Annotated in this window: 84 protein-coding genes, 1 tRNA gene and 1 pseudogene (1 of these 86 running past the window's edge); 31 read left to right on the top strand and 55 right to left on the bottom strand. The window is 64.3% G+C overall.

Annotated elements, in window-relative coordinates:
• From ACXJMY_RS07795 to ACXJMY_RS07820, 6 genes are all read left to right on the top strand, one after another.
• Nucleotides 1-2 carry a 2-nt sliver of an SDR family oxidoreductase gene (locus ACXJMY_RS07795; RefSeq protein ID WP_456618731.1) on the top strand. Its footprint begins 730 nt before the window's first position, so just 2 of its 732 coding nucleotides fall inside the window; its start codon lies off the left edge, out of view; only part of the stop codon is in view: it crosses the left edge, with 2 bases visible at nucleotides 1-2.
• Between the two features lie 209 nt (nucleotides 3-211).
• Nucleotides 212-958 carry an SDR family NAD(P)-dependent oxidoreductase gene (locus tag ACXJMY_RS07800; RefSeq protein ID WP_456618732.1) on the top strand — a complete coding sequence of 249 codons (747 nt, stop codon included), beginning with the start codon at nucleotides 212-214 and terminating at the stop codon, nucleotides 956-958.
• A gap of 69 nt (nucleotides 959-1,027) precedes the next feature.
• Nucleotides 1,028-2,161 carry a serine hydrolase domain-containing protein gene (locus tag ACXJMY_RS07805; protein WP_456618733.1) on the top strand — a complete coding sequence of 378 codons (1,134 nt, stop codon included), beginning with the start codon at nucleotides 1,028-1,030 and terminating at the stop codon, nucleotides 2,159-2,161.
• 3 nt (nucleotides 2,162-2,164) lie between these two features.
• Nucleotides 2,165-2,557 carry a GFA family protein gene (locus tag ACXJMY_RS07810; protein ID WP_456618734.1) on the top strand — a complete coding sequence of 131 codons (393 nt, stop codon included), beginning with the start codon at nucleotides 2,165-2,167 and terminating at the stop codon, nucleotides 2,555-2,557.
• A gap of 159 nt (nucleotides 2,558-2,716) precedes the next feature.
• Nucleotides 2,717-3,397 carry a site-2 protease family protein gene (locus ACXJMY_RS07815; protein WP_456618735.1) on the top strand — a complete coding sequence of 227 codons (681 nt, stop codon included), beginning with the start codon at nucleotides 2,717-2,719 and terminating at the stop codon, nucleotides 3,395-3,397.
• Nucleotides 3,398-3,460: 63 nt separating this feature from the next.
• Nucleotides 3,461-3,886 (top strand): hypothetical protein, encoded by a 426-nt coding sequence (locus ACXJMY_RS07820; RefSeq protein WP_456618810.1) that lies wholly within the window; start codon nucleotides 3,461-3,463, stop codon nucleotides 3,884-3,886.
• Nucleotides 3,887-3,907: 21 nt separating this feature from the next.
• On the opposite strand, the gene ACXJMY_RS07825 is transcribed toward ACXJMY_RS07820, so the two are convergent.
• The 6 genes from ACXJMY_RS07825 to ACXJMY_RS07850 form a co-directional block, all read right to left on the bottom strand.
• Nucleotides 3,908-4,669, bottom strand: coding sequence for a TonB family protein (locus tag ACXJMY_RS07825; RefSeq protein ID WP_456618736.1), 762 nt, complete (start codon nucleotides 4,667-4,669; stop codon nucleotides 3,908-3,910).
• A 16-nt stretch (nucleotides 4,670-4,685) separates the two neighbouring features.
• Complete coding sequence (gene exbD / locus ACXJMY_RS07830; protein WP_456618737.1) at nucleotides 4,686-5,159, bottom strand: TonB system transport protein ExbD; 474 nt, start codon at nucleotides 5,157-5,159, stop codon at nucleotides 4,686-4,688.
• A 3-nt stretch (nucleotides 5,160-5,162) separates the two neighbouring features.
• A complete protein-coding gene (gene exbB / locus ACXJMY_RS07835) occupies nucleotides 5,163-6,113 on the bottom strand; it encodes a tonB-system energizer ExbB (RefSeq protein ID WP_456618738.1) in 951 nt (316 codons plus the stop codon).
• Nucleotides 6,110-6,799: a Fe2+-dependent dioxygenase gene (locus ACXJMY_RS07840; RefSeq protein WP_456618739.1), complete on the bottom strand. Its 690-nt coding sequence runs from the start codon at nucleotides 6,797-6,799 to the stop codon at nucleotides 6,110-6,112. Before ACXJMY_RS07840 ends, exbB begins: the two co-directional genes overlap by 4 nt.
• A 2-nt stretch (nucleotides 6,800-6,801) precedes the next feature.
• Nucleotides 6,802-9,216, bottom strand: a complete 2,415-nt coding sequence (locus ACXJMY_RS07845; RefSeq protein ID WP_456618811.1) for a TonB-dependent receptor — start codon at nucleotides 9,214-9,216, stop codon at nucleotides 6,802-6,804.
• Between the two features lie 227 nt (nucleotides 9,217-9,443).
• Nucleotides 9,444-9,683, bottom strand: a complete 240-nt coding sequence (locus ACXJMY_RS07850) for a hypothetical protein (RefSeq protein ID WP_456618740.1) — start codon at nucleotides 9,681-9,683, stop codon at nucleotides 9,444-9,446.
• Between the two features lie 390 nt (nucleotides 9,684-10,073).
• Between ACXJMY_RS07850 and ACXJMY_RS07855 the strand changes: the two genes are divergently transcribed.
• The 3 genes from ACXJMY_RS07855 (at nucleotide 10,074) to ACXJMY_RS07865 (ending at nucleotide 15,021) form a co-directional block, all read left to right on the top strand.
• Entirely contained in the window at nucleotides 10,074-11,246 is a 1,173-nt protein-coding gene (locus ACXJMY_RS07855) for an efflux RND transporter periplasmic adaptor subunit (protein ID WP_456618741.1), read from the top strand.
• A complete protein-coding gene (locus tag ACXJMY_RS07860; protein WP_456618742.1) occupies nucleotides 11,243-14,389 on the top strand; it encodes a multidrug efflux RND transporter permease subunit in 3,147 nt (1,048 codons plus the stop codon). Before ACXJMY_RS07855 ends, ACXJMY_RS07860 begins: the two co-directional genes overlap by 4 nt.
• A 65-nt stretch (nucleotides 14,390-14,454) precedes the next feature.
• Entirely contained in the window at nucleotides 14,455-15,021 is a 567-nt protein-coding gene (locus ACXJMY_RS07865) for an invasion associated locus B family protein (RefSeq protein ID WP_456618743.1), read from the top strand.
• Between the two features lie 86 nt (nucleotides 15,022-15,107).
• Here the strand turns inward: ACXJMY_RS07865 and ACXJMY_RS07870 are convergent, their stop codons facing one another.
• The 9 genes from ACXJMY_RS07870 to ACXJMY_RS07910 form a co-directional block, all read right to left on the bottom strand.
• Entirely contained in the window at nucleotides 15,108-15,827 is a 720-nt protein-coding gene (locus tag ACXJMY_RS07870) for an ABC transporter ATP-binding protein (RefSeq protein ID WP_456618744.1), read from the bottom strand.
• The gene (locus tag ACXJMY_RS07875) at nucleotides 15,824-16,591 is read right to left on the bottom strand and encodes an ABC transporter ATP-binding protein (protein ID WP_456618745.1); all 768 of its coding nucleotides are present in this window, start codon (nucleotides 16,589-16,591) and stop codon (nucleotides 15,824-15,826) included. Before ACXJMY_RS07875 ends, ACXJMY_RS07870 begins: the two co-directional genes overlap by 4 nt.
• A complete protein-coding gene (locus ACXJMY_RS07880) occupies nucleotides 16,581-17,552 on the bottom strand; it encodes a branched-chain amino acid ABC transporter permease (protein WP_456618746.1) in 972 nt (323 codons plus the stop codon). Before ACXJMY_RS07880 ends, ACXJMY_RS07875 begins: the two co-directional genes overlap by 11 nt.
• Nucleotides 17,553-17,565: 13 nt before the next feature.
• Entirely contained in the window at nucleotides 17,566-18,429 is an 864-nt protein-coding gene (locus ACXJMY_RS07885) for a branched-chain amino acid ABC transporter permease (protein WP_456618747.1), read from the bottom strand.
• A 67-nt stretch (nucleotides 18,430-18,496) separates the two neighbouring features.
• Nucleotides 18,497-19,750 carry an ABC transporter substrate-binding protein gene (locus ACXJMY_RS07890; protein ID WP_456618748.1) on the bottom strand — a complete coding sequence of 418 codons (1,254 nt, stop codon included), beginning with the start codon at nucleotides 19,748-19,750 and terminating at the stop codon, nucleotides 18,497-18,499.
• A gap of 300 nt (nucleotides 19,751-20,050) precedes the next feature.
• Nucleotides 20,051-20,407: a DUF1428 domain-containing protein gene (locus ACXJMY_RS07895; protein WP_456618749.1), complete on the bottom strand. Its 357-nt coding sequence runs from the start codon at nucleotides 20,405-20,407 to the stop codon at nucleotides 20,051-20,053.
• A gap of 166 nt (nucleotides 20,408-20,573) precedes the next feature.
• Nucleotides 20,574-20,647: transfer RNA gene (locus ACXJMY_RS07900), tRNA-Gln, on the bottom strand.
• 254 nt (nucleotides 20,648-20,901) lie between these two features.
• Complete coding sequence (locus tag ACXJMY_RS07905) at nucleotides 20,902-21,963, bottom strand: acyltransferase family protein (RefSeq protein WP_456618750.1); 1,062 nt, start codon at nucleotides 21,961-21,963, stop codon at nucleotides 20,902-20,904.
• Nucleotides 21,964-22,242: 279 nt separating this feature from the next.
• Nucleotides 22,243-22,554, bottom strand: coding sequence for a hypothetical protein (locus tag ACXJMY_RS07910; protein WP_456618751.1), 312 nt, complete (start codon nucleotides 22,552-22,554; stop codon nucleotides 22,243-22,245).
• A 588-nt stretch (nucleotides 22,555-23,142) separates the two neighbouring features.
• Here ACXJMY_RS07910 and ACXJMY_RS07915 point away from each other — a divergent pair.
• From ACXJMY_RS07915 to ACXJMY_RS07925, 3 genes are all read left to right on the top strand, one after another.
• Nucleotides 23,143-25,197 carry a BTAD domain-containing putative transcriptional regulator gene (locus tag ACXJMY_RS07915; protein ID WP_456618752.1) on the top strand — a complete coding sequence of 685 codons (2,055 nt, stop codon included), beginning with the start codon at nucleotides 23,143-23,145 and terminating at the stop codon, nucleotides 25,195-25,197.
• Between the two features lie 14 nt (nucleotides 25,198-25,211).
• Nucleotides 25,212-26,180: a phosphatase PAP2 family protein gene (locus ACXJMY_RS07920; protein ID WP_456618753.1), complete on the top strand. Its 969-nt coding sequence runs from the start codon at nucleotides 25,212-25,214 to the stop codon at nucleotides 26,178-26,180.
• Nucleotides 26,181-26,397: 217 nt separating this feature from the next.
• The gene (locus ACXJMY_RS07925; protein ID WP_456618812.1) at nucleotides 26,398-27,165 is read left to right on the top strand and encodes a G1 family glutamic endopeptidase; all 768 of its coding nucleotides are present in this window, start codon (nucleotides 26,398-26,400) and stop codon (nucleotides 27,163-27,165) included.
• On the opposite strand, the pseudogene ACXJMY_RS07930 reads toward ACXJMY_RS07925, so the two are convergent.
• The 3 genes and pseudogenes from ACXJMY_RS07930 to ACXJMY_RS07940 form a co-directional block, all read right to left on the bottom strand.
• A pseudogene (locus ACXJMY_RS07930) lies at nucleotides 27,163-27,300 on the bottom strand (NAD(P)-dependent alcohol dehydrogenase); the annotation flags it as partial. The gene ACXJMY_RS07925 and the pseudogene ACXJMY_RS07930 overlap by 3 nt on opposite strands.
• An 11-nt stretch (nucleotides 27,301-27,311) precedes the next feature.
• On the bottom strand, nucleotides 27,312-28,217 hold the full coding sequence (gene rnz / locus ACXJMY_RS07935) for a ribonuclease Z (protein ID WP_456618754.1): 906 nt from the start codon (nucleotides 28,215-28,217) through the stop codon (nucleotides 27,312-27,314).
• Nucleotides 28,218-28,341: 124 nt separating this feature from the next.
• Complete coding sequence (locus ACXJMY_RS07940) at nucleotides 28,342-29,115, bottom strand: alpha/beta fold hydrolase (protein ID WP_456618813.1); 774 nt, start codon at nucleotides 29,113-29,115, stop codon at nucleotides 28,342-28,344.
• Nucleotides 29,116-29,272: 157 nt separating this feature from the next.
• Between ACXJMY_RS07940 and ACXJMY_RS07945 the strand changes: the two genes are divergently transcribed.
• From ACXJMY_RS07945 to ACXJMY_RS07955, 3 genes are all read left to right on the top strand, one after another.
• On the top strand, nucleotides 29,273-29,923 hold the full coding sequence (locus ACXJMY_RS07945) for a GntR family transcriptional regulator (RefSeq protein ID WP_456618755.1): 651 nt from the start codon (nucleotides 29,273-29,275) through the stop codon (nucleotides 29,921-29,923).
• Nucleotides 29,920-31,449 carry an aldehyde dehydrogenase gene (locus ACXJMY_RS07950; RefSeq protein ID WP_456618756.1) on the top strand — a complete coding sequence of 510 codons (1,530 nt, stop codon included), beginning with the start codon at nucleotides 29,920-29,922 and terminating at the stop codon, nucleotides 31,447-31,449. Before ACXJMY_RS07945 ends, ACXJMY_RS07950 begins: the two co-directional genes overlap by 4 nt.
• A gap of 74 nt (nucleotides 31,450-31,523) precedes the next feature.
• On the top strand, nucleotides 31,524-32,891 hold the full coding sequence (locus tag ACXJMY_RS07955) for an MFS transporter (RefSeq protein WP_456618757.1): 1,368 nt from the start codon (nucleotides 31,524-31,526) through the stop codon (nucleotides 32,889-32,891).
• Nucleotides 32,892-33,141: 250 nt separating this feature from the next.
• On the opposite strand, the gene ACXJMY_RS07960 is transcribed toward ACXJMY_RS07955, so the two are convergent.
• From ACXJMY_RS07960 to ACXJMY_RS07970, 3 genes are all read right to left on the bottom strand, one after another.
• A complete protein-coding gene (locus ACXJMY_RS07960) occupies nucleotides 33,142-33,579 on the bottom strand; it encodes a hypothetical protein (protein ID WP_456618758.1) in 438 nt (145 codons plus the stop codon).
• A gap of 149 nt (nucleotides 33,580-33,728) precedes the next feature.
• Nucleotides 33,729-35,153, bottom strand: a complete 1,425-nt coding sequence (locus ACXJMY_RS07965; protein WP_456618759.1) for a coiled-coil domain-containing protein — start codon at nucleotides 35,151-35,153, stop codon at nucleotides 33,729-33,731.
• A gap of 133 nt (nucleotides 35,154-35,286) precedes the next feature.
• The gene (locus ACXJMY_RS07970) at nucleotides 35,287-36,945 is read right to left on the bottom strand and encodes a hypothetical protein (RefSeq protein ID WP_456618760.1); all 1,659 of its coding nucleotides are present in this window, start codon (nucleotides 36,943-36,945) and stop codon (nucleotides 35,287-35,289) included.
• 162 nt (nucleotides 36,946-37,107) lie between these two features.
• Between ACXJMY_RS07970 and ACXJMY_RS07975 the strand changes: the two genes are divergently transcribed.
• A complete protein-coding gene (locus ACXJMY_RS07975; RefSeq protein WP_456618761.1) occupies nucleotides 37,108-37,623 on the top strand; it encodes a GNAT family N-acetyltransferase in 516 nt (171 codons plus the stop codon).
• Between the two features lie 23 nt (nucleotides 37,624-37,646).
• Here the strand turns inward: ACXJMY_RS07975 and ACXJMY_RS07980 are convergent, their stop codons facing one another.
• The gene (locus ACXJMY_RS07980; RefSeq protein ID WP_456618762.1) at nucleotides 37,647-38,249 is read right to left on the bottom strand and encodes a TetR/AcrR family transcriptional regulator; all 603 of its coding nucleotides are present in this window, start codon (nucleotides 38,247-38,249) and stop codon (nucleotides 37,647-37,649) included.
• Nucleotides 38,250-38,450: 201 nt separating this feature from the next.
• Here ACXJMY_RS07980 and ACXJMY_RS07985 point away from each other — a divergent pair, with 201 nt between their 5' ends.
• A complete protein-coding gene (locus ACXJMY_RS07985) occupies nucleotides 38,451-39,695 on the top strand; it encodes an efflux RND transporter periplasmic adaptor subunit (protein ID WP_456618763.1) in 1,245 nt (414 codons plus the stop codon).
• A 164-nt stretch (nucleotides 39,696-39,859) separates the two neighbouring features.
• Nucleotides 39,860-43,060, top strand: coding sequence for an efflux RND transporter permease subunit (locus tag ACXJMY_RS07990; RefSeq protein ID WP_456618764.1), 3,201 nt, complete (start codon nucleotides 39,860-39,862; stop codon nucleotides 43,058-43,060).
• 48 nt (nucleotides 43,061-43,108) lie between these two features.
• On the opposite strand, the gene ACXJMY_RS07995 is transcribed toward ACXJMY_RS07990, so the two are convergent.
• From ACXJMY_RS07995 to ACXJMY_RS08020, 6 genes are all read right to left on the bottom strand, one after another.
• A complete protein-coding gene (locus ACXJMY_RS07995) occupies nucleotides 43,109-43,606 on the bottom strand; it encodes a hypothetical protein (protein WP_456618765.1) in 498 nt (165 codons plus the stop codon).
• 99 nt (nucleotides 43,607-43,705) lie between these two features.
• Complete coding sequence (locus tag ACXJMY_RS08000) at nucleotides 43,706-44,152, bottom strand: MaoC family dehydratase (protein ID WP_456618766.1); 447 nt, start codon at nucleotides 44,150-44,152, stop codon at nucleotides 43,706-43,708.
• Between the two features lie 391 nt (nucleotides 44,153-44,543).
• The gene (locus tag ACXJMY_RS08005; protein WP_456618767.1) at nucleotides 44,544-44,966 is read right to left on the bottom strand and encodes a hypothetical protein; all 423 of its coding nucleotides are present in this window, start codon (nucleotides 44,964-44,966) and stop codon (nucleotides 44,544-44,546) included.
• A 12-nt stretch (nucleotides 44,967-44,978) separates the two neighbouring features.
• On the bottom strand, nucleotides 44,979-45,200 hold the full coding sequence (locus ACXJMY_RS08010) for a hypothetical protein (protein ID WP_456618768.1): 222 nt from the start codon (nucleotides 45,198-45,200) through the stop codon (nucleotides 44,979-44,981).
• Nucleotides 45,201-45,310: 110 nt separating this feature from the next.
• A complete protein-coding gene (locus ACXJMY_RS08015; RefSeq protein WP_456618769.1) occupies nucleotides 45,311-46,129 on the bottom strand; it encodes a lytic murein transglycosylase in 819 nt (272 codons plus the stop codon).
• 202 nt (nucleotides 46,130-46,331) lie between these two features.
• Nucleotides 46,332-48,188, bottom strand: a complete 1,857-nt coding sequence (locus ACXJMY_RS08020; RefSeq protein WP_456618770.1) for a flavin-containing monooxygenase — start codon at nucleotides 48,186-48,188, stop codon at nucleotides 46,332-46,334.
• A gap of 176 nt (nucleotides 48,189-48,364) precedes the next feature.
• On the opposite strand from ACXJMY_RS08020, the gene ACXJMY_RS08025 reads away from it, so the two are divergent.
• The 3 genes from ACXJMY_RS08025 (at nucleotide 48,365) to ACXJMY_RS08035 (ending at nucleotide 52,457) form a co-directional block, all read left to right on the top strand.
• The gene (locus ACXJMY_RS08025; RefSeq protein ID WP_456618814.1) at nucleotides 48,365-49,990 is read left to right on the top strand and encodes a long-chain fatty acid--CoA ligase; all 1,626 of its coding nucleotides are present in this window, start codon (nucleotides 48,365-48,367) and stop codon (nucleotides 49,988-49,990) included.
• A 108-nt stretch (nucleotides 49,991-50,098) separates the two neighbouring features.
• Complete coding sequence (locus ACXJMY_RS08030; protein WP_456618771.1) at nucleotides 50,099-51,217, top strand: glycoside hydrolase family 172 protein; 1,119 nt, start codon at nucleotides 50,099-50,101, stop codon at nucleotides 51,215-51,217.
• 28 nt (nucleotides 51,218-51,245) lie between these two features.
• Complete coding sequence (locus tag ACXJMY_RS08035) at nucleotides 51,246-52,457, top strand: acyl-CoA dehydrogenase family protein (protein ID WP_456618772.1); 1,212 nt, start codon at nucleotides 51,246-51,248, stop codon at nucleotides 52,455-52,457.
• A 649-nt stretch (nucleotides 52,458-53,106) separates the two neighbouring features.
• On the opposite strand, the gene ACXJMY_RS08040 is transcribed toward ACXJMY_RS08035, so the two are convergent.
• Genes ACXJMY_RS08040 through ACXJMY_RS08055 form a run of 4 tightly spaced genes read right to left on the bottom strand, consistent with a single transcriptional unit; the run spans nucleotide 53,107 to nucleotide 56,700 of the window.
• Nucleotides 53,107-53,973, bottom strand: a complete 867-nt coding sequence (locus ACXJMY_RS08040) for an efflux RND transporter periplasmic adaptor subunit (protein ID WP_456618773.1) — start codon at nucleotides 53,971-53,973, stop codon at nucleotides 53,107-53,109.
• Entirely contained in the window at nucleotides 53,970-54,176 is a 207-nt protein-coding gene (locus ACXJMY_RS08045) for a DUF1656 domain-containing protein (protein ID WP_456618774.1), read from the bottom strand. Before ACXJMY_RS08045 ends, ACXJMY_RS08040 begins: the two co-directional genes overlap by 4 nt.
• On the bottom strand, nucleotides 54,173-56,224 hold the full coding sequence (locus tag ACXJMY_RS08050; protein ID WP_456618775.1) for an FUSC family protein: 2,052 nt from the start codon (nucleotides 56,222-56,224) through the stop codon (nucleotides 54,173-54,175). The genes ACXJMY_RS08045 and ACXJMY_RS08050 overlap by 4 nt, the downstream gene beginning before the upstream one ends.
• A 2-nt stretch (nucleotides 56,225-56,226) precedes the next feature.
• Nucleotides 56,227-56,700, bottom strand: a complete 474-nt coding sequence (locus tag ACXJMY_RS08055) for a MarR family winged helix-turn-helix transcriptional regulator (RefSeq protein WP_456618815.1) — start codon at nucleotides 56,698-56,700, stop codon at nucleotides 56,227-56,229.
• A gap of 92 nt (nucleotides 56,701-56,792) precedes the next feature.
• Here ACXJMY_RS08055 and ACXJMY_RS08060 point away from each other — a divergent pair, with 92 nt between their 5' ends.
• Nucleotides 56,793-58,019 (top strand): MFS transporter, encoded by a 1,227-nt coding sequence (locus ACXJMY_RS08060; RefSeq protein WP_456618776.1) that lies wholly within the window; start codon nucleotides 56,793-56,795, stop codon nucleotides 58,017-58,019.
• 67 nt (nucleotides 58,020-58,086) lie between these two features.
• Here ACXJMY_RS08060 and ACXJMY_RS08065 read toward each other — a convergent pair whose 3' ends face one another.
• The 5 genes from ACXJMY_RS08065 to ACXJMY_RS08085 form a co-directional block, all read right to left on the bottom strand.
• Entirely contained in the window at nucleotides 58,087-58,995 is a 909-nt protein-coding gene (locus ACXJMY_RS08065) for an amino acid ABC transporter substrate-binding protein (protein WP_456618777.1), read from the bottom strand.
• 146 nt (nucleotides 58,996-59,141) lie between these two features.
• Nucleotides 59,142-60,581 carry an amidohydrolase family protein gene (locus ACXJMY_RS08070; RefSeq protein WP_456618778.1) on the bottom strand — a complete coding sequence of 480 codons (1,440 nt, stop codon included), beginning with the start codon at nucleotides 60,579-60,581 and terminating at the stop codon, nucleotides 59,142-59,144.
• A 16-nt stretch (nucleotides 60,582-60,597) separates the two neighbouring features.
• Nucleotides 60,598-61,623: an ABC transporter substrate-binding protein gene (locus ACXJMY_RS08075; RefSeq protein ID WP_456618779.1), complete on the bottom strand. Its 1,026-nt coding sequence runs from the start codon at nucleotides 61,621-61,623 to the stop codon at nucleotides 60,598-60,600.
• Nucleotides 61,624-61,669: 46 nt separating this feature from the next.
• Nucleotides 61,670-62,446, bottom strand: coding sequence for an ABC transporter permease (locus ACXJMY_RS08080; RefSeq protein ID WP_456618780.1), 777 nt, complete (start codon nucleotides 62,444-62,446; stop codon nucleotides 61,670-61,672).
• A gap of 1 nt (nucleotide 62,447) precedes the next feature.
• Nucleotides 62,448-63,305, bottom strand: coding sequence for an ABC transporter ATP-binding protein (locus ACXJMY_RS08085; protein WP_456618781.1), 858 nt, complete (start codon nucleotides 63,303-63,305; stop codon nucleotides 62,448-62,450).
• Nucleotides 63,306-63,501: 196 nt separating this feature from the next.
• On the opposite strand from ACXJMY_RS08085, the gene ACXJMY_RS08090 reads away from it, so the two are divergent.
• Entirely contained in the window at nucleotides 63,502-64,260 is a 759-nt protein-coding gene (locus ACXJMY_RS08090; RefSeq protein WP_456618782.1) for a GntR family transcriptional regulator, read from the top strand.
• Here the strand turns inward: ACXJMY_RS08090 and ACXJMY_RS08095 are convergent.
• Nucleotides 64,257-64,676 (bottom strand): nuclear transport factor 2 family protein, encoded by a 420-nt coding sequence (locus ACXJMY_RS08095; protein ID WP_456618783.1) that lies wholly within the window; start codon nucleotides 64,674-64,676, stop codon nucleotides 64,257-64,259. The genes ACXJMY_RS08090 and ACXJMY_RS08095 overlap by 4 nt on opposite strands.
• A gap of 149 nt (nucleotides 64,677-64,825) precedes the next feature.
• Here ACXJMY_RS08095 and ACXJMY_RS08100 point away from each other — a divergent pair, with 149 nt between their 5' ends.
• The 3 genes from ACXJMY_RS08100 (at nucleotide 64,826) to ACXJMY_RS08110 (ending at nucleotide 67,830) form a co-directional block, all read left to right on the top strand.
• Complete coding sequence (locus tag ACXJMY_RS08100; protein WP_456618784.1) at nucleotides 64,826-66,067, top strand: amidohydrolase family protein; 1,242 nt, start codon at nucleotides 64,826-64,828, stop codon at nucleotides 66,065-66,067.
• Nucleotides 66,068-66,150: 83 nt separating this feature from the next.
• Nucleotides 66,151-67,356, top strand: coding sequence for an amidohydrolase family protein (locus tag ACXJMY_RS08105; protein ID WP_456618785.1), 1,206 nt, complete (start codon nucleotides 66,151-66,153; stop codon nucleotides 67,354-67,356).
• A gap of 153 nt (nucleotides 67,357-67,509) precedes the next feature.
• Nucleotides 67,510-67,830, top strand: a complete 321-nt coding sequence (locus tag ACXJMY_RS08110; RefSeq protein WP_456618786.1) for a hypothetical protein — start codon at nucleotides 67,510-67,512, stop codon at nucleotides 67,828-67,830.
• Nucleotides 67,831-67,846: 16 nt separating this feature from the next.
• Here the strand turns inward: ACXJMY_RS08110 and ACXJMY_RS08115 are convergent, their stop codons facing one another.
• The 8 genes from ACXJMY_RS08115 to ACXJMY_RS08150 all read right to left on the bottom strand — a co-directional run bounded on the left by ACXJMY_RS08115 (nucleotide 67,847) and on the right by ACXJMY_RS08150 (nucleotide 75,042).
• Complete coding sequence (locus ACXJMY_RS08115) at nucleotides 67,847-68,764, bottom strand: DUF1932 domain-containing protein (RefSeq protein ID WP_456618816.1); 918 nt, start codon at nucleotides 68,762-68,764, stop codon at nucleotides 67,847-67,849.
• The gene (locus ACXJMY_RS08120) at nucleotides 68,761-69,630 is read right to left on the bottom strand and encodes a hypothetical protein (RefSeq protein WP_456618787.1); all 870 of its coding nucleotides are present in this window, start codon (nucleotides 69,628-69,630) and stop codon (nucleotides 68,761-68,763) included. The genes ACXJMY_RS08115 and ACXJMY_RS08120 overlap by 4 nt, the downstream gene beginning before the upstream one ends.
• A gap of 27 nt (nucleotides 69,631-69,657) precedes the next feature.
• The gene (locus tag ACXJMY_RS08125; RefSeq protein ID WP_456618788.1) at nucleotides 69,658-70,341 is read right to left on the bottom strand and encodes a 4-carboxy-4-hydroxy-2-oxoadipate aldolase/oxaloacetate decarboxylase; all 684 of its coding nucleotides are present in this window, start codon (nucleotides 70,339-70,341) and stop codon (nucleotides 69,658-69,660) included.
• A complete protein-coding gene (locus tag ACXJMY_RS08130) occupies nucleotides 70,338-71,051 on the bottom strand; it encodes a PIG-L deacetylase family protein (protein ID WP_027517331.1) in 714 nt (237 codons plus the stop codon). The genes ACXJMY_RS08125 and ACXJMY_RS08130 overlap by 4 nt, the downstream gene beginning before the upstream one ends.
• A gap of 68 nt (nucleotides 71,052-71,119) precedes the next feature.
• Nucleotides 71,120-72,418: a C4-dicarboxylate transporter DctA gene (gene dctA / locus ACXJMY_RS08135; protein WP_456618789.1), complete on the bottom strand. Its 1,299-nt coding sequence runs from the start codon at nucleotides 72,416-72,418 to the stop codon at nucleotides 71,120-71,122.
• A complete protein-coding gene (locus ACXJMY_RS08140) occupies nucleotides 72,415-73,299 on the bottom strand; it encodes an amidohydrolase family protein (protein ID WP_456618790.1) in 885 nt (294 codons plus the stop codon). The genes dctA and ACXJMY_RS08140 overlap by 4 nt, the downstream gene beginning before the upstream one ends.
• Nucleotides 73,299-74,258, bottom strand: coding sequence for an amidohydrolase family protein (locus ACXJMY_RS08145; RefSeq protein ID WP_456618791.1), 960 nt, complete (start codon nucleotides 74,256-74,258; stop codon nucleotides 73,299-73,301). Before ACXJMY_RS08145 ends, ACXJMY_RS08140 begins: the two co-directional genes overlap by 1 nt.
• 73 nt (nucleotides 74,259-74,331) lie before the next feature.
• Complete coding sequence (locus ACXJMY_RS08150) at nucleotides 74,332-75,042, bottom strand: TetR/AcrR family transcriptional regulator (RefSeq protein WP_456618792.1); 711 nt, start codon at nucleotides 75,040-75,042, stop codon at nucleotides 74,332-74,334.
• Between the two features lie 115 nt (nucleotides 75,043-75,157).
• On the opposite strand from ACXJMY_RS08150, the gene ACXJMY_RS08155 reads away from it, so the two are divergent.
• Both ACXJMY_RS08155 and ACXJMY_RS08160 read left to right on the top strand, forming a co-directional pair.
• Entirely contained in the window at nucleotides 75,158-76,135 is a 978-nt protein-coding gene (locus ACXJMY_RS08155; RefSeq protein ID WP_456618793.1) for a tripartite tricarboxylate transporter substrate binding protein, read from the top strand.
• 13 nt (nucleotides 76,136-76,148) lie between these two features.
• On the top strand, nucleotides 76,149-76,949 hold the full coding sequence (locus ACXJMY_RS08160) for an ABC transporter substrate-binding protein (protein ID WP_456618794.1): 801 nt from the start codon (nucleotides 76,149-76,151) through the stop codon (nucleotides 76,947-76,949).
• A 12-nt stretch (nucleotides 76,950-76,961) separates the two neighbouring features.
• Here ACXJMY_RS08160 and ACXJMY_RS08165 read toward each other — a convergent pair whose 3' ends face one another.
• The gene (locus ACXJMY_RS08165) at nucleotides 76,962-78,107 is read right to left on the bottom strand and encodes a mechanosensitive ion channel family protein (RefSeq protein ID WP_456618795.1); all 1,146 of its coding nucleotides are present in this window, start codon (nucleotides 78,105-78,107) and stop codon (nucleotides 76,962-76,964) included.
• Nucleotides 78,108-78,234: 127 nt separating this feature from the next.
• Here ACXJMY_RS08165 and ACXJMY_RS08170 point away from each other — a divergent pair, with 127 nt between their 5' ends.
• Nucleotides 78,235-79,479 (top strand): DUF763 domain-containing protein, encoded by a 1,245-nt coding sequence (locus tag ACXJMY_RS08170; protein WP_456618796.1) that lies wholly within the window; start codon nucleotides 78,235-78,237, stop codon nucleotides 79,477-79,479.
• Here ACXJMY_RS08170 and ACXJMY_RS08175 read toward each other — a convergent pair.
• The 3 genes from ACXJMY_RS08175 to ACXJMY_RS08185 all read right to left on the bottom strand — a co-directional run bounded on the left by ACXJMY_RS08175 (nucleotide 79,380) and on the right by ACXJMY_RS08185 (nucleotide 82,079).
• Nucleotides 79,380-80,687 carry a cytochrome P450 gene (locus ACXJMY_RS08175; RefSeq protein ID WP_456618797.1) on the bottom strand — a complete coding sequence of 436 codons (1,308 nt, stop codon included), beginning with the start codon at nucleotides 80,685-80,687 and terminating at the stop codon, nucleotides 79,380-79,382. The two genes, ACXJMY_RS08170 and ACXJMY_RS08175, sit on opposite strands and share 100 nt — an antisense overlap.
• 90 nt (nucleotides 80,688-80,777) lie before the next feature.
• A complete protein-coding gene (locus ACXJMY_RS08180) occupies nucleotides 80,778-81,104 on the bottom strand; it encodes a hypothetical protein (protein ID WP_456618798.1) in 327 nt (108 codons plus the stop codon).
• A gap of 201 nt (nucleotides 81,105-81,305) precedes the next feature.
• Nucleotides 81,306-82,079 carry a ferredoxin--NADP reductase gene (locus tag ACXJMY_RS08185; RefSeq protein WP_456618799.1) on the bottom strand — a complete coding sequence of 258 codons (774 nt, stop codon included), beginning with the start codon at nucleotides 82,077-82,079 and terminating at the stop codon, nucleotides 81,306-81,308.
• 158 nt (nucleotides 82,080-82,237) lie between these two features.
• On the opposite strand from ACXJMY_RS08185, the gene ACXJMY_RS08190 reads away from it, so the two are divergent.
• Together ACXJMY_RS08190 and ACXJMY_RS08195 are read left to right on the top strand one after the other, a co-directional pair.
• Nucleotides 82,238-83,434 carry an amidohydrolase family protein gene (locus ACXJMY_RS08190; protein ID WP_456618800.1) on the top strand — a complete coding sequence of 399 codons (1,197 nt, stop codon included), beginning with the start codon at nucleotides 82,238-82,240 and terminating at the stop codon, nucleotides 83,432-83,434.
• A 119-nt stretch (nucleotides 83,435-83,553) separates the two neighbouring features.
• Nucleotides 83,554-84,243, top strand: a complete 690-nt coding sequence (locus ACXJMY_RS08195) for a hypothetical protein (RefSeq protein ID WP_456618801.1) — start codon at nucleotides 83,554-83,556, stop codon at nucleotides 84,241-84,243.
• A gap of 9 nt (nucleotides 84,244-84,252) precedes the next feature.
• On the opposite strand, the gene ACXJMY_RS08200 is transcribed toward ACXJMY_RS08195, so the two are convergent.
• Genes ACXJMY_RS08200 through ACXJMY_RS08220 form a run of 5 tightly spaced genes read right to left on the bottom strand, consistent with a single transcriptional unit; the run spans nucleotide 84,253 to nucleotide 88,536 of the window.
• Entirely contained in the window at nucleotides 84,253-84,642 is a 390-nt protein-coding gene (locus ACXJMY_RS08200; protein ID WP_456618802.1) for a hypothetical protein, read from the bottom strand.
• A gap of 43 nt (nucleotides 84,643-84,685) precedes the next feature.
• A complete protein-coding gene (locus ACXJMY_RS08205) occupies nucleotides 84,686-85,141 on the bottom strand; it encodes a MarR family winged helix-turn-helix transcriptional regulator (RefSeq protein WP_456618803.1) in 456 nt (151 codons plus the stop codon).
• Between the two features lie 16 nt (nucleotides 85,142-85,157).
• The gene (locus ACXJMY_RS08210) at nucleotides 85,158-85,862 is read right to left on the bottom strand and encodes an ABC transporter ATP-binding protein (protein ID WP_456618804.1); all 705 of its coding nucleotides are present in this window, start codon (nucleotides 85,860-85,862) and stop codon (nucleotides 85,158-85,160) included.
• Entirely contained in the window at nucleotides 85,859-86,650 is a 792-nt protein-coding gene (locus ACXJMY_RS08215) for an ABC transporter ATP-binding protein (RefSeq protein ID WP_456618805.1), read from the bottom strand. The genes ACXJMY_RS08210 and ACXJMY_RS08215 overlap by 4 nt, the downstream gene beginning before the upstream one ends.
• Nucleotides 86,647-88,536 carry an ABC transporter permease gene (locus ACXJMY_RS08220; protein ID WP_456618806.1) on the bottom strand — a complete coding sequence of 630 codons (1,890 nt, stop codon included), beginning with the start codon at nucleotides 88,534-88,536 and terminating at the stop codon, nucleotides 86,647-86,649. Before ACXJMY_RS08220 ends, ACXJMY_RS08215 begins: the two co-directional genes overlap by 4 nt.
• Nucleotides 88,537-88,588: the final 52 nt, after the last annotated feature.

Genomic DNA, 88,588 nt, shown 5'->3' on the forward strand with positions numbered 1-88,588 from the left:
GATCACTTAACCTCTCCCCGCCCTTCTGCGGGGAGAGGTCGGATTGCCTCGGCGATGCGAAGCATCGTCCGGCGCAATCCGGGTGAGGGGCGAGGCACAATATCTTCGCGCGCGGATGTGGAGACACCCCTCACCCCGCCCTCTCCCCGCGAAGAGCGGGGCGAGGGAGCAAACCGCCGCTGCCGCCGAATTTGAGCGAAGGAACAGATCAATGAACAAGATCGATCTCAACGGCCGCGTTGCCATCGTCACCGGCGGCGCGCAGGGCTTTGGCCGCGCCATCACCCAGCGCTTCGTCGATTCCGGCGCCAAGGTCGCGATCTGGGATTTTGACGCCGCGCTGGCCGAGAAGACGGCAAAGGAAATCGGCGGCGACGTACGTGTTTTCAAAGTCGACATCACCGACACCGCAGGCGTCGAGCAGGCGCGCGATGCGACGCTTGCCGCCTTCGGCAAGATCGACATCCTCGTCAACAATGCCGGCATCGCAGGCGTCAACAAGCCGGTCTGGGAGACCGACCTCGAGGAGTGGCGCAAGGTGCTGCGCATCAACCTCGACGGCCCCTTCATCTGCTGCAAGGCGATCGTGCCGGTGATGCTCAAGCAGAAATACGGGCGAATCGTGAACATCGCGTCCATTGCCGGCAAGGAAGGCAACCCGAACGCGTCGCATTATTCGGCGTCCAAGGCCGGCCTGATCGCGCTGACGAAATCGCTCGGCAAGGAGCTCGCCGCCCACGACATCCTGGTGAACGCGGTGACGCCGGCGGCGGCGAAAACCGCGATCTTCGACCAGATGACGCAGCAGCATATCGACTTCATGCTGTCGAAAATTCCGAAGGGTCGCTTCGTGCTGGTGGAAGAGCTCGCCGCGATGGTGAGCTGGCTCGCATCCGAAGATTGCGCCTTCTCCACCGGCGCGGTGTTTGATATCTCCGGTGGCCGGGCGACCTACTGAAGCACTGGCCGCCCCTGGGAGGGGCGGACCATGCGGCTTGGGCGTCGAGATTTTGGGCGTCGGGATTTCGTGAAGCTCGCAGCGGGCGCAGGCATGCTGCCGCTGCTGTCGTCGACGACACTCGCGCAACTCGCGCCGAACCCGCCGAGCATCCGCCCGCCCTCGCCGGCCGAGCGCGGCGCGATGGCACGGCTCGCACACAGCTTCATGGACAAGTACGGCGTGCCGGCGCTCTCCTTTGCGATCGGCTATGCCGGCGCTGTTGTCCATGAGGACGCCTTCGGTCTTGCCGATATCGAGCGGAACGAGGCCGTGACGCCGCGGCATCTGTTCCGGATCGCCAGCGTCAGCAAGATGATCACCTCGGTCACGATCTTCCGCCTGATCGAGGAGAACCGCCTCAAGCTGACGGACCGCGTGTTCGGCCCCGGCGCGATCCTCGGCACCGATTACGGGCCGCCGCCCTACTCTGCCGGCATCGACCAGATCACGCTTGAACATCTGCTGACCCACACCGCCGGCGGCTGGAGCAACGACAACCGCGATCCCATGTTCACGCATCCGCGGATGGACCATGCGCAACTGATCGCCTGGACGCTGGCCAACCGGCCGCTGGAGCGGCCGCCGGGCCAGCGCTACGCCTACTCCAATTTCGGCTATTGCGTGGTGGGGCGGATCATCGAGAAGCTCACCGGGCAGCCCTATGCAGAGCACGTCCGCGCCGAGGTGCTCGGGCGTTGCGGCGTCACCGACATGACGATTGCGGGCGACACGCGCGACCAGCGCCAGGCCGGCGAAGTCGTCTATTACGGTCAGGGCGAAAATCCCTACGGCATGAATGTCCGGCGGATGGATTCCCATGGCGGCTGGATCGCGACACCGTCGGATCTCGTACAATTCCTGATGCATGTGGACGGCTACACGAGGCCGGCGAACATCCTGCGGCCGCGCACCATAGAGGTCATGACCACCGCGCCCAGCTACAGCCCGGACTACGCCAAGGGTTTTTGCGTCAACAAATTCGGCAATTGGTGGCACAATGGCAGCCTGCCGGGCACCAGCACCATCGCCGTGCGCACCCATGGCGGCTTCTGCTGGGCCGCCTTCACCAACACCAGACGCAGGAATTCCGACATGGATGGCGATCTCGACAATCTCAACTGGAACATGGCGCGCCAGGTCGGCGAATGGCGGGTGGCCTGAGCCATGATCCGGGAAGGTGGATGCCTGTGCGGCGCGGTGCGGTTCAAGGCGGAGGGCGAGCCGCTCAACGTGCGCATCTGCCATTGTCGCCTATGCCAGAAGGCGATGGGCTCGCCCTATTTCGCCCGCGCGCAGTTCGACCAGCGCTCGCTGACGGTCGAAGGCGAGACCGAGCGCTATGCGTCGTCCGAGAATATCGACCGCGTGTTCTGCAAGCGCTGCGGCACGCGGCTGTTCGCCTGGCGCCGCAACGGCACGCTGGCCGGTGTGGCACTCGCCACCTTCGACGATCGCAACGCCTTTGCGCCAACCGAGCACATCTGGGTAAGCGAGAAGCTCGCCTGGCTGAAGCTCGACGACGGCCTGACGCAATATCCGACGACGATCCCGGCGTGAGGTCAGGATTGGTTGAAGCGGCGCGGGGCTCCCTCCTGGCGGATCATTTGCAACGGGCAATTTCGGAATTGGACGCGATATAACGGTAGATCGTGAAGGGTTGTGGCCCTATACGGCCAGTTTCGCGAAGCGCGCGGGCAGAACCGGAACGGATGAGTTGTGAACATTTCCCTCTATGATCTCTCCGTCTGGGTGCTGCCGCTGGTGCTCGCCATCACCTTCCACGAGGCCGCGCACGCCTTCGTGGCGCATCGTCTCGGCGACAACACGGCCTGGCAGCTCGGCCGCGTCAGCTTCAACCCGCTCCGGCACATCGACCCGTTCGGCACCCTGATCCTGCCGGCGATGCTGCTGTTTGCGCATTCGCCGTTCCTGTTCGGCTATGCCAAGCCGGTGCCGGTGAATTTCCGCAAGCTCAACCACCCCAGGCTGGACATGGTCTGGGTGGCCCTGGCCGGGCCCGTCACCAACATCCTGCTGGCGCTGGTGGCGGCTCTCGCCCTCCACGCCCTGCCCTGGGCGCCGGCCAACTCGGCGCAATGGATCTTCGACAACCTCAAAAATGCGCTGGTGATCAACGCCGTGCTGGCGGTGTTCAACATGATGCCGATACCGCCGCTCGATGGCGGGCGGGTCGCCGTGGGGCTATTGCCGCGGCCGCTCGCCCTGCCGCTGGCGCGGCTCGAGCCGTTCGGAATGCTGATCCTGATCGGGCTCTTGATCCTGCTGCCCCTGGCAGGTTCCCAGTTCGGTCTAAATCTTGATGTTATTTCAGCAATACTGCGAACGTTGACCGGTTATGTGATTCAGGCTGTTCTCTTCCTGACCGGCAACGCGTAGTTGAAGAGCAACATCCGAACACACGCCGAAGGGCCCGAGGCCGACTTGGTCAAAGCTGCCGATATGCTGATCGCGCGACGCGCCGACACCCGTGCCCGCGCCGATTTCGCCACCTGGAAGATGATGGCCAAGCTCAACGGGGCGTCCGCGCTGCCTTCGGAGGCCCAGGAGTTCCTGGCCAGCTACAACAATCTGTTGGCGCAGATGAGCGAGGGTGACGCCACCGAGGCCACCATCGGTGCGATCTACAAGGCCTATTACGCCGAGATGGGCGGCGCGGGAACCGCGCCCGATGTCCGCACCCGGCCGCCGGAGCCAGCAGCGGACAATGTTACCGCCTTCCGCCGCCCGGCGCCGCCAAAGCCGAACAAGGCGGCTTCCTTCGTGGCGGCGACATTTGGCGGCAGCCAGAAGCGGCCGCTTCCGGTGGCGATGATCTTCGCCTGCCTGGTCACGGTCTATGTCGGGATCCGGCTCTACTGGCGCTGAGGCCATGGCCGGATAGCGGCCTTAGCCCTTCCCCGCCTTCTCGTTCTTCCTGAAAATCACCGGCAAGACGAATGTCAGCCCGTCGTCTGCGACCAGCGGCGGCGGCGTCGGCACCGGATCGGAGCGCTTGACCATGCCAATGGCGGCGTCGTCGAAGGCCGGATCGCCCGAGCCCTTCTCGATGGCGACCGAAATCACGTGGCCGAGCCGGTCGAGCGTCAGCCGAACCGAGAGCTCAGCCGCCTTGAACAGGCCCTTGGGGTAGCGCTTGTGCCGGTCGAGATGCGCGACCAGGTCCTTTTCCCAGCCCTGGCGAATGCGAACCGAGCGATCGCTCTTCTTCTCGGCGTCCGAGGTCGGCATTGCCGTCGCTTCGGCGGCGGGCGAGGCCACCGAGGCGGCCGTGGGGACAACCGCTTCCTTGGTTTCCTCCTCGACCGGCTTCTTGGTCTCGTTCATCGTCACGGCCCGGTCGGCCTCCTCGGCCTCCATCGGGACGTCCTTGGGAAGGCTGCTCTCCTTGAGCTCGGCCTTCTGCTCGGTCAGCTCGGGCGAGGCGACGGACTCGTTCGAGTCCGGTCCCGGCGGCAATTCGCTGGGTTCGCCATTGGGCGACATGGCCTCGAGCCCGACCTCGATACCCTGGGGATCAGCGATGAAGTCCTGATCGTCACCGCGCAAATTGGCGAGCGCCAGCGCCGCGCCCCCGAGATGGAGCGCAACCGCGCCCACTGCGGCGATCACCCACAGCTTGCGAGACGGTTTCAGTTCGAGATCGGACATCGGCGTCGGGCCTTCGTCACGGCTTCGGTGCTGCCGCCGGCGCGTCCTGCGGGGACGCGGCCCCCGGGACACCCTCCAGCGTCACCAGCTTGACCTTGGAATAGCCCCCCTTGTTCAGGAACTCCAGCACCTCCATCAGCTCGCCATACGGCACCGCGCGATCGGCGCGCAGGAAGATGTACTTGTCCTTGCTCATGTCGGGCGTGTGGTCGAGCGCACTGACGAGATCGACGCGCTTGACGAAGTTCTCCCCGATCGCCACCGAAAGATCCGGCTTGATGGTGACGTAGGTCGGCTTGTCCGGCTTCTTCTGCGGCGTCGACGTCGACGTCGGCAGGTCGATCGGCAGATCGACCGTGGACAGGGGTGCTGCGACCATGAAGATGATCAGCAGCACCAGCATGACGTCGATGAACGGCGTGACGTTGATCTCATGCGTCTCGGAGAAATCGTCGTCATCGGCGTCGTTGTCTGCGATCGAAGCGCCCATCGTTCACTCCGCCGCGCGCGAATGCACGCTGCCATGGCTGCGGTCGAGATCGCGCGAGAGCAGCCGCGCCGACGTGCCGGACGCACGGCTGACCAGCTCGAGATAGCCCTTCGTCATGCGCGCGAAGTGATTGTAGATGATGACGGCGGGAATGGCGGCGACGAGGCCGATCGCGGTGGCGAGCAGCGCTTCGGCGATGCCGGGCGCGACCACGGCGAGATTGGTCGTCTGCGACTTCGAGATGCCGATGAAGCTGTTCATGATGCCCCAGACCGTGCCGAACAGGCCGACGAAGGGCGACGTGGCGCCGATGGTCGCGAGCACGCCCATGCCGATGCGGATACGCCGCTGCTCTGCGCGCACGATCTCGGCGAAGCTCGAGGCCGCGCGCTCCTTGATGCCGGTATCGCTGGAGATGCCCGCCGACATCCGCGCCTCGCGCAGCGCCGCCGCGAGGAAGGACGGCAAGATGCCCTCCTTGGCGCCGAGTGCCATCTGCGCTTCCGCGAGCGAGCGCGCTTCCGCAATCTTCTTCAGTGCCGAACGAAGCTTGGCGGAGGCGACCGACAGCTCGATCGACTTGGCGATGAAGACGGTCCAGGTCACGAGCGAGGCGAAGGCGAGCCCGATCATCACCCCCTTCACGATGATGTCCGCCGACATGAACATCACCCAGGGCGACAATTCCTTCATCGCCGGGGCGGTCGACTTCAGAGCACGGCTGCCCGCGTCGGCGGACGCCGCCTCGGGCGTCGAGGCCGCCGGTGCGGCTGTCGCCGACGGAGCAGCGGGCGCAGCAGCCGGCGGAGCCGCAGGCGCGGTCGCCGGGCTGACTGCCGACGGCTGAGCCGCCGCCGGCTGGGCTTGTTGCTGGGCGGAAACAGGGGATGCGAACCAGGCGGCCGCCAGCATCATGGCTGCGGCAAGGCTTGCTTGGAAAGATGTGCTCTTCATACTTCGGCCCAGTAGCGAATGAGGTTGTGATAGATACCCGTCAATTTGACCGTTTCGGGATCGTCACGCCCGAGCCGTGCCACCAGCGCCTGAATGGCGGTGTCGAGGTCGAAGATCATGCTGCGGGCTTGATCGTCCCGTATCATGCTCTGAAGCCAGAAGAAAGACGCAACCCGTGCTCCCCGGGTCACCGGCGTGACGAGATGCAGGCTGGTCGAGGGATAGAGCACGCAGTCGCCGGCTGGCAACTTGACTTCGTGCGAACCGTAGGTGTCCTCGATCACAAGTTCGCCACCGTCATACTCCTCGGGCTCGCTGAGGAACAGCGTGACCGACAGGTCTGTGCGGATGCGAAGGCCGGTCAGACGGTCGCCGCGGATCGCATTGTCGACGTGGAGGCCGAAATGATGGCCGCTGCTCGCCGCGTAACGGTTGAACAGCGGCGGGAAGATCTGAAGCGGGATCGCCGCCGCCAGGAACCGCGGGTTCGACGTCAACGCCGAAATGATGCGGTTGCCCAGCTTGCGTGCGACCTCGCTGTCCGGAGGCAGCTGCTCGTTGCGCTTGACCATGGCCGACTGCGCGCCCGCGGTGGAACGGCCGTCTTCCCATTCGCCGGCGTCCATGATGCGGCGGAACTCCACCACATCATCTTTGCTCAGGACGCCAGGCAGGCACGTCAGCATGATCAGAACTTCGCTGTCGTCACGAGGTAGAAGGCCCGCCCCGGCGCGACCGCCACGAACGGCACGGCGCTGCGATAGAGCGTGTCGTAATAGAGCTGGTTGGTCAGGTTCTGCGCGTAGAACTTCATGGTCCAGTTCGCGTCGATCTTCTTCTCGACGAACGCGTCGAAGCGCCAATAGCTATGCAGCTCGTTGCCGGTATTGGCCGCAAACGTGCCGCCAAAGACCCTCGAGCGATACACCGCCTGCCCGCCGAGCTCCCAGCCGCCGTCGAACTTGTACTTGGTCAGCATGCTGAACGACTGGTGGGCCACGTTGGCAAGCTGCAGGCCGATGTTGGAGGGGATATTGCTCTGCGTGACCTTCGACTGCATCAGCACGATGCCGCCGAAGATGCTCCAGCGGTCGGTGAGCTTGCCTTCCGCCTCGATGTCGATGCCCTGGATCCGGTAGGCCGCGTTCGAGGTGAGCAGGCCCGCGGCGTTGTTCTCGCGCGCATTGTCCTTCGTCGTCTGGAACAGCGCAGCGCTGACCAGCAGGTGACGATCCACCAGCTCCCATTTGGTGCCGAGTTCGGCCGCCTTGTTGCGCTCGGGCCCAAGCAAGATCGGCGTGTTGAACGGAACGCCACCGTACTCGGTACCGGTCGCATCAAGCTCCGAGCCGAACGGATTGGCGGAGGTCGCATAGGCCGCATAGACGCTGCCGATCGACATCGGCTTGTAGACCAGGCCGACGTTGTAATTGACGAGATCGGCGTTCATTTTCAGATAATTCGGCGAGTTGGTCGACGAGCTCATGTTGTAGCCGTCGTAGCGGACGCCGCCGTTCACGATGATGGTGTCCTGCCAGTTCGCGGTGTCCATGACATAGACGCTGCTGGTGTTGACACCATAGCGCGTCGGATTGCCAACCAGCGACGGCGTGCCGAAGGGAGCGTAGGTGTACTGGGGGGAGTAGAGATTGACCCCGGTGGCGGCACCGTTGCTGGTGAAGCCGGCGCCCGCCAATTCCGCCGCAAGGCCGGCGTAACGGTCGATCGAGATGTTCTCATTCGAATATTCGACGCCGAACACCGCAGTGTGCTTGACCCCGCCGGTGTCGAGCTTGAACGTCGCTTCGTTCTGGTTGGCCCATACGTCCACGTTCTGGTAGCGGCTCTGCGCGCTCGCCGTCGTTGTCCAGAGCAGCGGATTGAGGCTGCTCGTATTCGGATTCTGCGGCAGCGTGCCGATATAGTTGAGCAGCGAGTGCTCGCCGCGCACCTTGCTGCTCAGCGTGATGGCCTCGTTGACCTTGTACTCGATCGTGCCGGTGCCGAAATCCTGCCGCGCGGTCTGGAAATCGCGGTTGAGGAAGCCGTACCAGTTTCCACGCGGAATGCCCGCCGACGTCACCGGGACGTTGCCCTGCTTGTAGTAGGGCACGCCGAAATCGGGGTAGCCGCTGAGGTCGGTATGGACGTAGTTGGTCGTGATCTTGATGTCGTTGGTCGGGGTGTACTTGGTCGAGATGAAGCTACCCCAGCGATCATCGGTCACGTAGTTGCGGCCGGCGACATTGGCATCCTGAAACAGGCCGCCAACGCGCACCGAGAAGGTCGGATCGATGACCTGGTTGACGTCGAGCGTGACGCGCTTGGTCCTGTCGGTGCCGAACTCGGTATCCATCCGCTTGAAGTTGACGTCGCCGGCCTGCTTGGTGACGATGTTGATGGCGCCGCCGGCGGTGCCGCGGCCGGCATAGGACGACGCCGGCCCGCGCAGGATCTCGATCTGCTCGGTGAAGAAGTTCTCGCGGATGGAAACGGCGGGATCGCGGATGCCGTCGATGAAGACGTCGTTGCGCGCGTCGAAGCCGCGGATGAAGAAGCGGTCGCCGAACGCGTTGCCGCCCTCGCCCGATCCCAGCGTCACGCCGGCAGTCGAGCGACCGATCTCCTTCAGCGTCGTGGCGTTCTTGTCCTCGAGCACTTCCTTGCTGAGCACGGTGATGGACTTCGGCGTGTTCAGCAGCGGCTCGGGAAACTTGCCGGAGGCCTGGACGCGGTCGACCTTGTACGGGGCCTCAGGATCGGCATAGGGATTGCGGTCTACGGCGCCGCTGACCGAGCCCGGCGTGACGGCAGCGCCCTGCTGAGCCTGCTGACGCTGGGCTGCGCGGCGTAGCGCGTTGCGCGCGCGGACCTGCTCCGGCGTGGGCTTCGAGGCGGTCGGACGCGGACGCTCGACGGGCGCGTCGACCGTCACCGGCGGCAGATTCGACTGCTGCGCCTGCGCGCCGCTCGACACCGACGCCACTGCGATCAAACTCGCAACGGCCGAGACCGTCTTGCCAGAACCACCCGACGACTTTTCGTCCATCGAATCGTACGCTGCGACCGAACGCAACGACTTCGGTGCGACCACCTGCCCCATTACCAAACGCCCCATCTTCTTGCTCGCTCATTCACTTCGATGAACGATGGGGTGTTGGTATCGGCCGCAAAATAGCGGGTCAATGCGAGCAGCCCGCGAGAACGCTTGAATAAGTCCAGATCAAAACGATTCTAAACTGAACATTGAAATCGTTCTAAATCGAGATTTGGATTCGTTCTAAAGCCGGTGCGAAAAATACTGCAACGGACGGCGTCGCGATCACGACATCAATCGCTGCTCGGCGGCTTCATCAACGAGAACAATTCGTCGACGGTCTGCTGCGCGACCGCGCGCACCCGATCGGTGTTGTCCATGCCGGCGATGTTGACACCCTTCACGACGGCTTTGATCTCGTCGCGGAAGTCGGTGAGGAAGCGCAACGGATCGCGCTGCTCGTTGGCGACGCGCGCGATCAGTCCCGTGATCAAGATCTGACACGCGATCAGCTTGCCGTTCAGCTCGTCCATCCTGCGCCCCCGTTGTGCGAGGCCGATATGACCGATGCTGATTTTCCTGACAACCGGAACACCGTGCGCGCGATTTAGAACCGTTCTCGCCAGGGCAGCGCTCGCTGCCCGTCTCGGCGGATCCGCCGGCATTGCGATATGGGTCCGCCCACACCGCTTCCGAGCATTGCACAAGTTTTGCTCGCAGATCGCTCGCCCCGGGAAAATGCAGCACTGCACACCGCTGCGCCACAAGCTTGCCTAAGCCGTGCAAAGCTTTCCAATTGTTTAGGATTCTCAGCCGATAGTGCTGTTTACACTGGAACTTGGCGTGTATTATACAAGCGCGCTGGAACCCTTTGACTGCCCCACAATTCGTTGGTTTGGGCATACGAGCCGACGCGAGCCGAAATGAAAAAAACACGGCCGATCCTCTGGATTCTGATCATCGCGGCCGTGGCCTCCGCGGGCTATTATGGGTGGCAGAAATTCGCCGGCCCCGAGGCCGGGAAAGCGCAGACCGCTCAAAAGGGTCCGCCGCGCCCGCCCGCCATCCCCGTCAGCGTCGCACCGGTCCAAAAGACCGATTTCCCGGTCTATTTGACCGGCCTCGGTACGGTTCAAGGCTTCAACACCGTCCAGGTGCGGACCCGGGTCGACGGCCAGATCGACAAGATCGCGTTCACCGAAGGCCAGATCGTCAAGCAGGACGATCTTCTGGTCTCGATCGATCCCCGCCCCTATCAAGCCACGCTCGACCAGGCCAAAGCCAAGAAGGCGCAGGACGAAGCGAATCTGGCCAACGCCAATCTCGAACTGCAGCGTGCCATGAAGCTCGGCGAATTCGCGACCGCGCAGCGGGTCGATACCCAGCGCTCGACCGTCGCCCAGCTCACCGCCCAGATCGCCGCCGACGAAGCCTCGATCTCCAACGCCCAGACCCAGCTCGACTACACCCAGGTCAAGGCGCCGATCACCGGCGTCGCCGGCCTGCGCCTGGTCGACATCGGCAACATCGTCAACGCCTCGACGCAGACCGGAATCGTCACGATCTCGCAGGTCGAGCCGATCTCGGTGATCTTCACCGCGCCGGAGGATCAGCTTCCCTACATCACCGAGGGCCAGAAGGCGGGCGCCCTCAAGGTGATTGCGTTCACCACCGACGGCAAGAAGACGCTGGCCGAGGGCAAGCTCGCCRTCATCAACAACCAGGTCGACACGTCCAGCGGGACTATTCGCCTCAAGGCGGTGTTCGACAACAAGGACCACGCGTTGTGGCCGGGCCAGTCGGTTTCGACCCGGCTTCTGGTACGCACTCTGAAGGACGCGACCGTGGTTCCGGATGACGCGGTCCAGCATTCGACCAACGGCCTCTACGCCTATACCGTCAATCAGGACAACAAGGCTGAAGTCCACAAGATCAAGGTCAGCTACGCCATCGACGGCCGGTCGGTCGTCGACGAAGGCTTGAGCCCAGGGCAGCAGGTGATCACCGGCGGGCAATTCAAGGTCCAGCCCGGAAGCCTCGTCTCCACGGCCGTGGCGAGTTCGGACCCGGCCCAGAACAAGGTTCGACAGGAATGAACGCGGGCGGGATTTCGGCACCTTTCATCCGTTATCCCATCGGCACCTCGCTGCTGATGGCCGGCATTCTCTTTGTCGGTCTCGTCGCCTATCCCCTGCTGCCGGTCGCGCCGCTGCCGCAGGTGGACTTCCCGACCATCCAGATCACCGCCAACCTGCCGGGCGGCAGCCCCGAGACGATGGCCTCGTCGGTGGCGCAGCCGCTGGAGCGCCAGTTCGCCCAGATCCCCGGCATCGCCCAGATGACCTCGACGAGCTATCTCGGCACCGCGTCGATCACCATCCAGTTCGACCTCAACCGCAGCATCGACGGCGCGGCCAATGACGTCCAGGGCGCCATCAACGCGGCCAGCGGCCAGTTGCCGAAGAACCTGCCCTCGCCGCCGACCTACCGCAAGGTCAACCCGGCGGACGCCCCGATCCTGCTGTTGTCGGCGACCTCCGAGACGATGCCCCTGACCAGCGTCAGCGACGCGGTCGACGCCCAGCTCGCCCAACAGATCAGCCAGCTCTCGGGCGTGGCGCAGGTCTTCATCGGCGGCCAGCAGAAACCCTCCATCCGCATCCAGATCGACCCGGCCAAGCTCGTCGCCAAGGGCCTGTCGATGGAGGATGTGCGCAGCCAGATCGCGATCACCACGGTCGACAGCCCGAAGGGCAATATCGACGGTCCGAAGCGCGCCTACACGATCTACGCCAACGACCAGCTCACCCAGTCCAAGGACTGGAACGACGTCATCATCGCCTATCGCAACGGCGGCCCCTTGCGGATCCGCGACATCGGCCAGGCGGTCAGCGGCCCCGAGGACGCCAAGCAGGCGGCCTGGGCCAATGGCAAGCGCGGCGTGTTCCTGGTGGTGTTCAAGCAGCCGGGCGCCAACGTCATCGAGACCGTCGACAGGATCAAGGCGACCCTGCCCCGGCTGGTGGCGGCGATCCCGCCCGCGATCAAGATCGAGGTGATCAGCGACCGCACCACGACCATCCGCGCCGCGGTCGAGGACGTCCAGTTCACGCTGCTCCTGACCATCGCCCTCGTGGTCATGGTCATCTTCATCTTCCTGCGCAGTTTCTGGGCGACCGTCATTCCCACCGTCACGGTTCCGCTGGCGCTGCTGGGCGCGTGCGCGCTGATGTGGGTGTTCGGCTATTCGCTCGACAATCTGTCGCTGATGGCGCTCACGATCGCCGTCGGATTCGTGGTCGACGACGCCATCGTGATGCTCGAGAACATCACGCGCTACATCGAGGAAGGCGAATCGCCGATGGCGGCAGCCTTCAAGGGTTCGAAGGAAATCGGCTTCACCATCGTGTCGATCAGCATCTCGCTGGTCGCCGTGCTGATCCCGCTGCTCCTGATGGGCGGCATCATCGGACGCCTGTTCCGCGAATTCGCCGTCGTGCTGGCGATGACGATCTTCGTCTCGATGTTCGTGTCGCTGACCCTGACGCCGATGATGGCTTCGCGCTTCCTGCGCGCCCATGGCGAGGTGAATCACGGCCGATTCTACCAGTGGAGCGAACGCGGCTTCGATGCGATGCTGCGCGGCTATGAATGGGGGCTCGACCACGCGCTGGCCTGGCGCCGCACCACACTCGTGATCTTCTTCGCCACGCTTGCTCTGTCGGTCTACCTGTTCGTCCTGATCCCGAAGGGCTTCTTCCCGCAGCAGGACGTCGGCCTGATCACCGCGACGTCGGAAGCCTCCCAGGACATCTCGTTCGCGGAGATGCAGCGCCGCCAGGTCGAGCTCGGCAAGATCGTGATGGAGGATCCCGATATCGCATCCATCGCGATGAACATCGGCGGCAGCGGCCGGGCCGGCAACAACGGCAACATGTTCATCACGCTGAAGCCGCGCAACGAGCGCGATGCCTCCGCGCAGCAGATCATCGCGCGGCTGCGTCCGAAGCTCGAGAAGGTGTCCGGCGCCCGCCTCTATATGCAGGCGGCCCAGGACGTCCGGCTCGGCGGCCGGCCGACCCGCACGCAATTCGAGTTCACGCTGCAGGACGCCGATCTCGCCGAGCTCAACGATTGGGCGCCGAAGATCCTCGCCAAGATGGCGACGCTGCCGGAGCTGCGCGACGTCGCGACCGACCAGCAGACCCAGGGCACCACGGTTCAGCTCAAGATCAACCGCGATACCGCTGCGCGCTACGGCATCCAGCCGCAGCTGATCGACGACACGCTGTACGACGCCTTCGGTCAGCGCCAGGTCACGCAGTATTTCACCCAGCTCAACACCTACAAGGTGATCCTCGAGATCCTGCCGGAGATGCAGGGCAGTCTCGACAGCCTCAACAAGCTCTATCTGAAATCACCGCTGACCGGCGACCAGGTGCCRCTGTCGACGTTTGCGACCTGGAGCACCGATCCGGTCCGCCCGCTCTCGATCAGCCATCAGGGCCAGTTCCCGGCGATCACGATCAGCTTCAACCTCGCCCAGGGCGTCGCGCTCGGCCAGGCCACCGAGGCCGTGCAGAAGGCGATGGCCGATCTCGGCGCACCGCCGACGCTCAATTCGAGCTTCCAGGGCACGGCGCAGGCGTTCCAGCAGTCCCTCGGCACCGTGCCGCTCCTGATCCTCGCGGCGCTGGTCGTGGTCTATCTGATCCTCGGCATTCTCTACGAGAGCTACATCCATCCGATCACGATCCTGTCGACCCTGCCCTCGGCAGGCGTCGGCGCGCTCGCGATCCTGATGGCGGCCGGCTTCGAGTTCAGCCTCATTGCTTTGATCGGAGTCATTCTGCTGATCGGCATCGTGAAGAAGAACGGCATCATGATGGTCGACTTCGCCATCGCCGCCGAGCGCGACGAGCACAAGACGCCGGAGGAATCGATCCGCCAGGCCGCGCTGTTGCGCTTCCGTCCGATCATGATGACGACGATGGCCGCCCTGCTCGGCGGCGTGCCGCTGATGCTCGGCCACGGTACCGGCGCCGAGATCCGTCAGCCGCTCGGCTACGCCATGGTCGGCGGCCTGATCGTCAGCCAGGCGCTGACGCTGTTCACCACTCCGGTGGTCTATCTCTATCTCGACGAGCTCAACAACTGGTTCTCGGGCTGGGGCCGTTCGGGTGACGGCGAAGGCGAGGAGACGGTCGAGCACGGCACCGTTAAGGAAGCCGCCGAGTAGCAGCTTGCACCGCGCGCCTCGCGACGGTACAGCGATGCCCTCGGTTCACGCCAATGCGGTACGCCATGCCCAAGCAATCCAGACTTGTCGCCCTCGCCGCCGTTGCCCTGCTGTCGACGGGCGCCGCGTATGCCCAGCAAGGCGCCAAGAAGAACGCGGCTCCGGCCGCTCAGCCCGCCCCTGCTCCGACGCAGCAGGCGCAGGCTGACGGCGCCCCGGCGCAGCAGGCCGGCTGGATCGCGCGCTGCACCAGCCCGAGCCGCGACGCGCCGCTCGAATGCGCGATCGAGCAGAACGCGGTGCTGACCAAGACCGGCCAGACCATCGTCCTGATCAACATCCGCATCCCGACCGATACCCGCACGCCGGTGGCGCTGCTGCAATTGCCGCTCGGCCTCAATCTGCCGGTCGGCGCCAAGCTCCAGGTCGACGAGGGCAAGGCGGTCGATCTCCAGATCCAGACCTGTGAAAATCGCGGCTGCTACGCCTCGACGCCGATCGCGCCCGATCTGCTCGCTGCCCTGCGGTCCGGCAAGCAGCTGAAGGTCTCCTTCCAGAACATGGCCAAGGAGACCATCGCGATTCCGATGCCGCTCAACGATTTCGCGGCGGCCTACGACAAGATCAAGTAACGGGGCCTCGCCGTTACTGCCGCAGGTCGATCGTGCCGGCGCAACATCCCCGGCTGCCTGTCGCTGCTGCTCCAGGCCGAGATCGATCACTCCACCCCGAGATAAGCCTTCTGCACCTGCGGGTCCTCCGCGAGCGCCGCCGCCGTGCCCGACAGCACGCTCTTGCCGACCTGGAGCACGGTCGCAAAATCCGAGACTTCCAGCGCCAGCTCGATCGACTGCTCGGCGAGCAGGATGGTGAGACCCTCGCGGTGCAGGCGGCCGAAGGTTTCGTACATGGACTCGACCACCGCGGGCGCCAGCCCAAGTGACGGCTCGTCGAGCATCAGCAATCTCGGATCGCTCATCAGCGCACGCCCGACCGCGAGCATCTGCCGCTCGCCGCCGGACATGGTGCCGGCGCGCTGGTTGCGGCGCTCCTTCAGCCGGGGAAAGATCTCATAGACCCGCTCCAGCAATGCGGCCTTGCGCGACTTGTCGTGCAGCGGCGTCGCCCCTAACATCAGGTTGTTTTCGACGCTCTGCTGCACGAACAGCCGCCAGCCCTCCGGCGACAGCGCGAGCCCCTTGCGCACGATGGCAAAGGCCTGCTGGCCGACGATGTCCTCGCCGCGAAAGCTGATCGTGCCGGAATGCACGGGAATGAGGCCGGCGATGGCGTTCAGCGTCGTGGTCTTGCCACCGCCGTTGGAGCCGAGCAGCGCGACGACGCTGCCCTCGGGCACCTCCAGCGAGACGTCGGAGACACCGATGAGGTCGCCATAGCGCACCTCGAGGTGCTCGATCCTGAGCAGCGCCCCGCTCATAGATCCGGCCCGCCCAACAGTTCGACCGGCGTGTGGCCGGCGGCCGCCTTCGCCGCGCGGGTGCCGAGATAGGCCGCGATCACGGCCGGGTTCGAGGTGACCTCGCGGGGCGAGCCACGCGCAATCTCCTTGCCCTGGTGAAACACCATCACGCGGCTCGCGAGCGACATGATCACTTCCATGATGTGCTCGACGATCACGAGCGTGATGCCGGAACGGTGGATGGCGCGGACGAGATCGATCGCAAGCCTCACCTCGTGCGCGTTGAGGCCGGCCATGGCCTCGTCGAGCAGCAGCACTTTCGGTTCGGTCGCAAGCGCCCGCGCAATCTCCAGCCGCTTGCGGCCGGGCGTGCCGAGCGAGCGCGCCGGCGCATCCGCAAGCCTGCTCATGCCGACGCGCTCCAGCACCGCGCGCGCCTTGGTCTCGGCCTCCTTGCGATGCGAGGTGCGCAGGAAGGCGCCGATCATGACGTTCTCGAGCACCGTCATGCCCTCGAACGTCTGCGGCACCTGGAAGGTCCGGGCGAGGCCGAGCCCGGCGCGCAGCTCCGGCGTGAGGTCGGTGATGTCGCGGCCCTCGAACAGCACATGGCCCGAGGTGGTCTTGAGGTCGCCGGTCAGGCAGTTGAAGAAGGTCGACTTGCCGGCCCCGTTCGGGCCGATCAGGCCGAGAATGTCGCCCTGCTCCAGCGTCACGGAGGCATCGTCCACCGCCTTGAAGCTGCCGAACGCTTTTGTGATCCCGCGCGCCTCAAGGAGCATGGCCTGCTCCCGTCTCGGTGCTCGGCTTGCTGCGCCGCTTGAACAGGCTGAGCAGGCCGCCCGGCTGGAAGCGCGCGATCACCACGATGATCGCGCCATAGAGCACGAAAGTGAGCCCTGCCCCCTTGCCGCCGAGCCAGCTGTTGGAGATCTCCTCCAGCGGCACCAGGATCGCAGCACCCACCAGCGGCCCGAACAGGAGCCCTGCCCCGCCGAGCGCCGCCATGATCAGGATCTTCACCGAGAYCAGGATGCCGAGGCCGGACTCCGGATCGACGAAGCCGAACATCATCGCATAGAGCGCGCCGGCGACACTGGTCAGCGCCGCGCTCAGCATGAAGGCGTAGAGTTTTGTGCGGCTCGCAGGCGCGCCGAGCGAGCGCGCAGCGCGTTCGGAATCCTTGATCGCGCGCAGGTAAAACCCCATCCGGCTGTTGGTCATCCACCACGTGATCAACAGCGTGATCACGAGGACGGCGAGGAAGAGATAGTAGTACGGCAGCGACGACAGGAACGAGAGATCGAAGACGTTGCGCGGGACAGTTGGACCGGAGAGCCCGACGGCCGCACCCAGCCAGTCGGTGTTGGTGACGATCAGCCGCATCGTCTCGGCGACCGCGATCGTCGCCATGCTGAAGTAATGCCCCGATAGCCGCAATGTCGGCACGCCGATGATCGCGGCCAGCCCCACCGCGATCACGATACCGCCGGGGATGCCGAACAGCGGCGACAGGCCGAACTTGGCATAGGACCCCATCGCCGCATAGGCGCCGCAGCCGAAGAACACGACATGCCCGACCGAAACCTGGCCGGCGTAACCGCCGACGATATTCCAGGCCGACGCGGCGATGGCATAGAGCAGCACCAGCGCGCCCAGGCGCTGCTGGAACGGCGAGGACAGCAGCAGCGGATAGGCGATCGCAATCGCCGCAACGACCGTGAGCCAGATCAAGCGCCGCATCACATCTTCCCCATCAGGTCTTGCCCATCAAGCCTTGCGGCCGGAACCAGAGGAAGAGCAGAAACAGGACATAGACGACGATGTCCTTGTAGACCGCGCCGATCAGATAGCCGGAGAGCGACTCGATCACGCCGATCAGCAGGCCCGCGACCAGTGCACCCGGCACGCTACCAAAACCGCCGAGCGACACCGTGACGAAGGCGACGATGCCGAGCGTCTCGCCGACCGTCGGCACGATGTAGAAGAAGTTCGCGATCAGCGCGCCGGCAAGGCCGGTGGCGCCAGCCGCGATCGCCCAGGCGATCGCCTGCATGGTGTCGGGGCGGATGCCCATGAGTTGCGCCGCTGTCGCATCCTCCGCCACCGCCAGCATCTTCGAGCCGAGCGAGGTGCGCGTCAGCAGCAGATGCAGGCCCAACGTCACGAGCAGCGCGACGACGCCGGCGAGCAGCCGCGAGGCCTCGATGCGCAGGCCCGCGACGGCAAAGGTGCCGCCGACGATGTTTTGCGGCATCGACAGGAAGTTGGCGCCGAACCACCAGAACACAGAGTAACGTAACAGCAGCGCGAGGCCGAAGGTGCCGAGGATCTGCGCCAGCATCGGCCCTTTCATGATGTCGCGGATCAGGGCGAAATAGACCACGACGCCGACGGTCGCGAGCACCAGCGTCGCCAGCGGTGCGCCGAGGATCGGCCCTCCCCCCATCAAGGTGTAGACGACATAGGCGACGTACATGCCGAGCATGACGAAATCGCCATGCGCGAAATTGACGATGTTCATCATGCCCCACACCAGCGTGAGGCCTGAGGAAAACAGGGCGTAGACGGCGCCAAGCAGAAGCCCGCCGACGACCACCTGCACGAGTACAAAGGACATGAGCCGCGTTGCTCTGATCAAATCACCCTGGGAACGGCGGGACGCGCGGCCCCGCCATCAAGAATTCTCACCAGCCCCTGTAGGGCAGCACCGGCGCCTTCGCGGCACTGGCCTTCGGCCACACCGCGGTATAGTTCTCTCCGTCCTGGAGCTGGATGATGAGGCCGGAGGCGAGAATGTTCTGGCCCTTGTCGTCGAACTTCACGCCCTTGTAGCCCATCATCAACTGTTCGGGCTTGAGGTCTGTGGCCTTCAGCGCCGCCTGGATCTTTGCAGGGTCGGTGGAGCCGGCGCGGTCGATGGCGTCGGCGAGCACGAAGAAGCCCTGCATCTGACGGCCGACCGTGTCGTCCATCTCCTCGCCGCTCTTCTTCTTGTACATGTCGGCGATGATGGCTGATGGTGAGCCGGCCGGCCCCACCGACCATGACGAACGGTTGAAGACGCCTTGCGAGATCTTGCCGACCGCCTTGATGAAGGACGGATCGGAATAGCCGGCGTCGTCGGCGAGCAGCACGGGCGGTTTGTAGTCGAGCGACTGCATGGTCTTCGCGAACAGGATGGCGTCCGACGTGTAGCTGATCATGATGATGACGTCGGGCTTCTTGTCCTTGAGCTGGAGCACCTGTCCCTGCAAATCGGTCGCATTGACGGGATAGGCGACGTCGAGCGCGATCGCCTGGCCCTTGTCCTTGAAGGCCGTGCCGATCGTGTTCGCGACCGAGGTGCCGTATTCGGTATTGTCGTGAACCAGTGCGATGCTGTCGGTCTTGGCGCCCTGCGCCTTGATGTCGGCGAGGAAATCGACATAAGCCTTCGCGAAATCGGTCGCGATCGGCGTGGTGCGGAAGAACCATTTGAAGCCGCGCTCGGTGAGATTGGCGGCGACCGATTCCGAATTCAGATAGGGGATGCCGTATTTCTCGGCGATGGCGCTCGAGGTCAGCGTGATGCCGGACTGGTAGGCGCCGAACACGGCCGCCACCTTCTCCTCCGTGATCAGGCGCAGCGCCTGGTTCTGGCCCGTCGCCGGGTTGCCCTGGTTGTCGGCGAACACGATTTCGATCTTGGCGCCGCCGAGGCCGGCAAGACCTGCGTTCTTCGCCAGCGGCAGATTGCCGAGCTCGGGATGCGCGTTGTTGATGATGTCCATCGCGACTTCGAGCGCCGCCTTGGCATGCGCGCCGATCGAGGCGGTGCCGCCGGACATCGGCAGGATCGCGCCGATCTTGACGACCTTGTCCTCGGCTCGCGCGCCGGCGGCGAGCGCAAGGGACATCGCGGCCGCGCAAAGCAGCCCGGTGACGTGCTTCAATGTCATGAAATCAGACCTCCCAAAGGGTTTCCCCAACCAAGATTTTTTGGAAAGCTTGGGCTGAGCGCCCGCTTCCGTTTGATTATGCCTGGCGGCGGGAGGATGGCATGCCGGTCGGTCACCGGCAAGGTGAAACGGATTGCCACGATGCTGCATGCGTAAGTGAGTTTCGCAACGCCAGCCCAGCGCGCGAAGTCGTAGCCCGGGTGAGCGAAGCGATAGCCGGGATCGCGGCGGCAGCATTCCCGGATGTCGCTGCGCTCATCCGGGCTACGGGTATCGCTTGCTCTGTTCTGCCCGGCTCAATCAGGCATCGCTTGCCCTCAACAGCGTCGTGAAGCCGCCATAGATCATGCGCTTGCCGTCGAACGGCATGCCGTCCAGCTTCAGCCGCGGGTCCGCCATCACCTTCTTGTTGACGGCGTCGCGGGTCTCGCGGTCGCGGTAGACGATCCAGGAGAACACCACGATCTCGTCCTCCTTCGCCATCACCGCGCGCGGAAACGAGGTGAGTTCACCAAAGGGCACGTCATCCCCGATGCACTCGACGTAATCGAGCGCACCGTGCTCCATCCAGACCGCGCAGGCCGTCTTTGCCAGCGCCTTGTAGGGCTCGATCTTGTCCTTGGGCACGGCCAGCACGAAACCATCGACATAGGGCATCACGGATCTCCTTGGGTTGTGTGTCCCAAGGACGCTGGGGCGCACGGCGATCCGACCGGAAGCGCCGATTTTCAGATGAGACAAACCGCCGCGAGCAGAACCGGGCTTTGCGGCGCGCGGCTCCGGATGCGGGGCGAACTGTGAATTCGGGGAAAGGCGCCGGAATTGGCTGGGGAACCTGGATTCGAACCAAGACAAACAGAGTCAGAGTCTGTTGTGCTACCGTTACACCATTCCCCACCGAAGCGCTTGAAATCGCTAAGCTTTCTTCGGAAGTTTTGCGAGGCTGGCTGAATGTTTTGCAAATCAGCGGCTCGCAGGCCGCTCATATAGCCGCGCTGACCTTCGCGGTCCAGTCCTTCTGTGAACAACGTCAGCCCGTTCTCGCTGCGTTCACACCCTGCAAAACGGCGTGCACGCCCTCACCCGCCGCAGCGACATCCGCACTGGTCGCTAATCGCGGCAGATCGCCGATCGACCATGCACAGCCCCCCTCAGGCAGCCTCACGCCGGTACAGCGGCCGCGACGGATCTGGTTTTCCTTCGCGGCTGTAGAAGATCGATCGGCGCCCCCGGTCGATCCATTGCTGGGCCGTGAATTCAAACGCGAGCGCGACCGCGGTGGATGAGAGCAGGATGCCCGCGGTCTGAAGCAGAATTCGCCAATGGCTCAAGCTGTGCGGATCGGTCAGCGTGATCGGGTCAAAGAGCCGCAAATTGATCGCGATCTGTATAAAGAGAAAGTGCGAGAGATAGACTCCATAGGACGCGTCGCCCAGTGCGGTCGACAGCGGCCCATTGATCCGCTTGAAGAGCGTCGGAATCACGATGCAGGTTACGAGAACCAGCGGCACCCCCTGAACGATGCCGCCATGAAAGTCGACGTCGGCATAATGGTCGCCCAGGAGATAGAGGCTGTAGAGACCGGCGAGCCAGTAGCCCGCACGCGTCGACCAGGTCAGGCGATCCCGCAACGAAAACAGCAAAACCCCCGTGCCGAAATAGCCGATCTGGCTGAAGAACGGGAAATAAGCCCATTGCCATTCGCAGAAGTGAAGGATGATCATCTTGATCGCGAAGGCAGCGACCACCAAGCCGGCGAGCCGCTTCCCATTGAGCAAAAGCAGGGCGGGCAGCAGCGCGTAGAAGACGAGTTCCGCGCTGATCGACCATGCCTGCGGAACCAACAGGTACGTGGTGCTGTGCATGACCGAATAGAGATCGAGACCCAGCAGCGACAGGTTGATCAGATACGGCGGCGTGTCCGTGCGGAAGGAATTGAAGATGCCGCTTTCGTTCGCCGGATTCCACCAATGGAGAGCGAACGTAGCCATCAAGACCGTGAAGTAGAACGGATAAAGCCTCGCGAAGCGGCTGGCAATGAACGCAGCAGGCCGTCCCGGATAGTGCCGCTCATAGGCAGCGGCCATGTAGAAGCCACTGATGATGTAGAAGACTTCTACCGCGGCCAGGCCTCCGATCGTCTGATGAAGGACGCCAAACTGGCAGTGAAATCCGACAACGATCGCCGCCAGCAGAAAACGAACAGACCCCATTGGCCCCCACATCCCTTGGTAGAGGCGAACCTAAACCGACGATTAGAATTGAACAAGCGGCCGCCGCCCTCGGAGCGCTCATCGGCATGCGGCGGCCGGGCTCCATGTCTGGATGGAAGCCGCGGGACCATCCCCATTGGCACGCGTGGTTCGAACGCCAGCGCGGCCTCCAAACATCCCGACGCACACGTCACCGCACGAGATGCGCGACAATTCGCAGCAGTTGCATCACCCGATCGCGGGATCGGGACCCGACCATTCCGCCCAAAGCACCCCCTACTACGCGCGGCCGACGTGGACGACGATTTCGCCCTTGCAGGTCGCGATCATCACCTGGGCATATTCGTCCTGCGGCGGACTTTCCTCATAGCGAAGCGGGATCGTGGTGATCTGCTCCGGCGCTTCGCCGCTCGGCTGCTGCGCGCTCACGTCGAGGATCAGGATCTTGGGGTTGATGCCCTGCGGCGAGCGCTTGGTCAGCCGGGCCTGCCAGCCATGCACCCGCACATCGCCGGTCATGACCAGCTTGGGCGGCACGCCCGGCCCGTGGTCGATCCAGGCCTTGAAGGTGTTTCTCAGCAAAACAGTCATGATGCATCCCTCCTTCGCCAAGTTGCGCGATCCTTCGGTCGCGGACAAAACATAGGCGGGCGAGGCGAAGCCGATCGTGAATGGGCCGTGAACCCGGTGCTCATGAGGCGCCGTGGCGACGCTCCCGGGGCTTGACGCCCATGCGATACCGGCCGGGCGGCATCGTCCGGCCATGCCCGGCCCCGCGCGGCTCGCCGCGGCCTGCCGACCGGCGGTCAAATGACCACAAACAAATCAAATCGTACCGGTCGATCGATCTCGACGACGTGGGGACCGGGTCAATTGCGTGGCGCAGGCGGCCGAGGGCCCGCATTCACGGCCATTTCACGCTCGTCGGTTTGAAGTGAGGAGCACTTTTCAATTCGCCCGTCAGGTCGCATGTCGATCATCCTGCAACCCTTGACCATCTGACAACCCAAGATGTACCATTCATCCCTATTGCCAGATCCGGCGGGCTGCACGCCTGAGCTTTCGTATTGCTGGTCTCGCGGACAACGCGAACCGATCATCTGCATTCAACCAAGCCTAGCCTCCCGGAACCTGCCCTCCTACACTGTCGTCGACGATATCGACGGGGGATGGGACGAGATGTCGGAAGTCAACGGCGACAAGGCGGTTGGCGAGGGCGAGACCGGTCGCCTGAAACTGAACATCATCGGAACATTTTCAGCGTCCGTGGACGGATACGACATCAGTCTCGGCCGAAAGGCGCAAGCGCTTCTCGGCTACATGATGCTCTCCTCCGCACGCCAGTTGCCCAGGGCCAAATTGGTCGGGCTGCTCTGGAGCGAGAAGGACGACCCGCTCGCGAAGGGTTCGTTGCGTCAATCGCTCAGCCAGATTCAGCGCGAACTGAAGGCGCGCGGCTGCACGCATTTCCATGCAGACCAGATGCACGTGGCACTCGAGATCGACCAGGTCGCGTGCGACGTGATGCAGATCGTCTCGGACGCCGAGCGCGGTATCGTCCATCCCATCCTGCTCGCGCACGAACGCCTGACCGACGATATTCTCGACGATCTGGAAGGCGTCGATCCGGCATTTTCGGATTGGCTTGCAGAGACACGGCCGCTGATTCACGAACGGCTGATCGATGCACTGACAAGGCTGCTGCCCGATGAGGCGGACACAATTGTCACGGCCACCGCGGAGGCGGCGGCCAAGGCCATCCACCGACTGGATTCCGAGAACGAGCGCGCCATTCGCGTTCTCATCAAGAGCCATTTGGGGGCCGGAAGTATCGGCGCTGCGCTCGCGGTCTATGCGCGGCTCTGGCGGCAACTCGAAGATACCTACGACATCGAGCCGCATAAACTCACGCAGGACTTGATCGCCGGCTTGCGGCAGCAGCAGCCCGAGGCTGTCGTACGGCCCGTTCTGGCCTCTGTCGCGGCCCCCACGCTCGGTCTGGCCGGACTTGTCGACAGCCGACCATCGGTCGCCGTTCTCCCCTTTCGCGCGCTGTCGGCAACTCTGGAGCCTCAGTTCACGATCGGCATCGTCGACAGCGTCGTCCAGGCCCTGTCAAGCCTGAAGGAGCTGCTGGTGATTTCCCGGGGCTCGACGATGATCCCGATGCCGCAGACCCTGGATCTGCGCGCGATCGGCCGGGATCTCAATGCGCAATATCTGCTTCATGGAAGCATTCAGCGCGCCGGCGACATGATCCGGATCTCGACCGAACTCGTTGCCGCCGAAACGGTCGAAGTTGTCCGCGCCGACCGTCTCAGTGGAACCGCAGCCGACGTCTTTGACCTGCAGGACCGCATCGCTGTCGAAGTCATACGCTCGCTGGCGCCCCAAGTCCGCGACCGGGAGCTTCATCGCGCAATGCAAAAGAGACCAGACGATCTCGACGCCTATCAATTGGCACTGGTGGGCTACGATCAGATGTTCAGTCCGGACTACACGACATTCGTGACGGCGCGAACCAATTTCGAGCGGGCGCATGTCCTCAGCCCCAATTGGGCGCCGCCCCTGTCCTACAGCGCCATCTGGCACATGCAGCGCGTCGCGCGCGGATGGTCTGCGAATGCATTGAACGAGCGCGACACCGCGCGGGCGCTTGCCGAACGAGCGCTGGAGCGCAACTCGGCCGACCCGCTCGCCAATGCCGTCGGCGGCTACACGCTGTCGCAGTGCAAGCACGATCATATCGGCGCACTCAAACAGCTTGATCGTGCAATCGAGCTCACCCCGAACCTGGCGCTCGCATTCGCGTACCGGGCCGCCGTGCATGTTCGCTGCGAACGCTACCAGGACGCACTCTCCGATGCGGGCGTCAATCTACGCCTGTCGCCGCGAGACAGGCACGCGTGGTTCGCGGAGATGATTTCGGCCCAGGCACATTTTGCCATGAAGGATCTCGACCCTGCCGTCGAACACGCGACGCGGGTCGCGACGCTTCTGCCCAGCAATCAGGTGAACCTGCGCGTTCTCGTTGCCGCCCTCGTGGAGAGCGGACGGCTCGACGATGCGCAGACTTTTGCCCGGCCACTCATGACGGCAGGCGAGCTCGACCTGAAATGGATCGCGACGTCGCCCTGGCCGAAGCCGACCCTGGCGCGCATCGAAGCAGCGCTGTCGCGGCTGGCGTCGACGCTACGGCACGGAAGCAACCAGAGCGGCACCAATAATTCTTAACAGAGGAGGCACACATGGCAGGCGGATATGGTGGTTACGGCGGATATGGCGGCTATGGCGGATACGGGGGCTATGGCGGCTACGGAGGATACGGCGGTACTGGCGGATCTGGGGGCGGCGCCATGTTCAGCGATCGCGTCGATCGCCCGTTCGTGAGCGAACGTGACATCAAGGGCGCCAGGTACAATGCCACTGGCTTTGGCATGAGGCTCTGGTCGACCCGGTGGTACGCGTGGGTCGTGATGTCCGATCTCGCCAGTCAGGCAGATTGGCTCGAGCGACTCGGCGGATTTGCACTGCTCGGTGCCGGTCCGACCCCATGGGACGCGTTTCTTGAGGACGACATTGCCAAGTTGAGACTCATGGCCGTCAATGAGCGCGCTGCTGCCCTCGACGACATCGTGTCGGAGGCTGACGAGTTCATCAGCAAGTTCCTGCACCTCGTGTCCGCGACGGCGACGACGCACCCGGCGACATCGCGCATGCTGATCGTGGCCGACGCACTCACAGCGCTGATCGCGATGCACTACAAGGCCCATTTCAATCGCCCGCGCCCCACCCAGGTGGTCCCCGGATTCATGTCGCCGATCCAGCACGGCGGGCACGCGTCATTCCCTAGCGGTCACGCCACCCAATCTCACGTCTTTGCGGCGCTTCTCACCGAAGTCATGCCGCAAACACTCGGTATTCCCGCTCCTGCCCCGGGCGCCTCCGGGAGAACCACGATCGGACAGACGCTTGTCGCCCTTGCCGACAGAATTTCGCGGAATCGCGAAATCGCCGGCCTTCACTATGAGTCGGATTCCAAGGCGGGATTGAAACTCGCAGCGGCAATCACCGACAAGATTCTCCTGGACAGGAAATACCTGCCGAAGTTCGCAACGCTCATAGACAAAGCCAAGCTCGAGTGGGCTGACACCGGCCTGTTCGTCGAAGGCAAGAACCCCAGCAGCTCCGCAGGAGGGAAAAATGCTGGAGAATGATCGCTGCGGCTTGTACGAAGTCGTGCCCATCGACTTCAATCTGCTCGACGCGTCCCCTGCCGTGCTCGATCGCTACGGCATTCCGCAAAAGCCGGATGTCAYCACCGAGCCGGAACTGTTCGCGTTCTGGACAGAGCTCGTTTCGCAGCCATTTTCGGCAAAGCAGCCGACGTTCGACGACATCGACCCCCCGTCAGCGGGGGGCGCGCTTCAATCGATGCTGAATTGGTCGGGAGCGCTCATTTCTACGCCCTGGCCACAGCGGTTCGTCTTCGCGGCGGCCGGATGGAACGTGCCGGACGTGCGTCCGCCATCCGCGTCGGCCTTGGACACGCACGCGGATGATCCAAAATCGTTGTTGTGGGTGGGCCTCGACGGCCGCAACGGCACGCTACCGAATATCTCCCTGCCTCAAATCGGTACCGGCCACTGGCCCAATCGCGCGCCCAAACACTTTGCGTGGTGGGATTGGTGGCATAACACTCCGTCGGATGAGGCGACCACGAAGTCGCCGGCGCCGCCGAAGCCACAAGCGATAACGTTGATCGACAACCTCCCAATCAACAAAGGCAATAAAATTCTCGCCGGTCTCGCGGTTCAGGTCAGCGGAGACGTTCTGTATTTCATCAAGAACCAGAGCACCGGCGAGTTCCGCTCGTTTCTTGTCCGACAGCCGCCCGGTGACATCGAACCGCTTGGATCATCAGTGGAATGGGTGATGGAGCGGCCGACAGACCCGAAGAGCGGCGACTTATTTCCGCTTCCGGAATATGATCCCGTGGATTTCAGGTACTGCCTGGCGCGGGCCGCCGACGGACCGGTCGGGTCAGGGCGCTTGATGACGCTCGCGGACAACGCACTCATGATCGAGATGCGCGAGAGTTTCGCGAATCCCGAGCGCACCGTCATCGTGTCACGCGCAGAGCCAAGGCAGGATCCGGACGGTTCGGCCGGCGTGACTTGCACTTTCCAACAGCCGATATGAGCGTAGCGATCGGTCATAGGTGCCGGGACCGCCGAGTTCGAGGCTATGACTGGCACCTTGGCCATCCGCCGGCTTCATCAGCGCGACATCCCAGTCAGGCGTGTCGCGATAGTCGATGAGGACCTCGCCAGGAAGAGGCGCGACGACTAGACGACGATGTGATCAAAGTCGGCGGCGATCCGACTGTTCGGAAACGCTTGTGCCGCTTCGGCCAGTATCTCTTCGTCCCGATAGCGTCCCGACAGGTGGGTGAGCACGAGTTGCCCGACGTTGTTGGCGGCCGCAAACGAAGCCGCTTCTGCCGCGGTGAGGTGGCCGTAATCCCGAGCGGTCGAGGCGTCGCGATCGAGGAACGTCGCCTCGATCACCAGTACGTCGGCGTCAGCCACGTATTTGGAAAGGCCCTCGGTCGTCTCGGTGTCGCCGATCACCACGAGCTTCTTGCCGCCGCTTGGCAGTCCCAATACATCCTCCGGATCGATCGTCCTTCCGCCAGCGATCACGACCGGTCTTCCTTCCGCCAATTCTCCGCGCGTGGGACCGTCCGGTACGCCGAGCGCCGCGAGGCGATCGGGCTGAAGATGGCGGCGTGCGTGACTTTGGAAGGAGAAGCCAAAGCTGTCCGTATCCCGATGGCGGACCGGAAAGCAGTCGATCTTGAATTCGCCGGCATCGATGACCTGCCCTTCGGTCAGCGGTACAAATTCCACCGGGATCGGCGCCCTGCCCGCGCCCCACAGGCCGGCGAGCATGCGGGCGACGACGTCGAGCGTGCCTGGCCCGGCATGGATGGTCATCACATCGGAGTTCTGCCGCAGCCCCAATGTTGAAAAGAGACCGGGGATGCCGAGCACGTGATCGAAATGACCATGCGTCAGCAGGATGCGATCAAGACGCCGAAAGCCGGCACCGCTCCGCAGCAATTGGCGCTGGGTCCCCTCACCGCAATCAATCAGGAGCCGCTTGCCCGCAGCTTCCACCAGGAGAGCAGGATGATTGCGCTCCGCGGAAGGGACGCTTGCCGAAGTCCCAAGAAATGTCAGGGCGAACATCGTTTTCGCTTGTCCAGCAGGCCTGTGAGCGCATTCGCTCTTGAACCAGCGAGATCTACCCTGTTTCCGATCGCGCCTCCACCGCGACCACCGCGGCCTTGTGGATCGGATCGCACCCCGAAAATCAGTGCAGGAATTGCTTCATGGCTGCGAGAAACCGCTGCGGCGATTGAAGCTGTGGCACGTGCGCGCAACCCGGAATGACCTTGAATTCGACTCGCGGTAACTTCGCGGCCAATTCATGCGACATCGGCGGAGGCGTCGCTTCGTCGTGTTCGCCGACCAGGACGAGAACCGGGATTTTCACTCCGGCGAGCTCGGCGCGGAGATCGAGGCCGGCCAACGCGTCGCACGCGGCGCGAAACACGTCGGGATCGGTCCGCAGAAAGGCTTCACGACGCCCCCGCATCAACTCGGGATGCTGCTCCTGGAACTCGGGCGCAAACAGGCGACGCATCGCGACGTCAGTGATGGCCCCCAGCCCCYTTTCCCGGGATACCTTCGCCATGTTGCGAAACGCCTCGCGGCCGGGCTCCGAGAAAGCGGCGCCGCTATCGGCGAGAATGAGCTTGCCGGCGATCTCCGGATGCCGGATCGCCATCTGGAGCGCGACGAACCCGCCGTAGCCATTGCCGRGCACGATCGCCGGTGCGCCGCCTGCAGCATCGCATACAGCCTCGGCCATCCGGTCCGCGACCGCGGCAAGACCGCCCTCCACAGCGCGTGAGCGGCCGAACCCCGGCAGCTCCGGCACGATGGTTCGAAACGATCCCTCGAGCTCAGGCACGATCGCGTCGAAGCTCGCACGATCCGACAACAGCGAGTGAAAGAGAAACAGCGGCGGCCCCTCGCCCGATTGCGCGGCGTTGACGGTCCCGTTGGCAAAAAGCCTGTCCATGTCCGGTCTTTCCTTCACTTCGTCGGCCGCTCGCGTGGCTTCGAGGCCCCGCTTGGAGGCCCTGATTGATAAATCAACTGTCAGGGAATTCAAGCATTTGGCTCTTGACGTAAAATATCACGACTGAGATATTCGTGCCAAGGAGATCTACAAAATCATGCTTTTGCGCGAGAATATCTATGATCGTCTCAGGTCTGATATTTTAGGCTGTCGCTTCGCGCCGGGCGATGAAATGCGCGAGCAGGACCTGGCCGAGCGCTATGAAGTCAGCCGCCAGCCGGTCCGGGATGCGCTGCTACGGCTGCAACGCGAGCACCTCGTGACGGTGCAGCCGCGCCAGGGCTATCGAGTCACGCCGATCTCGCTGTCGGATGCCCGCGACCTCCTGCGCTTCCGCCTTGCGCTGGAGCCGGCCTGCGTGGCGGAGGCGATCGAGAGCGCGCCCGACAGCGTGCTGAAATCGCTCGACCAATTCCGCCGTTTCTCGGGCAACCACGAAGACTTCATCACCTACAATCGCGGCTTCCACACCGCCCTGGCTCATGCCTCCGGCAATCGCCGCATGGCAACGGCGCTGTGCGACCTGATCGGCCAGGCCGACCGGCTGGTTCGCGTCAGCATATCCAACCTGAAGGGCCACGATCCGGCGAAGCTCGTTGCCGAGCACGTCGCCCTGATCGACGCCATGCAGAGCCGCGAGACGCGAACCGCCGCGCGCATCATCAAGGCCCATATCGGAGCCACCGAAAAACGCGTTCTGCCGGCGCTCAAACGTAACGCCGTCATCGTCGAAGAGAGGTCGTCATGAATATTCCCTCAAAACCGGCGTCGATCGACGTCGAAATCCGCGGCAATTTCATCGATGGGCGTGAAGTCGAGGCCGGAGGCGGCGCGATGCTCGATGTCCGCAATCCCGCGACCGGCGACGTGATTGCCCGCATTCCCAACTCGACCGCAGAAGACATCGACCGCGCCATGAAGAGCGCGCGCGCCGCGTTCGAAGGCAAGGCCTGGGGCGGCATGGACACGCGTGCGCGGGCCAGGCTGGTCAACAGGCTCGCCGATGCGTTCGAGGCCAATCTCGACAGCCTGTACCGGCTGGAGACCCTCAACAACGGCCGCCCGGTCAACGAGACCCGCGCCCAGCTCTCCCGCCTTCCCGATTTCTTCCGCTACTTTGCCGGCGTCGCGCTGGCGCGCCGCGACTCCGTCATCCCCGTCGAAGGTGCGTACCTGAACTACACGCTTCGTACCCCGATCGGCATCGTCGCCAATTGCACCCCGTTCAACCATCCGCTGATGATCCTGTGCAAGTCGCTCGCCGTGGTGCTGGCGACCGGATGCGTCACCGTGGTCAAGCCGTCCGAATACACGCCGTTGACGACACTGAAGCTCGCGCAGATCTTCACCGAAGCGGGCCTGCCGCCGGGTGTCTTCAACATCGTGCTGGGCCTCGGCCAGAGCGCCGGCAAGATGCTGGCCGAGCATGGCGACATCAACAAGCTGGTGCTGACCGGCGGCACCGAGGCAGGCCGCATCGCCGGCAGCGCGGCCGCAAAAGTCTTCGCGCATCAGACCATGGAGCTCGGCGGCAAGACGCCGGTGATGGTGTTCGACGATTTCGACGTCGACCGCGCCGTCAACTACGCCGCGTTCGGTGCATTCATCGGCGCCGGACAGACCTGCGTCTGCGCCTCGCGCCACATCGTCCAGGCCACGATCTATGACGAATTCGTCGAGAAGCTGCAGGCCAAGACCCGCACGATCCGCGTCGGCGATCCCTTCGATGCAAGCACTCAAATGGGTCCCGTGATCTCGGCCAAGCAGCGCGACCGTGTCCTCACCTACGCGGGCTATGGTCACGCGGACGGCGCGCGTCTCGTCACCGGCGGTGTCGCCGCCAAGGTGCCGGGTCACGACAACGGCTATTTCGTCRAGCCGACGGTGTTCGCCGACGTGAAAGCCGACATGCGCATCTTCCAGGAGGAGGTGTTTGGTCCCTTCACCTCGGTGACGCCGTTCAAGGACGAGGCCGATGCGCTGCGGCTTGCCAACGACTCGCCGTTCGGCCTGGCTGCTGCGATCCGCACCCGCGACGTCGCCCGCGCGCACCGTGTCGCCGCCTCGGTCAAGGCCGGCATCGTCTGGATCAACGATCATCACCGTCTCGACCCGGCCTCGCCCTGGGGCGGGGTCGACGATTCCGGCATAGGCCGCGAATGCGGCACCGAAAGCTTCAACGACCACTTCAACACCAAGAGCGTGATGGTCGCGACTCACGAGCAGCCGTTCGACTGGTATCGCGACACGGCCAACCAAAAGCGGCTGAACTAGCAGAACAGCAGGCGACCGACCGCCCAGAGAAGGCGGGCCGCATCAACCAGAACAACAGTCAAGGGAGCGCGTATATGTCGACATCGGTGAACGCAGGCGGCCGTCTGGATCGGCTGCCGGTCGGGCCATTCCACCGCCGCATCATGCTGCTGATCGGCATCGGGATGTTTTTCGACGGTTTCGACATCTATATCGCCGGGACCGTGCTCAGCGTCACGCTGAAGAGCGGCTTTTCGACCCTCGCCCAGAACGCGGTCTTCATCTCCGCGACCTTCGTCGGCATGATGCTGGGATCGTTCGGCACCGGTTTCCTCGGCGACCGCTACGGACGCCGCTTCACCTATCAATTCAATTTGCTGCTTTTCGGCGTTGCCTCCCTTGCCGCGGCGTTCTCGCCGAACATGGCCTTCCTGATCGCCTGCCGCTTCGTGATGGGCGTTGGGCTCGGGGCGGAGAACGTCGTCGGCTATTCGACGATGACGGAATTCGTGCCCGCGCGCACCCGCGGCAAATGGCTCGGCTTCACCACCGTGTGCGTCGTCACCGGCCTGCCGGTCGCGCTGCTGGTCGCATCCGTGCTCGTGCCGCAATTCGGCTGGCGCTCCATGTTCGTGCTCGGCGGCGTCGGCGCGCTCGTGGTGTGGTACATGCGCAAGTCGCTGCCGGAATCGCCGCGCTGGCTGGAAGCGGTGGGGCGCACCGCGGAAGCGGAAGCGCTGATGCAGACCATCGAGAAGGAAGCCGCGCAGGGGCAGCCCCTGCCCCCTCCCGCGGCCACAACGCCGGTCCCGGCATCTGCCGATCTCGGCACGCTGTTCACGGCTCCCTTGCTGTCGCGGATGATCGTCGGCGCGGTCTGCCTGATCACGATCAACACCCTGCTCTACGGCTTCGTGACCTGGCTGCCCGTGTTCTTCGTCAAGCAGGGCCTCTCGATCGCGACATCGTTCGGCTATTCGCTGCTGATGGCGCTCGGCGCGCCCGTCGGTTCGGCCATCGGCGCGCTAACCGCCGACCGCTGGGGCCGCAAGCCGACCATCATCGGCGCATCCCTGATCACGGTGGCGCTTGGCATCCTCTACCCGATGATCTCCGATCCGATCCTGCTGCCGGCTGTGGGCTTTGCGCTGACGGTGCCGATCTATGTGCTGGTCGCCCTGCTGTTCGGCATCTATATCCCAGAACTGTTTCCGACCGAGGTCCGCCTGCGCGCCTCCGGCATCGTCAACACGCTGGGACGCGGCGCCACCATCGTCACGCCGTTCCTCGTCGTGTCGCTGTTCGAGACGCGCGGCGTGGCAGGCGTCATGGCCTTGATGATCGGACTGCTGGTGGTGCAGATCATCACGGTCTGGGCGCTGGGCATCGAGCCCCGGCATCGCAGCCTCGAGGAGCTCAAGGCGGAGGAATCCGCTTCGCCGGTCCTTAGCGAGGCGTCCTGACGATCTCCGCGGTCTTTGCAACTCTTGTCACGCAGCCGACGCTCCGATGTTCGCATCGGGCGTCGCTTTTTTCCGGGCTCATCGATCGCGCCCTGCTCTTTGCGCGACTGCGGACTAATCGGACGGCAACCTTGCACGAAACTGCGAGCCCTAAAGCGCGATGAGATTGGATGAATCGTCATCGCGCTTTGGGCTGTTGCTTGAGCATGATCCTTTCGGAAAACCGCTGCGCACTTTTCCGGATCATGCTTTAGGACGGGTCCTGGATATTTGTGACGCTGTACTTTTTCGCTGCCAGTATCTGATAACACCACCCTTCGACCAGCGCGGGATGGCTTGCATTGTAGAGCGCGCACTCGAGCATGCTATCTTTGGGGTTATAAGACTTGAAGACCTCTTCCAACCCTCCCGTTGGTCCACTCGCATAGCGATTTTTGAATGTACCCAATGTTTTCCCAACGTACGCCCATTGCTTGGACGACTTAATTACGTTGACCACATAGGTTATTCCGTCGTTCGTGTCGCTCGCCTGAAGAATTTGCGCCCAGGCGTCCGTGAAGCCTGTCCCCTCTTTGAATCTCACATCCATGATGCACACGATTGTTCCACCGATACTCTCTTTGCCGTCCACACCGAGCGCGTATGTGTGATGTGCGCCTTTGGTGAGACCAAGCACATTCATATACATCGATCGCCCTCCAGTTATTCGGCCGGGTGCAGAATCGCTTCTCGGCTTCTCAAAAACCCCGTCACTTCATCGGCGTTGCGTTTGAACCGCTTTGCCGTCTTGCAGGCCGGCGCGCTTTACGTTTCGCCGGGGCGACACCCGCGATGCGCCTAGACGAACTGCTGCACACTTCCGACCGTGGCCATCCCGTAGACCCGAAGCGAGGGACCGCCACGGCCGTCGCGTGGCCAGATCATCCAGTCACCACGAAAACGCTGGCCATGCGGCGTCTGCGCGCGCGCATCATTGGTCCAGGTCCCGGCGAACCGATCGAGGTTCGTCGATGTCAGGATGATGAAGTATCGCTCGCCGGGCACCAGGACATACGCTCCCGGGATGGAAATATCGTGGGCTGCGAATGGCGTCGTCCCCGGAAGGGACTTCGAGGCGACGATTTTCGGCGCTGGAATGTGCACGACTTGAGACGGCTCCGGCACGTTCGGTCCGGTGGCAAGCTGCACCACCATATCCTGACCCTTCATCGGAATGATCACACCGCGAAGATGGTACGGAGTGGTCACCTTGAACGGGATCACGAAAACGGCGTGGTCATATCCGCCCGCCGGTTCGGTTCCGATGACGACATCGCTGACGTATCGTGGCGCGCCGTCGTCGACATTTTGAAACACGTAGATCCGGCGTGATGCAGCGTCGGCATGCCGGGCCAAATAGAGCACGGCATCCTGCAACGTTCCGGAGCGAAGGTTTCCGTTGTCATCGAGGACCTCGACGGCGGTCGATAGTCGTGCGGCGATCTGATACGTGCTATCGAGGTCGCTCGCCGTGTCGTCGAGCGCAACGGCCAACTCGTCGTAGAATGCGGACACCTTGGCCGACGTCGCCACCAGCGCGGAGTCGCTCTTCTGCGCTTCTTCGAGCCAGACCTGGTGCTGCTTCAGTTCGCTCTCGGTGCCCACGAGCTCCCTGAGCTTGGCCTGAAGCGCAGCGGTGTCCGCCGCCAACTTTGCCATATCGCGCTGCAGCCCGGGCAACTTCGATTGCTCGTCATGCAAGTTCTGAATGACGCCATTCAGCTCGCCCTGCTTTCCCTCGATGAGGTCCTTGATGTTCTGCACCGCCAAATAGACGTTGTAGCCCGGCACCCAGAACCATTTGCTCATCTTGTCCTGGTTGTCTTGCAACTCGTCTTGAAGCTCCCTGATCCGAGCCATCAATACGATCATTTTTTGCTGGTAGTTTGCCATGTCGACTTGAGCCTGCTGTAGCTTGGCCACGTCGCCGGCGACGGCCGCCTGCGTGCTCTCGATCTGGGCCCTCGCGGCGTTCTCCGCATCAACGGTCGAGGCGATCGCCTCGGTGACCGCGTGAAGCCGGGCCTGCGCCAGATCCTCTTCGGTCTTGACGACTTCGTGCAGGCCCTTCGCCGCCTCGCTCAAACTGGCGACATCGGGCTTCAAGGTCGCCAGCAAGGTAAGCGCCTGGTCATCCTGTCCGGCATGCGAAAGTGCGAGCGCGCGAGCCAAGCCGTCGACGACGTTCTTTGCGCGTTTGGCATAGACATCCGTATCGCCCATGATTGACGTTCCTCCTTTGGACGGCCTCTGACCTCGGCGAGAGGTGAGACAATCGATTGCTGGAAAAGCTTTCAGTCGGTGATCCGCCGCCCAGCTCGCAGGTCGCGGCTTGGATACAGGCTCGACGTGCCAATCAAGCTGTCGAGCCAAGGAGAGCCAATTCTGCCTTCACCTTGTCCGATCGCGCCGTGGAGGCGAGCTTGTCGTTGGCCAATTCCGACTGGACCTTGGCTTTCAGCGGCTCAAGCAGTGCACGCGCTTCGCTTATGCTCGGCGACAGATTGATGTTCTCGATGGAGGTGTCGCGAGCCTTGATCGAACCCTCCTTGTATTCGCGACCGAGGTCGGCCAGCGCGGCCCAACGCGCGAGATAGGCGATGGCAGACGGCATGAACATGTCGCTCAGGTAGTATTCGACCCTCGCCTTCGGATCGTCTCCACTTGCCAACTCGTCACCGATCTTGGTGCTGATGTCGGAATCGGCCAGACGATCGCACGCCTTCTTCACGTTCTCCCAGAACTGCCGGGTCACCACCAGGGTCGTGGTGATGTTGGCAAAGGCCCACACCGCGATCTGCAGCGCCACCTGAGCCGACTCGTGGATCTTCTGCTCAGTGTCCGAAGAGGAGAGTTTCGAGCTCAGCTCCGCTAGCTGGGCAACGATCTCACGCTTGGACGCTTCCTGCGCCAACTTTTGGTCGAGCAGTCTCATCTTCTCCTGACGGACCGACTCGCCGGCCTTGGCCGCGTCCTGGGACATTTCCTTGGTGGTCTTTCCCGCGCCATCGAGACCGGCGGCGATGCCGGCGGCTGTCGACCCGTCGCCCTTCTTGCCGCCTGTCCCTTTGTCGGTCGTGGTATCGTTCCCGGCTTTGGTGTCGACGTCACCGCCAGCGGTCTGCCCGGTAGAGTCGGATGTTTCGCCGGAGTCCGTGGTCTCCTGGCCTGAGTTGGATTGGCCGGGATCGTCCTGGTTCGGTTTGCGCGACAAGTTTGCGGCCACCGTCCCGAGCGGGTTCTTGGCCGCCGTGTAGGCACCGAACGCGGATCCAAGGCCGGAGGTCACGCTGCTGACAATGCCCGTGATGAAAGCGCGCTCCTCTTCCTTTTCTTCGCGCGATTTGGCGTCTTCATACAGCCCATTGAGCGTGGCGATGCTGCTCGCCAGTTGTTCGTTCATCGACTTCTGCTTGGACTGTTCGGCTTCCATCTGCGCGCGCGCCACGCGAATCTTGGCCAGCTCGTCCTGCTCCAGCGCACTGAGCTCAAGGGTGTCGTGTTGATCCTTTTGCACGTCGGTCCCGAGCGCTGCACTCCGGTCCGCGAGGCCCTGCGCCGTTTGCGCCATGGCCGCGGCTTCCTTCCCCGATGCAGTGAGCCGGGCCATCGCGCGCTTTTCCTGCCCCTTGATCAGCCAGTGAAATGCTTCGGCGACGTCGTTGCCGATGCGACGCCCGGCAGTTTCGAAACTCGTCATCGCCGTGACGCAGTCGGCGCAGAGATCCAGGAAGACCTTGCGGCGGTCGGAGATGGTCGCCTGCACGTGGGTTCCAGCGACCCCGCAGTAAGCCAGATAAAGAAGTTCCGAAACGCGCGACAGATTGGCGATCATTTCATGAAGATCGAGGTCGGTTAGTATCTCCTGCTTCGCCGCCGAGACGAGCGTCGAGCCTGCGTCGGGGAATTTGTCGATCTGGTACGTCTCGGAGGTTTGATCCGGGGCAGTAATTGTCATGGTCGCGCTGGCGGCGTCCAAAGTGACAACCGCCTTGTTCGTCGTCGCTGAAGGCATGATCGACCTGCTGTGGGTGTGATTGATATATGGAAATGAGGGCGTTAAAAGTTGTCTTGGTGTTATTTAACTACTTTAGCGCGATTCAAACTTAGATTGTGTGAAATGGCTCTCACAATTGAGACCGGATTGCTTTAAATCATCACGATGAAGGACTGCCCAATGGCCATCACCGTTCGACCGATGACGCTGCAGGAAACCGCAGAGATCATCGAGTATTTCCACGCAGCGACGCCAGAGCACCTGGAAATGCTCGGGGTCGACCCAACGCGACTGCCGCCGCCATCACAATGGCAGCGGCTTTATGAGCAGATGTTCGAGCGGCCTGTCGAGCAGCGAGGCGGCTTTTTGGTCAGCTGGCTCGCCGACGACAGGTTCTTGGGGTTCTCGACCGCTGACAAGATCCGCATTGGCCAGCACGCAAATATGCATTTGCACATCACGGATCCCTCGCTGCGCAAGCAGGGGATTGGCGTGGAGTGTGTCCGACAGACCGTCGAACTCTACTTCCAGGTTCTGAAGTTGAAGCAACTCTTCTGTGAGCCCAACGCGTTCAATGTGGCTCCGAACCGCACGCTTCAAAAGGCGGGTTTCACGTACGTCAAGACGCACATGACCGTTCCGGGCCCGCTTAACTTCCACCAGGCGGTCAACCGTTGGATGATCGAGAGAGGTTGACGGTTGGCGCTCGAAGTCGCGCGCTATCCCCGCTCCGACTGCGCCGCGACGGCCTGCACCGCGACGCTCGCGACCTGACGCAGCGCCTCGCGGTCGGAGCCCGAGGACGCCATCACGCCCATGCCGACCGAGACGGCCGAGACGTAGCGCGCGAGCGCGGCCGGATCCGACCCCGGCTTGAGATCGCCTTCCGCCTTGGCGCGGACAAAACGGTCGCGGAGCTGGTCTTCGTTCTGGGCGCGGCGGGCGGCGAGTTCGAAGGGGACGTTTTCAGAGCCGGTGCCGCAGGCAATGCCGCCCTGCACGAGCAGGCAGCCGGGCGGGTTGGCGGGATCGGTCTGCTTGTCGGCGATGCCCATCAGCATCCGCTCGGCAACATCACGGGCGGTCGGTGCGGCGACCACCTCGTCCATCCAGACGCCACGCAGCTTGGTGTAGCGGTCGAGCGCGGCCTTCAGCAGCCCTTCCTTGTTGCCGAAACAGGCATAAAGGCTGGGCGGGTTGATGCCCATGGCTTCGGTCAGCTGCGCGATGGTGGCGCCCTCATAGCCATGGCGCCAAAACACTTCCATCGCCTGGTCCAACGCCGTTTCGGCGTCGAATTCGCGGGGGCGTCCCATGCCCATGTGCCTGTCTCCTCGGAATTCACGTTCTGCCTGAGGCTTAACGCCTAATCCTATCTATTTGTTCTAGCTTTATTTTCTCTACCGTCTTCCAATTCTTGCGGTATGCCGCTACAATTTTTTTAGTGAATGGTACATAAGTATCTTGCACTGCGACATCCAGCTCCACATCTGTAGTGAACACTACATATCTGGAGCGCGCAAATGCATCCCTCGCAAAACTCCCCCCGCACCGGTCGTTTCCGCCGCCTTCTCGGCGGCGTCGCCATCGTGGGCGCCCTCGCCGTGGCCGGCTCGATCGCAACCGGCCATTATCTTCGTGCCGCGCAGGCGACCGCGACGGCCGCCGCGGCCGAACAGGCCGTCTCCGTCACAGTCGCGATGATCGAGCCGCGGCCGACCGTGCTGTGGGACGAATTCTCCGGCCGGCTTGAAGCCATTCACCGCGTCGAGCTCCGGCCGCGCGTGGCGGGCGCGATCATGTCGGCCAATTTCACCGAGGGCGCGCTGGTGAAAGCCGGCGACATCCTGTTCAAGATCGATCCGGCGCCCTACGCGGCCGAGGTCGACAAGGCCAACGCCCAGCTCGAGGCCGCCAAGGCGCGGGTGGTGTTCACCCAGAGCGAGCTCGAGCGCGGCGCGCAGCTCGTCGGCAACGCCGTGGTCACGCGGCGCGACTACGACCAGCGCGACAACGCCAATCGCGAGGCGATCGCCAACGTCAAGGCGGCCGAGGCGACGCTCCAGACCGCAAGGCTCAATCTCGATTACACCGAGGTGCGCGCGCCGGTCGACGGCCGCGTCGGCAAGATCGAGATCACCGTCGGCAATCTCGTCGCCGCCGGCACCGCCTCCCCGGTCCTGACCTCGCTGGTCTCGGTCAATCCGATCTACGCGTCCTTCGATGCGGATGAGGAGGTCGTGCTGCGCGCGCTGAACTCGATCGCGGATACCTCCGGCAAGCGCGGCAATCTCGACCAGATCCCGGTCGAGATGGCGACCTCGGGCGGCCTGTCGGCGAAGGGCCACATCCAGCTCATCGACAACCAGGTCAACGGCCAGAGCGGCACCATCCGCGTCCGCGCGGTGTTCCGGAACGAGGACGGGCGTCTCATTCCCGGCCAGTTCGCCCGCGTGCGCATGGGGCAGCCGAAGCAGCAGACGCTGGTGATGATCGACGAACGTGCGATCGGCACCGACCAGGACAAGAAGTTCGTGATGGCGGTCGGCGACGACAGCCGCGCGGTCTACCGGCCGATCACGCTCGGCGGCTCCGTCGATGGGTTGCGTATCGTAACGGCAGGGCTGAAGCCCGGCGACCGCATCATCGTCAATGGCCTGCAGCGCGTGCGTCCGGGCGCCCTCCTCAAGACGGAGGTCGCCGCGATGGGCGCGCGCGGACCGCAGCAGGCCGCCAACCACAGCAACCAGGACGTCGTGCAGCGCTAAGTAACGTCATTCCGGGGCGCGACGAAGTCGCGAGCCCGGAATCTCGAAGTTTGGAAACTCCGACCACTTCACCTCCGGATTCCGGGTTCGCGGGCTTCGCCCGCGCCCCGGAATGACCGGGGGAGTTGTCGGAGAATCGCAAGATATTGCCCAGGGGCAAGGCCATGAATCTCTCAAAGTTCTTTATCGACCGTCCGATTTTCGCCGGTGTGCTCTCCGTTCTGATCTTCCTCGCGGGGCTGATCTCGCTGTTTGCGATGCCGATCTCGGAATATCCGGACGTCGTGCCGCCGTCGGTCCTGGTGCGCGCGACCTATCCCGGCGCCAATCCGAAGGTGATCGCGGAGACGGTGGCTACTCCAATCGAGGAGCAGATCAACGGCGTCGAGAACATGCTCTACATGTCGAGCCAGGCGACCACCGACGGCGCGATGACGCTGACGGTGACGTTCCGGCTCGGCACCGATCCCGACAAGGCGACGCAGCTGGTGCAGAACCGCGTGCAGCAGGCCGAGCCGCGCCTGCCCGCCGTGGTGCGCCAGCTCGGCATCATCACCAAGAAATCGTCGCCCGACCTCACCATGGTCGTGCATCTGCTGTCGCCGAACAACCGCTACGACATGACGTATCTGCGCAACTACGCGGTGCTCAACGTCAAGGACCGGCTGGCGCGGATCGACGGCGTCGGCGACGTCCAGCTCTACGGCGCCGGCGACTATTCGATGCGGGTCTGGGTCGATCCCCAGAAGGCCGCCGAGCACGGGCTGACCGCGAGCGACATCGTCAAGTCGATCCAGGCGCAGAACGTCGAGGCCGCCGCCGGCGTGGTCGGCTCCTCCCCGAACGTCAAGGGCATCGACCTCCAGCTCTCCGTCAATGCGGAGGGGCGGCTCGCGAACGAGGAGCAGTTCGGCGACATCGTGGTCAAGACCGGTACGCGTGGCGAGGTGGTGCGCTTACGCGACGTCGCGCGCATCGAGCTCGGCGCCTCCGAATACGGCCTGCGCTCGCTGCTCGACAACAAGCAGGCGGTGGCGATCCCGATCTTCCAGGCACCGGGCTCCAACGCGCTCGAGATCTCCGACCACGTCCGCGCCACCATGGCCGAGATCAAGAAGAACATGCCGGAAGGCGTGTCCTACCAGATCGTTTACGACCCCACCCAGTTCGTGCGCTCCTCGATCGAGGCGGTGATCCACACGCTGCTGGAGGCGATGGCGCTGGTGGTGCTGGTCGTGATCCTGTTCCTCCAGACCTGGCGCGCCTCGATCATTCCGCTGCTCGCGGTGCCCGTGTCGATCGTCGGCACCTTCGCGGTGATGCACGTGTTCGGCTTCTCCATCAACGCGCTCAGCCTGTTCGGCCTCGTGCTCGCGATCGGCATCGTCGTCGACGACGCCATCGTGGTGGTCGAGAACGTCGAGCGCAACATCGAAGGCGGGCTGTCGCCGCGCGACGCCACCTACCAGGCGATGCGCGAGGTTTCGGGCCCGATCATCGCGATTGCCATGGTGCTGATCGCGGTGTTCGTGCCGCTCGCCTTCATCTCCGGTCTTACCGGGCAGTTCTACAAGCAGTTCGCGCTGACCATCGCGATCTCGACCGTGATCTCCGCGGTCAACTCGTTGACGCTGTCGCCGGCATTGTCGGCGCTGCTGCTCAAGGGCCATAACGAGCCGAAGGACCGGCTGACGATCATCATGGAGAAGGGCCTCGGCTGGTTCTTCCGCGGCTTCAACAAGGCGTTCACGCGCTCCTCGGAGAATTACAGCGGCACCGTCACCAAGGTGATCTCCGGCAAGGCCGCGGTGATGGGTCTTTACGTCGTGCTGGTCGGCCTCACCGCCTTCCTGTTCCAGCAGGTGCCGAGCGGCTTCGTGCCGGGCCAGGACAAGCAGTACCTGGTCGGCTTCTCGCGGCTGCCTGACGGTGCAACGCTCGACCGCACCGAAGAGGTAATCCGCAAGATGAGCGACGTCGCGCTGACCCAGCCCGGTGTCGAGAGTTCGGTCGCCTTCCCGGGCCTGTCGATCTCCGGCTTTACCAACTCCTCCAATGCCGGCATCGTGTTCTCGACGCTGAAGCCGTTCGACGAGCGCAAGGGTCCGGCCCTGAGCGGGAATGCCATCGCGGCCGATCTCAACAAGAAATACGCCGGCRTCCAGGAAGCCTTCATCGCCATGTTCCCGCCGCCGCCGGTCAACGGTCTCGGCACCATCGGTGGCTTCAAGCTCCAGATCGAGGACCGTGCCGGTCTCGGCTACGAGGCGCTGAACGAGGCGACGAAGGCATTCATGGCGGCGATGCAGAAGGCGCCGGAGATCGCCGGCGTGTTCTCGAGCTTCCAGGTCAACGTGCCCCAGCTCTTCGCCGACATCGACCGCACCAAGGCGCTGCAACTTGGCGTGCCCGTGACGGAGGTGTTCAACACGCTCCAGATCTACCTCGGCTCCTACTACGTCAACGACTTCAACAAGTTTGGCCGCACCTACTCCGTCTATGTCCAGGCCGATGCGCCGTTCCGCGCCCGCGCCGACGACATCAGGCAGTTGAAGGTGCGCTCGTCCTCGGGCGACATGGTGCCGCTGTCGGCGTTGCTCAAGATCCGCCAGAGTGCAGGCCCCGAGCGCGCGATCCGCTACAACGGCTTCCTCTCCTCCGACATCAACGCGGCCGCCGCGCCCGGCTATTCATCGGGCCAGGCGCAGGAAGTCGCGACGCGGATCGCGGCGGAGGTGCTGCCGCCCGGCTTCGCCTTCGAATGGACCGACCTGACCTATCAGGAGTTCATCGCCGGCAATTCCGGCCTCTGGGTCTTCCCGCTGGCGATCCTGCTGGTGTTCCTGGTGCTGGCCGCGCTCTATGAAAGCCTGACCCTGCCGCTCTCGATCATCATGATCGTGCCGATGGGGCTGCTGGCTGCGATGTTCGGCGTCTGGATCTCGAAGGGCGACAACAATGTCTTCACCCAGATCGGGCTGATCGTGCTCGTGGGCCTCTCGGCCAAGAACGCGATCCTGATCGTCGAATTCGCGCGCGAGCTCGAATTCGCCGGACGCACGCCGATTAGAGCCGCGATCGAGGCGAGCCGGTTGCGGCTTCGCCCGATCCTGATGACGTCGATGGCATTCATCATGGGCGTGCTGCCGCTGGTGCTCTCGACCGGCGCAGGCTCCGAGATGCGCCGCGCCATGGGCGTGGCGGTGTTCTCCGGCATGATCGGCGTCACCGTGTTCGGCCTGTTCCTGACGCCGGTGTTCTATGTGCTGCTGCGGACCGTCACCGGCATGAAGCCGCTGGTGCATCACGGCAGCGGCTCCAGTGTGGCGCCAGTCCAGGGCGTCGGCCATGAGGCTGGGCACTAGATCAGGGCTGCTGCCAAAGCGCGCCGGCTTCACGGCCGGCGTCGGCTGCTACTTCCGGTTCTCCTCGCAGAACTTCAGCGCCGCCAGCGCTTCGCCGGCGCGCGGGATCTGCATCTCGATGCTGTCGTCGTCATCGTCCTCGAAATCGAGCGTGAGGCGCTTGGCCTTCGACAGCCGGTCCATGAGCGACTGGTCGTACTCGAAGATGCCGCGCACGGTGGTCTTGTCCATGACCTCCCACTTCGCCTTCTTCATGATGTCGGCGTCATCGGTACCGACATCTGCGCGAAGGATCTCCCCGACCTTGTCCCACTCCCAGCCGTCGTAGATCATCACGATCACGATGGCCTTGTCGGAATAGGTGATGACGACGACGTAGTCGCGGTTCTCGTCATCCTTGTCCTTGTAGCCGCGGCTCGCGTTGCAGTGGGTGTCCTGGGTGCGCTTCTCGATGGTCCAGTCGCCGACCTTGGATTGTTGCGCCACCGCGGGTCCCGCGCACACGATGCCTGCAAGCATCCCGGCGGCGAGAAGGATTCGTTTCATGTCAGCCTCCAGCGTGTTCCCCGGGCTGAGATGACCACCTCTGTCCCCGGCCCGCAAGGGTTTCAGCTGCCGGGGTCAAGGCCGATGGTGAACGCCTCCCTAGCCCCGCCGGGGCACGATCGCGATCGGGGTGAAGGTGTAAACCTCCTCGCCGTTCTGGTTGAACATGGTCCATTTCACCAGCGCGATGCCCTGCGGCTTCGATTTCGACGGCGTCAGGCTCATGACCTCGCCGACCAGATGCAGCCGGTCATTGGGGCGCACCGGGAGCATCCAGCGCAGGCCGTCGACGCCCGCGCCGATCAGCGGATGCGGGCCGAAGGGACGGGTCTGGATCGCGAGGTTCATGGCCATAGCCGCGGTGTGCCATCCCGACGCAGCGAGGCCCTTGAACAGGGTCTTTTCGGCGGCCTCGTGGTCGAGATGCATCGGCTGCGGGTCGAACTCGGCCGCAAAGCGCTTGATATCGGCCTCGGTGACCTGAACCTCGGGAGATTTGAAACGCATTCCGACGGTGAGATCGTCGAACCACTCCACCTGTGCCATTATTTTGCCTCGGAATATGAAGTGCCGCGCGCTGGACGCGGGCGTCTCAAAGGGACGGATAAAGGCGGCATGTAGCGGCTCTGTCCCGCCAAAACCAGCCCCGGGGTTCCCCGCGAAACCCCTTTCCGAAATCGACGAAACACGCCTGAAACAGATGGCCGGTTATCTAGTTGTCAAAATCAGACAGGGACGGCCACCATGCAATTCTTCCTCGACCTCATCTATGATTTTGCCTGCTGCCAGCATCTCGTCGCCCAGCCGCCACGGGAGGATGAGCTATGATCGAGCTGATCTCAGCCGTGCTCGCCCTTTGCAGCGCCGGCGTCTTTGCGGCGCATGCACTGGATGCCTACCGCACCACGCATTTCTGATCTCGCGACCGCCCGCGTCGCTAGAACGGCCGCCGGTAAAAGTGCTCCGAATGCGTTGCCGGCGGAAATCTGTTGGCGAGCGCCAGCGCGCCCTTCTCGTCGGTCTCGAGCGCGATCTTCTGCGCCAGCATGACGTCGCCCGGCACGAGGAAGCCTGACGGGACGAAGCACCACCCCATCGTCGCAATCCCCGCCTCGTCGATCTCGTGGACATTGGCGGCGGTGCCGTAGTGGATGCGATACCTCTTGCCGCTATCGCAACCGATGACGTCGAAATACCGGTGCTGCTCGAATTGCGCGCGCTGAGCCGGCGACAGCCACTCGGCCAGAAGCCGGCGCCCGCGGGCATCCGGCGTGTTCTCGCCGAAGAAGCGCCGGTAGAGCTCGCGTAACGCATGCAGGCGCGCTCGCGCCGGCGCGCGAAACCACAGTGCCGCGATCATGAGCAGCTCAGATCAACCGCCGACCAGGCGGGGATAGAACAGCGTTTCCTGCGCGGTCGGATCGAACGACTTGATACGGGTAACTTCGCCGGGCCCGGTCCGGAAGGCGGCGGTGAAGCCGGCTCCGGTCAACTCCCGAAAGCGCCGTTCGGCCCGCGCCAGCGCTTCGGCATTGTCGGGATCAAACTCGTGGCGGGTATCGCCGGTTTGGTCCATCACGATCTGGGTTGCCATATTGAGTCTCCTCATTCCCAGCCCCGAACCTGATCAAAGCAAACCTCATGCCGTCAGTTCCGGACGGCAACAACTTTCTCGCGCCGGCAGATCACGCCTTGCTGAACGAGTCAGCGCGACGCCGCCGCGCCGCCGCCCTCATCGATCTGCCGTCCCATCAGCGCTATCGCCTTCTGATAGACGCCGGCCGCATTCCAGGCCTCGATCGCGGCGAAATTCGGCTCGCCCGGCTGGTAACCGGCTCCCGCGCGCCAGCCATGGGCCTTGAGGAAATTCGCGGTCGAGTTCAGCGCGTTGGCGGCGACCTCGAGATTGCCGGTGCCATAGGCCAGGATGTTCTTGGGCATGAACTGGGTCTGGCCGACCTCGCCATGCATGGAGCCGCGGGTTGCCCCCGACAGCGTGCCGCGGTCGATCAGCTTCAGCGCGGCGTAGAGCTGGTCGGTGAAGAATTCGGGACGGCGGCAGTCATATGCAAGCGTTGCGATCGACGACAGCATGTTCTGATTGCCGCGCTGGCTGCCGAAGCCGGTCTCCATGCCCCAGATCGCGATCAGCGGCCCGGGCGGCACGCCATAGCGCTGCTGGATCGAGGCGAACAAGGCGGCCTGTGACTGCTTGAGCTGGCGGCCCTTGGCGACGATGGTGGTGGCGCCGCGCTTGGCGAGGAACTGGTCGAGCGAGAGCGAGAAGCTGCGCTGGCCGCGGTCGGCTGCAATGGTCGCGCCGGCGTAATTGGTCTGCATCAAGGCCGAGATCGCGGTCTGGCCGATGCCCTTGCCCTGCGCCTCCGCGCTGAACTCGCGCTTCCAGGCCTCAAACCCGGCCGATGAGCTGCCGCATTGCGCAGCCTTGGCCGCGGGCACCAGCGAGAGCAGCAGCGCGGTCGCACCGATCATCGCCGTCGCGACAGTCCTGCCCTTGATCATGGCTCGTTCCTCTCCCTGGGTGCACGACCGGCTCGCGCGGGGCATGATCCTACGCCAGTTGCGATCGCTCAAGCCCCGACAGCTACAATCGATCCAAGCAAAGCTCTTGACACCGGCAAGTCGCAACGCCCGCAAAGTCACCCCGCCTCGGCTCCCAGCAGGAAATCCACCGTGATGCTCTGGTGCTGCGGGACCATGCCGCTCAAGCCGGAACCGCGGGGCCGCCCGCCGCGGCGGTCTCGTAGGTCAATTCCAGCCCATCCAGCTTGCCCTCCTTGCGCCATCGTTCGAGCAGCCGCAGGAACGCCACCGGCCCGCGCCAGTACTGGCTGTTGCGGGCCGCGACCGGGTCGAACACGCCTTCATTGTTGTAATAGCCTGGCGTGCATTCGGCGAGATAGGTCTGGCGACCGAGCGCCGCTCTGACGACCTCGTCGACCCAGGCGCTCTCGGCTGCAGGCGTCGGCTCCAGCGTCCTCGCGCCGCGCTTGCGCGCCTCGGCGATCACATAGGCGATGTGCTGCGACTGCTCGTCGATGACGTGCGGAAAATTGGCGCTCTGGCCGGCCTGCACCGTGACGATCAGGAAACAGTTCGGGAAGCCGCGGCTGTAGAAGCCGTGCAGCGTCTTGACACCGTCGCGCCAGCATTCGGACAGGCTCACGCCGTCGCGGCCGTAGACTTCAAATCCCATGCGGCGGGCGTAGTCGGTGCCGACCTCGAAGCCGCTGGCATAGATCAGGCAGTCGAGTTCGTAGGCCTTGCCGTCGGCGATGACGGCGTTCCCGGTGATGCGGTCGACGCCCCGTCCCTTGGTGTCGACGAGATGCACGTTGGGGCGATTGAAGCTGTCGAGATATTCGTCGTGGAAGCACGGCCGCTTGCAGAATGCCTTGTACCAGGGCTTTAACGCCGCAGCGGCCGCTTCGTCCTTGACGACAGCGTCGACGCGCGCCCGGATCTCCTCCATCTTGCGGTAGTCGGCCTGCTCGATGACCTTCAGCGCCTCCTCCATCGAGGTCACCGGCTGCGGCTGGCGGCGCGGCGCCAGCAAAATCTCTCCGAGCAGGCCGGTCCAGCCGTCCTGCACCAGATCCTGCTCGAACGGCTCGCCCGAGATCACGGCGGTGAAATTGTCCATGCGCTCGCGCTGCCAGCCGGGCTTCAGGCTCTCTGCCCAGGTTTGATCCGTCGGCCGGTCATCGCGCACGCCGATCGCGGACGGCGTGCGCTGGAACACGTAGAGCTCTTTCGCCGAGCGGCCGAGATGCGGCACGCATTGCACGGCGGTCGCGCCGGTGCCGATGATGCCGACGCGCTTGTCGGCGAGAGCGGCGAGACCGCCTTCGGCGTTGCCGCCGGTGTAGGCATAGTCCCAGCGGCTGGTGTGGAAGCTGTGACCCTTGAAACTTTCGATGCCGGGAATGCCGGGCAGCTTCGGCCGGCTCAGCGGACCGCCTGCGAGAATGACGAAGCGCGCACGGATGCGATCACCGCGATCGGTCTCGACCAGCCAGCGCCCCTCCTGCTCCTGCCACGTCATCCGCGAGATGACGGTCTGAAACAGCGCACGCTCGTAGAGCCCGAAGTGGCGGCCGATGCGGCGCGAGTGTTCGTAGATCTCGGGAGCCCGCGCGTATTTGCGCACCGGCATGTAGCCGGTCTGTTCCAGCAGCGGCAGATAGATGTAGCTCTCGGTATCGCAGGCCGCACCGGGGTAGCGATTCCAGTACCAGGTGCCGCCGAAGTCAGCGGCCTTTTCCACGATACGAAATTCGCAGACGCCGGCTTCGCGCAGACGCGCACCGCAGAGCAGGCCACCGAAGCCGCCGCCGACGATGAGCACCTCGGTCTGTTCGCTGACGGCTTCGCGTACAAATCCGGGATCGGCCCAGGGATCGTCGAGATAGCGGCTGAAGTCGCCGGTCACCTCGACGTATTGCGCCTTGCCCTCGGCACGCAGGCGAAGGTCGCGCTCGTCGCGATAGCGCGCACGCAATGCAGCGATGTCGATCGTAGACGCGCCGGCTGCGCCGGTCTTGTGTTTTTCCGCTGACATCCATTTCCTCCCCGGCGGACGCTGCTTCGCCGACAGCTCGCATCAGTTAGCCCCGAAAAAGTGACGCATGCAATCGCGTCCGCTGTTTTTTGCGTGAACGTCGCATGACGTTCCGCTACCGTGCGGACAAATCACAAGCGTACGCCATGCAACGACGTGGCGGTCCGGAGGAGACCATGCAGGGATTGATGATGGACATGCCGCTCCTGATCAGCGGCCTGATCCAGTATGCCGCCGACTATCACGGCGAAGCGGAAATCGTCGCGCGCGAGATCGAAGGCGACATCCATCGCTACACCTATGCGGATGCGCATCCGCGCATCAAGCGCATGGCGCTGGCCTTGCAGCGGCTCGGCATCAAGCCCGGCGACCGCGTCGGTACACTCGCGTGGAATACCCACCGCCATTTCGAGATGTTCTATGCAGCTCCCGGCATGGGCTATGTGCTGCACACCGTCAATCCGCGGCTGTTTCCCGAGCAGCTCGTCTACATCATCAACCATGCCGAAGACCGGCTGCTGTTCGTCGACCGCGCCACGCTGCCGATCGTCGAGGCGATCGCGCCGCAGCTCAAGACGATCGAGGCTTACGTCGTGATGTCCTCGCGCGAGCGGATGCCGGAGACGACGCTTGCGAACGTCCATTGCTACGAGGAGCTTCTGGAAAACGAGACCGATGCCGGTTTCGCCTGGCCGCTGTTCGACGAAAAGTCCGCATCCACCATCTGCTACACCTCGGGCACCACGGGCAATCCGAAGGGCGTGATCTATTCGCACCGCGCCGCGATCCTTCAGACCATGACGTGTTGCAACTTCGACTTCCTGCCGGGGCATATGGAAGGCGTGCGCGAGGTGATGATGCCGATGGCACCGCTGTTCCATGGCAATGGCTGGAACATGCCGTTCACCGCGCCCTATACCGGCTCGAAGCTGGTGCTGCCCGGCCGCAACTACGAGCCCGACAAGCTCTTTGAGCTGCTGGAGGGCGAGAAGGTCACGCTGTCGGCAGGCGTGCCGAGCTTCTGGCTGATCCTGCTCGACTGGCTCGCGCGCACCGGCAACAGATTCTCGACGCTGCGGGCAACACTGTCGTCGGGCTCCGCCCCGCCGCGCGCGATGGTCGAGAAGCTCAAGCGCGAGTACAGCATCGACTACATCCAGGCCTGGGGCATGACCGAGGCATTGGGCTGCTCGATGCCGGGCCTGCGGCCCGGCTCGGAGCATCTCAGCGACAAGGAGAAATTCGACCGGCGCCAGGTGTCGGGCCGGGCGTGTTTCGGCACCGCCTTGCGTATCGTCGACGACGGCGGCGTTGAGCTGCCGCGCGACGGCAAGACCGTCGGCCATCTGCGTGCCCGTGGTCCCTGGGTCGCCTCGGGCTACATGAAGTTAGAGGAAGGCCTCGACCGCGACGGCTGGCTGATCACCGGCGACATGGCCGTGATCGACGCCCAGGGCCACGTCACGCTGACCGACCGCTCCAAGGACGTGATCAAGTCCGGCGGCGAATGGATCTCCTCGATCCAGCTCGAGGACATCGCGCTGTCGCATCCCGATGTGCTCCAGGCCGCCGTCGTCGCCATCGCGCACGAGAAATGGCAGGAGCGCCCGCTCCTCCTCGTCGTCCGCAAGAAGGGAGCGACGGTCGACGGCAAGACCCTGCTCGACCACATGCGCCCGAGGATCGCGAGCTGGTGGATGCCCGATGCCGTCGAGTTCCTGGACGAATTCCCGATGACCGGCACCGGCAAGGTGCTCAAATCGGCGCTACGCGAGAAGTTCAGGGAGTATCGTCCCGCTTAAGCCGCCGCGCGATCGCGCAAGGACCCTGTCCGTGCGCGACCATCTTCATCTTTTGGTAGATTCGGGGGCGATATATCGGATCATCCTACCCCCTGGATCGAGGACACAATGGCGTTTTCCGGATTGGGCATGCATCTCGGCAATCTGTCGCGCCTGTCGCATGCGCAGACGCGTTCGATCAGCCCCGAGAATTTCACCGGCGACAAGGGCAAGGGCGGAATGTCCGTCGACGGGTCCGCGGCGCGTCAGGCCCGCGATCTCGGGCAGGGCTGGAAGGTGTCGCCCTATGTCGTCATCGAGCCCGGCACGACCTTCACGCTTGCCGACATCCAGGGCCAGGGTGCGATCCAGCAGATATGGATGACCCTGGCGCGCGGGCGCCTGCGCCATTCGATCCTGCGGGTCTATTGGGACGACCAAACGCTGCCGAGCGTGGAATGTCCGGCCGGCGATTTCTTCGCCTGCGGGTGGGAGGAGTTCGCGCAAGTGTCCTCGCTCGCGGTCTGCGTCAATCCCGGCCGTGCCTTCAACTGCTACTGGGAAATGCCGTTCCGCGAGCGTGCGCGGTTCACGCTGGAGAACCGCAGCGAGGAGCAGCTGACCGTCTACTACCAGATCAACTACACGCTGACCGATGTGCCCGAGGATTGTGCCTATTTTCACGCACAGTTTCGGCGCACCAACCCGCTGCCCTACAAGGAGGTCTACACCATCCTCGATGGCATCGCGGGCAGCGGGCATTATGTCGGCACCTACATGGCGTGGGGCGTCAACAACAACGGCTGGTGGGGCGAAGGCGAAATCAAATTCTTCATCGATGGCGACGGCGCATTCCCGACGATCTGCGGCACCGGCACCGAGGATTATTTTTGTGGCGCCTATAATTTCGATCCCTACGTCGCCCATTCCGGCCAGGGCCCGGCGCAACAATCGCACTACCAGGAATTCACCACGCCCTATGCCGGCCTGCCGCAGGTGATCCGCCCGGATGGTGTCTACAAATCGCAGCAGCGCTTCGGCATGTATCGCTGGCACATCCCGGACCCCGTACGCTTCCGCTCCGACCTGCGCGTGACCATCCAGGCGCTGGGCTGGCAGCCCGGCGTCAAGGAAGCAAAATATCTACCGTTGCAGGACGACATCGCCTCGGTCGCGTTCTGGTACCAGACGCTGCCGACGGCGCCCTTCCCAGAACTGCCCGGGCCGGACTATCTCGAAATCGGCTAGCGCCGTCCGTCGATCAAGGAGACGAAAGATGCTCTATCCGATGTCACCCAAAGTCGTCGAGCTCAAGCGCAAGCTCGAGAGTTTCATGGACCGGCACATCTATCCGAACGAGGAACGGTTCTACCGCGAGGCGGAGGAGCTCGGGCCGTGGAAGGTCTATCCCGTCGTCGAGGAGCTGAAGCCGCTCGCCCGCGCCGAAGGCCTCTGGAACCTGTTCCTGCCGGAGTCCGGCCACGGCGCGGGCCTCACCAATCTCGAATATGCCCCGCTGTGCGAGGTGATGGGCCGCTCGCATCTGGCGCCCGAAGTGTTCAACTGCTCGGCGCCCGACACCGGCAACATGGAGGTGCTGGAGCGCTACGGCTCGGCAAAAGACAAGGAGCGCTGGCTGAAGCCGCTGCTCGCCGGCGAAATCCGCTCCTGTTTCGCCATGACCGAGCCCGCGGTCGCCTCGTCGGACGCGACCAACATCGAAAGCTCGATCGTGCGCGACGGCGACCATTACGTCATCAACGGCCGCAAATGGTACACGACGAACGCGACCGATCCGCGCTGCAGGATCTGCATCTTCATGGGCAAAACCGATCCGGACAATACGGACCGCCACAAGCAGCAATCCATGATCCTGGTGCCGATGGACACGCCCGGCATCGAGGTGAAGCGTCCCCTGCCCGTGTTCGGCTTCTACGGCGTGCCCGACCGCGCCTCGGAGGTGGTCTTCACCAATGTGCGCGTGCCGAAGGAGAACATGCTGCTCGGCGAAGGCCGCGGTTTCGAGATCGCGCAGGGCCGCCTCGGCCCCGGCCGCATCCACCATTGCATGCGGCTGATCGGCCTGTCCGAACGCACGCTGGAGAAGATGTGCCGCCGCGTGCGCAGTCGCGTCGCCTTCGGCAAGCCGGTCTCGGAGCAGACGGTGACGCAGGAGCGCATCGCGGAGGCCCGCATCATGATCGAGCAGGCCCGGCTGCTGACGCTGAACGCGGCGTACGCGATGGACACGGTCGGCAACAAGGTCGCCAAGAGCGAAATCGCGATGATCAAGGTCGCGGTGCCCAACATGGCCTGCCAGGTCATCGACTGGGCGATCCAGGCCCATGGCGGCGGCGGCACGTCGAACGATTTTGGTTTGACGCAGGCCTATGCCACCGCACGTCTGCTGCGTCTCGCCGACGGCCCGGACGAGGTTCACAGGAACCAGATCGCGCGGTTCGAGCTGAAGAAATATTCGAATGCCTGAGTAGACGTTGGTTCGCCAGTCCAACGTCTGATCATCGGAGTCTAATCGACGCTTGGCTGCTCGATGGATGCAGACACATTCTGATTCAAAATCGCTTCGAGCATCGCTCCGAAAATGATAAACGGCAGATAGAACGCAAGCATGATCGTATTCCTCCTGCTGTGACAACCTTGGCCTGCAGGCCAGGTTCCTCCAGTTGACACGCGCCCGCCTCGGAACATTTTCGTCGCTTACCTAGCTACCGACGAAACCGAGGCACAGGCAGTATCAGGAACGCATCGCGTCAATCGCATGGGCGATCAGAACGACTGCGCTCGCGGCAATGAGAAACACAAACAACCAGCTCATGTCCGCCTCCGATCCCGGAAGTGAACGCGTTCATCGATGCACAGTCAAAACCCATCGGTCTGGAACCGCCATTCAACGGCTCGCTGATGCTTCGCAGCAACATGTGCATCCGCTGTCGGCTCTATCGGCAGAATGCCAAAAGGAGCAACGCGCCGACGACGCAGGCCGCTAGGACTAAAAACCAAACGCCCATACAGTCCCCCGACTCACACACGCGAGTCAGGATTAGCTCTGCGATTTGGCATTGAAACGCCCGTTGGCGGTTTTCCCCAAGCCAAGCGCGATCGATGTGCTCGCAGCGTTAGTCCAATACCTCCACCGTCGCCGAGCGTCCGGCAACCAGCGACATCGCATCGGGCACAGGATCCAGCGCGATACGCACCGGGACGCGCTGCGCCAGCCGGACCCAGCTGAAGGTTGGGTTGACGTTGGCGAGCAGGTTCGCGCCCGCGGCGCGGTCGCGGTCCTCGATGCCGGCCGCGATGCTCTCGACGCGGCCGGTGAGCGTGACCTTCTCGCCCATCAGGCGGACCCGCACCTTGTCGCCGATGCGGATGCGCGCGAGTTTCGTCTCCTCGAAATAGCCCTCGACGTGCAGCGTGTCGGTGTCGACCAGCGCCATCACGCCCTTCCCGGCCGTAACGTAGGCGCCGGGGCGCAGATCCATGTTGGTGATGACGCCGTTCACGGAGGCGCGGACCTCGCTGCGATCGAGGTTGAGCTGGGCGACCGCCCGGTCGGCGACGGCCTGGTCGAAGGCCGCCTTGGCCTGGAGCTGGGTGGCGAGAACCTGCTCCTGCTTCTGCTGCGACACCGCATCGGTGGTGAGCGCGCTGTAGCGCTTCAGGTCGGAATTGGCCTGATCGAGCGTGGCCTGATGACCGGCCACGGCAGCATCGGCCTGCCGTAGCGCCAAGGCGAAACGTTCACGATCGATCCTGAACAGCACGTCGCCGCGATGGACCTTCTCGTTGTCCTTGACCAGCACCTCGGTCACGAAACCCGACACGTCGGGCGCAACCTGGACCACATCGGCGCGCACGCGGCCGTCGCGCGTCCATGGTGACTCCATGTAGTAGACCCAAAGCTCGCGGCCGACGGCGAGTGCGGCGACGATGACGATGGCGGTCAGCGCGAGGCGGCCAAGCCAGGCGAAATTCCCCTTCATGGCAGATACTCCGAGAGATAGACGACCCCGCCGAGAATGCAGACGTAGATCGCGAAATCGAACAGCGCGCGGTGCCAGACCAGCCGGTAGAGGTCGAAGCGCAGCATGAGGCGGCGAACCAAGGCACTCAGCGCGTAGGCGATGATGATCCACAACAGCAGCGCCGGCACGAGCACACCGTAGATGTCGATCTGATGTCTCATGCCGCAACACTCTCGCCTGCGCGCGGCCGATAGGCCGGCGCGTCCGGAAACAGGCCGCGCCGGATACCGACGAGGCCGATCAAGGCGTCTTCGCGCGCGCTGTCATTGGGGTCCTTGACCGCTCGGGCCAGCGCCAGGTCGACATGCCGCAGCAGCTCGGCCGGCATTCCGCCGCCGGAATATTTGCGGCAGGCCGCGGCGAGCTGATCGAGCATGTCGTCGATGACGGAAATGGTCGATGCCGCGAGGCCATAACGCGCCCGGCGCAGATCGATGATGTTGATGCCGATACGGAGCTGGACGAGGCTGTCGGCGTCGCGGCGATCGCTCTCGGAGAGAAATGCGATGCGTTGCACCAGAAGTCCGAGACGGTGCAGCATGAGGCCTGCGAACTCCGCACGATCGCGCTTGCCGCGGCGTTCGGCGGCGACCGCAATCGTCTTCCAGCTCGACAGCACCAGGCGATTGGCGATCCACTCGGCGCCCACCCCGCGCGCGATCCGCGTCACGATCTCGGCGATAAGGACGCCAACGAAGAAGGCAACGGCCGAATTGGCGTAGGATGCGAAATCGGCGCTGTAGGTCGATTGCAGCGCGAGCAGCGTCGCCGTGTTGGCCGCGAGCGCCGTGCCCGTTCCCGCGGTCGCCGGCCGCGCGATCAGGAAACCATAGAGCAAGAAGGTCGGCGCCAGTGCGACGACCAGAACCTCGATATGGGAGATCGCCGGCACCACCGCGAACAGATAGACCGCGACGACCACGATGGCGACCAGCGCCCACCGGCCAAAGCTGCGGATGAAGCGCGCAGGCTCGTCCTGAGCGGCGAAAAACGAACAGGCAACCGCCGCCATCATCGGCGCCGATGCTCCGTCCGGCCAGCCAGTGCCGATCCAGAACGCGCAGCAGATCAGGATGGCCGTGGCGGCACCCGCCGCCGACCACAGCGCAAGGCCACGATCCCGGTGGCGCACGGGCGCGGCGCCGGCCTCGGAACGGAAGGCCAGCTCGACGGTCGCGACGTTGCGGTTCTCGGCGATCGCCTCGGTCAGCGCGCGGCAGTCGCGCGAGAGGTCGACCAGCTCGCGCAGCCGCAACAACAGGCTCGTGGTGATGATCCGCTCCCAGGACGCGCTGCCGTCGAGCACCGCCTGCCGCTCGGCGATCATGGCGCGAATCCGCTCGGCCGGTTGACGCGCGCCGACGTCGCTGACGATCCATTGCGCGAGCTCTTCCAGAAGTCGCTTCAACTCGCTCTGCCGTAGCAAGGCCTCCTCGCCCAGCGCCGCCAGCCGGTCCTCGAGCGAGGCAATCACCGGCAGCAGCATCAGCATGCGCAGCCGGATTTCGCCGAGGCCGCTCACGGCATTGCGATCGGTCAGACGATCGTAGGCAAGGTGGGTGGAGAGCGTGTCGATCTCGACGATGTCGGTCGCAAGCTTGAGGCGCCTGGCGCGGCGCGTTTCGGCGGTGCCGTCGCGCAGCAACACGACCTGGCTGAGGCGGCGCGCATCCGCCAGCCAGGTGTCGACGCGGCCAGCGACCGCAGGCGCGACGCTGCGGGGAAACACGATGGTCGAGACCAGGCTGGCGCAGATGATGCCGAGCGAGATTTCCTCCACCCTCGCCACCGCGGTATCGAAAATGTTGCCCGGCTCGGACACCGAGGGAAAGCCGATCAGCGCGACCGTGTATCCGGCGAGCATGAAGACGTAGCTGCGCGGCGTGCCGTCGAGCAGCGACAGATAGAGACAGAGCCCGACCCAGAGCGCGATCGCGAGGCACAGCAGCTCCGGCGCATTGATCAGGTTCGGCACCAGCGCCACCGTCACGGTCGCTCCGATCAGCGTGCCCATCACGCGGAAGAACGCCTTCGAGCTGGTCGCGCCGGCAAGCGGCTGCGAGGTGATGTAGACCGTCGCCATCGCCCAATACGGCCGCGGCAGATCCATGGCGAGCGCGATCACGAGCGCCAGCATCGACGCGGCAAACGTCTTCAAAGCGAAAACGAGGTCCGCGTGGCGGACCAGGAACGGCTCTTCCGCACGCATGACTATTTCGCCTCGAGAAATGTCTTCGTGTGATGCAGGCGGCTGGCCCGCCGCTCGATGCGCTGGAGCGTCTCGAAGGTTATCGCAAGTTCCTCGGGCCCGATATCCTTCAAGAGGCTCGCCCGCACCCGGCGCAGCACCCGGTTGGTCTCCTCGACCTTGGCGTCTCCCGCTTTCGTCAAGTGTAGCGTTTTGGCACGCCGATCGGTCGGATCCTCGCGGCGTTCCACCAGACCCTCGGCCTGAAGCAGGTCGATCAGCCGCACCAGCGACGGCCCCTCGATGCCGAGCTCGTCGGCAAGCACGCCCTGCCGGACATTCTCGCCCTGGCGCGACAGCACCAGAAGCGGAATCGCAGTCGCATAGGACAGGCCATGATCGGACAGAGCCTGATCCGACTCGCGGCGCCAGATGCGGGCCAGCCGCGCAATGAGCCGGCCGAGTTCGGCGTAGATATGAGCCTGCGAGGGAGCCATGCAAATTAGATAGGACACGAACTATTAGCCTGCAACTATATAACCCGCTGGATTGCAATCGATCACGAAAAAGCGAACGAGAACAACGCGCGATGGGCCCGGGTTCCACGACCGAAGCACGCGAGGTGATGGCGGCCGACGGCGCATTGACGCTCGTGCCGACCKTCGTCGTCGTGGCCGTGGATGCCACGGGAATGGGGATCATCCTGCCGCTGCTGCCGTTCTACTCGCAGCGGCTCGGCGCAACGCCGTTCCTGATCGGCGCCCTGATCTCGGTCTATGCCGTCTGCCAGCTCATCGCCGGCCCGGTGGTCGGCATGCTGTCGGATCGCTATGGCCGGCGGAAGGTTCTGGTCGTCAGCCAGATCGGAACCTTGATCGGATTTGTCCTGCTCGCGATGGCGGGCAATCTGACGCTGGTATTTCTGGCGCGCATCATCGACGGCCTCACATCGGGCAACATCTCGGTCGCCCACGCCTATGCCGCCGAGCACAGCGCGCCGGCGACACGCAAGCAGGCGCTCGGCATGACCAGCGGCGCCATCGGAACCGGGCTTCTGCTCGGGCCGGCGCTCTCGAGCGTCCTCGTCCATTACGGTCAGACCGCGCCGGTATGGGCCGCGGCCGCGCTCTCACTGGTCAGCATCCTCGCGACGATCGCCCTGCTCCCGCCAGACCATCCGGCCTCGGAACCGCTGTACCAGCACCGCGTGCCCGAGCCGACGCTGACCCGCAGCCTGCTTGGCATGCGCTACGCGTGGCGCCTGCTCGGTCTCCTCATCGTATTCTTCTTCGTCAACTCGATGTTCCTGTCGCAGATCGGGCTGTTCCTGTCGGCGCGGTTCTCGTGGGACGGACACGCGTTCGGCGCGCGCGAGCTCGGCTGGATGTTCGCCTATGCCGGCTTCATCAACATGGTGGTCCAGGGTCTCCTGATCACACGCGCCAACCTGGTCGCCTCCGACCGCGGCATCGTGGCGGCAGCGTTCGCCTGCATGGGGCTCGGGTTCGCCGGCCTTGCGGCTGGCAACAATATCAGCCTGCTCGCGATTGATCTGACGCTGATCATTGTCGGCACCATGTTCGCCCGCAGCACGCTGACAGCGGAACTGTCGCGCTCGACCGCGATCAATCGCCAGGGCATGATCATGGGACTCAACCAGTCGCTGATGTCAGGCGCCAATATCAGCGCACCGCTCGTCAGCGGCGCGTTGATCGGCCATCGGCTGTTCGTCGTCTGGGCCTTGGCGCTGGCCGCGATCGCGGCCATCGGCGCGGCGCTGGCCGGACAACTGCTCGACACGCCGCGGGCGCGCTAAGATAGATCAAGCTGAGCTCGCAGTGCCCACCTCTCCCCAGCGGGGAGAGGTGAAAACCGCCCTCGCCTCATTTCACCGTGTAGACATCCGGATCGAAGCTCGAGCTCGGCGTCTTGAAGGCGTTGCGCAGCGCCGGCGACATCGGGACGTTGTAGTTGAGACCGTTCGGCGGCGTCGGCGATTGCAGCCACTTCTTGTAGAGCACCTCGATCTCCGGGCTTGCATAAAGCTCCGCCGTGGCGCGATCAGCGAGCGCCTTGAACGGCGCATCCTCTCGCCGCAGCATGATCCCGTAGGGCTCCGGCTTCGAGAATGTCTCCTCGCTGATCATGAAGAGCTGCGGCTCCTTCGAGCGCGCGATCGCGACCGCAAGCTGGACGTCGTCGAGCGCGTAGGCCTGGGCGCGGTCGGTCTCGAGCAACAGGAAGGCCTCGGCCTGGTCCTTGGCCGGCATCAAATTGATGCCGAGATTGCGCTCGGTGTTGACCTTGGCGAGCTGCGTCAGGTTGACCGACCCCGCCACCGCCGTGACCGCCTTGCCCTTGAGATCGTCGATGGTGTTGATTTTTGCGGCCTTCTTGGCGGCGAACCGCGTCGCACTCAGGAAATGGGTGTTGGTGAAGGCCACCTGCTTCTGACGATCAGCGTTGTTGGTGGTCGCCGAGCAATGCAGGTCGAGCGTGCCGTTGACCATCAGCGGGATGCGGTTCGACGACGTCACGGCGGTGAAGTCGACGGCGATGTCGGGCATGCCAAGCTGCTGCTTCACGGCATCGACGATCTTGAGGCAGATCTCCAGGGCAAAGCCGACCGGCTTCTGGTCGCCATCCAGATAGCTGAAGGGAACGGAGGCCTCCTGATAGCCCAGCGTGATCTTCTTGGTCTCCTTGACCTTCTGGAGCGTGCCCGACAGGTCTTCGGCTGAAGCTGCGCCCGCAAGACATGTGACGGCCAGGAGAACGGTGGGTAGACGCATCGGGGGCTCCTCAAGAGGTCATGGCTCCGCCGGCGCGGAGTCGCGCACGGTTTAGCCCAGAGCCGAACCGGTCGCCAGACGAGGTTCCGCCTATCAGCTATCGCGGATTTATATCGGCCGGAGCAAAGGAGGCATCGTGCCTCGTCCTATTCGCAGGTGAGCTGCTGCGCGAACCAGCCGGATAGTCGCTCCGACAGCGGCGGCCACACCCGCTGAAAACGTCCGAGCTTGCCGACATTGGCGCGGTACATCGCGCGCAACTCCTGCTCGATCGCCGGCAGGTCAACGCCAACGCAGGCCCCGTCCCTTGCGATGGTCTTGCCGGCGACGACGACCTCCTTCACCAGGGATGCATTGCCTCGCGCGAACAGCAGCGCCATGGGATCGACGGGCATGATCTGGTCGCGGTCGAGCCGGTCCAGATCGATCACGACGAAGTCGGCCGGATTGCCAACGACGAGTTCGCCGCTGCCCGGCGCGCCGGTCGCGCGCCGGCCATTGCGGACGGCGAGCGCGAACATCTCGCCCGGCGTCCACGTCGCCTTAAACCCAAGGCCGCCATGGGCCATCTGCACCAGCCGCATCTCGCGCAGAACGTCGTCGTCTTCGTCCAGCGCCAGCCCGTCGACGCCGACCGCGATGGCGCAGCCGCATTTGTGCGCGGCGGCGATCGGCGCCAGCCCCGAGCGCAGATGCATGTTCGAGCTGAAATTGGTGACGATCCGCGTGCCGGAGGCTGCGATCATCTCCAGCTCATCCGGCCGGGCGTGGATGCAGTGCGCGAGCGTCAGCCGCTCGGACAAGAAGCCGATGTCGCGCAGCCAGCGTACCATGTCCGGGAAATTCCGATCGGCCCAGGCGCGCTGATACACGGTCTCAAGGAGATGCATGTGGATGCGGCGGCCGGTCCTCGCCGAATTCTCCGCCACCGCTTCCAGCAGCGGCTTCGAGCACCATTGCACGCCGGCAGGCCCGAGCTGCACGTCGACCATCGGGCCGGCGATGTCAGCGGCAATGGCGTCGGTCAGCTCGATATAGGCCTTTGGCGACATCGGCGCGCGGACGAACAGCTCCTCGACGGTCTTGCGGTCATCGCTTGAAAGCCCGGAGAGCACCGGCTCCGCGTCGCCATAGACGATCGGATTCCGGTCGCGTACGGCCATCGCAAAGGCGATGCGGATGCCGACATCGGACGCGGCTCGCGCGACAGCCTTGGCTTCGTCGACCAAAGCCATCGTGCCGCTTGGACGTGTGTAGTGCACCATCATGGCGGCGCAACCGGCCTTCGCCGCGCGCGCCAGCGCGGAGGCTGCAGTGAGATAGGGATCGACCGGCGTGCCCAGCGCGGTCCGCAGGATCCAGCTTTCCAGGGGCATGCCGACCGCGCCGAAGGACGACGCGGTCGCGCGGGCGTGGTCATGGGCGTTGACGAGAGCCGGAATGACGAAGGAGCGCGGCCCGCCGGCAGGCCGCGCTCCTTCCGAGATGTCGGTGATGACACCGCCGTCGTGCCGCAGCACGACGTTGTCGCTGGTGCCGCGATCAGGGCCCCGGAACAGGCTGCTTGCCGAAATCTCCGTGGCCATGACCGCCTCTCCAGATTCAGTTGGCCGTATAGACCAGCTCCCGCTCCGCGCGCGGCGGCAGGAACTCGCGCGAGAACACTTCCGCCGGTGTCGGCGCGCGGGCGAGCTGATAGCCTTCGACCACGATGCCGATGGCACGCGTCATGCGGTCATCCTTGATGTCACCGATGCCGATCTCCTTCATCTCCGGCGAGACGATCAGCTTCTCGAAGGAATATTGCAGCCGGCGCTTCTCGACCTCCGCGTTGATGAGGTTGTCGTAGTTCAGCGCCGCCTTCATGCCGGCGTTCTGGTCCTTGGCGACCGCGATCGCGCCCTTGTTGATGGCACGCACGAGGCCTGAAACCGCCTTCGGGTTCGATGCGAGCAACTTCTTCGAGACCATCACGCCGTTGGAATAGAGATCGAGGCCGTACTCACCGAACGAGAACCATTTGAAGTCCTTGTCCGGGTCCTGGCGGTTGAGCACAAGGTTGAAATAGCTCGTGATGTTGAAGACCAGCGCCGCGTCGATGTCACCCTTGATCAGCATCGGCTCCTGGAGGTTCGGGGCCATGTTGGAGATCTTGATCTTCTCGCCGTCGAGCCCGTTCTTGCGCGTGAACACCGGCAAGAGCCGCGTCGTCGGCGTGCCCTGCGCGCCGCCGAGCGTATGGCCCTCGAAATCCTTGATGGTGTTGATGCCGCTGCTCTTCTTGGCGACGATGGCGAACGGCGGCTGGTTCCACATCATGTAGACCATGACGGGGGCGTCCTGCGGCTTGGTCGAGGCGTTCTGGATGATGGCGTTGACGTCGCCGAAGCCGGCGTCATAGGCGCCCGACATGACGCGCGTGACCGTGGCGCCGGAGCCTTCGCCCTGGTCGATCACGACGTTCAGGCCTTCCTCCTTGAAGAAGCCGTTGTCCTTGGCATAGAAGAACGCGGCATCGCTGCCTTGCGTCTTCCAGCCCAGCGTGAACTTGATCGTGGTTTCCTCGGCCGTGGCAGCGCCCGCGGACAGGGCCAATCCCAGCAGCGCGGCAGTTACTTTTCTCAACATCGAGACCTCCTCAAGCTTCGTTGCGTGACGGTTTGAAAATGTCAGTTCAGGTGGCGATGACGTCGTTCTTGCGCGTGGCCCAACCGGTGACCCGCCCCTCGATCAGCGAGAACACGGCATAGAGCGCGACGCCGAGGCCCGCGAGCACGAACAGCCCGGCGAACACCAGCGGCACGTTGAAATTGGAGGACGCGGTCATCATGACATTGCCGATGCCGCGGTTGGAGGCGACCGTCTCGGACAGCACCGCGCCGACGAAAGCGTAGGAGACCGCGACCTTCAGCGAAGCGAAGAAGAACGGCATGGTCCTGGGCAGGCCGACATTCCAGAGAATGTCGAATTTGCTGGCGCCGAGTGCCTTCAGGACGTCCTCGAGCTCGGGCTCGGTGGTCGCAAGGCCTGTCGCGATGTTGACCACGATCGGGAAGAAGCAGATCGAGAGCGCGGTCAGCACCGCCGGCACGGTGCCGGAGCCGAACCACAGCACGAAGATCGGTACCACCGCGACCTTGGGGATCGAGGAGAAGCCGATCAGCAGCGGATAGCAGGTGTCGTAGGCGGTCCTGGAAACACCGATGATCGCGCCAAGGGCAACGCCGAGCGCCACGCCGAGCACGAAGCCGAACATGGTGGTCGCAAGCGTCTGCAGGATATGCGGCCACAGCACCGGGAAGCGCTGGAACAGCGTCACGAACACTTGCGACGGCCGCGGCAGCACCAGATCGGACATGCCGGTCATCAGGCAGAACAGTTCCCAGGCGACGAAGAACAGCACGATCAGCCCCGCCGACCACGCCTTCTGCCTGATATCGATGCCGGTCATTTCAGGCTGTCCCTTCCTGGGCGGCGGTGCGCGCATCCTCGATGAAGGCGCGCAGCTTCTGGTTCAGCGCGACGAAATCCGGCTCGAACGTCATGGCGACGGTGCGCGGGCGGACGAATTCGACGCGGCTGTCGTCGAGGATGCGGCCGGGCCGCGCGCTCATCACGCAGATGCGGCTCGCAAGGAAGCCGGCCTCGCGCAAATCGTGGGTGACGAGCAGCACCGTCGGCTTATGCGTCATCCAGAGATTCTGGAGGATCGACCACAGCTCCTCGCGGGTGAACTGGTCGAGCGCGCCGAACGGCTCATCCAGCAGCAGCAGGCGCGGCTCATGAATCAGCGCACGGCAAAGGTTGGCGCGCTGGAGCATGCCGCCGGAGAGCTGCCAGGGATAACGACTGCCAAAGCCCTTGAGGCCGACCTGCTCCAGCAGCGCGTTGGCCTTGTCGCGGAACGCGGTCTTGCGCAGCTTGCGGAAGTTCGAGCGGAACGGCTCGACGATCTTCAGCGGCAGCATGATATTCCGCTCGATCGTCATCCACGGCAGCATGGTCGGGTTCTGGAAGGCCATGCCGACCCGCAACGCCCGCGCCGCGACCTCGCGGCCGCCGACGATGACGACGCCGCTGGTCGGCTGCACCAGGCCGCTGACGAGACGCAAAATGGTCGATTTGCCGCATCCGGATGGGCCGACCAGTGCGACAAACTCGCCGTCGGCGATCTTGAGCGTGGTCCTGGACAGAGCAGGCACGGCGCGGTCGCCGCGCCCGAAGGTCACGGACGCCTCGGACAGCTCGATCGCTGTCGCGCCGGCCTCCTCGGGAACGGGCTGGCCGTCAAATTGAGCGTTGGGTTGCATGCGCATCACAGCGAAAGTGCATGCAAGCTGAGTGCCAGCCTTCGCCCCACGCCAAATCAATGACCTAGCCTATTGGCGCGCCAGGCGGCCGGGCTCGTTTTAGGCAATCGGGGCACCAAACTGCATGCAATTCGAGCGCTGGATTGCGACACCTCCATGCTAAAGAGGAGCGACCATCCACCCCAAGGATTCGCCGATGTCGGCGCGCGCCACCAGCAAGACTTCCGAATCGTCAGACAAGGTCAGCGTCATCTGCCGTGCGCTCCGGCGCGCGATCATCGAGCAGGCGCTGGAGCCCGGCGCCAAGCTGCCGGAGGATTCGCTCGGCGAGCGTTTCGGCGTCAGCCGTACCATCGCCCGCCACGCGCTGGGACAACTGGCCGCCGAAGGCCTGGTCGAGCTCCGCCGCAACCGGATCGCAGTGGTGGCGACGCCGAGCTGGCAGGAGGCGCGCGACGCCTTCGACATTCGCATCGAGCTCGAACGGCTCGTGGTCCGCCAGCTCGCGGGCAAGCTGAGCAAGAGCCAGATCGCGGAGCTGAACGCCCATGTCGATGCCGAGGACCGCGCGCGCGACGGTTCGGACGCGGTCTCGATCCGGCTCGCCACCGAATTCCACATCCTGCTCGCGCACATGACGAACAGCCCGATCCTGGTGCGCTATGTCAGCGAGGTTGCCTATCGCTGCTGCCTGACGCTGTCGCTCTACAGCCGGCCGCATTCGACCGAATGCGCCATCAACGAGCATCGCGCCATCATCGTCGCGCTCGCCAAGGGGGACGAGGCCAAGGTGATGGAATTGATGCACCATCACCTGGATTCCGTGGCCAATCGCGCGCTGGTGGCCCCTGCCCCGCAGCGCGGCCGCGACCTGCTCGATATTCTCGCGCCCTATGCCGACGAGGTGGCGGGCAATCGCGTCGTCAAGCTGCCGAAGGTGGCACGAAGAGGTTAGGCTTCGATCCCGCGCTGGACCAGGATTCGCTCGGCGCTGTCGTTCCAGACGTCCATCTTAACGATCTGCCCGCTCCTGACGACGAAGCGGTCGACATAGCGGTTGCCCTCGAACGGCGTGCCGTCGATCCACTCGCCATAGAGCGTGCCGACGCTGTAGACGACGGTCTCGTCCGCGCCCGGGCAGACGTCGAAGCGATCCATCTTCTTCTTGACCCAGCGATAGCGTTTTGCGTTGAAGCCGGTCGGCCCGCGCGGATGATCGAACTCGCGCCCGCCGGTGAACGTGATCACCGTCCCCGGCTTCATGTAGGCCGCAGCGGCATCGGGATCGGGTATCATCGAGGCCGTGAGATAGGCCTCCACGATCTCGGCATCGGTCATCGGGCGGGCTTCGGCTTTTGCGGGGGCGGACATGGCGGGTTCTCCGGGAGCGCCCGCATTCTACAATTCCTGCCTCAAACTGCATGCATATTTTTTGAACAATTCAGTGCCAAAACTGCACACAATCTGGAGCTGCCCGCTCCCGCAGCTTCCGCTAGGCTAACACACTCGAATCCGACGCCATGACCAGTCAAACCGCCTTCGACCTGATCTTCCGCAACGCCCTGTTGCGTTCATCCGCCGCGCCCGTCGATATCGGCGTGAAGGGCGGACGGATCGCCGCGATCGGACCTGGGCTCACCTGCGACGCCGTCGAGATCGACGTCGGCGGCCGGCTGGCCCTGCCCGGCTTCGTCGACACCCACATCCATCTCGACAAGGCGTGCCTGCTCGGACGCTGCGGACACAATCATAGCAGCGTCTCGGAAGCGATCCGCGCCGTGGCCGGGATGAAGAAGGATTTTACGATCGAGGACGTTTACGCGCGCGGCGCTCGCGTGCTGGAGCGGGCAATCGTGCACGGCACGACGCGCATGCGCACGCATGTCGAGATCGATCCGCGCATTGGCCTGCGCGGCTTCGAGGCGGTGAAGGCGCTCAAGCGCGACTATGCCTGGGCGATCGATCTGTCGCTCTGCGTCTTTCCGCAGGAAGGCCTGACCAACGATCCCGGCAGCGACCAGCTCCTGGTCCAGGCGCTGCGCGACGGCGGCGAGGCGATCGGCGGCTGCCCCTATATGGACACCGACCCGAACGCGCATCTCGCACGCATCTTCGATCTCGCCGAGGAATTCGACGTCGACGTCGATCTCCATCTCGACTTCGATCTCGACCCCTCCTGGTGGCATCTCGACGAAGTCTGCCGGCAGACCGAGCGGCGCAAGTACCAGGGGCGCGTGGCGATCGGCCATGCCACGAAACTCTCGGCGCTGCCGCCGGAGCCGCTGAAAGCGGCCACCGCGCAACTGGCAAAAGCCGGCGTCGCCGTCACCGTGCTGCCCGCGACCGACCTCTATCTGATGGGCCGCGAAGCCACCCACAACGCGCCGCGCGGGCTGACGCTCGCCCACAAGCTCGTTGATGGCGGCGTGCTGTGCTCGGTCGCCACCAACAACGTGCTCAATCCCTTCACGCCGTTCGGCGATGCGTCGCTGCTGCGGATGGCGAACTTTTATGCCAACGTCGCGCACGCTTCCGTCAGCGATTTCGACACCTGCCTTGACCTTGTGACCGAGCTGCCGGCGCGGCTGATGAACCTGAAGGACTACGGGATCGAGGTCGGAAAGCCCGCCGATCTCATCGTGCTCGACACCCAGGACAGCCGCTTCGCGATCGCCGAGCTGCCGGATGTCGCGATGGGCTTCAAGAGCGGCCGGCAGACGTTCGAGCGATCGCGGCCCACGCTGTTCAAACCCCGGCGCTAACCGGCTCGCCCGATCTTCGCACGTATTGCGCTGCGGCCATCACTTACGCGACTATCGGCGCAATCGATCAACGGAGGAACTGGATGGCCTTCGAAGCAATCTTTCTGAATGCGCGTTTCGACAGCGGAGCGCGGCATCACATCGCGGTCAGGGATGGCCGTATCTCCGCGATCACGTCCGTTGACCAGCCACCCGCCGGTGCCGAGACGATCGATCTCAAGGATGCCCTCGTCGTCCCCGGCTTCGTCGAGGGCCACATCCATCTCGACACCAGCTTCTATGGCGATGCCTGGCGGCCGCACAAGCCATGTACTGACGGATTCGATGTGCATGAGCGCGTGGCCTTCCAGGCCCAGAACATGGCCGAGGCCGCGCCGATGGATGTGCGCGCGCGCAACCAGCTCGATCTCTGCATCGGCCACGGCACCACGCAGATGCGCAGCCATGTCATGGTGGACGGCTCGGTCGGCCTGAAATCGCTCGAGACGATCCTGCGCGTGCGCGAGGAGTACAAGGGCCTGATCGACATCCAGCTCGTCGCCTTTCCCCAGAGCGGAATCTTGTCGAGCCCGGGCACGCCGCAGCTGCTCGACGAGGCCATCCGCCTTGGCGCCAACCTCGTCGGCGGGCTCGATCCCGCGAGCTTCGATCGCGACGTCGAAAGGCATCTCGACGTCGTGTTCGGCGTCGCCAATAGGCACGGCGTCGATGTCGACATCCATCTGCACGACATGGGCACACTCGGCGCCTTCGAGATCGAGCAGATCGCGGCGCGCACGCGCGCGCTCGGCATGGAGGGACGCGTCGCAGTCAGTCACGCGTACGGGCTCGGCGACATCTCGCCAGATTACCTCAAGAAGATCGCCGATGTTCTCGCCCGCTCCGGCGTCGCCATCATGACGAACGCACCGGGCGCCCGTCCCTTTCCGCCCATCCTAGCTCTGCGCAACGCCGGCGTGACCGTCTTCAGCGGCAACGACAACATCCGCGATTCCTGGTGGCCCTATGGCGACGGCGACATGCTGCGCCGGGCGACGACGCTTGGCTATCGTTCGGGGTTTAACATCGATGAAGAGCTGCGCGTTGCGTTCGATGTCGTAACCGAAGCCGGCGCCAAGGCGCTCCGGCTCGAAGGCTACGGCCTGCGCGTCGGCGCCAAGGCCGATTTCGTGGCGCTGAATGCGGAACATATTCCCGAGGCCGTTGTCGGGGTGCCGCAAGGGCGCTCCGTGTACAAGGAGGGCAGGCTCGTCGCATCCAACGGTAAGATTATCGGGAAGCGCGGCTAATCATCCGACCTATTCTGTTCGATGATACCGCTGACCTTCCCCACTCCCCGAATCCGGTAGAATCCCTGACCGTAGCTGCGCGCATTGCGCTACGGGCCACACGGATCATACTAAGGCCTGCACTGACGTCTGCGTTCTGTGGGGAGTATGGACATGTTCAGCGCATTCAGCAGCATCGATTACCGTTCCATTCGGGCCAGCACGCCTGCCGAGGCGGCTGTCAAGCGACTGAATGGCATCGGCGAAGTCCTGTCGGGCCTCGATATGTCGGCAATCCAGACCCAGAACGACATGTCCCGCGCGCTGTTGACGCTCGATACCGCCGACAAGTGCATTCGAGCGATCCTCACCGAATTCCGCACCGAGCGCGCCAAGGAGCAAGTCGTGCGCGAAGCCAAGAGCCTGATCGACCTGATCGAGCTCGCGCGCGACGAAATCTCGACCTATCGCGACGGCGGCCCAGCCCTGAGCTGAGCGCCCGCGCTCGACATCAACGCCTGACCTTCGCCAGGATACGATCCGCCTCGGTGCGCCAATCGGCGCTGCGCGCGAACTCCTTCGTCCCCTTCGCGCCGAACAAACCTTCATCGGCGAGGTCGGCCATCCAGGCCTGCCGTTCGGCAGTGCCCTGCGCCGACCACGGCGTCAGCCCCGCCTCGCGCACGGTCTCGGCGACCTCGCGCACCTCCTCGGCACGGCGGCGGCCGTGCTCGATCACGCGCTGGAAGAAATACGCGCCCTGCTTCTCCCAGTCGATCGCGGGGAACGTCTCCGCCAGCGAGGCCAGCACCGCGTCCTCGACGCCATAGGCACGCGCGGTGGTGAAGCTTTCGATGACCATGGCCTCGAGGCCCTTGATCATGATGCTGCGGCACATCTTCACCGCAGATGAAACACCGAGCTTGTCGCTGGCAACCCTGGCCGCGAAACCGATCGCATTCAGAAGCGGCTCGAGCTCCCTTGCGCCGGGACCACCGAGCAGCAGCGGCACCTTGATGCGATAGGGCGGCACCGAGGTCATCACCGCACCCTCGACATAGCGTCCGGCAGCGCCGTCGATCAGCGCAGCCGCGCGCCGCTTGGCGCCGGGCGAGGCCGAATTGAAATCGAGGAACCAGGTGCCCTGGTTGATCGCACCCGCGCAAGCCTTTGCCACCGGCACGGCCTGGCTGGCGGTGACGGCGGAGATGATGAAATCGGATTTCGCGGTCAGCTCGGCATGAGACGCCGCCAGCGCCACGCCGCACTTCGCAGCATGCTCTTTCAGAGCGGCGCCCTGCTCGCCGCCAAGCTTGGTGTCATAGGCCGCGACCCTGATGTCCTGCTGGCGCAGATCCTCGGCCAAAATCCTGCCGACCTCGCCATAGCCGACCAGTCCTATCTGCCATCGCCTGGGGTCCGACATCAGTTCAGTCCTCGTGTCGTCTCGTCAAAGAGCTCCTCGACCGCATAGCGACGCGGAATCAACGCCTGCTGGAATGCGTAGTCGACGATCAGCTCCAACGATTTCCTGTTCGCGTCGACCCCGAACGGGACAGGGTCCGGCGTCACCGCAGGCCCCACCTGCACCTTGTTCCGCTTGAGCAGATCATAGACGCCCGCAACGACGTCGGGATGCGACTTCGCGAGCTTTTCGGTCACGACCACGAGATGATTGACGGGCACGACGCCGCGCCGGGCGTACCATGTCGCCGCCTCCGCGGCCGGATCGGAGAACAACGGCTTGAGCTTGGGATCGTTCGACGCCTCGCCGAGGACGGCGTCGAGCTCACCGTCGAGCAGCATCTGCAAGATCTTCTTGTCCTTCGGTGCCCGCTCGGTGGTGTCGACATATTCGGCGACGTGCGGATCCTCGAACGTGACCCAGCGGATGCTGTTAAGATCGACGCCGTAGTCGTTGGCGAGGATACCCCTGATCCACGCGCCCGTCGTCGTCGTGAAGGAGCGGATGCCGACGCGCTTGCCTTCGAGATCGGACGGCCCGAGCGTTCCATGCGCGGGATTGTACAGCGCGTAGGAATGCTGGAAGCGGCCGAGCATGGTCGCCGGCAGCAGCACCAGCGGCTTGCCGTGCGCCTTTGCCATCAGATAGGTGACGATCGCCATCTCGCAGACGTCAAAAGCCTGCTCACGCACCATCGGCTTGAATGCGGTGTTGGTCGGCGTGTACTCGATGAAATCGAGGTCGAAGCGATCGGAGCGGAGCTCGCCGCTCTTCACCGCCTGGACATGGGGATGACTGCCGAGCACGGCCTTCAGCTTGAGACGATCCATCCGCCCGCTCCGCTTCTCTTGTCTCGCTCAGACGTCCTCGGGATTGTCGACATAGACGAGGCCGGCCTTCGCTAAGGCCTCGCGCATGCTGTACATGTCGAGACCGAGCTCGCCCGAGCCAAGCCGCTTGCGCTTGCCGCCTTCATCGGCGTTGCGCTTCTTCGCTTTCTCGGCGACTTCGGCGGCATAACGCTTCGGCACCACCACCACGCCATCGTCATCGGCCACGATGATGTCGCCGGGATCGACGTTGACGCCGGCACAGACCACCGGAATGTTGACCGAGCCGAGCGTCGCCTTGACCGTGCCCTTGGCCGAGACCGCGCGCGACCACACTGGAAACTTCATCTCGTGCAGCGCTTTGACGTCGCGGCATCCGGCATCGATGATCAACCCCTGCACGCCGCGTGCCTGGAGCGAGGTCGCGAGCAGTTCGCCGAACATGCCGTCGGTATTGTCTGTGGTGCAGCCGACGACGAGAATGTCGCCCTTCCTGCACTGCTCGACCGCGACATGGATCATCCAGTTGTCGCCAGGCTGCGCCAGCACGGTCACCGCGGGCCCTGCGATCGCCGCGCCCGGCCAGACCGGTCGCAAATACGGCTTCATCAAGCCGATGCGGCCATAGGCCTCGTGCACGGTCGAGACGCCGTACTCGGCCATCCCGGCGGGATCGGCTCGCTTGATGTTGCGAACGACGACCGGCTTCATGCCAGTTCCTCCGCAACCGTCGGGAACAGGCGCTGATAGGCCTCGCCATACGTCATGGGCACGCCGGTGTTGCGGCTGCCCTGGATGCCGCGATTGAGCGCGACGCGCTCGTAATAACCCCACAGATGCTTCTGTGCGGCGAGGATCTGGAACGCCTCGTACTTCTCCTTCCAGACCTCGTCGATCTTGAGGAGCAGGTCCGGCTTGTAATTGCACTGCTCCGGCTGGTGCGGCTCGAACAGGAACACCGGCGGCGCCGAATATTTGTACTGCGCGCCGGGCTTGTGGCCCATCGCCTGGGCGACCACACGGGTCTCCTGCGCGAAATGCGCGGCATTCGGATGGTCGAAATTATAGGGATCTTCCAGCGCGTGCGTCAGCACGAAGCTCGGATTGAGCTCGCGGTATATGTCGACCATGCGGTCGAAATGCGCCTCGGTGAGCTTCAGCGGATAATCGCCGCAATCGAAGAACTCGATCTCGGCGCCCAGAAGCTTGGCCGCCCGCTCCGCCTCGTCCTTGCGGCCGGCCTTGACCGATTCCAGCGTCGCGCCCTTCTCCTTCCAGGCGAACTGGCTCTCGCCGCGCTCGCCGAAGGACATGCAGACGATCTTCATGCGATAGCCCTTCTTCGCATGCAGCGCGATGGCGCCGCCGGCGCGCCAGACAAAATCGCCCGGATGGGCGGTGATCACGAGACCTGTTTTCATGGGACGGACTCCCCCTCTCTCATTCGTAAGCATCATAGGCTCCCTGCTTTATGCAGGCAGCCAATTCATCAGGCCGCGACGGCGGGTTCCTCGCCGTCGAGCACACGCCGCAGGCGCTCGCCGTCGAGCGCGCCTTCCCATTTGGCAATCGCAATCGTCGCCACCGCGTTCCCGATCAGATTGGTCGGCGTCAGCCCCTGTGACATCAGGCGATGGATGCCGAGCACCAGCGCGACGCTCGTCACCGGAATGCTGCCCGTGGCCGACAGCGTCGCCGCCAGCACGACGAAGGCGGCGCCCGCGATCCCCGCCGCGCCCTTGGAGGTCACGAGCAGGATCAAAAGCAGCTCGATCTGCTCGGCGAGCCCGAACGGCGTGTTGGTCGCCTGCGCCAGGAACACCGAGGCTGCGGCAAGGTACAGGCAGGTGCCGTCGAGGTTGAAGGAGTAGCCGGTCGGGATCACCAGCCCGACGACGCTCTTCTCGCAGCCCGCCTTCTCCAGCTTGGTCAGCATCCGCGGCAGCACCGTCTCGGACGACGTCGTGGCGATGCAGATCAGCAGCTCTTCCCAGATGTAGCGGATCAGCTTGAACAGCGAGAAGCCGCAGAGCCGCGCCACCGGACCGAGCGCCACGATGATGAAGATCACGCAGGTGAGGTAAAAGCCGCCCAACAGCTTACCCAGTGAAGCCAGCGAGCCGACGCCGAACTTGCCGACCGTAAACGCGATGGCGCCGAAGGCGCCGATCGGAGCCGCCCACATCACGAAGCCGACAATCGCAAACACCATCTTGGCAGCGATGTCGATCAAATTGACCAGCGGCGCCGCGCGCTCGCCGAGCTGCACCAGCGCGAAGCCGCACAGCACCGAGATGAACAGAACCTGGAGGATGTTGCCCTCGGCGAAGGCACCGATGAACGTCGCGGGCACAATGTTCATCAGGAACGGCACAAAGCCGATGGCGCCGGTCTGCTTGACGTAGGGCTCGATCGCGCTGGCATTGATGCTGGCGGGATCGACGTTCATGCCGACGCCGGGTTTCAGCACATTGATCGCGATGAGACCGATCACCAGCGCGATCGTGGTCATGATCTCGAAATAGACGATGGCCTTGATGGCGACGCGCCCCACCCGTGCCATGTCGGCCATATGCGCGATGCCGTGCACGACGGTGCAGAAGATGATCGGCGCGATCAGCATCCGGATCGCCTTGATGAAGGCGTCGCCGAGCGGCTGCATCTTGGCACCCGCCTCGGGATTGACGATCCCAAGCGCGATGCCGGCCGCCATGGCGATGAGCACCTGGATCCAGAGCTCCTTCCACCAGGCCCGCCCGCGCGGCTTGTCGATCGTCAGCGCCGTCATTCGTCGAACTCGAACAGGCGTGCCGGATTGCTGACGAGGATTTTCTGCTGGAATTCCACCTCCGGCGCGAACAGCGGGATCAGGTCGACGAGGTCGCCGTCGTTCGGCATCACCTTGACGTTGGGGTGCGGCCAGTCCGTGCCCCAGATGACACGGTCGACCGCGGTCTCGACGATTTTGCGCGCGAACGGCACCGCGTCGGTGAAGGGCGGGCCTGCCGAGGAGACGCGTTCGGAGCCGCAGATCTTGACCCAGCATTTTTCATCACGCTGCATCAGCTCGATCAAAATCCTGAACGGCAGCTGGTCGAGCCCCTCGGAGGCCTTCACCCGCCCCATGTGGTCGATGGTGTAGCTCAGCGGCAGCTTTGTCAGCATGTCGGCATATTCGGGCAGGTCGATCGCATCGAAATGCAGATCGATGTGCCAGCCGAGCGGCGCGACCATCGCGACGATGCGGTCGAACACGCGTTTGTCGGGAACGCCGCCGAGATGGCGGACGAAATTGAAGCGGCAGCCGCGGAAACCGCCCTCGTGCAGCACATGAAGCCCGCGCTCGGTGATGCTGTCATCGATATTGGCGACCGCGCGGTAGGCGCCGTTGCTCTGCGCGATGGCATCGAGCGCCACCGTGTTGTCGGTGCCGTGCACGCTGGCATTGACGATGACCGCGCGCTCCACGCCGAGCTTGGCGTGCAGCGCCCGAAACTCCTCCAGCGGCGCATCCGGCGGCGTGTAGGAACGATCAGGCGCATAGGGATATTTCGCCCCGGGCCCGAAGATGTGGCAATGCGCGTCGCAGGACAGCTTCGGCAGCTTGAATTTCGGCGTGCGCGTGTTCGGGTCGGGCGGCGGAATGGTGGGCGTGTACATCATCGTCATCAGGTGAACTTGAACAGGCGTGCCGGATTGTCGACCAGCAGCTTCTGCCGGACCGCGCTATCTGCCGCGTAGAGAGGGATCTGGTCGACGATCTCGCCGTCGTTCGGCATGATCTTGACGTTGGGATGCGGCCAGTCGGTGCCCCAGATGACACGATCGGGCGCATTGTCGATCAGCGCCTTCGCGAACGGCACCGCGTCGTGGAATGGCTTTCCGGCAGCGGAGGCGCGCTCGAGGCCGGTGATCTTGACCCAGCACTTCTCGTCGTTCTTCTGGAGATCGAGCAAGGCGGTGAAGCCGGGATCGTCGAGCCCCTTCCCCGCCTGGACCGTGCCCATGTGATCGATCACATAGCGCGTCGGCAGCGCGCTCAGGATGGGCGCGAATTCGGCGATCGTGCCCGGCTCGAAATAGACGTCGATGTGCCAGCCGAGCTCGGCGACGCGGTGAACGATGCGCTGGAACTTGGTCATGTCGCCGACCCCGCCGAGGCGCTTGAGGAAGGCGAAGCGGCAGCCGCAGATGCCACCCTTGTCGAGCGCAGCCAGTTCCTTCTCGGACATCTCATCATTGACATTGGCGATGCCCTTGTAGGCACCCTCGCTCTGCGCAATGGCGTCGGTGACGACGCGATTGTCGGTGCCGTGCACGGTGGCATTGACGATCACGCAACGCTCGACGCCGATCTTTTCGTGAACGCTGCGGAACGCCTCCAGCGGCGCGTCAGCCGTGTTGTAGGGCCGGCTCGAAGAGAACGGATAGCGGGACGCCGGCCCGAAGATGTGGGTATGGCTGTCGCAGGACTTCGGCGGCAGCTTGAACGACGGCGTCTTGGGATTTGGATCCGGCGGCGTGATCGTCGGGATCGCCTTCGGCTCCACCGCCTGCGCATGCACGTCGGCCACCCACGCGGCTCCGGCCAATCCGGTCAAAAGATGCAAGCACTCCCGCCTGTTCATTTCCTCAACACCCAGTCACGTGGTCCGTTTGCGAGCGGAAACGCGAGACCGCGCCACCCCTCGACGGTTTCTTTCAAGTCTTGCTGCTGACGGCCGGCCGCCGCCGCGCGGGCGCGGCCTGATCCAGCGCCGGCGCCTGGAACGCGGCGACGGTCGCCTGCACCAGCTGCTCGATGGCACTGGCTCCATCGCTGCCATCGGCCTCGCCGCGCGACAGGCGCGAGACGCGGTCCGGCGTCACCAGCGAGTAATAAAGTGCGCCGAGCAGGAAATGGCTGCGCCAGACGATGTCGGTGCGCGGAATGTGCGGCAGGCTGTCGTGGATCGCGTCGATGAAGGCGTGGCTGGTGTCGTCAAAGGTCTGCGCGATGATTTTTCGCGCGACCTCATTGCCCTCGGCGGACATCACGGCACGCAGCCGCGTGAAGCGCGCCCCGCCGCCGGCGAGATCGCTGCCCGAGGTGAAGGCCGGCACCACATAGGCCCGCACGATCGCTTCCAGCCGATCCTGGAGATCGCGCACGCGCTTGGCGGCGGCGAGCAACTCCGAGCGGCGAAGATTCATCGGCCCGCAATGGCGCCGGTAGATCTCCAGCAGCAGGCCGTCCTTGGTCTTGAAATGATAGGTGACGCTGCCGGGATTGGCGCCGGCGGCCTGCGCGATATCGCGCACGGATACGGCGTTGAAGCCGTTGGTGGCGAACAGCTCCTCGGCCGCGGCGAGGATCGCCTCGCGCATGTTCGGCTTACGGGCCGTTTCCTTGCTGGTGGGCTTGCGTACCATGTGATTTGTACTATCGTACAAAAGATCAGGTCTCGTCAACAAAAACCATGGGCGGGGTCCGGGACGGTTCGAAAGACCGCCGCAGGACGCGAACGCCCTCTAGGAGTGCTGGACTATGCTGGGTTTGAACAAGAAGATCGGCGGCTTGCTGCTGGGTGCCGGTCTGCTGCTGGCGAGCACCGCCGCGCCGGCCGACAACTATCCGAGCAAGCCGGTCCACATCCTCGTGCCCTATGCGGCCGGCGGCGCGGTCGACGTGCTCGCGCGGACGCTGGGTCAGGCGCTGGCTAAGACCTGGGGCCAGCAACCCGTGATCGACAACCGGCCCGGCGCCGGCGGCATCGTCGCCTCGCAGGCGCTGACGCAGGCCGCGCCCGACGGCTATACGCTGATCCTGGTCGCCAGCGGCCATCCGCTCAACCAGTTCATCTATCCGAGCGTGCCCTATGACACGTTCAAGGATTTCACCGCGATCACCGAAGTCGCGTCGTCGCCGCTTGCGATCGTGGTTGCCAAGGACAGCCCCTACAAGACGCTCGGCGATCTCCTGGCGGCTGCAAAGAAAGAGCCGGACAAACTCTCCTATGGCATGTCCGGCAACGGCACCTCGGCGCATCTTGCCGGCGAGCTCTTGAAATACATGTCGGGCACCAAGATCGTCGCGATCCCCTACAAGGGCGGCGCACCGGCGCTGACCGCCGTCATCGCCGGCGAGATCCCGCTCAGCGTCAATCCACTTGCCGAGGCGATCGGCCAGCTCGAAGGCGGTCCGGTGCGCGCGCTCGCGGTCACTTCCGCCGAGCGCTCCAAGGCGCTGCCGAATGTCCCGACCGTCGCGGAGTCCGGCGTGCCCGGCTACGACGTCTCGGTCTGGTGGGGTGTGCTCGGTCCCGCCAAGATGCCGGCGGAGATCGTGGCGAAGCTCGAAACCGATTTGAAGGCGGCGTTGCAGGACCCGAACGTGCTGTCGACACTCGGCAAGATCGGCGCGGCTCCCGTCGGCTCCTCCGCCAAGGACTTCGAGGCCTACATGCACGCCGAGGCAACCAAATGGGAGCCGGTGCTGAAGGCCGCCGACATCCGCGCGCAATGAGGCGGCTCTTCACATGAAGACCCTTCCTCATCCTAGGCGCCTTGCGCGCACCCCCCTGCTCGCCGCCGCAGTCATCAGCTTGCTCGGTGCACCCGCGCACGCCGACGGCGAAGCAAGACTGCTGGCGCCGAGCGGCAGCCTGCGCGTCGGCATCTATCCGGGCAGTCCGACCTCGATGGTCTCGGACGCGGCCGGCCAGCCGCACGGCCTCGCCTACGATCTTGGCGGCGAGCTGGCGAAGCGACTTGGCGTGAACGTCGACTATGTCAGGTTCCAGCGCGTCGCCGACATCGTCGCCGCGATCCACGACGGCCAGGTCGATTTCACCGTGACCAACGCCACGCCGGCCCGCGCCAATGAGGTCAGCTTCAGCCAGACCGTGCTGGCAATCGAGCTTGGCTATCTCGTCCCGGCGAATTCGCCGATTAAGGCGGTCGAGGACATCGACCGCCCCGGCGTGAAGATCGGCGTCACCAAGGGCTCGACGTCCGAGCGGACCCTGCCGACAAAATTCAAGACCGCGACCGTCGTTCCCGCCGAAAGCGTCAAGGTCGCGATCGCGATGTTCGGCCGTGGCGAGATCGATCTCTACGCCACCAACAAGCCGACATTGTTCGAGATGTCCGACCAGATGCCAGGCGCGAAGCTCCTCGACGGCAATTGGGGCGCAGAGCACCTGGCCATCGCCATCCCGAAGGGACGCGAGAGCGCACTCCCGTTGCTCAATAGCTTTGTGGCAGAGGAGCAGTCCTCCGGCGCGCTGGACACGATCCAGCAGCAGGCGGGCTTGCGCGGCGCCGCGAGGGCTCAATAGGAGGCCGCCCGTTCAATTGCGCGCGTTCGACCGCATCTTCTCCGGCGCAGCGGGCTGCCGCAGGAATTCGGTATCGTCGCCGCCTCCCGACGGAATCAGGATCGCGCGTTCGCGCGGCAGGGCTTCCGGCATCTCATCGCGGATGAAGGCGATCAGCTTCTCCCGCATCTCGCAGCGCAGGTCCCAGGATTGCGGCGCGTTGCGCGCACTGACCAGCGCGCGAAGCTCGATGGTGCGTGAATCCGCGTCGATGACCTGGAGATTGACCACCGCGCCATCCCAGAGGCTCGAATCCTTCACCGCCTCCGCCAGCCAGCGCCGGATGCGCGGTACGTCGGCGCGGTAGTCGACATGGAGCGCGATCACGCCGATCAGGGATGCGGTGTCGCGGGTCCAGTTCTGGAACGGCTTTTCGATGAAATAGGACAGCGGCACCACCATGCGCCGCCAGTCCCACAGCCGGATCACGACATAGGTCGAGGCGATGTCCTCGACCCAGCCCCATTCGTTCTCGATGATCACGGCGTCCTCGATCCGGATCGGCTGGGTGATCGCGATCTGCAGGCCCGCGATCAGATTGCTGAGCAGCGGCCGGGCGGCAAGACCGACGATGATGCCGGCGGCACCGGCGGAGGCAAACAGGCTGACGCCGTATTGCTTCACCGAATCGAACGTCATCAGCGCGGTCGACACCGTGATGATCACGATGATGGTGTCGGTCACACGCTTGAACACGCGCACCTGGGTGACGTGCTTGCGCGCGACGAAATTCTCGGTGACATCGCGAAAGTTCTGGAGATAGCGCGCCGCGCTCATGTCCACGATCCGGATCGATATCCACCCGATCAGCGCGATGAAGGCGACCACGAACAGGCGCATCAGCGGCGTACGAATCGTGTCATCGAGCGGCGCCAGCGGAAGCACCAATGCGACGCCGGCAAGGCATAGCGCAAGCTGGGCCGGCCCGGCGGTGCGTTCGATGAACACCTCGAGGAGCGGAAGCCGAATTCCAAACGCCCGCGTCAGGAGCCAGACGCCGACCCGATAGACGAGCAGCGCAAGCAGGATCGCGCCGGCGATCAGGCTGAGACCAACGAACCACGAAGGTATCCAGCCGAGCATCTTGTCGATCTCGGCCGTGACGATCTGCAGATTCATCGGTGTCCCCGCCATTGCGATCGAGTCTGCGCTCAACGCCTTTCCGGCGTCTTCGCTCCCCTCGTTCAGTGCAACGCAGCATTCCTCACGTGCAACCGTCGCCGAACTGCGCTATTTCTGGGCAATCATGACCAGACGAACCGGCAGCGCCGACCTTCCCCTGCACACCGGCCGGGTTCCGCCTTGGCTCGCGACCCGCATGGCTTCGCTCGGCGCGATCGTGACTGAGGCCATCGTGCATCATTACGGGCGCGATGCGTTTCTCCAGCGGCTGTCGCACCCGTTCTGGTTCCAGTCGTTCGGCGCCGTGATGGGGATGGACTGGCACTCCTCGGGCATCACGACATCGGTGATCGGTGCGCTGAAGCGCGGTCTCGGCCCGCTCCAGGATGAGCTCGGCATCTATGTCTGCGGCGGCCGCGGCCAGCATTCGCGCAAGACGCCGGATGAATTGATGCAGCTCGGCGACCGCGTCGGTTTCGACGGCGCGAAACTCACCCGCGCCAGCCGCCTGGTGGCAAAGGTCGACAGCGCAGCGGTGCAGGATGGTTTTGATCTTTACCTGCACGGCTTCTTCGTCACCGCCGATGCCAAATGGACGGTGGTGCAGCAGGGCATGAACGGCGACAAGCGCCAGGCCCGCCGCTATCACTGGCATTCCGAGGCGCTGAAGAGCTTTGTCGATGCGCCGCATAGTGCGATCGACGGCCCCGAGCAGGGCGAGATCGTCAATCTCACCGATCATCGCGCCTGTGTCTCGCGCACCGCGCAGCTGGAGCTGCTGTCCGACCTCGGCCCGGACCGCATCATCGCCGAATTCGAGCGGCTGAACGGGACAGAGCCCGCCCAGGCGATGTTGCCCCATCTGATCATGCCCGCCCATCACGACGTGCGGCCGAAGGACGTGTTCGCCCGCCGCCTGCACGGCACGCTGGCCGCGGCCGCCGAACGCGGCCCGGTCGACTTCCCTGAGCTGCTGCTGACGCCTGGGGTCGGCGCGCGCACCGTGCGCTCGCTCGCGATGGTCGCCGAAGTCGTGCATGGCGCCCCCTATCGCTTCAACGATCCGGCGCGCTTCTCGCTCGCCCATGGCGGCAAGGACCGGCATCCCTTCCCCGTCCCGATCAAGGTCTATGACGAGACCATCCGCGTGCTGAAGGGCGCGATCCAGAACGCGAAGCTCGGACGCGACGAGGAGATGCAGGCGATCAGGCGCCTCGACGATCAGGCCCGGCGCCTGGAACGCACCGCGCAGGGGCCATCGGTCGAGGCCTACATCGCAGGCGAGCGGGCCGCATCGCCCGAACTCGACGGCCGCTCGGTGTTCGGCTGGGAACGCGACATCGTAGGATCGCGGAAATCGGCCGGCTGACGGTCCGCTGCGACGACCGGCAGCTTCGCGATCGCACGGAGACCCGGCCGCTTGCGCCAGTGAATGTCCTCGGGATCGACGGCGAGGCCGAGCTTCGGCCATCGCACGAACAGCGCTTCCAGCGCGCAGGCCGCCTCGATGCGCGCGAGCTGATGGCCGAGGCAGAAATGAATTCCCGTTCCGAACGACAGGTGGCGGTTCGGCTTGCGTTCGAGATCGAGCCGCACAGGCTGGTCATGCACCGCCGGATCCATGTTCGCCGCGGCGAGCATGACCATGACACGGTCGCCCTTCTTCAGGCGCACGCCATCGAGCTCAACGTCACGCCGCACATAGCGCGGCTTGGAGAACTGCACCGGCGAGACGAATCGCAAAAATTCCTCGACGGCGAGCGAGATGCGGCTCCAATCCTCCTCCAGCCAGTCGCGAAGGCCGGGATTCCTGAGCAGCTCGTAGACCGAGCCGCTGATCAGATGCGTGGTGGTCTCGGAGCCGGCCGCCAGCAGCAGAAACACCATCGACACCATTTCGTCCGGCGTGATCTGGCCGCCCTCGCGCTCGACCTGGACCAGCTCGGCGATCAGGCCCTCGCCGCCGTGCAGCCGTGCAAGCTGCAACTGCTCTCCGAGATAGGCTCGCATCTTGCGGAATGCGAACAGCAGCCGGAAGAAGCTGACGACATTCGTCAGCGACGACATCTTGTTGGCCCAGGCGATGAAGCGAGCGCGGTCGGCCACAGGCAGCCCCAGCAGCTCGGAGATCACCGACAGCGGCAGGATGCGGGCGTAGGCCTGGACGAGATCGGCGGGACTTCCCTTCGCGAACAGGTCATCGGCAAGATCGACGGCGATGGCGCGGATGCGCGGCTCCATCGCGACGATCGCACGGCGGCGAAAGGCCTCGTCCACGATGCTGCGCAGCCGGGTGTGGTCCGGCTCGTCCATGGTCAGCATGTTGTTGGCGATGGTGGTGACGAGTTTGGGCATCCACCAGCGCAGGCCGGCGACCTCGCCGCCCTCCTTGCGCAGCGTGAATGTCGCGCCGTCCTTCAGCACCTGCGCGGTGGCATCGTGCGTGGTTGTGATCCAGACGTCGCCGACCAGGGGAAAACGCGTCGCGACCACGGGGCCGGACGCGCGCAGCGCCGCGATCGCCTTGGGCGGATCGCGGAAGAAGGCCTCGCTGGTGAAATCGAGGCGCGGTGGCATGGGATCACCGGAATGGTTGGTGGCGCCTCAACCAGATGGTGTGCGCGAGGCGACGCGCAAGAGCCGGAACCGCGGAGAAGAGAAGATCGCCTATCCGCGTTCCGGCGGGCGGTGGCCGGTCTTGCGCTGCTGCTGGCTGGTATAGGCGTCCCAATGGCTCCAACTGCCATTGCTGAGGCTCTGCAGGTCGGTGCCGAGCGGCCTACGGGTACGCTTGTCGTGATCGGCGATGGTGCGCTCGGACTGCGCGATCTTGCGCTTCAGTTCCGCGATCGTCTTCTGGGTCTGGCCGGCGCGCTTCGATGAGGCGATCTCGCCCATCGTGAAGCGCGCGGTCTCGAGCGCCTTCAACTCGGCGCGGTTCTTCTTCAACTGGACCCGGTGCCAGGCGATGTTGCTGTCGCTGTCCGCAACCATGTGGGAACTCCGCTGATTCGCTCCCACAGTGTATCGTGCGCAGAATCGGCCCCGCAACGCCCGTGCGAGGGCGAAAATGCGGTCTTCTTGCGCAAGAATTCTGGACCCATAGCGTTTTCGAGCGAAGTGGGTACCGGTTCGCGTAAAGAAAACGCGTCAGAATAAGACTCTAGAGCCTGTTCCGCTTCAGCGGAACGGGCTCTAGCGCTCGGCAAAGGCCTTTTCGACCACGAACTGGGCCGGCTCGCCGTGATTGCCCTCGACAAAGCCGCGTTCGCCGAGCAGCACGCGCGTGTCCGCGACCAGCGCCGGGCTGCCGCAGATCATGACGCGATCATGGGCCGCTTCCAGCACCGGCAGGCCGATGTCGGCAAACAGCTTGCCCGAGGTGATGAGGTCGGTGATGCGGCCGCGGTTGCGGAAGGGATCGCGGGTCACGGTCGGATAGTAGATCAGCTGGTTCTGGATGTACTCGCCGAGCAGTTCGTCCTTCGGCAGCGTCTCGGTGATCATCTCGCCATAAGCGAGCTCCTTGACGTGACGGCAGCCATGCAGCAGCACCACCTTCTCGAAGCGCTCATAGGTCTCGGGGTCCTTGATCACGCTCAGGAACGGCGCGAGGCCCGTGCCGGTGCCGATCAGATAGAGGTTGCGGCCCTCTTCGAGATTGTCGATCACCAGCGTGCCCGTGGCCTTGCGGCTGACGATGATCTCGTCGCCTTCCTTCAGGTGCTGGAGCCGCGAGGTCAGCGGGCCGTCCGGCACCTTGATCGAGAAGAACTCCAGCGTGTCCTCGTAATTGGCGCTGGCAACGCTGTAGGCCCGCAGCAGCGGCTTCTCGCCGACCTTGAGCCCGATCATGGTGAATTCGCCGTTGCGGAAGCGGAAGGTCGGGCTGCGGGTGGTCTTGAAGCTGAACAGCGTGTCGGTCCAGTGGTGGACGCTCAAAACGCTTTCCTGGTTGAAATTGCTCATCTCACCTTCCCTGTCGCTGCCTTGCGGTTCCGGGGCGAATGTCAGCTATGCGTCGTTTGTATACGATCATTCGTATACTAATGAATAATCCGGCTTGATCCCGCGGTCAAGGCTGCCCAAGATCGAAAGCGTTGCAGTTAAGGACAAGGACCCCTTCCATGGCGCATGACGCACCCCAGGCCACCGGACCTTCGAAGCTCGTGATCCGCAATATCGGCCTGATCCTGTCCGGCGCCCTGGAAAAGCCGATCCTGGATGGCGACACCATCGTCGCCGAGAACGGCAAGATCACCGCGATCGGCCGCTTCAAGGATCTCGACACCGAAGGCGCGACCACCATCGTCGAGGCCAACGGCACCACCGTCGCGCCGGGCCTGATCGACAGCCACGTCCACCCAGTGGCGGGCGACTGGACGCCGCGCCAGAACCAGATCGGCTGGATCGACAGCAACCTGCATGGCGGCGTCACCACGATGATTTCCGCCGGTGAGGTTCACATGCCCGGCCGCCCGCGCGACGTCGTCGGCCTGAAGGCGATGGCCATCTTCGCCCAGCGCGCATTCTGGAATCTGCGTCCGGGCGGCGTGAAGGTTCATGCCGGTGCGCCCGTGATCGAATGCGAGATGGTCGAGGAGGATTTCAAGGAATTGGCCGCGGCCGGCGTCAAACTGCTCGGCGAGGTCGGCCTCGGCGGCGTCAAGGACGGCCCCACCGCGCGAAAGATGGTCGGCTGGGCCCGCAAATACGGCATCCAGAGCACGATCCACACCGGCGGCCCCTCGATCCCCGGCTCCGGCCTGATCGACAAGGACGTGGTGCTGGAGGCCGACACCGACGTGGTCGGCCACATCAACGGCGGCCACACCGCGCTGCCCGACGACCAGATCCGCTGCATCTGCGAGGGCTGCAAGCGCGGGCTCGAGATCGTTCACAACGGCAACGAACGCTCGGCCCTGTTCACTCTGCGCATCGCGCGCGAGATGGGCGACCTGCATCGCGTCATCCTCGGCACCGATGCGCCCGCCGGCTCCGGCGTGCAGCCGCTTGGCATCCTGCGCATGGTCTCGATGCTGTCATCGCTCGGCGATTTGCCGGCCGAGCTCGCCTTTTGTCTCGCCACCGGCAACACCGCGCGGATGCGGCAGCTCGATTGCGGCCTGATCGAGGTCGGCCGCTCCGCCGATTTCGTCATCATGGACAAGGCGCAGCATTCGCCCGGCAAGACCATTCTGGAGAGCGTCCAGCTCGGCGACCTCCCCGGCATCGGCATGACCATCATCGACGGCATCGTGCGCACCCAGCGCAGCCGCAACACGCCGCCCGCGGGCAAGGTGCCGGAGGTGGTGGCGAAGTGACGGAGCGGTTCGCCGCTCCGTATGGCCTCTCGAACGCATTGAACAAGTCGCAGGCCTGTTGCGTCTAATGCAGGCAGCCCTCGGCGGCGGCAGTTCATTGCTGGACCATCGAGGGAGACATGAGGAGTTCGTCGCGGATTGCCGCCGGAGTGGCCGGTGCGGTGGCAGGCTTCGTCGCCACGCTCCTGCTGCTTGAGCTCGTCGGTTTCGACAATCGCGCGGATCCGATCACATCGGGCCTGTTGGCACTGTTTGTATTCGCTCCGGCCGGTGCGATCGCCGGTCTCGTGCTGGCGACCAAACTGGCGATGCGTTCCGGCAGGGACGGCAACACCGGCAGCCTCGCGCGCAACAGTCTGAAGGCGCTCGGCGTCGTCGTCCTTCTCTGCGTCGCCACCGGCACCGCCTACTATTTCTACGCTGTATCAACGGCCACGCCCTGGCTTAACCCGAACGCCGCCACCCCGCTTCTTGTGTTCGAGGTTCGCCTCCCCGCCGGAGCGACAATGCCGGCGTCGGCACGCAACATCGCCATCGAACTGCAAACCGACCTCAACACCATGCCGGGCGAGCCAAGCGTCGATCGCCTTCGCCGTGATGGCGACAGAGCAGTCATCGCAGGCGAAGTCGAACTCGCGTTCCGGACCTCGCACCGGCAGCTCGCCGTCAACATTGAAGGTCAGCCGAACCGGCTCTATCCGATCGGAATGTCCGCCAAGGCCCCGCACACGGACGAGTTCGGGCCGTGGCAAGCGCAGCCCGACGGCAGCGAGATCCGCTACCGGGCCAAATGGCCGGGAAAAACCTGATCGCCTCAGTCAGCGTCGCTTTGGAATTTCACAACGCATGTAGAATTGCCGCTTGGCCTGCCCGACCGGCCCGTTGTCGATCACCAGCCTGCCATCCGCCGCGACCGAAATCCGCGGATTGGAGCGAAACTTCTCCCCCTCACCTTCGCAGGCGAGCCGCATCTTCCAGCTTTGCTTTCCGTCAGCGGTGATCTCGCTGGCGCGGCAGCGTGTCTCGTACCAGTACAGGCGGTTGCCGCCCTCGATGCTCATGCGGTTGGGACTGTCGTCATTGCGGCAATCCCTCTTGGTGGAAGCCCAGAACCCCTCATAGGCCTGCGCCGCCAGGACCGGGGCGCAATTGGCCGCCAGTGCCGCGCCAACGCTCACGACCATCGCAAATCGCGTCGCCACTCTCATTCAGGAAATCCTCGATGACGTCCTCATCGAGGTTAGTCGCCCGTCACCGCAACTTGTTCAGCAGCGCCATCAGCATCTCGCGTTCCCTGGGCTCGAGCGGCGCCAAGGTTTCGCGGGTGATTGCGAGCGCGTTCGGCGCGACTTTTTCCGCAAGCTGCTGGCCGGCGCGCGTCAGGCTCACCAGCAGCCGGCGACCATCTTCAGGGTCCTGGCTCGTCTCGGTCAGGCCACGCGCCGTCAGCCGGTCGATGACGCCCTTGATCGTCGCGACGTCCATCGCCGTGAGCCGCCCGAGCTGGTTCTGCGAGCACGGCCCGGTCTCGGCGAGTTTCGACAGCGCCGCCCATTGCGTCGGCGTGATGTTGGTGCCGATGTCGCGGGCGAAGATTGAGCTGTGACGCTGCCAGACTTGGCGCAGGATGAAGCCGACCTGCTCGTCGAGCACATAGGGGGGCTTGGCCTGCTTGACGCCCTTTTTCACCGCGACGCTTCTCGCCATCGACTACCGGTTCCCTTCACAACGACAGATGCGCATCACGGATATCCGGGCGCGCATCGAGCTCGGCCATGGTGCCGCCGAAACAGATGCGGCCGCGCTCGATGATATAGGCGCGATCGGAGATCAGCCGCGCAAAATGCAAATTCTGTTCGGAGACGACGATGCTGACGCCCTCCTTCTTCATGGTCAGGATGGCATCGACCATCTGCTCCACGATCTTCGGCGACAGGCCCTCCGACGGCTCGTCCAGCAGCACCAGCGACGGATTGCCCATCAGCGTCCGTGCGATGGTCAGCATCTGCTGCTCGCCGCCGCTCATGCGGCCGCCCGGGCGGTTGCGCATCTCGCTCAAATTCGGAAACAGCGCGAACAGCTTTTCGCGGGTCCAGGATGGCGCGTTCGGACGCTTTGGCTGGCGGCCGACCTCGAGATTTTCCTCGACCGTCAGGTCGGTGAAGATGCGGCGCTCTTCCGGCACGTAGCCGAGACCGCTGCGCACGATCTCGTGCGTCGGCCGCACCGAGACGTCCTTGCCTTCGAACACGATGCGGCCCGAGCGCTGCGCCACGAGGCCGACGATCGAACGGAACGTCGTCGACTTGCCGGCGCCGTTGCGCCCGAGCAGGGCCACCACCTCGCCCTCGCCGACCTCGAAACCGATGTCGAACAGGATATGCGCCGGGCCATAATGGCTGTTGAGCCCTTCGACCGTGAGCTTCATGCCGATGTCCCCTCGCGATGGCGGGAATCGTAGACGAGGCCCTCGCCGAGATAAACCGCCTGCACCTGCGGATTGCCGCGCACCTCGGCCGGCGAGCCCTCGGCAATCAGCGTGCCGCGGTTGAGCACGATGATGCGGTCGGCATGCTCGAACACCACGTCCATGTCGTGCTCGGTGAAGAGCACGCCGATCGACTTTTCCCGCGCGATCTGCGCGGTCAGACGCATCAGGTCGACGCGCTCGCGCGGCGCCATGCCGGCGGTCGGCTCGTCCATCAGCAGCAGTTTTGGCTCATTGGCGAGCGCCACCGCCAGCTCGAGCCGCTTCAGGTCGCCATAGGCGAGCTCGCCGCAAGGACGGTCCGCATAGCCGCCCATGCCGACCAGCTCGAGCAGGCGGCCGGCCTCACCACGGTCGAAGTTCGGCGCCGCGCCCCAGAGATTGAACAACTGCTTTCCATGCGAGATCAGCGCGACCTGCACGTTCTCCCGCACGGTCATGGTGGCGAACGTTGCCGTGATCTGGAACGTGCGCCCCACTCCCATCCGCCAGATCTCGCGCGGCTTCTTCCCCGTGGTGTCCTCGCCGAGCAGGCGGACATGCCCCGTATCAGGCTTGTTCTGGCCGTTGAGCATGTCGAAGCAGGTGCTCTTGCCCGCGCCGTTCGGGCCAATCAGCGCCAGAATCTCGCCGGCGCGCAGCGAGAACGAGACGCCGCGCACGGCATGAATGCCGCCATAGGATTTGGTCAGACCTTCGACCACGAGAAGTGGGGGTGCGACGCTCATTCGGCAGACCCGATCGGCTTGGCAAGCAGAGTTGACCCCGGCGGCGACGTGCTCTTGCGCCGTTGCGCGAGCATCTCCAGCATGCCGACGATGCCCTTGGGGAAGACGACCACGATCAGCACGATGAAGCCGCCGAGCACGAGCTTTGAAAGATCGGTCTGGCTCACCAGCCAGATGTTGAGCGCCTTGTAGACGATCGCGCCGATCACCGCGCCCGACACCGTCTCGACGCCGCCGAGCAGCACCATGACCAGCGCATCGACCGAGAGCGAGATGCCGAGATTGTCGGGAAAGACGCTGCCCTTGAGGTAGGCGAACAGCGCGCCACCGATGCCAGCGGTCGTGCCCGCGATCACGAACGCCGTCCACTGCATGCGTTTGACGTTGACGCCGATGGCTTCGCTGCGCAGCGCCGAATCGCGCGTGGCGCGCAGGCCGTAGCCGAATGGAGAGAACACTGCGACGCGCAGCGCGACCGTCACCAGCGCGGCGACGCCGAGCGACAGCCAATAGAAATGCGACGGGCTCGCCGCCCATTTTTCCGGCCACACGCCCAGAATGCCGTTGTCGCCGCCGGTCACGCTCACCCACTGGAACGCGATCGACCAGACGATCTGCGCGAAGGCGAGCGTCAGCATGGCGAAATAGACGCCGGAGAGCTGTACCGCGAAGAAGCCGAACACGGCGGCACCGAGACAGCCCAGCAGCGGTCCGAGCAGCAGGCACACGATCATCGGCAGCCCCGCCATCTTGGCGAGGAAGGCGACGCCATAGGCGCCGAGCCCGAAATAGGCGGCATGGCCGAACGACGCGAGCCCGCCAACCGCCATCAGGAAATGCAGGCTGACGGCGAAGATCACGAAGATCGCGATCTCGGACCCGACGGTCAACGCATAATTGCCGGCGAACAGCGGCAGCGTCGCCGCGATGACGAGCACTGCAAGCGCGGCCAGCCGCTCGTTCGACGTCAGCGGCCGCCAGGGATTGACGGTGAGGCCGGGCGTCTTGCGGGCGGGTGCCTCTGGCCGGCCGAACAGGCCCCAGGGCCGCACGATCAGCACCACCGCCATCACCAGGAAGACCAGGATGATGGAAATTTTCGGGAAGATCAGGATGCCGAAAGCGTTGAGCTCGGACACCAGCACCGCCGCCACGAAGGCGCCGATGATGCTGCCGAGGCCGCCGATCACGACGACGACGAAGACCTCGACGATGATGCGCAGGTCCATGGCGTGATGCACGGCGTCGCGCGGGATCTGGAGCGCGCCGCCGAGTGCGGCGAGGAAGACCCCGACCGCAAACACAGAGGTGAACAGCCATTTCTGATTGACGCCGAGCGCTGCGACCATGTCGCGGTCCTGCGTCGCGGCGCGCACCAGCACGCCCCAGCGCGTACGCTGGAACAGCAGCCAGAGAACGCCGAGCACGACCGGCCCGAGCACGATCAGGAACAGGTCGTAGCTCGGGATGTTCTGGCCGAAGAAATCGACAGCGCCCTTGAATCCTGGGGCGCGGCGGCCGACGAGATCGTCAGGTCCCCAGATCAGCACCACGAGATCCTCGACCATCAGCGTCAGGCCGAAGGTTGCGAGCAGCTGGAACAGCTCGGGCGCGTGGTAGATGCGCCGGAGCAGCACCATCTCGACGATGACGCCGATCAGCGCCACGGCAAGTGCTGCCACGACAATCGCGCCCCAGAAGCCGAATGCGCCTGAGAGGCGCTCGGTCAGCGTGAAGGCGATATAGGCGCCGATCATGTAGAAGGCACCGTGCGCGAAATTCACGATCCGCGTCACGCCGAAGATGATCGACAGGCCCGACGCCACCAGGAACAGCGACGCTGCGCTGGCGAGACCGGTCAGAAACTGTACGACGTAAAAGGCCATCGGCGGTCCGGGTTGGGTGTTGCTTCACCTCTCCCCGCTTGCGGGGAGAGGT

Source organism: Bradyrhizobium sp. P5_C12, assembly GCF_054049735.1.

Coding starts and splice junctions, on each gene's coding strand:
- ACXJMY_RS07800 (WP_456618732.1), top strand. CDS start 212: ATGAACAAGATCGATCTCAACGGCCGCGTTGCCATCGTCACCGGCGGC.
- ACXJMY_RS07810 (WP_456618734.1), top strand. CDS start 2,165: ATGATCCGGGAAGGTGGATGCCTGTGCGGCGCGGTGCGGTTCAAGGCG.
- ACXJMY_RS07820 (WP_456618810.1), top strand. CDS start 3,461: ATGCTGATCGCGCGACGCGCCGACACCCGTGCCCGCGCCGATTTCGCC.
- ACXJMY_RS07825 (WP_456618736.1), bottom strand. CDS start 4,669: ATGTCCGATCTCGAACTGAAACCGTCTCGCAAGCTGTGGGTGATCGCC.
- exbD (WP_456618737.1), bottom strand. CDS start 5,159: ATGGGCGCTTCGATCGCAGACAACGACGCCGATGACGACGATTTCTCC.
- exbB (WP_456618738.1), bottom strand. CDS start 6,113: ATGAAGAGCACATCTTTCCAAGCAAGCCTTGCCGCAGCCATGATGCTG.
- ACXJMY_RS07840 (WP_456618739.1), bottom strand. CDS start 6,799: ATGCTGACGTGCCTGCCTGGCGTCCTGAGCAAAGATGATGTGGTGGAG.
- ACXJMY_RS07845 (WP_456618811.1), bottom strand. CDS start 9,216: ATGGGGCAGGTGGTCGCACCGAAGTCGTTGCGTTCGGTCGCAGCGTAC.
- ACXJMY_RS07850 (WP_456618740.1), bottom strand. CDS start 9,683: ATGGACGAGCTGAACGGCAAGCTGATCGCGTGTCAGATCTTGATCACG.
- ACXJMY_RS07865 (WP_456618743.1), top strand. CDS start 14,455: ATGCCCAAGCAATCCAGACTTGTCGCCCTCGCCGCCGTTGCCCTGCTG.
- ACXJMY_RS07870 (WP_456618744.1), bottom strand. CDS start 15,827: ATGAGCGGGGCGCTGCTCAGGATCGAGCACCTCGAGGTGCGCTATGGC.
- ACXJMY_RS07875 (WP_456618745.1), bottom strand. CDS start 16,591: ATGCTCCTTGAGGCGCGCGGGATCACAAAAGCGTTCGGCAGCTTCAAG.
- ACXJMY_RS07885 (WP_456618747.1), bottom strand. CDS start 18,429: ATGTCCTTTGTACTCGTGCAGGTGGTCGTCGGCGGGCTTCTGCTTGGC.
- ACXJMY_RS07890 (WP_456618748.1), bottom strand. CDS start 19,750: ATGACATTGAAGCACGTCACCGGGCTGCTTTGCGCGGCCGCGATGTCC.
- ACXJMY_RS07895 (WP_456618749.1), bottom strand. CDS start 20,407: ATGCCCTATGTCGATGGTTTCGTGCTGGCCGTGCCCAAGGACAAGATC.
- ACXJMY_RS07905 (WP_456618750.1), bottom strand. CDS start 21,963: ATGGGGTCTGTTCGTTTTCTGCTGGCGGCGATCGTTGTCGGATTTCAC.
- ACXJMY_RS07910 (WP_456618751.1), bottom strand. CDS start 22,554: ATGACTGTTTTGCTGAGAAACACCTTCAAGGCCTGGATCGACCACGGG.
- ACXJMY_RS07915 (WP_456618752.1), top strand. CDS start 23,143: ATGTCGGAAGTCAACGGCGACAAGGCGGTTGGCGAGGGCGAGACCGGT.
- ACXJMY_RS07920 (WP_456618753.1), top strand. CDS start 25,212: ATGGCAGGCGGATATGGTGGTTACGGCGGATATGGCGGCTATGGCGGA.
- ACXJMY_RS07925 (WP_456618812.1), top strand. CDS start 26,398: ATGCTGAATTGGTCGGGAGCGCTCATTTCTACGCCCTGGCCACAGCGG.
- rnz (WP_456618754.1), bottom strand. CDS start 28,217: ATGTTCGCCCTGACATTTCTTGGGACTTCGGCAAGCGTCCCTTCCGCG.
- ACXJMY_RS07945 (WP_456618755.1), top strand. CDS start 29,273: ATGCTTTTGCGCGAGAATATCTATGATCGTCTCAGGTCTGATATTTTA.
- ACXJMY_RS07955 (WP_456618757.1), top strand. CDS start 31,524: ATGTCGACATCGGTGAACGCAGGCGGCCGTCTGGATCGGCTGCCGGTC.
- ACXJMY_RS07960 (WP_456618758.1), bottom strand. CDS start 33,579: ATGTATATGAATGTGCTTGGTCTCACCAAAGGCGCACATCACACATAC.
- ACXJMY_RS07965 (WP_456618759.1), bottom strand. CDS start 35,153: ATGGGCGATACGGATGTCTATGCCAAACGCGCAAAGAACGTCGTCGAC.
- ACXJMY_RS07970 (WP_456618760.1), bottom strand. CDS start 36,945: ATGCCTTCAGCGACGACGAACAAGGCGGTTGTCACTTTGGACGCCGCC.
- ACXJMY_RS07975 (WP_456618761.1), top strand. CDS start 37,108: ATGGCCATCACCGTTCGACCGATGACGCTGCAGGAAACCGCAGAGATC.
- ACXJMY_RS07980 (WP_456618762.1), bottom strand. CDS start 38,249: ATGGGCATGGGACGCCCCCGCGAATTCGACGCCGAAACGGCGTTGGAC.
- ACXJMY_RS07985 (WP_456618763.1), top strand. CDS start 38,451: ATGCATCCCTCGCAAAACTCCCCCCGCACCGGTCGTTTCCGCCGCCTT.
- ACXJMY_RS07995 (WP_456618765.1), bottom strand. CDS start 43,606: ATGAAACGAATCCTTCTCGCCGCCGGGATGCTTGCAGGCATCGTGTGC.
- ACXJMY_RS08000 (WP_456618766.1), bottom strand. CDS start 44,152: ATGGCACAGGTGGAGTGGTTCGACGATCTCACCGTCGGAATGCGTTTC.
- ACXJMY_RS08005 (WP_456618767.1), bottom strand. CDS start 44,966: ATGATCGCGGCACTGTGGTTTCGCGCGCCGGCGCGAGCGCGCCTGCAT.
- ACXJMY_RS08010 (WP_456618768.1), bottom strand. CDS start 45,200: ATGGCAACCCAGATCGTGATGGACCAAACCGGCGATACCCGCCACGAG.
- ACXJMY_RS08015 (WP_456618769.1), bottom strand. CDS start 46,129: ATGATCAAGGGCAGGACTGTCGCGACGGCGATGATCGGTGCGACCGCG.
- ACXJMY_RS08020 (WP_456618770.1), bottom strand. CDS start 48,188: ATGTCAGCGGAAAAACACAAGACCGGCGCAGCCGGCGCGTCTACGATC.
- ACXJMY_RS08025 (WP_456618814.1), top strand. CDS start 48,365: ATGCAGGGATTGATGATGGACATGCCGCTCCTGATCAGCGGCCTGATC.
- ACXJMY_RS08030 (WP_456618771.1), top strand. CDS start 50,099: ATGGCGTTTTCCGGATTGGGCATGCATCTCGGCAATCTGTCGCGCCTG.
- ACXJMY_RS08035 (WP_456618772.1), top strand. CDS start 51,246: ATGCTCTATCCGATGTCACCCAAAGTCGTCGAGCTCAAGCGCAAGCTC.
- ACXJMY_RS08040 (WP_456618773.1), bottom strand. CDS start 53,973: ATGAAGGGGAATTTCGCCTGGCTTGGCCGCCTCGCGCTGACCGCCATC.
- ACXJMY_RS08045 (WP_456618774.1), bottom strand. CDS start 54,176: ATGAGACATCAGATCGACATCTACGGTGTGCTCGTGCCGGCGCTGCTG.
- ACXJMY_RS08050 (WP_456618775.1), bottom strand. CDS start 56,224: ATGCGTGCGGAAGAGCCGTTCCTGGTCCGCCACGCGGACCTCGTTTTC.
- ACXJMY_RS08055 (WP_456618815.1), bottom strand. CDS start 56,700: ATGGCTCCCTCGCAGGCTCATATCTACGCCGAACTCGGCCGGCTCATT.
- ACXJMY_RS08065 (WP_456618777.1), bottom strand. CDS start 58,995: ATGCGTCTACCCACCGTTCTCCTGGCCGTCACATGTCTTGCGGGCGCA.
- ACXJMY_RS08070 (WP_456618778.1), bottom strand. CDS start 60,581: ATGGCCACGGAGATTTCGGCAAGCAGCCTGTTCCGGGGCCCTGATCGC.
- ACXJMY_RS08075 (WP_456618779.1), bottom strand. CDS start 61,623: ATGTTGAGAAAAGTAACTGCCGCGCTGCTGGGATTGGCCCTGTCCGCG.
- ACXJMY_RS08080 (WP_456618780.1), bottom strand. CDS start 62,446: ATGACCGGCATCGATATCAGGCAGAAGGCGTGGTCGGCGGGGCTGATC.
- ACXJMY_RS08085 (WP_456618781.1), bottom strand. CDS start 63,305: ATGCAACCCAACGCTCAATTTGACGGCCAGCCCGTTCCCGAGGAGGCC.
- ACXJMY_RS08090 (WP_456618782.1), top strand. CDS start 63,502: ATGTCGGCGCGCGCCACCAGCAAGACTTCCGAATCGTCAGACAAGGTC.
- ACXJMY_RS08095 (WP_456618783.1), bottom strand. CDS start 64,676: ATGTCCGCCCCCGCAAAAGCCGAAGCCCGCCCGATGACCGATGCCGAG.
- ACXJMY_RS08100 (WP_456618784.1), top strand. CDS start 64,826: ATGACCAGTCAAACCGCCTTCGACCTGATCTTCCGCAACGCCCTGTTG.
- ACXJMY_RS08105 (WP_456618785.1), top strand. CDS start 66,151: ATGGCCTTCGAAGCAATCTTTCTGAATGCGCGTTTCGACAGCGGAGCG.
- ACXJMY_RS08110 (WP_456618786.1), top strand. CDS start 67,510: ATGTTCAGCGCATTCAGCAGCATCGATTACCGTTCCATTCGGGCCAGC.
- ACXJMY_RS08120 (WP_456618787.1), bottom strand. CDS start 69,630: ATGGATCGTCTCAAGCTGAAGGCCGTGCTCGGCAGTCATCCCCATGTC.
- ACXJMY_RS08125 (WP_456618788.1), bottom strand. CDS start 70,341: ATGAAGCCGGTCGTCGTTCGCAACATCAAGCGAGCCGATCCCGCCGGG.
- ACXJMY_RS08130 (WP_027517331.1), bottom strand. CDS start 71,051: ATGAAAACAGGTCTCGTGATCACCGCCCATCCGGGCGATTTTGTCTGG.
- dctA (WP_456618789.1), bottom strand. CDS start 72,418: ATGACGGCGCTGACGATCGACAAGCCGCGCGGGCGGGCCTGGTGGAAG.
- ACXJMY_RS08140 (WP_456618790.1), bottom strand. CDS start 73,299: ATGACGATGATGTACACGCCCACCATTCCGCCGCCCGACCCGAACACG.
- ACXJMY_RS08145 (WP_456618791.1), bottom strand. CDS start 74,258: ATGAACAGGCGGGAGTGCTTGCATCTTTTGACCGGATTGGCCGGAGCC.
- ACXJMY_RS08150 (WP_456618792.1), bottom strand. CDS start 75,042: ATGGTACGCAAGCCCACCAGCAAGGAAACGGCCCGTAAGCCGAACATG.
- ACXJMY_RS08155 (WP_456618793.1), top strand. CDS start 75,158: ATGCTGGGTTTGAACAAGAAGATCGGCGGCTTGCTGCTGGGTGCCGGT.
- ACXJMY_RS08160 (WP_456618794.1), top strand. CDS start 76,149: ATGAAGACCCTTCCTCATCCTAGGCGCCTTGCGCGCACCCCCCTGCTC.
- ACXJMY_RS08165 (WP_456618795.1), bottom strand. CDS start 78,107: ATGAATCTGCAGATCGTCACGGCCGAGATCGACAAGATGCTCGGCTGG.
- ACXJMY_RS08170 (WP_456618796.1), top strand. CDS start 78,235: ATGACCAGACGAACCGGCAGCGCCGACCTTCCCCTGCACACCGGCCGG.
- ACXJMY_RS08175 (WP_456618797.1), bottom strand. CDS start 80,687: ATGCCACCGCGCCTCGATTTCACCAGCGAGGCCTTCTTCCGCGATCCG.
- ACXJMY_RS08180 (WP_456618798.1), bottom strand. CDS start 81,104: ATGGTTGCGGACAGCGACAGCAACATCGCCTGGCACCGGGTCCAGTTG.
- ACXJMY_RS08185 (WP_456618799.1), bottom strand. CDS start 82,079: ATGAGCAATTTCAACCAGGAAAGCGTTTTGAGCGTCCACCACTGGACC.
- ACXJMY_RS08190 (WP_456618800.1), top strand. CDS start 82,238: ATGGCGCATGACGCACCCCAGGCCACCGGACCTTCGAAGCTCGTGATC.
- ACXJMY_RS08195 (WP_456618801.1), top strand. CDS start 83,554: ATGAGGAGTTCGTCGCGGATTGCCGCCGGAGTGGCCGGTGCGGTGGCA.
- ACXJMY_RS08200 (WP_456618802.1), bottom strand. CDS start 84,642: ATGAGAGTGGCGACGCGATTTGCGATGGTCGTGAGCGTTGGCGCGGCA.
- ACXJMY_RS08205 (WP_456618803.1), bottom strand. CDS start 85,141: ATGGCGAGAAGCGTCGCGGTGAAAAAGGGCGTCAAGCAGGCCAAGCCC.
- ACXJMY_RS08210 (WP_456618804.1), bottom strand. CDS start 85,862: ATGAAGCTCACGGTCGAAGGGCTCAACAGCCATTATGGCCCGGCGCAT.
- ACXJMY_RS08215 (WP_456618805.1), bottom strand. CDS start 86,650: ATGAGCGTCGCACCCCCACTTCTCGTGGTCGAAGGTCTGACCAAATCC.
- ACXJMY_RS08220 (WP_456618806.1), bottom strand. CDS start 88,536: ATGGCCTTTTACGTCGTACAGTTTCTGACCGGTCTCGCCAGCGCAGCG.